This is a genomic window from Amycolatopsis thermalba, from assembly GCF_003385215.1.
In the GTDB taxonomy this organism is placed as follows: domain Bacteria; phylum Actinomycetota; class Actinomycetes; order Mycobacteriales; family Pseudonocardiaceae; genus Amycolatopsis_E; species Amycolatopsis_E thermalba.
In genome coordinates, this window is sequence record NZ_PQHW01000005.1 from 1 (window position 1) to 112,686 (window position 112,686).

Annotated in this window: 110 protein-coding genes and 3 pseudogenes (1 of these 113 only partly in view); 64 read left to right on the forward strand and 49 right to left on the reverse strand. The window is 73.4% G+C overall.

The features are described from left to right. Positions 1-378: 378 nt before the first annotated feature. Complete coding sequence (locus D0D15_RS03410) at positions 379-1,188, forward strand: LuxR C-terminal-related transcriptional regulator (protein ID WP_094005166.1); 810 nt, start codon at positions 379-381, stop codon at positions 1,186-1,188. A gap of 42 nt (positions 1,189-1,230) precedes the next feature. Here D0D15_RS03410 and D0D15_RS03415 read toward each other — a convergent pair whose 3' ends face one another. Beyond that, positions 1,231-2,553: an MFS transporter gene (locus D0D15_RS03415; protein WP_094005165.1), complete on the reverse strand. Its 1,323-nt coding sequence runs from the start codon at positions 2,551-2,553 to the stop codon at positions 1,231-1,233. Between the two features lie 140 nt (positions 2,554-2,693). Between D0D15_RS03415 and D0D15_RS03420 the strand changes: the two genes are divergently transcribed. The 5 genes from D0D15_RS03420 (at position 2,694) to D0D15_RS03440 (ending at position 7,953) form a co-directional block, all read left to right on the forward strand. Then, positions 2,694-4,388, forward strand: coding sequence for an AMP-binding protein (locus D0D15_RS03420; protein ID WP_094005164.1), 1,695 nt, complete (start codon positions 2,694-2,696; stop codon positions 4,386-4,388). Between the two features lie 57 nt (positions 4,389-4,445). After that, positions 4,446-5,450, forward strand: a complete 1,005-nt coding sequence (gene fgd, locus D0D15_RS03425) for a glucose-6-phosphate dehydrogenase (coenzyme-F420) (protein WP_094005163.1) — start codon at positions 4,446-4,448, stop codon at positions 5,448-5,450. A gap of 310 nt (positions 5,451-5,760) precedes the next feature. Further along, positions 5,761-6,051 carry an ArsR/SmtB family transcription factor gene (locus D0D15_RS03430; RefSeq protein WP_233157226.1) on the forward strand — a complete coding sequence of 97 codons (291 nt, stop codon included), beginning with the start codon at positions 5,761-5,763 and terminating at the stop codon, positions 6,049-6,051. 21 nt (positions 6,052-6,072) lie between these two features. Further along, positions 6,073-7,065: an LLM class flavin-dependent oxidoreductase gene (locus D0D15_RS03435; RefSeq protein ID WP_094005161.1), complete on the forward strand. Its 993-nt coding sequence runs from the start codon at positions 6,073-6,075 to the stop codon at positions 7,063-7,065. Between the two features lie 132 nt (positions 7,066-7,197). Beyond that, positions 7,198-7,953 carry a GAF and ANTAR domain-containing protein gene (locus tag D0D15_RS03440; RefSeq protein WP_094005160.1) on the forward strand — a complete coding sequence of 252 codons (756 nt, stop codon included), beginning with the start codon at positions 7,198-7,200 and terminating at the stop codon, positions 7,951-7,953. 4 nt (positions 7,954-7,957) lie between these two features. On the opposite strand, the gene D0D15_RS03445 is transcribed toward D0D15_RS03440, so the two are convergent. Further along, positions 7,958-8,302 carry an STAS domain-containing protein gene (locus D0D15_RS03445; RefSeq protein WP_094005159.1) on the reverse strand — a complete coding sequence of 115 codons (345 nt, stop codon included), beginning with the start codon at positions 8,300-8,302 and terminating at the stop codon, positions 7,958-7,960. A gap of 183 nt (positions 8,303-8,485) precedes the next feature. Between D0D15_RS03445 and D0D15_RS03450 the strand changes: the two genes are divergently transcribed. Beyond that, a complete protein-coding gene (locus D0D15_RS03450) occupies positions 8,486-9,226 on the forward strand; it encodes a GAF and ANTAR domain-containing protein (protein ID WP_094005158.1) in 741 nt (246 codons plus the stop codon). A 55-nt stretch (positions 9,227-9,281) separates the two neighbouring features. Here the strand turns inward: D0D15_RS03450 and D0D15_RS03455 are convergent, their stop codons facing one another. The 8 genes from D0D15_RS03455 to D0D15_RS03490 form a co-directional block, all read right to left on the reverse strand. Beyond that, positions 9,282-10,079, reverse strand: coding sequence for an ABC transporter permease (locus tag D0D15_RS03455; RefSeq protein ID WP_115944230.1), 798 nt, complete (start codon positions 10,077-10,079; stop codon positions 9,282-9,284). After that, positions 10,057-10,836, reverse strand: a complete 780-nt coding sequence (locus D0D15_RS03460; protein ID WP_425266771.1) for a 2-aminoethylphosphonate ABC transporter permease subunit — start codon at positions 10,834-10,836, stop codon at positions 10,057-10,059. The genes D0D15_RS03455 and D0D15_RS03460 overlap by 23 nt, the downstream gene beginning before the upstream one ends. Positions 10,837-10,847: 11 nt before the next feature. Continuing rightward, complete coding sequence (locus D0D15_RS36865) at positions 10,848-11,918, reverse strand: ABC transporter ATP-binding protein (RefSeq protein WP_233157224.1); 1,071 nt, start codon at positions 11,916-11,918, stop codon at positions 10,848-10,850. Further along, positions 11,915-12,883: a 2-aminoethylphosphonate ABC transporter substrate-binding protein gene (locus D0D15_RS03470; protein ID WP_094005155.1), complete on the reverse strand. Its 969-nt coding sequence runs from the start codon at positions 12,881-12,883 to the stop codon at positions 11,915-11,917. The genes D0D15_RS36865 and D0D15_RS03470 overlap by 4 nt, the downstream gene beginning before the upstream one ends. Beyond that, positions 12,868-13,551 (reverse strand): phosphonatase-like hydrolase, encoded by a 684-nt coding sequence (locus tag D0D15_RS03475; protein ID WP_094005154.1) that lies wholly within the window; start codon positions 13,549-13,551, stop codon positions 12,868-12,870. The genes D0D15_RS03470 and D0D15_RS03475 overlap by 16 nt, the downstream gene beginning before the upstream one ends. Further along, positions 13,548-14,651 (reverse strand): TIGR03364 family FAD-dependent oxidoreductase, encoded by a 1,104-nt coding sequence (locus tag D0D15_RS03480; RefSeq protein ID WP_094005153.1) that lies wholly within the window; start codon positions 14,649-14,651, stop codon positions 13,548-13,550. The genes D0D15_RS03475 and D0D15_RS03480 overlap by 4 nt, the downstream gene beginning before the upstream one ends. A 91-nt stretch (positions 14,652-14,742) precedes the next feature. Then, entirely contained in the window at positions 14,743-15,507 is a 765-nt protein-coding gene (locus D0D15_RS03485; protein WP_094005152.1) for a GntR family transcriptional regulator, read from the reverse strand. A gap of 120 nt (positions 15,508-15,627) precedes the next feature. After that, a complete protein-coding gene (locus D0D15_RS03490; protein WP_233157223.1) occupies positions 15,628-16,767 on the reverse strand; it encodes an endonuclease/exonuclease/phosphatase family protein in 1,140 nt (379 codons plus the stop codon). Between the two features lie 402 nt (positions 16,768-17,169). Here D0D15_RS03490 and D0D15_RS03500 point away from each other — a divergent pair, with 402 nt between their 5' ends. From D0D15_RS03500 to D0D15_RS35805, 11 genes are all read left to right on the forward strand, one after another. Beyond that, positions 17,170-18,195, forward strand: a complete 1,026-nt coding sequence (locus D0D15_RS03500) for a LacI family DNA-binding transcriptional regulator (RefSeq protein WP_094005150.1) — start codon at positions 17,170-17,172, stop codon at positions 18,193-18,195. Then, complete coding sequence (locus D0D15_RS03505; RefSeq protein ID WP_115944232.1) at positions 18,192-19,148, forward strand: carbohydrate ABC transporter permease; 957 nt, start codon at positions 18,192-18,194, stop codon at positions 19,146-19,148. Before D0D15_RS03500 ends, D0D15_RS03505 begins: the two co-directional genes overlap by 4 nt. Positions 19,149-19,152: 4 nt before the next feature. Next, the gene (locus D0D15_RS03510; protein ID WP_094005148.1) at positions 19,153-19,980 is read left to right on the forward strand and encodes a carbohydrate ABC transporter permease; all 828 of its coding nucleotides are present in this window, start codon (positions 19,153-19,155) and stop codon (positions 19,978-19,980) included. 26 nt (positions 19,981-20,006) lie between these two features. Then, positions 20,007-21,281, forward strand: coding sequence for an ABC transporter substrate-binding protein (locus tag D0D15_RS03515; protein WP_167481446.1), 1,275 nt, complete (start codon positions 20,007-20,009; stop codon positions 21,279-21,281). After that, complete coding sequence (locus D0D15_RS03520; RefSeq protein WP_233157222.1) at positions 21,278-22,495, forward strand: ADP-ribosylglycohydrolase family protein; 1,218 nt, start codon at positions 21,278-21,280, stop codon at positions 22,493-22,495. The genes D0D15_RS03515 and D0D15_RS03520 overlap by 4 nt, the downstream gene beginning before the upstream one ends. Beyond that, positions 22,492-23,820 (forward strand): ADP-ribosylglycohydrolase family protein, encoded by a 1,329-nt coding sequence (locus tag D0D15_RS03525; protein WP_094005146.1) that lies wholly within the window; start codon positions 22,492-22,494, stop codon positions 23,818-23,820. Before D0D15_RS03520 ends, D0D15_RS03525 begins: the two co-directional genes overlap by 4 nt. Beyond that, on the forward strand, positions 23,817-24,710 hold the full coding sequence (locus D0D15_RS03530; RefSeq protein WP_094005145.1) for a ribokinase: 894 nt from the start codon (positions 23,817-23,819) through the stop codon (positions 24,708-24,710). The genes D0D15_RS03525 and D0D15_RS03530 overlap by 4 nt, the downstream gene beginning before the upstream one ends. Further along, positions 24,707-26,629: an SUMF1/EgtB/PvdO family nonheme iron enzyme gene (locus D0D15_RS03535; protein ID WP_115944233.1), complete on the forward strand. Its 1,923-nt coding sequence runs from the start codon at positions 24,707-24,709 to the stop codon at positions 26,627-26,629. The genes D0D15_RS03530 and D0D15_RS03535 overlap by 4 nt, the downstream gene beginning before the upstream one ends. Further along, positions 26,626-27,834, forward strand: a complete 1,209-nt coding sequence (locus D0D15_RS03540) for a CaiB/BaiF CoA transferase family protein (RefSeq protein WP_094005143.1) — start codon at positions 26,626-26,628, stop codon at positions 27,832-27,834. The genes D0D15_RS03535 and D0D15_RS03540 overlap by 4 nt, the downstream gene beginning before the upstream one ends. Continuing rightward, complete coding sequence (locus D0D15_RS03545; protein WP_094005142.1) at positions 27,831-28,673, forward strand: HpcH/HpaI aldolase/citrate lyase family protein; 843 nt, start codon at positions 27,831-27,833, stop codon at positions 28,671-28,673. The genes D0D15_RS03540 and D0D15_RS03545 overlap by 4 nt, the downstream gene beginning before the upstream one ends. A 117-nt stretch (positions 28,674-28,790) precedes the next feature. Further along, complete coding sequence (locus D0D15_RS35805) at positions 28,791-28,940, forward strand: hypothetical protein (RefSeq protein WP_158224421.1); 150 nt, start codon at positions 28,791-28,793, stop codon at positions 28,938-28,940. A gap of 572 nt (positions 28,941-29,512) precedes the next feature. On the opposite strand, the gene D0D15_RS03550 is transcribed toward D0D15_RS35805, so the two are convergent. Then, on the reverse strand, positions 29,513-30,082 hold the full coding sequence (locus tag D0D15_RS03550) for a TIGR03086 family metal-binding protein (protein WP_094005141.1): 570 nt from the start codon (positions 30,080-30,082) through the stop codon (positions 29,513-29,515). Positions 30,083-30,193: 111 nt separating this feature from the next. Here D0D15_RS03550 and D0D15_RS03555 point away from each other — a divergent pair, with 111 nt between their 5' ends. Beyond that, entirely contained in the window at positions 30,194-30,631 is a 438-nt protein-coding gene (locus tag D0D15_RS03555; RefSeq protein ID WP_094005140.1) for a DUF5946 family protein, read from the forward strand. 7 nt (positions 30,632-30,638) lie between these two features. Here D0D15_RS03555 and bla read toward each other — a convergent pair whose 3' ends face one another. Beyond that, positions 30,639-31,514 carry a class A beta-lactamase gene (bla, locus tag D0D15_RS03560; RefSeq protein WP_094005203.1) on the reverse strand — a complete coding sequence of 292 codons (876 nt, stop codon included), beginning with the start codon at positions 31,512-31,514 and terminating at the stop codon, positions 30,639-30,641. Between the two features lie 73 nt (positions 31,515-31,587). Here bla and D0D15_RS03565 point away from each other — a divergent pair, with 73 nt between their 5' ends. Together D0D15_RS03565 and D0D15_RS03570 are read left to right on the forward strand one after the other, a co-directional pair. After that, on the forward strand, positions 31,588-32,463 hold the full coding sequence (locus D0D15_RS03565; RefSeq protein ID WP_094005139.1) for a LysR family transcriptional regulator: 876 nt from the start codon (positions 31,588-31,590) through the stop codon (positions 32,461-32,463). Continuing rightward, entirely contained in the window at positions 32,460-33,365 is a 906-nt protein-coding gene (locus D0D15_RS03570) for a serine hydrolase (RefSeq protein WP_094005138.1), read from the forward strand. The genes D0D15_RS03565 and D0D15_RS03570 overlap by 4 nt, the downstream gene beginning before the upstream one ends. A gap of 281 nt (positions 33,366-33,646) precedes the next feature. Here the strand turns inward: D0D15_RS03570 and D0D15_RS03575 are convergent, their stop codons facing one another. The 5 genes from D0D15_RS03575 to D0D15_RS03595 all read right to left on the reverse strand — a co-directional run bounded on the left by D0D15_RS03575 (position 33,647) and on the right by D0D15_RS03595 (position 38,933). Next, positions 33,647-33,988, reverse strand: coding sequence for a DUF1330 domain-containing protein (locus D0D15_RS03575; protein ID WP_094005137.1), 342 nt, complete (start codon positions 33,986-33,988; stop codon positions 33,647-33,649). A 318-nt stretch (positions 33,989-34,306) separates the two neighbouring features. After that, positions 34,307-35,284, reverse strand: coding sequence for a TAXI family TRAP transporter solute-binding subunit (locus tag D0D15_RS03580; protein ID WP_094005136.1), 978 nt, complete (start codon positions 35,282-35,284; stop codon positions 34,307-34,309). Further along, on the reverse strand, positions 35,181-37,250 hold the full coding sequence (locus tag D0D15_RS03585; protein WP_115944234.1) for a TRAP transporter permease: 2,070 nt from the start codon (positions 37,248-37,250) through the stop codon (positions 35,181-35,183). The genes D0D15_RS03580 and D0D15_RS03585 overlap by 104 nt, the downstream gene beginning before the upstream one ends. Before the next feature lie 158 nt (positions 37,251-37,408). Further along, entirely contained in the window at positions 37,409-38,119 is a 711-nt protein-coding gene (locus tag D0D15_RS03590) for a hypothetical protein (RefSeq protein WP_094005134.1), read from the reverse strand. A 106-nt stretch (positions 38,120-38,225) separates the two neighbouring features. Then, on the reverse strand, positions 38,226-38,933 hold the full coding sequence (locus tag D0D15_RS03595; protein ID WP_115944235.1) for a helix-turn-helix domain-containing protein: 708 nt from the start codon (positions 38,931-38,933) through the stop codon (positions 38,226-38,228). A gap of 82 nt (positions 38,934-39,015) precedes the next feature. Here D0D15_RS03595 and D0D15_RS03600 point away from each other — a divergent pair, with 82 nt between their 5' ends. Continuing rightward, positions 39,016-40,104 (forward strand): cytochrome P450, encoded by a 1,089-nt coding sequence (locus D0D15_RS03600; protein ID WP_338024632.1) that lies wholly within the window; start codon positions 39,016-39,018, stop codon positions 40,102-40,104. 11 nt (positions 40,105-40,115) lie between these two features. Here the strand turns inward: D0D15_RS03600 and D0D15_RS03605 are convergent, their stop codons facing one another. Next, positions 40,116-41,027 (reverse strand): intradiol ring-cleavage dioxygenase, encoded by a 912-nt coding sequence (locus D0D15_RS03605; protein WP_094005131.1) that lies wholly within the window; start codon positions 41,025-41,027, stop codon positions 40,116-40,118. A 236-nt stretch (positions 41,028-41,263) separates the two neighbouring features. Between D0D15_RS03605 and D0D15_RS37530 the strand changes: the two genes are divergently transcribed. Genes D0D15_RS37530 through D0D15_RS03615 form a run of 3 tightly spaced genes read left to right on the forward strand, consistent with a single transcriptional unit; the run spans position 41,264 to position 42,117 of the window. Next, positions 41,264-41,572, forward strand: coding sequence for a hypothetical protein (locus D0D15_RS37530; protein WP_279630548.1), 309 nt, complete (start codon positions 41,264-41,266; stop codon positions 41,570-41,572). A gap of 2 nt (positions 41,573-41,574) precedes the next feature. Next, positions 41,575-41,730: a hypothetical protein gene (locus D0D15_RS37535; protein WP_275897109.1), complete on the forward strand. Its 156-nt coding sequence runs from the start codon at positions 41,575-41,577 to the stop codon at positions 41,728-41,730. Between the two features lie 12 nt (positions 41,731-41,742). Continuing rightward, positions 41,743-42,117: a hypothetical protein gene (locus D0D15_RS03615; RefSeq protein ID WP_094005130.1), complete on the forward strand. Its 375-nt coding sequence runs from the start codon at positions 41,743-41,745 to the stop codon at positions 42,115-42,117. A gap of 81 nt (positions 42,118-42,198) precedes the next feature. Here the strand turns inward: D0D15_RS03615 and D0D15_RS03620 are convergent, their stop codons facing one another. From D0D15_RS03620 to D0D15_RS03640, 5 genes are all read right to left on the reverse strand, one after another. After that, complete coding sequence (locus tag D0D15_RS03620; RefSeq protein WP_094005129.1) at positions 42,199-42,468, reverse strand: hypothetical protein; 270 nt, start codon at positions 42,466-42,468, stop codon at positions 42,199-42,201. Positions 42,469-42,509: 41 nt separating this feature from the next. After that, the gene (locus D0D15_RS03625) at positions 42,510-42,953 is read right to left on the reverse strand and encodes a hypothetical protein (RefSeq protein ID WP_143266185.1); all 444 of its coding nucleotides are present in this window, start codon (positions 42,951-42,953) and stop codon (positions 42,510-42,512) included. A gap of 381 nt (positions 42,954-43,334) precedes the next feature. Beyond that, positions 43,335-44,672, reverse strand: a complete 1,338-nt coding sequence (locus D0D15_RS03630) for an MFS transporter (protein WP_208646160.1) — start codon at positions 44,670-44,672, stop codon at positions 43,335-43,337. Between the two features lie 520 nt (positions 44,673-45,192). Then, positions 45,193-46,206: a carbon-nitrogen hydrolase family protein gene (locus D0D15_RS03635; protein WP_094005126.1), complete on the reverse strand. Its 1,014-nt coding sequence runs from the start codon at positions 46,204-46,206 to the stop codon at positions 45,193-45,195. A 78-nt stretch (positions 46,207-46,284) separates the two neighbouring features. Beyond that, positions 46,285-47,211, reverse strand: coding sequence for an AraC-like ligand-binding domain-containing protein (locus tag D0D15_RS03640; protein WP_094005125.1), 927 nt, complete (start codon positions 47,209-47,211; stop codon positions 46,285-46,287). A gap of 110 nt (positions 47,212-47,321) precedes the next feature. Between D0D15_RS03640 and D0D15_RS03645 the strand changes: the two genes are divergently transcribed. Then, a complete protein-coding gene (locus tag D0D15_RS03645) occupies positions 47,322-48,440 on the forward strand; it encodes an NDMA-dependent alcohol dehydrogenase (RefSeq protein WP_094005124.1) in 1,119 nt (372 codons plus the stop codon). Here the strand turns inward: D0D15_RS03645 and D0D15_RS03650 are convergent, their stop codons facing one another. Further along, the gene (locus D0D15_RS03650) at positions 48,441-49,955 is read right to left on the reverse strand and encodes an MFS transporter (RefSeq protein WP_115944237.1); all 1,515 of its coding nucleotides are present in this window, start codon (positions 49,953-49,955) and stop codon (positions 48,441-48,443) included. It lies immediately after the preceding gene. Between the two features lie 83 nt (positions 49,956-50,038). Here D0D15_RS03650 and D0D15_RS03655 point away from each other — a divergent pair, with 83 nt between their 5' ends. From D0D15_RS03655 to D0D15_RS03685, 7 genes are all read left to right on the forward strand, one after another. Then, positions 50,039-50,623: a TetR/AcrR family transcriptional regulator gene (locus D0D15_RS03655; protein ID WP_094005122.1), complete on the forward strand. Its 585-nt coding sequence runs from the start codon at positions 50,039-50,041 to the stop codon at positions 50,621-50,623. A gap of 53 nt (positions 50,624-50,676) precedes the next feature. Beyond that, positions 50,677-52,422, forward strand: a complete 1,746-nt coding sequence (locus D0D15_RS03660) for a flavin-containing monooxygenase (RefSeq protein WP_094005121.1) — start codon at positions 50,677-50,679, stop codon at positions 52,420-52,422. Further along, positions 52,415-53,911: an SMP-30/gluconolactonase/LRE family protein gene (locus D0D15_RS03665; RefSeq protein WP_233157219.1), complete on the forward strand. Its 1,497-nt coding sequence runs from the start codon at positions 52,415-52,417 to the stop codon at positions 53,909-53,911. The genes D0D15_RS03660 and D0D15_RS03665 overlap by 8 nt, the downstream gene beginning before the upstream one ends. A gap of 9 nt (positions 53,912-53,920) precedes the next feature. Then, positions 53,921-55,225 (forward strand): sensor histidine kinase, encoded by a 1,305-nt coding sequence (locus D0D15_RS03670; RefSeq protein ID WP_233157218.1) that lies wholly within the window; start codon positions 53,921-53,923, stop codon positions 55,223-55,225. Next, on the forward strand, positions 55,222-55,890 hold the full coding sequence (locus D0D15_RS03675; protein ID WP_094005119.1) for a response regulator: 669 nt from the start codon (positions 55,222-55,224) through the stop codon (positions 55,888-55,890). Before D0D15_RS03670 ends, D0D15_RS03675 begins: the two co-directional genes overlap by 4 nt. Before the next feature lie 83 nt (positions 55,891-55,973). Beyond that, the gene (locus D0D15_RS03680; protein WP_094005118.1) at positions 55,974-56,858 is read left to right on the forward strand and encodes an ABC transporter ATP-binding protein; all 885 of its coding nucleotides are present in this window, start codon (positions 55,974-55,976) and stop codon (positions 56,856-56,858) included. After that, positions 56,858-57,940, forward strand: coding sequence for an ABC transporter permease (locus D0D15_RS03685; protein WP_094005117.1), 1,083 nt, complete (start codon positions 56,858-56,860; stop codon positions 57,938-57,940). The genes D0D15_RS03680 and D0D15_RS03685 overlap by 1 nt, the downstream gene beginning before the upstream one ends. A 1-nt stretch (position 57,941) precedes the next feature. Here the strand turns inward: D0D15_RS03685 and D0D15_RS03690 are convergent, their stop codons facing one another. Both D0D15_RS03690 and D0D15_RS03695 read right to left on the reverse strand, forming a co-directional pair. Then, positions 57,942-58,814, reverse strand: coding sequence for an exodeoxyribonuclease III (locus D0D15_RS03690; protein WP_115944238.1), 873 nt, complete (start codon positions 58,812-58,814; stop codon positions 57,942-57,944). A gap of 89 nt (positions 58,815-58,903) precedes the next feature. After that, the gene (locus D0D15_RS03695; RefSeq protein ID WP_094005115.1) at positions 58,904-60,361 is read right to left on the reverse strand and encodes a phospholipase D-like domain-containing protein; all 1,458 of its coding nucleotides are present in this window, start codon (positions 60,359-60,361) and stop codon (positions 58,904-58,906) included. Between the two features lie 464 nt (positions 60,362-60,825). Here D0D15_RS03695 and D0D15_RS03700 point away from each other — a divergent pair, with 464 nt between their 5' ends. After that, entirely contained in the window at positions 60,826-61,794 is a 969-nt protein-coding gene (locus tag D0D15_RS03700) for an NAD(P)H-dependent flavin oxidoreductase (RefSeq protein ID WP_094005114.1), read from the forward strand. 35 nt (positions 61,795-61,829) lie between these two features. Beyond that, positions 61,830-62,453, forward strand: a pseudogene (locus tag D0D15_RS03705) (ROK family protein); the annotation flags it as partial. Between the two features lie 9 nt (positions 62,454-62,462). On the opposite strand, the gene D0D15_RS03710 reads toward D0D15_RS03705, so the two are convergent. Further along, positions 62,463-63,539 carry a LysR family transcriptional regulator gene (locus tag D0D15_RS03710; protein ID WP_233157217.1) on the reverse strand — a complete coding sequence of 359 codons (1,077 nt, stop codon included), beginning with the start codon at positions 63,537-63,539 and terminating at the stop codon, positions 62,463-62,465. A 104-nt stretch (positions 63,540-63,643) separates the two neighbouring features. Between D0D15_RS03710 and D0D15_RS03715 the strand changes: the two genes are divergently transcribed. Together D0D15_RS03715 and D0D15_RS03720 are read left to right on the forward strand one after the other, a co-directional pair. Then, positions 63,644-64,747, forward strand: a complete 1,104-nt coding sequence (locus D0D15_RS03715) for an LLM class flavin-dependent oxidoreductase (RefSeq protein ID WP_094005112.1) — start codon at positions 63,644-63,646, stop codon at positions 64,745-64,747. Continuing rightward, positions 64,744-67,095, forward strand: a complete 2,352-nt coding sequence (locus tag D0D15_RS03720; protein WP_115944239.1) for a beta-glucosidase — start codon at positions 64,744-64,746, stop codon at positions 67,093-67,095. The genes D0D15_RS03715 and D0D15_RS03720 overlap by 4 nt, the downstream gene beginning before the upstream one ends. Positions 67,096-67,239: 144 nt before the next feature. Here D0D15_RS03720 and D0D15_RS03725 read toward each other — a convergent pair whose 3' ends face one another. The 5 genes from D0D15_RS03725 to D0D15_RS03745 all read right to left on the reverse strand — a co-directional run bounded on the left by D0D15_RS03725 (position 67,240) and on the right by D0D15_RS03745 (position 71,963). Further along, positions 67,240-67,731, reverse strand: coding sequence for a hypothetical protein (locus D0D15_RS03725; RefSeq protein ID WP_094005110.1), 492 nt, complete (start codon positions 67,729-67,731; stop codon positions 67,240-67,242). Positions 67,732-67,896: 165 nt separating this feature from the next. Beyond that, positions 67,897-68,673 carry a TIM barrel protein gene (locus D0D15_RS03730; protein WP_198958199.1) on the reverse strand — a complete coding sequence of 259 codons (777 nt, stop codon included), beginning with the start codon at positions 68,671-68,673 and terminating at the stop codon, positions 67,897-67,899. A gap of 14 nt (positions 68,674-68,687) precedes the next feature. Continuing rightward, entirely contained in the window at positions 68,688-69,629 is a 942-nt protein-coding gene (locus D0D15_RS36520) for a sugar phosphate isomerase/epimerase family protein (RefSeq protein WP_094005108.1), read from the reverse strand. Continuing rightward, entirely contained in the window at positions 69,626-70,564 is a 939-nt protein-coding gene (locus D0D15_RS03740; RefSeq protein ID WP_094005107.1) for a sugar phosphate isomerase/epimerase family protein, read from the reverse strand. Before D0D15_RS03740 ends, D0D15_RS36520 begins: the two co-directional genes overlap by 4 nt. A 46-nt stretch (positions 70,565-70,610) precedes the next feature. Next, positions 70,611-71,963, reverse strand: coding sequence for an MFS transporter (locus D0D15_RS03745; protein ID WP_162830493.1), 1,353 nt, complete (start codon positions 71,961-71,963; stop codon positions 70,611-70,613). Between the two features lie 283 nt (positions 71,964-72,246). Between D0D15_RS03745 and D0D15_RS35810 the strand changes: the two genes are divergently transcribed. From D0D15_RS35810 to D0D15_RS03800, 12 genes are all read left to right on the forward strand, one after another. Then, complete coding sequence (locus D0D15_RS35810; protein WP_158224419.1) at positions 72,247-73,635, forward strand: glycoside-pentoside-hexuronide (GPH):cation symporter; 1,389 nt, start codon at positions 72,247-72,249, stop codon at positions 73,633-73,635. A gap of 1 nt (position 73,636) precedes the next feature. Continuing rightward, the gene (locus D0D15_RS03755) at positions 73,637-74,116 is read left to right on the forward strand and encodes a flavin reductase family protein (protein ID WP_094005105.1); all 480 of its coding nucleotides are present in this window, start codon (positions 73,637-73,639) and stop codon (positions 74,114-74,116) included. Further along, positions 74,113-74,826 (forward strand): TetR/AcrR family transcriptional regulator, encoded by a 714-nt coding sequence (locus D0D15_RS03760; RefSeq protein WP_094005104.1) that lies wholly within the window; start codon positions 74,113-74,115, stop codon positions 74,824-74,826. The genes D0D15_RS03755 and D0D15_RS03760 overlap by 4 nt, the downstream gene beginning before the upstream one ends. Before the next feature lie 82 nt (positions 74,827-74,908). Beyond that, on the forward strand, positions 74,909-75,904 hold the full coding sequence (locus D0D15_RS03765; protein ID WP_094005103.1) for a sugar phosphate isomerase/epimerase family protein: 996 nt from the start codon (positions 74,909-74,911) through the stop codon (positions 75,902-75,904). A 10-nt stretch (positions 75,905-75,914) separates the two neighbouring features. Then, positions 75,915-76,286 (forward strand): C-glycoside deglycosidase beta subunit domain-containing protein, encoded by a 372-nt coding sequence (locus D0D15_RS03770; protein WP_094005102.1) that lies wholly within the window; start codon positions 75,915-75,917, stop codon positions 76,284-76,286. After that, a complete protein-coding gene (locus tag D0D15_RS36525) occupies positions 76,283-76,543 on the forward strand; it encodes a hypothetical protein (RefSeq protein WP_208646161.1) in 261 nt (86 codons plus the stop codon). Before D0D15_RS03770 ends, D0D15_RS36525 begins: the two co-directional genes overlap by 4 nt. Before the next feature lie 18 nt (positions 76,544-76,561). Next, the gene (locus tag D0D15_RS03775; protein WP_208646162.1) at positions 76,562-77,740 is read left to right on the forward strand and encodes a GMC oxidoreductase; all 1,179 of its coding nucleotides are present in this window, start codon (positions 76,562-76,564) and stop codon (positions 77,738-77,740) included. 1 nt (position 77,741) lies between these two features. Then, on the forward strand, positions 77,742-78,083 hold the full coding sequence (locus D0D15_RS03780; protein ID WP_094005100.1) for a VOC family protein: 342 nt from the start codon (positions 77,742-77,744) through the stop codon (positions 78,081-78,083). Between the two features lie 123 nt (positions 78,084-78,206). Beyond that, complete coding sequence (locus tag D0D15_RS03785) at positions 78,207-78,707, forward strand: winged helix-turn-helix transcriptional regulator (protein WP_094005099.1); 501 nt, start codon at positions 78,207-78,209, stop codon at positions 78,705-78,707. A 53-nt stretch (positions 78,708-78,760) separates the two neighbouring features. Next, positions 78,761-79,267 (forward strand): SRPBCC family protein, encoded by a 507-nt coding sequence (locus tag D0D15_RS03790; protein ID WP_094005098.1) that lies wholly within the window; start codon positions 78,761-78,763, stop codon positions 79,265-79,267. Next, positions 79,267-80,307: an LLM class flavin-dependent oxidoreductase gene (locus tag D0D15_RS03795; protein WP_094005097.1), complete on the forward strand. Its 1,041-nt coding sequence runs from the start codon at positions 79,267-79,269 to the stop codon at positions 80,305-80,307. The genes D0D15_RS03790 and D0D15_RS03795 overlap by 1 nt, the downstream gene beginning before the upstream one ends. A 179-nt stretch (positions 80,308-80,486) precedes the next feature. Beyond that, on the forward strand, positions 80,487-81,296 hold the full coding sequence (locus D0D15_RS03800; RefSeq protein WP_115944241.1) for an alpha/beta hydrolase family protein: 810 nt from the start codon (positions 80,487-80,489) through the stop codon (positions 81,294-81,296). Positions 81,297-81,614: 318 nt separating this feature from the next. On the opposite strand, the gene D0D15_RS03805 is transcribed toward D0D15_RS03800, so the two are convergent. Next, entirely contained in the window at positions 81,615-82,817 is a 1,203-nt protein-coding gene (locus D0D15_RS03805) for a cytochrome P450 (RefSeq protein WP_094005095.1), read from the reverse strand. A gap of 88 nt (positions 82,818-82,905) precedes the next feature. Here D0D15_RS03805 and D0D15_RS03810 point away from each other — a divergent pair, with 88 nt between their 5' ends. Further along, positions 82,906-83,490 (forward strand): TetR/AcrR family transcriptional regulator, encoded by a 585-nt coding sequence (locus D0D15_RS03810; protein WP_094005094.1) that lies wholly within the window; start codon positions 82,906-82,908, stop codon positions 83,488-83,490. 78 nt (positions 83,491-83,568) lie between these two features. On the opposite strand, the gene D0D15_RS03815 is transcribed toward D0D15_RS03810, so the two are convergent. Together D0D15_RS03815 and D0D15_RS03820 are read right to left on the reverse strand one after the other, a co-directional pair. Then, on the reverse strand, positions 83,569-83,901 hold the full coding sequence (locus D0D15_RS03815) for a hypothetical protein (RefSeq protein WP_143266183.1): 333 nt from the start codon (positions 83,899-83,901) through the stop codon (positions 83,569-83,571). A 163-nt stretch (positions 83,902-84,064) separates the two neighbouring features. Next, a complete protein-coding gene (locus tag D0D15_RS03820; protein ID WP_094005092.1) occupies positions 84,065-84,286 on the reverse strand; it encodes a hypothetical protein in 222 nt (73 codons plus the stop codon). Between the two features lie 15 nt (positions 84,287-84,301). Between D0D15_RS03820 and D0D15_RS03825 the strand changes: the two genes are divergently transcribed. From D0D15_RS03825 to D0D15_RS03845, 5 genes are all read left to right on the forward strand, one after another. Continuing rightward, entirely contained in the window at positions 84,302-84,676 is a 375-nt protein-coding gene (locus D0D15_RS03825) for a hypothetical protein (RefSeq protein ID WP_143266182.1), read from the forward strand. An 81-nt stretch (positions 84,677-84,757) separates the two neighbouring features. Then, a complete protein-coding gene (locus D0D15_RS03830) occupies positions 84,758-86,395 on the forward strand; it encodes an ABC-F family ATP-binding cassette domain-containing protein (RefSeq protein WP_094005090.1) in 1,638 nt (545 codons plus the stop codon). A gap of 498 nt (positions 86,396-86,893) precedes the next feature. Further along, positions 86,894-88,483 (forward strand): alkaline phosphatase D family protein, encoded by a 1,590-nt coding sequence (locus tag D0D15_RS03835; RefSeq protein WP_198958198.1) that lies wholly within the window; start codon positions 86,894-86,896, stop codon positions 88,481-88,483. Positions 88,484-88,496: 13 nt separating this feature from the next. Then, positions 88,497-89,339: a phosphatidylinositol-specific phospholipase C/glycerophosphodiester phosphodiesterase family protein gene (locus D0D15_RS03840; RefSeq protein ID WP_094005089.1), complete on the forward strand. Its 843-nt coding sequence runs from the start codon at positions 88,497-88,499 to the stop codon at positions 89,337-89,339. A 96-nt stretch (positions 89,340-89,435) separates the two neighbouring features. Continuing rightward, positions 89,436-90,656: a YncE family protein gene (locus D0D15_RS03845; protein WP_094005088.1), complete on the forward strand. Its 1,221-nt coding sequence runs from the start codon at positions 89,436-89,438 to the stop codon at positions 90,654-90,656. A 61-nt stretch (positions 90,657-90,717) separates the two neighbouring features. Here D0D15_RS03845 and D0D15_RS03850 read toward each other — a convergent pair whose 3' ends face one another. Further along, positions 90,718-91,212, reverse strand: coding sequence for a MarR family winged helix-turn-helix transcriptional regulator (locus D0D15_RS03850; RefSeq protein WP_425266772.1), 495 nt, complete (start codon positions 91,210-91,212; stop codon positions 90,718-90,720). Between the two features lie 83 nt (positions 91,213-91,295). On the opposite strand from D0D15_RS03850, the gene D0D15_RS03855 reads away from it, so the two are divergent. Next, positions 91,296-92,207 (forward strand): NADP-dependent oxidoreductase, encoded by a 912-nt coding sequence (locus D0D15_RS03855; protein ID WP_167481447.1) that lies wholly within the window; start codon positions 91,296-91,298, stop codon positions 92,205-92,207. A gap of 76 nt (positions 92,208-92,283) precedes the next feature. On the opposite strand, the gene D0D15_RS03860 is transcribed toward D0D15_RS03855, so the two are convergent. From D0D15_RS03860 to D0D15_RS03875, 4 genes and pseudogenes are all read right to left on the reverse strand, one after another. Beyond that, entirely contained in the window at positions 92,284-93,144 is an 861-nt protein-coding gene (locus D0D15_RS03860; protein WP_094005086.1) for an RNA polymerase sigma-70 factor, read from the reverse strand. 80 nt (positions 93,145-93,224) lie between these two features. Beyond that, a pseudogene (locus tag D0D15_RS03865) lies at positions 93,225-93,617 on the reverse strand (response regulator); the annotation flags it as partial. Then, on the reverse strand, positions 93,602-94,813 hold the full coding sequence (locus D0D15_RS03870) for a sensor histidine kinase (RefSeq protein WP_233157216.1): 1,212 nt from the start codon (positions 94,811-94,813) through the stop codon (positions 93,602-93,604). The pseudogene D0D15_RS03865 and the gene D0D15_RS03870, both read right to left, overlap by 16 nt. Positions 94,814-94,925: 112 nt before the next feature. Continuing rightward, positions 94,926-96,533, reverse strand: a complete 1,608-nt coding sequence (locus D0D15_RS03875; RefSeq protein ID WP_094005084.1) for an ABC-F family ATP-binding cassette domain-containing protein — start codon at positions 96,531-96,533, stop codon at positions 94,926-94,928. Positions 96,534-96,754: 221 nt separating this feature from the next. Between D0D15_RS03875 and D0D15_RS03880 the strand changes: the two genes are divergently transcribed. After that, complete coding sequence (locus D0D15_RS03880; protein WP_094005083.1) at positions 96,755-97,354, forward strand: maleylpyruvate isomerase family mycothiol-dependent enzyme; 600 nt, start codon at positions 96,755-96,757, stop codon at positions 97,352-97,354. Positions 97,355-97,445: 91 nt separating this feature from the next. Here the strand turns inward: D0D15_RS03880 and D0D15_RS03885 are convergent, their stop codons facing one another. The 3 genes from D0D15_RS03885 to D0D15_RS03895 all read right to left on the reverse strand — a co-directional run bounded on the left by D0D15_RS03885 (position 97,446) and on the right by D0D15_RS03895 (position 99,077). Next, entirely contained in the window at positions 97,446-97,724 is a 279-nt protein-coding gene (locus tag D0D15_RS03885) for a hypothetical protein (RefSeq protein WP_094005082.1), read from the reverse strand. Between the two features lie 230 nt (positions 97,725-97,954). Next, positions 97,955-98,521, reverse strand: a complete 567-nt coding sequence (locus D0D15_RS03890; RefSeq protein ID WP_094005081.1) for a dihydrofolate reductase family protein — start codon at positions 98,519-98,521, stop codon at positions 97,955-97,957. Positions 98,522-98,588: 67 nt separating this feature from the next. Beyond that, on the reverse strand, positions 98,589-99,077 hold the full coding sequence (locus tag D0D15_RS03895) for a flavin reductase family protein (protein WP_198958197.1): 489 nt from the start codon (positions 99,075-99,077) through the stop codon (positions 98,589-98,591). Positions 99,078-99,158: 81 nt separating this feature from the next. On the opposite strand from D0D15_RS03895, the gene D0D15_RS03900 reads away from it, so the two are divergent. Beyond that, the gene (locus D0D15_RS03900; protein WP_094005080.1) at positions 99,159-99,539 is read left to right on the forward strand and encodes a DoxX family protein; all 381 of its coding nucleotides are present in this window, start codon (positions 99,159-99,161) and stop codon (positions 99,537-99,539) included. On the opposite strand, the gene D0D15_RS03905 is transcribed toward D0D15_RS03900, so the two are convergent. From D0D15_RS03905 to D0D15_RS03915, 3 genes are all read right to left on the reverse strand, one after another. Continuing rightward, positions 99,540-99,965: a helix-turn-helix domain-containing protein gene (locus D0D15_RS03905; protein ID WP_094005079.1), complete on the reverse strand. Its 426-nt coding sequence runs from the start codon at positions 99,963-99,965 to the stop codon at positions 99,540-99,542. It abuts the gene before it with no gap. Between the two features lie 44 nt (positions 99,966-100,009). Next, positions 100,010-100,993: a zinc-binding dehydrogenase gene (locus D0D15_RS03910; protein ID WP_094005078.1), complete on the reverse strand. Its 984-nt coding sequence runs from the start codon at positions 100,991-100,993 to the stop codon at positions 100,010-100,012. 147 nt (positions 100,994-101,140) lie between these two features. Then, a complete protein-coding gene (locus D0D15_RS03915; protein WP_244214932.1) occupies positions 101,141-102,523 on the reverse strand; it encodes an MFS transporter in 1,383 nt (460 codons plus the stop codon). Between the two features lie 88 nt (positions 102,524-102,611). Here D0D15_RS03915 and D0D15_RS03920 point away from each other — a divergent pair, with 88 nt between their 5' ends. Next, on the forward strand, positions 102,612-103,193 hold the full coding sequence (locus D0D15_RS03920; RefSeq protein WP_233157214.1) for a TetR/AcrR family transcriptional regulator: 582 nt from the start codon (positions 102,612-102,614) through the stop codon (positions 103,191-103,193). Between the two features lie 20 nt (positions 103,194-103,213). After that, positions 103,214-103,603 carry a PPOX class F420-dependent oxidoreductase gene (locus D0D15_RS03925; RefSeq protein ID WP_369806794.1) on the forward strand — a complete coding sequence of 130 codons (390 nt, stop codon included), beginning with the start codon at positions 103,214-103,216 and terminating at the stop codon, positions 103,601-103,603. A 356-nt stretch (positions 103,604-103,959) separates the two neighbouring features. Here the strand turns inward: D0D15_RS03925 and D0D15_RS03930 are convergent, their stop codons facing one another. Beyond that, a complete protein-coding gene (locus D0D15_RS03930; protein WP_115944243.1) occupies positions 103,960-107,142 on the reverse strand; it encodes an AfsR/SARP family transcriptional regulator in 3,183 nt (1,060 codons plus the stop codon). Positions 107,143-107,216: 74 nt separating this feature from the next. Between D0D15_RS03930 and D0D15_RS03935 the strand changes: the two genes are divergently transcribed. The 3 genes and pseudogenes from D0D15_RS03935 to D0D15_RS36875 all read left to right on the forward strand — a co-directional run. Continuing rightward, positions 107,217-108,095, forward strand: coding sequence for an NAD(P)-dependent oxidoreductase (locus D0D15_RS03935; RefSeq protein WP_094005075.1), 879 nt, complete (start codon positions 107,217-107,219; stop codon positions 108,093-108,095). Continuing rightward, a complete protein-coding gene (locus D0D15_RS03940; RefSeq protein ID WP_094005074.1) occupies positions 108,092-108,955 on the forward strand; it encodes an NAD(P)-dependent oxidoreductase in 864 nt (287 codons plus the stop codon). Before D0D15_RS03935 ends, D0D15_RS03940 begins: the two co-directional genes overlap by 4 nt. Before the next feature lie 85 nt (positions 108,956-109,040). Beyond that, positions 109,041-109,197: pseudogene (locus D0D15_RS36875) on the forward strand (dihydrofolate reductase family protein); the annotation flags it as partial. A gap of 36 nt (positions 109,198-109,233) precedes the next feature. Here the strand turns inward: D0D15_RS36875 and D0D15_RS03950 are convergent. Both D0D15_RS03950 and D0D15_RS03955 read right to left on the reverse strand, forming a co-directional pair. Next, positions 109,234-109,872, reverse strand: coding sequence for a GreA/GreB family elongation factor (locus tag D0D15_RS03950; RefSeq protein WP_094005194.1), 639 nt, complete (start codon positions 109,870-109,872; stop codon positions 109,234-109,236). A gap of 8 nt (positions 109,873-109,880) precedes the next feature. Beyond that, complete coding sequence (locus D0D15_RS03955) at positions 109,881-111,140, reverse strand: NAD(P)/FAD-dependent oxidoreductase (RefSeq protein WP_094005073.1); 1,260 nt, start codon at positions 111,138-111,140, stop codon at positions 109,881-109,883. Between the two features lie 107 nt (positions 111,141-111,247). Here D0D15_RS03955 and D0D15_RS03960 point away from each other — a divergent pair, with 107 nt between their 5' ends. Further along, positions 111,248-112,686 carry the 5' portion of a PucR family transcriptional regulator gene (locus D0D15_RS03960; RefSeq protein WP_115944244.1) on the forward strand. It continues 70 nt past the right edge of the window, so 1,439 of the gene's 1,509 nt are visible here — the first part of the coding sequence; the start codon lies at positions 111,248-111,250; its stop codon lies off the right edge, out of view.

Below are 112,686 nucleotides of genomic sequence, written 5' to 3' on the forward strand. Positions count from 1 at the left end.
GGGGGGTCGGCGCGTCTGGTGGGCTCGGGCGGCGGTCGGGTGTGGGGGTCCACGGTGGCCGGTTCCGGGTCGGGCCCTGCGGCCGGGCTGGGCTGGGGCCGGCTCGTCCGGTGGGCTCGGACGGTGGTCGGGTGTTCACCGTCTCCGGTACCCGGGTCGGGCCCTGGCGGCCGGGCTGGGCTGAGTCTGCGCCCCGGTGCGGTGGGGTGGTCGGGGTGCGGCCAGCGGCGTCAGCCCCCGCCGGCCCGGGACATCCCTTGAACGCCGTGCGCTACCCCCGGACGGGGGTAGCGGCCACGCCGGGGAGTCGACTTGCCCTGGTCCCGCGGGTACCGTGGTGCGACCGACGATGGTGTGGTGCGAGGAGGACGGACGCCGATGTCTGACGCCCGCTCGGTGCTGCATGAGGAGTTGGCGGGAGCCGCCCGCGCGGCCGGGTTGCCCGTGGTGTTCGGCGGCGAGGTGATCGACGGGCGGCTGCGGTTGTCCGGCTTCGTCGGGACCCGCACGACCGCGCTGCACAACCTGGACGTCCTGCCGGGCGCCGGACTGGGCGGCCGCGTGCTGATGCAGGGCCACCCGATCTCCGTGAGCGACTACGGCAGCGCCCGCACCATCACCCACGACTACGACCGCCCGGTGCTCGCCGAGGGGCTGGCGTCGATCATCGCCGTGCCCGTGCGCAGCGGTGGCCGCTGCCGCGGCGTGCTGTACGGGGCGGTGCGGCGGCCGGTGACGTTCGGCGACCGCGTCCGGGACGCCCTCATGGAGTCCGGCAGGCGGCTGGCCCGCGAGCTGAGCGAACGCGACGAGCTGACCGCCCGCCTGGACTCGCTGTCCCCGGGAGCCACCCGCGAGGAGCTGCGCTCGGTGCACTCCGAGCTGCGGGCCATCGCCGGGGCCCTGCCCGACCCGGAAGCACGCCGCCGGATCTACGCGGCCGCGCAACGGCTCGTCGACCTCGGCGAGGGCAGGCCCGCCCCGGGACCGAAGGTGCGGCTGTCCACCCGGGAGACCGACGTGCTCGCCCAGGTCGCCCTGGGCTTCACCAACGGCGAGGTCGCCGAGCGGCTGTCGCTGTCGCGGGAGACGGTGAAGGCCTACCTGGGTTCGGTCATGCGCAAGCTGGACGCCCACACCCGGCACGAGGCCGTCGTCAAGGCGCGCCGGCTGATGCTGCTGCCGTGAGCGAGCCGGTGGCGCCACGCGGCGCCACCGGCTTCCTCAGGCCTAGACCGCGGTCGGTTCGCCGGCCTGCTCGGCGGTCATCACGGTGCCGCGGGTCTCCTTGAGCGCCAGCGTGGACACCAGCGAGATCAGCCCGGTCACCGCGAGCATCACGCCGACGGCGATGCTGCCGAAGCTCGCGGTCAGGTTGGGCGCCACCAGCGGCGGGATCGCGCCGCCCAGCACACCCGCCAGGTTGTAGCCCAGCCCGGCGCCGGTGTAGCGGAAGCGGGTCTGGAACAGCTCCGGCAGGAACGAGCCGGCCGGCCCGTACGCCACCGCGAAGATCATCAACGTGCCCACCACGCCGATGCCGAACGCGACCGGGCTGCCGGTGTCCAGCAACGGGAACAGCACCAGCGACCACGCCACGCCCAGCGCCGAGGAGTACACGATGACCCGCCGCCTGCCGAGCCGGTCCGACAGCACCCCGGCCACCACGATGACGATCCCGAACACGACCGCCGCCGCGATGCCGATGCCCAGCACCACCGGCCGCGTCAGCCCGGTCTTCGTGCCGTAACTGGTCAGGTACGTCGTGCCCATGTAGAAGAACGCGAACAGCATCGTCAGCGAACCGGCGGACAGCAGGATCTCCCGCGGCTGCTTGCGGATCGCCTCCAGGAACGGCAGCCGCTTCGGCCGGTCCAGGTCGGCGGTGCCACCGGCGGCGACGAAGGCCGGCGTCTCGGCGATGCTCATCCGCACGTAGAAACCGACGGCCACCAGCAGGATGCTGACCAGGAACGGCACCCGCCACCCGTAGTCCAGGAACGCGGCGTCCGCGTCGCCCATCACCAGGTTGGTCACCAGGAACGTGCCGCTGGACAGCGCGAACGCGATCGCCGGGCCGAGCTGCGGGAACACCGCGTACAGGCCCCGTTTGGCCGGCGGCGCGTACTCCGCCGTCAGCAGGGTCGCCCCGGCCCATTCGCCGCCGACCGCGAGCCCCTGCGCGAACCGCAGCACGACCAGGATGATCGGCGCGGCCACCCCGATCGTCGCCGCGCCGGGCAGCAGTCCGATGAGGACCGTGGCGATGCCCATCAGCAGCAGCGTGGAGATCAGCGTGCGCTTGCGGCCGATCCGGTCGCCGTAGTGTCCGAAGAGGATCGCGCCGACCGGCCGGGCGATGAACGCGACGGCGAACGTGGCGAACGAGGCCACGGTCCCGGCCGTGGCGCCCAGCGCGGGGAAGAACACCTTCGGGAACACCAGCGCGGCGGCGGTGCCGTAGATGAAGAAGTCGTAGTACTCGATGGTCGTCCCGACGCAACTGGCCACGGCCACCTTGCGCATCGGGACCGCCGGGGTCTGGCTCGACACGGGTTCTCCTCGTCGTTGAGGTCTGATGGGCAGGAATGGTCCGGTATGGACAAACCGGGCGCTACCCCCATCCGTGGGTATCGCCCCGGCGGGGGCCGGCGGCATGATGTCGGGCAGCCCGAGCGAAAGGACACCAAGCGGTGAACGCGACCGATGCCTACCGTGCGAGCAGGGACCAGTTGGTGGCGCTGCGTACCGACCACGCCCGCGCCGTGGCCGAGTTCCGCTGGCCCGAGCTGGGGGAGCGGTTCAACTGGGCGGTGGACTGGTTCGACGCGATCGCCCGGGACAACGACCGCCCCGCGCTGGTGATCGCCGAGGAGGACGGGTCCACCACGGAACGGTCCTTCGCGGAGATGTCGCGGGCCTCCGACCGGCTGGCCGCCTGGCTGCGGGAGCGGGGCGTGCGCCGCGGCGATCCGGTGCTGCTGATGCTCGGCAACCAGGTCGAGCTGTGGGAGTCGATGCTGGCGATCATGAAGCTGGGCGCGGTGATCCTGCCGACCACCAGCGCCGTCGGCCCCGCCGACCTGACCGACCGGCTCGCCCGCAGCGGCGCGAAGTTCGTCATCGCCAACACCGCCGACACCGGCAAGTTCGCCGACGTGCCCGGCGACTACACCCGGATCAGCGTGGGCGAGGCGGACGGCTGGGCCGATCTGCTCGCCGCCGCGGACCTGCCGCACACCCCGGCCGGGCACCCCGGGACCGCGCCGGCCGACCCGCTGCTGCTGTACTTCACCTCGGGCACCACGTCCCGGCCGAAGCTGGTGGAGCACACCCAGGTGTCCTACCCGGTCGGTCATCTGTCCACGATGTACTTCCTCGGGCTGCGGCCGGGCGACGTGCACCTCAACATCTCCTCGCCCGGCTGGGCCAAGCACGCGTGGTCGTGCTTCTTCGCGCCGTGGATCGCCGAGGCGACGATCTTCGTCTACAACTACCGCCGCTTCGACGCGGTCGCGTTGCTGGAGCAGCTGCGGACGCGGCGGGTCAGCTCGTTCTGCGCGCCGCCGACGGTGTGGCGGATGCTGATCAACGCCGACCTCGGCGAGCGCCCGGCCGCGCTGCGCGAGGTCATCGGGGCGGGTGAACCGCTCAACCCGGAGGTGATCGGGCAGGTCCAGCGCGCCTGGGGCCTGACGATCCGGGACGGGTTCGGGCAGACCGAGACCACCGCGCAGGTCGGCAACACGCCGGGGTCGGCGGTCAAGGCCGGGTCGATGGGCCGCGCCCTGCCCGGCGTGCCGGTCGTGCTGGTCGACCCGGCGAGCGGGCGGCCGCTGGACGGTCCCGGCGAGGGCGAGATCTGCCTGGACCTGTCACGCAAGCCGGTGAACCTGATGACCGGCTACCGGGGCGACCCCGAGCGCAACGCCGAGGCCATGGCCGGCGGCTTCTACCACACCGGTGACGTGGCCACGATCGACGACGAGGGCTACATCACCTACATCGGGCGCACCGACGACGTGTTCAAGGCCAGCGACTACAAGATCAGCCCGTTCGAGCTGGAGTCGGTCCTGATCGAGCACCCGGCCGTGGCCGAGGCCGCGGTGGTGCCCGCGCCGGACCCGGTGCGGCTGGCCGTGCCGAAGGCCTACATCGCGCTCGCGCCCGGCCACGAGCCGACGAAGGAGACGGCGCTGTCGATCCTGCGGCACGCCCGGGAGAACCTGGCGCCCTGGCAGCGGGTGCGGCGGATCGAGTTCTTCGAGCTGCCGAAGACGATCTCGGGCAAGATCCGGCGCGTCGAGCTGCGGTCCCGTGAGGACGAGCTGGGCACCGGCAGCCCCGCCGAGTGGCGCGACGACCAGTTCCCGGACCTGCGGGCCTGAGGCCCGCCTCCCTCGCGCAGTAGGTTGGAGGTGAGCAACCAGTGAGGGAGGACGAACGTGGGTCTGAAAGTCGGCTACAAGGCCTCGGCGGAGCAGTTCGGTCCGCGGGATCTGGTCGAGTACGCCGTGCGGGCCGAGGAGCTGGGCCTGGACTCGGTGATGGTGTCCGACCACTTCCTGCCGTGGCGGCACGAGGGCGGGCACGCGCCGTTCGCGTTGTCGTGGATGTCGGCGGTGGCGGAGCGGACCAGCCGGGTGCAGATCGGGACGAGCGTGCTGACCCCGACGTTCCGGTACAACCCGGCGGTGATCGCGCAGGCGTTCGCGACGATGTCGTTGCTGTCCGGCGGCCGGGTCGTCCTCGGCGTGGGCACGGGCGAGGCGCTGAACGAGATCGCCGTGTCGGGCCGGGAGTGGCCGGAGTTCAAGGAGCGGTTCGCGCGGCTGCGTGAGGCGATCAAGCTGATGCGCGAGCTGTGGACGAGCGACAACGTGGCGTTCGAGGGTGAGTACTACACGCTGGTCGACGCCAAGATCTACGACCGGCCGGAGCAGCCGGTGCCGGTGTACGTGGCCGCGGGTGGCCCGGTGGTGGCGAAGTACGCGGGCCGCGCCGGGGACGGGTTCATCTGCACGTCGGGCAAGGGCATGGAGCTCTACACCGACAAGCTGATGCCCGCGGTGGCCGAGGGCGCCGCGGCGGCGGAGCGGGACGTCGCGGGCATCGACAAGATGATCGAGATCAAGATGTCCTACGACCGGGATCCGGAGAAGGCGCTGGAGAACACCCGGTTCTGGGCGCCGCTGTCGCTGACCCCGGAGCAGAAGCACTCGGTGTCCTCGGCGGAGGAGATGGAGCGGCTGGCCGACGAGCTGCCGATCGAGCAGGTCGCCAAGCGGTGGATCGTGGCGTCGGACCCGGACGAGGCGGTCGCGCAGATCAAGCCGTACCTGGACGCGGGCCTGAACCACCTCGTGTTCCACGGCCCGGGCCACGACCAGGAGCGGTTCCTGTCGCAGTTCGCGGAGGACGTGCTGCCGCGGCTGCGCGCCCTGGGCTGAGGCGTTCGCCGCTCACGGGCCACGTGTCCGTGAGCGGCGCCGCACTCGGGCGACCGGCCGGTCCTGCCGGGGCGGTTCTTGCCGCGGTTCGCCGCTGAGGCCGCGTGCTCTTGGGCTGGAGGCACCCGCCGCTCGCGGGCTGCCTGCTCGTGAGCGGCGCCGCGCACCCGGGACGCCCGCCTGGGCCATCCGCTGGTTGCCCGCCACCCCGTCGCCCGCGGGCCCCGTGTCCGTGAGCGGCGTCATGGTGCGGGCCCTCCTCCGGCGAGAGTAATTTCGGGAATTAGCGAAATGTCGAAGGACGGTGCGGGTGCTCCCTGAGTGCAAGGCCCTGGCGAACGAGACGCGGCTGCGCATCCTGGAGTGGCTCAAGGACCCGGCGGCGCACTTCCCGGCGGCCGGGGAACCGGCCGGGCCGGGGGTGTGCGTCGGGCTGATCCAGCAGAAGGCCGGGACCTCGGCGTCGACCGTCTCGGCGCACCTGGCCATCCTGCAGCGCGCCGGTTTCCTGCTGGCCACGCGGCAGGGCCAGTGGACGTACTACCGGCGCGACGAGGACCGCATCCGCGCCTTCACCGAGCGCCTGCACCGCGACCTGTGACCCGGAAAAGGTGAGCCCGTCATGTCCCCAGTCCTGTCCGTCCTGGACCTCGCGCCGATCGCGCCCGGCCAGACCGCGCGCGAGAGCTTCGCGGCCAGCGTGGCGCTGGCCCAGGCGGCCGAGCGCAGCGGCTACCGGCGGGTCTGGTACGCCGAGCACCACAACATGGCGTCCATCGCCTCCAGCGCGACCAGCGTGCTGATCGGGCACGTCGCCGAGCACACCTCGACGATCCGCCTCGGCGCGGGCGGCATCATGCTGCCCAACCACTCGCCGCTGGTGATCGCCGAGCAGTTCGGCACCCTGGGGACGCTGTTCCCCGACCGCATCGACCTCGGGCTCGGCCGCGCGCCGGGCAGCGACCAGCAGACGATGGTGGCGCTGCGGCGCGATCCGATGTCGGCCGATTCGTTCCCGCAGGACGTGCTGGAGCTGCAGGCCTACCTGAGCGGCAAGGCCGTGCAGGGCGTGCGGTCGGTGCCGCGGCCCGAGGGCGTCGTGCCGCTCTACATCCTGGGCTCGTCGCTGTTCGGGGCGCAGCTGGCCGCACAACTCGGGTTGCCGTACGCGTTCGCGTCGCACTTCGCGCCGGACTCGCTGCACCAGGCCGTCGCGCTGTACCGCGAGCGGTTCCAGCCGTCGGAGCAGCTGGCCGAGCCGTACGTGATCGCCGGGGCGAACGTGTTCGCGGCGGAGGACCACGACGAGGCCGAGGCCCAGCGGACGGTGGCCTACCGGGCGCGCACCCGCGCGATGCTGTCGCAGGGCCGCGCGGGCGCCAACTTCACCGACGCCGAGATCGACGCGTTCCTGGCGTCGCCGCGCGGCCGCGGCCTGGCGGGGATGACGCGCTACACCGCGGTCGGCACCCCGGCCGAGGTGCGGGCCTACCTGGCGGACTTCGCGGCCGACGCCCAGGCCGACGAGCTGATCCTGGCGCACCACGCGCACGACGTCGCGGACCGGGTCCGTTCGATCGAACTGACGGCGAACGCCATGACCGCGGTCGCCTAGCGGTCCGCCCCTCCGGCCGCCGGGTAATATCGGCCGGGTTGTTGAGCAGACAGCGACCGGGTGCGGGCCCGGTGCTGTCATCACTGGTCGCTCGCCCCGTATCCGCAGGTGGTAGGGAAGGACGCGACCAGGATGAGCGACGGTGCGGCAGGCCAGCTCGAGCACCTCGACGAGGTGACCCGTGCTCTCGAGGAACTGGCCGGCACGGTCGGGAACACGGACGACTTCGACGCGCTGCTGCGTGTGGTCTGCGAGCAGGTCGTCCGGGTGGTGCCCGGGGCCGACATGGCTTCGATCACGGTGCTCGACGGGTCCGGCGCGCGGTCGGTCGCCGCGACCGACGACCGCGCCGCGCGGATCGACGAGGCCCAGTACGCCGAGGACGACGGCCCGTGCCTGCGCGCGGCGCGCACCGGCCAGGTGGTCCGGGTCGAGGTGAGCACGGCGCGTCAGTTGTGGCCGCGCTTCTCCGCGGTCGCCGCCGGGGACGGGGTGGCGAGCTACCTGGCTTCGCCGCTGCAGGTGCGCGACGAGGCGATGGGCGCGATCAACCTGTTCGGGTTCGGCGAGCACGGGTTCCGCGACGTCGACCAGAAGTACCTGGAGCTGTACGCGACGGTGGTCGACACGGTGCTGCGCCTGTCCCGGCGCGCGCTGCGCACCCAGGAGCAGGTGCGGCAGCTGCGCACGGCCATGCGCACGCGCGGGGTCATCGAGCAGGCCAAGGGCATCCTGATGGCGGCCAGGCGGATCAGCGCCGACGACGCCTTCCAGCTCCTGGTGGGTCAGTCGCAGCGGGAGAACGTCAAGCTGCACACCATTTCGGCGCGGTTCGTCGCCGAGCACTCCGGCCACGAGGTGGACCCGGACGACAGCCTGCCGAACTGAGCGCTCAGGCCGTCGGGGGAACCGCGCCGGTGATGGTGAAGACCCGGTCCAGGCCGGTCAGTTCCAGCGGCCGCAGCACCCCGCGGTTCGTGGCGACCAGGGTCAGGTCCTGCCCGGCGGCCGCGCACTCGCGGGACACCTCGACCAGCAGCGCGAGCCCGCCCGAGTCGAGGAAGCCGACCTGCTGGAGGTCGAGCACCACGGCGCGCGGCGGGGGCACCGGCGCGCCCGCCCGGGCCGCGTCCAGACCATCACGCAGATGGATGACGGTGCCGGCGTCGATTTCACCCGTCACGGTCACGACGAGGGCGTCCGGGCGGTAGGCCCACTCCACTTTCAGGTTCGTCACGGGACCTCCTGGCAAGCTCGTCGGCTCGCGAAGAACAGGGCGGGACGCGGACGACGCGCACCGCGGGCGGGACATGGCGAGCCACAGCTGCTTGTATAACCGTGACCTGGCCGACCTTACCCCATCGCCCGGCTAGGCTTGCCCGGCGCGGGCGGTGGGCCGCGCGGAGGAGACGAGGTTGTCATGAGCGAAACGGTCCTGTCCGCGCCCGAGGTGCTCTCGATCGCGCAGGAGCTGGCCGAGATCGGCAGGCTCGTCGATGACGACGACGTGAGCGCGACCCTGTCCCGCTACGTCGCCCGGGCCGTCGCGCTGCTGCCCGGCTGTGACCGCGCGACCATCACGGCGCGCACCGACGTGGGCACCGCCGAGGTGCTGGCGGCCGCCGGGAAGCCGTTGCCGGAGCCGCCGACCGACGGGTCCGGGCCGGACCCGGTCACCGAGGCGCTGACCTACCGCGAGCCCCGGCGCCTGGACGACACGGCGACCGACCGGCGCTGGCCCGCCTACGGCGGGCACCTGCGGCGGCACGGGTTCGGCAGCGCGCTGACGCTGCCGCTGCCCGGCACGGAGTCCGGGGCCGCGTTCAGCGTGCTGTCCACCGAGCCCGGCCGCTTCGGCGATGGCTCGCACGACCTCGCGCTGCTGTTCACCCTGCACGCGGGGGTGGCGTTCGACAACAGCGCGCTCTACCACGACAACATCCGCCTGCTGGGGCACGTGCAGACCGCCCTGCGCACCCGGACGGTGATCGCGCAGGCCCAGGGCCTCCTGATGCGCCACGACGACCAGTCCGCGGACGAGGCGCTGGCCGCGTTGAAGCGGATGTCGCAGCAGCGGAACGTGAAGTTGCGCGACGTGGCGGCCGCCCTCGTGGCGGCTCACCACGCCGGCCGGCTGGCCGACGTGCTGCACGCGCGCTGACGGCCCGCCGGCCTCCCTCCTCGTCCCAACACCTTGCGGGAGCCGGCGCCGCGGATCACCGCTCCGCGGCCCGCCCGCGGGCCAGGCCGGTCAGCAGAGCCCCGGCCAGCGTCGTGCCCAGCAGGACCACCGTGCCCGCCGCGGCCAGGAACACGTGCCCGCGGTCGGCGAGCGCGAAGATCCGCGTCGGCAGCGTCTGCCAGTCCGGTGGGTACAGCATCATCGTCGCGCCCAGCTCGCCCAGTGACATCGCCAGCGCCAGGCTCGCCGAGGCCGCCATCGACGGCAGCAGCAACGGCAGGCGCACCCGCAGCAGGACCCGGACCGGGCCGGCGCCGAGGCTCTCCGCCACCAGCGCGAGCTGCGGATCCGCCCGGCGGCACGCGGCCGACACCGTGCTGTAGGTGAACGGCAGCACGATCAGCAGGTGCCCGAGCAGCACGATCCACCGCGTCCCGTTGAGCAGCACCGGCGGCCGGCTGAACGCGACCAGCAGCGACAGCACGACCACCACCGACGGCACCGCGATCGGCAGGTGGAACAGCGTGTCGGCCAGCCGCCGCAGCCGGGGCGGTGCGGACGCGGCGGCCAGCGCGGCCCACGTGCCCAGCAGCACCGACCCGGCGGAGGCGATCAGCCCGGTCTGCACGCTCACCGACAGGCTCGCCAGGTTCTCCCCGGACAGCGCCTCGCCGAGGTGCGCCGCGGTGAACGCGCCCGGCAGTACCCCGGTCCACGAGCCCGCGACCGCCGCGAGCACGATCATCACCAGCGGCGCCGCCACCACGACGGTGAACAGCACCGCGAACACCACGCGCACGGCGATCCGGCTACCCCGCGTCCACAGCAGCACGGCGGTCTCCCTTCGACAGCGCCCACCGGTGAGCGCGGTAGAGCAGCAGCGAGAACACCACGTTCACCACCGCCACGACGCACGCCGCCGGGTAGTCGAACGTCACGATTCCCTTGGTGTAGACGAGAACGGGCAGCGTGGTCACGTCCTTGGCGCCGATGAACAGCACGATGCCGAACTCGTTCATCGCCAGCAGCATCGTCAGGCACGCGCCGGACGCGAGCCCGGGCAGCGCCCCGGGCAGCACGACCTGCCGCAGCACCCGCCACGGGCCGGCGCCCAGGCTCGCCGCCACGTTCAGCTGCGCCGCCGGGATCTGCCCGAACGCCGCGAGCGCCGGCCGCAGCACGAACGGCGTGTAGAACGTGATCTCGGCCAGCAGCACGCCCCACGGCGAGTACAGGAACCCGGCGCCGGGGAAGATCCCCGCGCTGCCGTAGAGGAACGTCAGCGACAACGCGATGAGGAACGACGGGAACGCCAGCATGGTGTCGGCGAGCCGGGACAGCGCCCGGGCGCCCGGGAACGGCACGAACGCGATCACCAGCGCCAGGAACGTGCCCAGCAGCACGCAGCCTGCCGTGGTGCCCAGCGCGATCGCCACCGTCCGCCACGCGGCGCGGAGGAACTCGGCCGACCCGAGCACCTCCAGCCACACCGCGAACGCGGCACCGCCGTCCTCGGCGGTCAGCGATTGGCGGACCACCAGGGCCAGCGGATAGCCGAAGAACGCCACCACCACGAGCAGCGGCGGCACCAGCCAGGCCGCTACCCGAGCGGGACGACCGGGCAACCGTCCGGAATGGACACCCCGACCCGCTGCCCGACGCCGGGCAGCCCGTCCACCGTCGCGACCTCCGCGCGGACCGGACAGGACCCCGACGTCAGCTCCAGGTCGAGATCGAGCCGGAAGCCACTGCCACGCCATTGCACACCCTTCAAGGTCGCGGGGAACAGTTCGCGGCCCGGCGCGTGCACGCCGAGCCGGTGCGGCCGCACCCCGAGCGCGACCGCACCGCCGGGGACACCGGTGACCGGTCCGGCGGGCAGCTCGCGCCCGCCGAGCCGCACGGTGACCAGGTCGTCGCCGTCGTGGCGCACGAGTTCGACCGGGATCAGGTTGGCCGCGCCGAGGAAGCTCGCGGTGAACTCGCGCGACGGCCGGTGGTAGAGCCGGCCCGACGGCCCGGCCTCGACCAGCTTCGCGTCCCGCATCACGGCGATCCGGTCGGCCAGCGCGAGCGCCTCACCCTGGTCGTGCGTGACGCGGATCAACGTGGTGTCCGGCAGCTCCGCCCGCAGCCGCAGCAGCTCGGCGACCATGTCCTCGCGCAGCGCCGCGTCGAGCGCGGACAGCGGCTCGTCCAGCAGCAGCACCGGCGGCCGGATCGCGAGCGCGCGGGCGATCGCCACCCGCTGCTGCTGGCCGCCGGACAGCTCCCGCGGGTAGCGCCGGGCGTAACCGGCCATGCCGACCAGCTCCAGCGTCTCCCGCACCCGCTCGCGGACCTCGGCGCGGGGCAGGCGCCGCGCCCGCAGTCCGAACGCGACGTTGTCGGCCACCCGCAGGTGCGGGAACAGGGCGTAGTTCTGCACCACGACACCGAGGCCGCGGCGCGACGGGGGCAGATCGGTGATGTCCGCGCCGTCGAGCAGCACCCGGCCCGCGCTCGGCCGGACGAACCCGGCGATCGCTTTCAGCGCGGTGGACTTGCCCGAGCCGGACGGGCCCAGCAACGCCAGCGTCTCGCCCCGCCCGACCGTCAGGTCCACTTCGGACAACGCGCAGGTGCGTCCGTAGTGGACGGACATGCCACGCAGCTCGATCGCGGGTGTCACCGCCCGACGGCCTTCCGGTAGGCGTTCAGGTCGGCGTCCAGGCCGGCCAGCACCGCGTTCCAGTCCGGCTGCCAGATCTCCACGCCCTGCAGCACCGCCTTGATCCGGTCGGCCTTGGGTCCGCTCACCGCGACGTCCGGCCGGCCGGGCAGCCCGTAGGCGTCCACGGCGGTCGCCTGCACCTGGGGCGAGAACAGGAAGTCCACCAGCTTGCGCGCGTTGTCCGGGTGCGGCCCTCCCGCGACCTGGCCGGCGTAGTAGGGCAGCGCGAACGTGGACCGGGTGCCGGTCGCGTCGGCCGGGAAGAACACCTCGAACCCGCCGCTCGCCTCGATCTCGGCGAGGTTCATCTGCACGTCGCCGTTGGCCACCAGCAGCTCGCCCTTGGCGACCTTGGGCTGCAGCTTCCCGGTCGACGACGACGGGCCGACGTTGTTGGCCTGCAACCTCGCCAGGTAGTCCAGCGCGCCCTGCTTGCCGAAGACGTGCTGCAGCTGGAGCAGCACCGCGGTGCCGTCGCCCGCCTCGCCGGGGGTGGAGTACTGCAGCTTGCCCCGGTACTTCGGGTCGAGCAGGTCGTCCCAGGTCCGCGGCGCCGGCTGCCCCGCGGTGGCGATGAAGCACAGGTAGTTGTTGATCATCGGCGCGTAGCCGGAGCCGGTCAGCAGGTTCTGCGACGCGGCCCGCTGGATGAACGGCGGCAGCGTCACCAGGACGTCGGCCTGCGGGTTGGCCCGCTCCTTCTCCACGCGCGAGGTGACCTCGCCGGAGCCGGCGGTGACGACCTGGACGGTGATGCCCGTCCGGGCCGTGAACTCGCCGAACCGCTGGGCGTACCAGTCCTCCAGGCCGTCGGCGGTGTAGAGGGTGACGACGTCGGTGCCGTTGCCGCCCGCCGTGCCGCCACAGGCGGACAGCACGGCCATCAGCACGGCGGCGAGCGCGACGCTCAGTTTCCTTCGCACGGGAGCACTCCTAACGCGGTGGGGAGATCGGAGACGGAGTCCAGGACGTGGGTGGCGCCGGCCGCGCGCAGGTCGGCGGCGGTCCCGGCACCGGTCAGCACCCCGGCGGCCACCGGCGCGCCGGAGCGCAGCGCGGTGCGGATGTCGGACGGGGTGTCGCCCGCGACGGCCACCGCGCGCATGTCGGTGACCTCCAGGCGCAGTGCGGCGGTCAGCACGAGATCGGGGAACGGGCGGCCACGCACGCCGGGGCCCGGGGCGAGCGCGAGGTCGGCGAGGTCCTGCCAGCCCAGCGCGTCCAGGATCGCGTGCTGGGTGCCGGCGGCGAACCCGGTGGTGAGCGCGACCTTGACCCCGGCCGCCCGCAGCACGCGGATCGTGTCCGCCGCGCCGGGCAGCGGCACGCAGTGTCCGGTGTGGACGAGTCCTTCGTAGACGCGGCGGAACTCGTCGTTCGCCCGCTGGGCGAGGGTTTCCTCCCCGAGCAGGGCGCGGAACACGGTGATCTTCGACTGGCCCATGGTGCGCCGGACGTGGTCCAGCATCGGCGGGTGCCGGTCCGCGGGCACGCCGACGGCGGTGATCGCCGCGGTGAACGCCCGCTCGACGAGCCCGTCGTCGGCGACCGTGGTGCCGGCCATGTCCAGCACGACCAGCTCGGGGGTCACAGCCCGGCCTCCTTCGCGGTGTCCTCGGCGATCGCGGGCGCGCACGTCATCCCGCGGCCGCCCGGCCCGGTGACCAGCCAGGCGTTGTCGGCGACGCGGGCGCGGTGGACGACCACCGACGGGTCGGCGGACTGCGCGTAGACACCTGCCCAGCGGCGCACGAGCCGGGGGAGCGGCCTGCCCAGCAACGCCCCGGCGACCGCGCTCAGGTGGTCGTAGGGCGCCTCCTCGACGTCGAACGGGAACGGCTCGTCGTAGCCGTGCGTGTCGCCGATGGTGAGCCCGCCGTCGCGGCGCTGCACCATGAGCAGCTGCATCGCGTGCGCCGCGGCGACCTCGTTCTGCGGCTGCTGGCGGTTGAGGGCGGTGAGCGCGTCGCCGCGGTAGGCCGGGTAGTAGCGGAAGCTGTCCCCGTCGGCGACCGACGTGGTGAGCGGCTCACCCAGCGGTTCGGTCTGCGCCATCTGCAACCGCACGCGGCGCACGGGCAGATCCGCGGCCAGCTCGCGGACCAGGCCACCGAGCCGGGCGCCGGTGCACAGCAGGACCAGGTCGCCCTCGTGCCGGTCGCCGTGGTCGTCGAGCACGCCGAGCCGGGTCAGCGCGCGGACCTCGCGGCCGGGCAGCCAGGTGTAGCGGCCGCTGGTCGCGAGCGCGGCGCGCAGCGCGGGCTGTGCCGTGCGCGGTTCGACCGCCGCGTCCTGCGGGCACCACAACGCGCCCAGGAAGTCGCCGCGCAGCGCGGGGTTGAGCGCTCGCGTCTCCGTCGCGTCGAGCAGTTTGAACTCGCGGTCGGCCGGCGCCGCGGCGGCGACGGCGTACTCGGCCTCGGTCCGCAGCACGGTGAGGGAGCCGTTCGCACGGAACCCGAGCCCGGGTGTCCGCGCGCCGACCTCCTCCCACAGCCGGCGCGCCCGCAGCGCCGTCTCCAGCTCCATCCCCGGGGCGCGGCCGCTGACCCACACCAGCCCGAAGTTGCGCACGGACGCGCCCCGCGCCTCGCGTTCCCGTTCGATCTGGACCACGTCGTGGCCGCGCCGGACGGCCTGCCAGGCGTGCAGGGTGCCGAGCACCCCGCCACCCACGATGAGAATTCGCACGACGCAACCTTCGCCGCCGGTCGTGAACGGTCCGTGGCTTCGGAGCCAACGCGCGATGAAGATTGGACTGGATGAGTTATCGTTTCGTGATCTAGCTGTCCGGGCCCAGGCGGGTGACGAAGCTGAGCCGGTCACCGCGGAACAGCGACCGCACCCGCTCGAACGGCGTCCCGTCCGGTTCCCAGGACACGCGGTGCAGCAACAGCATCGGCAGGCCGGGCGGGGTGCCGACCAGCAGCGCCTCCCGCGGGGTGGCGAGCACGGTCTCCACGCGTTCCTCCGCGCCGGCGAAGACGACGCCGAGTTCGTCCCGCAGGCACGCGTACAGCGAGCCGGCCGGCTCGAAGACGTCCAGCAGGTCCGGGAAGCGGGCCGAGACCAGGAACGTGGACTCCAGGCCGACGCGTTCCCCGTCGGCGAGCAGCACCCGTTCCAGGTGGACGACCTCCGCGCCCGGCTCGATGTGCAGCTCGCGGGCCAGGTTCTCGTCCGCGGGCAGGTGTTCCAGCGTGATCAGCGCGCGGCCGGGGTCGACGCCCTGCTGTCGCAGGCCTTCGGTGTAGCTGACCAGGGCGAGGCGTTGCACCAGCTTGGGGCCCGCGACGAAGGTGCCGCTGCCCTGGCGGCGGCGCAACCTGCCGTCCAGCACCAGATCGGCGACGGCCTGCCGCACGCTGGCGCGCGAGACGTCGTACCGTTCGGACAGTTCGCGCTCGGTGGGGAGCGCGGCGCCTTCGCCCAGCTCGGCGATCAGCTCGAGCAGCCGGACCTTGAGCGCGTAGTACCGCGGGACGCGGCCGTGCTCCGGGATGCCCGCACGCACGGGCCGATCGGCGGACGCGGGCTCACCTGACACGGAACGCGAGCATACGGCAGCGTTGTGGCGGGCACCCGTGCCGCGTGCTGCGGCATACCGAGAGGTGCGGCCTGGCCACCCGCCACGACAAGCTTGCCTTCGACCGAGGCGCGCTGGTGATCAGTGCCGCACCAGTAGCCGGCTCATCAGCGGCAGGTGGTCCGACGCCGCCGGGTTCCCGTCGAGCACCCGCGTCACCAGCGGCGACACCGAGCGCGACGCGTAGACGTAGTCGATCCGCCGGTCCGGCGCCTCCGCCGGGTAGGTCGCCCCGCCGCCCTTGCCGGACACCGGCCAGGCGTCGGTGAAAGCCGCGTTCAGCGTGGCGATCTCCGGGGCCTCCGGGAGCGCGTTCAGATCACCCACGAGCACTGCCGGGGCGGTGTCGCCGATCAGCTCCGCGATCTGCCGCGTCTGCTCCAGGCGGTCGGTCTGCGCGCTGGCCGCCAGGTGCGTGTCGTACACGTGCACCGCCACCCCGCGCACGTCCACCACCGCGTGCAGCAGCCCGCGCTGCTCCTGGCCCGGCGAACGGAACAGGTACGTGTTCTCCCACGCGGTGATCGGGTAGCGGGACAGGATCGCGGTGCCGTACTGGATCCGCGGGCTGCCCGCGGCCGGCGGATCGCGGTCGATGTTCGCGCCGAAGACCACGTGGTAGCCGAGCATCCGGGCCAGCTCGCTCGCCTGGTCGGCCCAGTCGCTGCGCGCCGAGTAGTGCCGGTCCACCTCCTGCAGCCCGACCACGTCGGCGCCGCTGTCCCGGATCACCCCGGCCACGCGCGCGAGGTCGAGCACGTCGTCGGTGCCCTGCGCGTGGTGGATGTTGAAACTCAGCACGGACAGCACCCGCTGCCGCGGCTCGCTCGCGTTCGCGGGCAGCGCCGCCGCCAGGACTGCCGTCAGCATCAGCACGATCGTCACGATTCTGCGCACCCGGCGATCTTCGACCGGGCACATGAGGACGCGGTGAACGAGCGGCGAACGTTTCAACGCCGTCCGGCGTCGGGTGCCGTAGGACTTCCCGAACCGAGCCACCCCGCCGTCCAGCCGGCCGACCTGGTCCTGGCTGTCGCGTTCCCGTCCGAAGTGGACCCGGCCGGGGTCGGTGGTGATCGGGACGACGCTGCGGCTCACCGAAACCCGCGGCTCGCGGAGGTGGCCGTGCCGCGCCCACTCCGCGCGGAAGATCGCGGTCTGCTCGGCCTGCAGCTCGTCGAACGGCACCCCGGTGTCCTCGGTGAGCAGCGTCGAACTCATCAGGTTCAGTCCCTGCCCGGCGGCCAGTTCGCGGGAGGTTCCTGCCGCGGCACAGAACTCCCGCGGCTGACTACGACTCGCGCGCGTGAACGTGGAACTCGCGCGCGTGAACGTGGAACTCGCGCCCGCGAGCGGGGGACTCGCGGCGCAGAGCGTGGGACTCGCGGCGCAGAGCGTGGGACTCGCGCCCCCCACCGTGGGACTCGCGCCACCGAGCGTGGGACTCGCGTCCCCACCCATCTCCGCCCGGTCCGGCCAGGGCTGATGCAGCCTCCGAAACCCCGGTGTTGACACCTCGCCAAGCGGGTGTCACTATTCCCCGCAGCCCCTTGGAATCGTTTCCACCACGGAGCGTAACGAACTGGAAACGTTTCCAAGGCAACGGACGACGACGGAGCGACAATGACGTCTACACGGGCCACGCTGCTGCAGGTGGCCGAACGAGCCGGGGTGTCCCTGGCCTCGACCTCCCGTGCCCTGCACGGCACCGGCGCGAGCCCGGCCATGATCGAGCGCGTCCGGGCCGCCGCGGAGGAGCTGGGCTACAGCCCGGACGCCATCGGCCGGTCGCTGCGGATGAAGAAGACCTTCCAGATCGCCTTCGCGGTCGCCGACATCGGCAACCCGGTCTACGTCGAGATGATGCGCGCCATCCACGAGGTCCTCGCCCCGCACGGGTACCGCGTCGTGGTCATGACCACCGGCGACACCTCCACCTCGACCACCGACCTGGTCCGCAGCCTGAACAGCGGCTTCGTCGACGGCATGGTCATCAGCCCGCTGCGCACCGACGACCGCCTGATCGAGGCGATCCAGCAGGCCGCCGTCCCGGTCGTGGTCATCGGCCGCGCCCTGGACGCCCACGGCATCAGCTCGGTCTCCACCGACTCCGCGGGCGGCATCGGCCAGGCGGTCCGCCACCTGCAGGACCTGGGCCGCCGCCGGATCGGCTTCCTCAACGGCCCCCTCGACACCACCCCCGGCCAAGCCCGCCAGCGCGGCTTCCAGGAAGCCATCCGGGCCGACAGCCCCACCGAGATCGCCGAGGACTTCACCGTCGCCGCCGGCCTCACCGCCGCGCGCCGCCTCCTCACGAACGCCCCGGAACGCCTCGACGCCATCGTCGCGGCCAACGACCTGCTCGCCATCGGCGCCATCCACGCCATCCGCGAACTCGGGCTGTCCGTTCCCGGCGACATCGCGGTGACCGGCATGGACGACACCGAGATCGGCCGCGTCTTCCACCCGACCCTGACCAGCGTCTCGCTCGGCAGCACCGAGCGCGGCCGCGCCGCCGCGCAGCTCATGCTCCGCCTCGCCGACGACGACGGCCAGGACGCGCAGCAGGTCACGGTCGGCCCGGAGCTGATCGTGCGTGGTTCCACCGTTCCCGCCGCCGGCGGGCTCACCGAGGGAGGCCGGCGATGACCCTGGCCGCGGACACCCGCGCCCCCGCACCAGCCCCGGCGCCTCGCAAGCGCGGCAAGGGCACGATGGCCCGCTCCCGCCGCCGCGAGGCGATCGCGCTGGTGATGCCGTCGCTGATCCCGATCCTCGTGCTCAGCGTCGCGCCCCTGGTGATGGGCCTGGCCCTGGCGTTCACCGACGCCCGCCTGGTGCGCGACCCGGACTACGACTTCACCGGCATCGACAACTTCACCAAGCTCGCCGGCAACGCGTTCTTCTGGGACAGCCTGCGCATCGGTCTCATTTGGACCGTCGGCGTCACCCTGCTGCAGCTGGCCGCGTCGATGGGCCTGGCGCTGCTGCTCAACTCCGGACTGAAACTGCAGGGCCTGACCCGCGTCCTCGCGCTCATCCCGTGGGCCATGCCGCCGGTCGTCGTCGCGATCATGTGGCAGATGATCTACTCGGCCAACGGCGGCCCGCTCAACGCCTTCCTCGGCAGCGTCGGCCTGCCCGCCGACACCAACTGGCTCGGCGACTTCTCCACCGCCCTGCCCGCGGTGATCGTCGTCGGCGTGTGGGTCGGCATGCCGCAGACCACCGTCACGCTGCTGGCCGGCCTGCAGCAGATCCCCCAGGACCTGCACGAGGCCGCGGCGGTGGACCGCGCCGGCGCGTGGCGGCGGTTCACCGCGGTCACCTGGCCCAGCCTGCGGCCGATCGTCACCTCGATCACGTCGCTGAACTTCATCTGGAACTTCAACTCGTTCTCGCTGGTCTACGTCCTCACCGAGGGCGGGCCGGGCGGAAAGACGATGGTGCCGGTGCTCTTCATCTACCTCGAGGCGTTCAAGAACCGCAACATCGGCTACGCGGCGGCGATGGGCCTGGTGCTCGTGATCATCGTCGTGCTGCTGCTGGCGATCTACCTGCGGTCGCAGTTCCGCGACGACCGCGCCGAGCGGGGGCGGTGACGAGATGCGCGTCCTGCTCCGTCCCGCCCAGTACCTGGCGCTGGCGGCCTACATCCTGTTCCTCGGCTTCCCGCTGCTGTGGCTGATCTCGGCGTCGGTGAAGTCCTCCGGCGAGCTCAACTCGCTCTCCGTGAGCCTGCTGCCGCAGCAGTGGCACTGGGACAACTACTCCGACGCCCTGGACCGCCAGGGCCTGGTGCACTCGGCGGGCAACAGCCTGGTCGTGGCGCTGGTGTCCACCGCGCTGGTGATCCTCATCGCGCTGCCGGCGTCCTACGTGCTGGCCCGGCTCAAGGGCAAGATCCGCGCCGCCGGCGTCGGCTGGATCCTGGTGTCCCAGGTGTTCCCGGTGGTGCTGGTGATCCTGCCGCTGTTCCTGATCCTGCGCACCATCGGGCTGGCCGACAGCCTGGCCGGGCTGACGCTCGTGCACACCACCTACACGCTGCCGTTCGCGTTGTGGATGCTGCAGGGCTACGTCGCCGCCATCCCGGTCGACCTGGAGGAGGCCGGCGCGATGGACGGCGCCGGCCGGTGGACCGTGCTGCGCCGGATCGTCTTCCCGCTGCTGATGCCCGGCATCGTCGCCACGGCGATGTTCAGCTTCGTCTCCTCCTGGAACGAGTTCTTCTTCGCGCTGGTGCTGTTGCAGTCGCCGGAGAACTACACCCTGCCGATCACGCTGAACATGTTCATCGGCGGTGAGGGCAAGGTGTCCCTCGGACCGCTCGCCGCGGGCGCCGTGCTCGCCGCGATCCCCAGCATCGTCTTCTTCACCATCCTGCGCCGGAGGCTCACCAGCGGGCTGATGGCGGGGGCGGTGAAGGGATGAACCCTGAGAAAACGAAAGGTCGGTCAATGAAGTCTCGACGTGTGGTGGTGGCCGCGCTCGCGGCAGCCGCGAGCCTGCTGTTCACCGCGTGCTCCAGTGGCGGTGACAGCGCCGGCGGCCCGGTGACGCTGAAGTTCCAGTCCCTGTCCGACCAGCCCGCGGCCATCGCGGCGACGAACAAGATCGTCGACGACTGGAACAAGGCGCACCCCGACGTCAAGGTCGAGGTCGTGCAGGCCGGCTGGGACGGGGTCTACGACAAGCTGATCACCCAGTTCAACGCGGGCAGCGCGCCGGACGTCATCCACTACGAGGCGGCCGGGGTCGTCCCGTTCGCCAGGGACGGCTACCTCGCCGACCTCACGCCCTACCTGTCGGAGCAGAAGAAGACCGACATCCCCAAGGGCGTGCTGGACTCGGTGACCGTGGACAACCAGGTGATCGCCTACCCGACCGAGCTGCAGTCCTACGTGGTCTTCGCCAACCGCGCCCTGCTGCAGAAGGCCGGGGTCACCATCCCCACCGGCGACACGATGACCTGGGACCAGTTGCGCGAAATCGCCAGGGCGACCACCCGCGACGGCGCCTTCGGTCTCGGCTGGGGCCTGTCCAGCCCGACCGCCGCGATGGTCGCGCTCGCGCCCGGGTTCGGCGGCAAGTACTTCGACGGCACCGGCACCGACGCGAAGATCAGCGTCGGCCAGGGTGAGATGGCGCTGCCGCAGCTGGTGGACGCCATGGCCCACCAGGACAACTCGATCCTGCCGGTCACGCTGACCCAGTCCGGTTCCAAGGCGCTGGCGCCGTTCTACGCCGGGCAGACCGCGATGACGATCCAGGGTTCGTTCCAGGCCGCCAACATCGCCAAGGACGCGCCCGCCGGGTTCGACTGGATCGTGCTGCCGCCGCTGGCCGGCCCCGCCGGTCCCGCGCAGGCCGCCAACCCGCAGACGCTGTCGGTGAACAAGGACTCCGCGCACGTCAAGGAGGCCGCCGAGTTCATCGAGTTCTTCACCAGCACCGAGAACCTGGCCGCGCTCAACGAGGCCGACGCGCTGATCCCGGCGACCACCTCGGCCCGCGAGGCGCTGACCACCAAGCTCGGCGCGCAGAACGGCTGGAAGGAGATCCTGTCCTCGGGCCAGTACCTCACCTCCGCGCCGTACCTGTTCGTCGACAAGTACGCGCAGTGGAAGGACACCGTCGCGACCCCGGCCTACCAGAAGTTCCTGGCCAAGCAGATCGACGCGGCCGGCCTGTCGAAGGAACTCACCGACGGCTGGAACAGCATCAACCGGTGACCGACCGGTCCTCGACCATCGAGAAGGGAAACGTGAAGCCGGTGACCTGGCTGGAAGACCGAGCGGTGGCGGTGCTCACCGGCGCGGCCGTGGGGGACGCGCTGGGTGGCGCCACCGAGGGGTGGACCCCGGAACAGATCGAGGAACGCCACGGCGGCCGGGTGACCGGCATCGTCGGTCCGTGGTTCCCGAACTGGCGGGACGCGCGCCCGATCGCGCCGTACCACAAGGGGGACGGGCACGTCACCGACGACACCCTGATGACCCGCGCGCTCGTCGAGGTGTACGCGAAGCGCCGCGCGCACCTCGACGCGTACGCGATGGCCGAGGACCTGGTGCCGCTGATGATCGGCGAGCCGCGGTGGGTTCCCGAGCTGGAGTCCACCGCGCTGCTGCTGCAGCGGGTGTTCCTGGCGGAGAAGTGGATCGTCGCCCGGCTCCACTACGGGCACGTCGACCCGCGGGAGGCCGGGGTCGGCAACGTGGTCAACTGCGGCGCGGCGATGTACGTGGCGCCGGTCGGGCTCGCCAACGCCGGGGACCCGCGCGGTGCCTACGCGGAGGCGATCGACCTGACCGGCGCCCACCAGTCCAGCTACGGCCGGGAGGCGGCGGGCGTGTTCGCGGCGATGGTCGCGGCGTCGGTCGCCCCCGGCGCCACGCTGGACGACGTCGTCGCGGCCGCGCTCGACGTGGCGCACGACGGCACCGCCGCCGCGCTGCGGGCGGTGGTGGACGCCTTCGACGGCTGGACTTCCGCGCCGTCGGACGACGAGGAGGAGCGGGAGCTGGCCCGGCTGATCCGGGACACGGTCGCGCCGTACGACTCGGTGGGGCCGGAGTACCGGCAGATGTCGATGGACGCGCGGCGCCCGTCGCGCACCAAGTCGATCGAAGAGCTGCCGGCCGCGCTCGGGTTCGTGCTCGGCCACCGCGGCGACTACCGCGGCGCGGTGCTGGGCGCGGTGAACTACGGCCGGGACGCCGACTCGATCGCCGTGATGGCCGGCGCGGTGTGCGCCGGTCTCGGCGGCACCACGGCGGTGCCGGCGGAGTGGATCGACGCGATCGGCGAGGCGAGCCGCATGGACCTGCGGGAGACCGGCCGGCTGATGGCCTCGGCCGCGGCGGACATCCTGAAGGCCGACCGGGAACGCGCCCTGGCCCGGTTGCGGGCCCTGGACGAGCTCGACCAGGCGGGAGCCGGGTCGTGAGGCTGACCTGGGCCCAGCCCGAGGACCTGCTCGCGCACGAGCTGGTGCAGTCCGCTGTGGAGGGACGCGACGTCACCGCGATCCGCGACCGCTGGGTCGCGGCCGGTGGCGACCCGGTGCCCGCCGCCAGCGGAGCGGGTCCGAACCCGGCGCCGCCGGAACTGCGGGCCCTGGCGCGGAACCTGCTCGACGAGCTGGCCGCGCTGCCCACGCCACCGGCGCCGCACGAACCGGACGAGTGGGACGCGATCGTCGCGGTGCTGCCGCCCGCGCCGGAGCTGCCCGGCGGCAGCGGGCGCGTGCTGGACGCGTGGACCGGCCGCGCCGCTGGCTGCCTGCTCGGCAAGCCGGTCGAGAAGATCCCCCGCGAGGGCATCGAGGAGATCCTGCGCGCCACCGGCCGCTGGCCGCTCGACCGGTGGTTCACCGCGGTGGGCCTGCCGGACGAGGTCGCGCGGCGGTGGCCGTGGAACCGCCGCTCCGCCCCGACCTCGCTGGAGGAGAACATCGACGGGATGCCGGAGGACGACGACCTCAACTACCCGATGCTCGCGCTCACGCTCCTGGAGCAGCGCGGCCGCGGGTTCACCACCGACGACGTCGCCCAGCTGTGGCTGGACAACCTGCCCGCCGGGCGGGTGTTCACGGCCGAGCGGGCCGCCTACCGCAACATCCTCGACGCCCGCCCGGTGCCCGAGACCGCCACGCACCACAACCCGTTCCGCGAGTGGATCGGCGCGCTCATCCGGACCGACGTGTTCGGCTGGGTCTCGCCCGGCGACGTGCGGGCCGCGGCCCGGCTGGCCTGGACCGACGCGCGCCTGAGCCACACCCGCAACGGCGTCTACGGCGCGATGTGGGCCGCCGCGCTCGCGTCGGCGTCGATGGTGTGCGGCACCGTCGACGAGGTCCTCGACGCCGCGGAAACCGTGGTTCCGCCGGACAGCCGGCTGGCGCGGGCCGTCCGGTTCGGACGGTCGCTGGCCGGTCTGGGCACCAGCGCGGGACTGGACCGCCTGCACGCCGAATACGGTCACCTGCACTGGGTCCACGTCCTCAACAACGCCGCCGTGATCGCCTTCGCCCTCGCCGGGGGTGGCGGCGAGTTCGGGCCGAGCGTGTCCATCGCCGTCACCGCGGGCTGGGACACCGACTCCGCGGCCGCCACCGTCGGCGGGGTCGTCGGCGCCCTGCACGGCGTGCCCGAGCAGTGGGCGAAACCGCTGGACAACCGCATCGCGACGTCCCTGCCCGGCGGGGAGCGGCGCATCACCGACCTGGCGGCCCGCACGGCCGCCCTGACCGTGGAACGAGGTGCCGCATGACCGGGCAGGTCGTGGTCGTCGGCTCGGCCAACGTCGACCTCGTCGTCGACGTGCCGCGCCATCCCGGCGGCGGGGAGACCATCCTCGGCGGCGACCTGCGCCGCACTCCCGGCGGCAAGGGCGCCAACCAGGCCGTCGCCGCCGCGCGCGCCGGGGGAGCGGAGACCACGTTCGCCGGCGCGCTGGGCACCGACGAGTCCGCGGAGCTGCTGCTGACCTCGCTGGAGCGGGCCGGGGTCCGGACCGATCTGGTGTCGCGTGTGGACGCTCCCACCGGCACCGCGCTGATCACCGTTTCGCCTGATGGCGAGAACGCGATCGTCGTCGCGCCGGGTGCCAACGCGCGCCTGGAGCTGACCGCCGCCCAGGTCGAGCGGATCGCGCACGCCGACGTCGTGCTGGCCCAGCTGGAGATCCCGCTCGGCACCGTCCGCGCGGCCGCCGCCGCGCGACGCCCCGGCGCCGTGATGGCCCTCAACGCCGCGCCGTCCCGGGACCTGCCCGCGGACCTCTGGGACGCGCTGGACCTGCTCGTCGTCAACGAGCACGAGGCCGCCGACCTCGCGCACACCGACGGCACCCCGGAGGACCTCGCCAAGGTGCTCCTGGAGCGCGTGCCCGCCGTCGTCATCACCCTCGGCGCCGACGGTTCCCTGGTCGCCGAACGCGACCGGCCCACCGTGCGGGTGCCGGGGATTCGCGTGGAGGCCGTCGACACGACCGGCGCCGGGGACACCTTCTGCGGTGTGCTCGCCGCCGGGCTGGCCCGCGGCCTGGCCCTGCCCGAGGCGGCCCGGCTCGCCGGTGTCGCGGCCGCGCTCGCGGTCACCCGGCCCGGCGCGCAGGACGCCGTCCCCACCGCCGCGGAGGTCGAGGAGAGCTCGCGATGACCTACACCTTCGACCCGCTCGTGCCGCGCCCGATCGACCGGCCCACCGACGTCCCGCTCGGCCCGCTCACCGAGGAGCAGCTGATCGCGCTGGACGAGGCGAAGATCTTCGCCGGCCCGCCGGACCCGGCCGACCGCCCAGCGTGGCGGGAACGGCTGCGCGAGTGGCGCGAGGACGCCCGCCGCCGACACGGCTACACCGGCGCCGCCTACGAGCGGCCGGGCGCGGCGTGGGCGGCGCGGTGCCGCACCGTCGCGCAGGTGTGGCTGTGGGACGAGCTGCTGTACGACTTCGAGCAGGGCCGGTTCACGCCCGAGCGGTTCCTCGCCGACGCGCGGGAGCGGTTGGCCGGGCTGGACGCGGTCGTGCTGTGGCACGCCTACCCGGTGATCGGCCTGGACGACCGCAACCAGTGGGACTTCTACCGCGACGTGCCCGGGCTGACCGATCTCGTGCGGCAGTTCCACGACGCCGGCCTGCACGTGTTCGTCGACTACAACCCGTGGGACGTCGGCACCCGCCGCGGCGGCGACGACCTCACCGAGCTGGCCTCTCTGGTCGCCGACCTCGGCGCGGACGGTGTCTTCCTGGACACCCTGAAGAAGGCCGAACCGGAGTTCGTCGAGGCCCTGGAGCGGGCCAGGCCGGGGATCGTGCTGGAGGGCGAGTCGAAGCTGCCGGTCGAGCGCATCGAGGACCACGCGTCGTCGTGGGCGCAGTTCTTCGCCGACTCGCCGGTGCCCGGTGTGCTGCGCGCGCACTGGTACGAGCGGCGGCACATGCAGCACCACGTCCGCCGCTGGCACCGCGACCACACCGAGGAGCTGCAGTCGGCGTGGCTCAACGGCGTCGGCGTGATGGTGTGGGAGGTCGTCTTCGGCGTGTGGGTCGGCTGGTCGCGCCGGGACGCGGCGACCGTGCGGCGCATGGTCACCGTCCAGCGCGCGGCCGAGGAGCTGCTGCTGCACGGGGAGTGGACGCCGCTGGCGGAACTGGCGCCCGGCGCCGAGGAAGCCGGGGTGTACGGCTCCCGCTGGGACCTCGGTGACCAGACACTGTGGACGGTCGTCAACCGGAGCGACCAGGACTACACCGGACCGGTCGCTCCCGGAATTCCGTTGCTGGGTCCGGGTGTGCCGGCGCGGGGGATCGCGGCGTTCCTGCGTTCGGGGACGGAACCGGCGTGGGTGAAGGACCTGCCGGACGTGCCGCACGACCCCGACGCCCGGTTCCCGCACCGCCTCGCCGTGCGCAAACAGCCGGCTCGCAGCAGCGGCACGCCCGCCCCGGACGCGGTGGTCGTGCCGGCCGGGCCGTACGTGCTGACCGTCCGCTACCGCGCTCGCGAAACCGGGATGTATCAGGGCGCGCCGTACGTCGGCGAGTGGAAGCCGCTGCCGCCCCGGCTGCACGACGCGCGGACCCTGCAACGGGACGGCGTGCTCGCCAACCCGGTGGCCGTCGCCGCGACCGAGGTGACCAACGCCGAGTTCACCGAGTTCCTGGAGCGGACCGGCTACCGGCCCGCGCAGCCGCACCGGTTCCTGGCCTGGAACACCGACCCGGACGCGCCGGTGACCCATGTGGATCTCGACGACGCCCGCGCGTACTGCGCGTGGCGCGGCGGGCGGCTGCCCACCGAGGACGAATGGCAGCTCGCGGGCGAGACCGGCCGGCTGCGCCGCGGCGAACCGGCCGTGTGGAACTGGACCGAGAGCGAGCACTCCGACGGCCGCACCCGGTTCGTGATGCTCAAGGGCGGCTGCGACTACCACGCGGAAGGCTCCGACTGGTACGTCGAAGGCGGCCGCCGCGACCCGGACTACAGCGTGAAGCTGCTCCTGCCCGGGCTCGGCCTGGCGCGCAGCGCGTCGGTCGGGTTCCGGTGCGCGTGGGACCTGCCGGAGGTGACCGCGTGACCGTTTCCCGCGACCCCGCCGCCGGGGCACTCGCCGGGTTGCGCGTCGTCGACGCCGCCACCCTCTTCGCCGGGCCGATGGCCGCCATGCACCTGGGCGACATGGGCGCCGAGGTGATCAAGGTCGAGCACCCGCGGCGGCCGGATCCGGCACGCAACCACGGCGTCGCCAAGGACGGCGTCAACCTGTGGTGGAAGACGCTCGGCCGCAACAAGCGCACGATCACCGCCGACCTCGGCAAACCCGGCGGCCGCGAGGTGTTCCTGAAGCTGGCCGAGCGGTCGGACGTGATCATCGAGAACTTCCGGCCCGGCACGCTGGAGCGCTGGGACCTGGGCTACGACGAGCTGTCGGCGCGCAACCCGCGGCTGGTGCTCGCCCGCGTCACCGGGTTCGGGCAGATCGGGCCGTACCGGCGGCGGCCCGGGTTCGGCACGCTCGCCGAGGCGATGAGCGGGTTCGCGGCCGCCACCGGGGAACCGGACGGGCCGCCGACGCTGCCGCCGTTCGGGCTCGCCGACGGCATCGCCTCGCTCGCCACCGCCTACGCGATCATGGTGGCGCTCTCGGCGCGGGAACGGACCGGGCGCGGGCAGGTGGTCGACACCGCGATCGTCGAGCCGATCCTGGCGATGCTCGGGCCGCAGATCACGCGGTGGGACCAGCTGCGTTCGGTGCAGCCGCGCACCGGCAACCGGTCGGTGAACAACGCGCCGCGCAACACCTACCGCACCGGCGACGGGCAGTGGGTCGCGGTGTCCACGTCGGCGCAGTCGATCGCCGAGCGCGTGATGCGGCTGGTGGGACGGCCCGACCTGATCGACGAGCCGTGGTTCGCCAGCGGCGCCGAGCGCGCGAAGCACGCCGACGAGCTGGACGAGGCGGTGGGCGCGTGGATCGGGCGGCACACGCGCGACGAGGTGGTCGCCGAGTTCGAGGCGGCGCAGGCCGCGGTGGCGCCGATCTACGACGCCGCGGACATCGTCGAGGACCCGCAGTTCCGCGCGCTGGGCACCATCCACGAGATCGAGGATCCGGAGCTGGGGCCGACGCTCATGCAGGGGCCGATCTTCCGGCTGTCCGGCCACGACGGGGTCGTCGCGCACACCGGGCGGGCGCACGGCGCCGACACCGACGAGGTGCTGGGGGAGCTGGGTTTCCCGGCGGACGAGGTGGCGCGGATGCGTGCGGAGGGGGCGGTATGAGCGCGCCGGCGTTGACCCTGCTGTACGTGCCCGCCGACCGGCCGGACCGGGTGGCGAAGGCGCTGGATTCGGCGGCGGACGTCGTGCTCGTCGACCTGGAGGACGCCGTCGCGCCGTCGCGCAAGGACGAGGCGCGGGCCCACGCCGTGCGGTTGCTGTCGGAGCCGCTCGGGCGGCGGGTGCAGGTGCGGATCAACCACGCGAGCACCCCCTGGCACACGGCGGACCTGGCGGCACTGGCGGGCCTGCCGGCCGCGGTGGGCGCGCGGATCCCGAAGGTCGAGTCACCGGAGGAGATCCGCGCGCTGGCCGGCGCGTTGCCCGGTCGCGAGCTGCACCCGCTCATCGAATCCGCGCTCGGCGTCGAGCGGGCGCTGGAGATCGCGACGGCGTCGCCGCAGGTCGCCTCGATCGGCCTCGGCGAGGCTGATCTGCGGTCCGACCTGGGCGTGACCGACGAGGCGGGGCTGGCCTGGGCGCGCAGCCGGGTCGTGGTCGCCGCACGGGCGGCGCGCCTGGTCCCACCGGTCATGTCGGCGTACACCAACGTGCGCGACCTCGACGGGCTGGCGGCGTCCTGCCGGGCCGGGCGGGCGCTGGGATTCCGCGGCCGGACGGCCATCCACCCGGCCCAGCTGGACACGATCCGGGCCGCGTTCCTGCCCAGCGCCCAGGAAGTCTCCCGGGCCCGCGAGGTGCTGTCCCGTTTGGACGACGCCACCGCGGCCGGCGTGGGAGCGATCGCCCTGACCGACGGCACGTTCCTGGACGTCGCGATGCTGGAACAGGCCCGCACTGTGCTCGCGCTGGCGGGGGAACGGCCGGACGTCACGGCCTGATCCCCGGGTTTTCCGGGCACGGAGGAGCATCGAGGTCACCTCGACCGGGGCGTATCAGCAACGCATCCAGACGCACCTCCGTGCCTGACGCCATCGGCTCGAGCAGCTGGGACGGCTGTGACCGACCCGGCCACGGCTGCGCTGCCCGGCTGGGCACTGGGGCCGTGGCTGGGGGTGGTCTGCGTGCGCGGCGGTGGCCGCTGGGCTGTTCGCGCCGCGGCCGGGCGGCTGGGCTGGACGCTGGGGCTGGGCCGTCCGCGCGGATGAGCCCGCCCGGCCGTGGCCGGGCGGGCTGAGAAGCCTGCCGCCGAAACCGGCAGCGGCGTCTCGATCGCACCTGCTTCAACGGCCGATCACCTCCGCTCAGCTCTGCCCGGCCCCGCCGCCTTGCGTCGCCGCTTCACGACGGCGCAGGGCGGTTTTCGTGGCATGGCCGTGCCGTCCGCGGCGGACCCAGGCCGCTTCGCGGCGCGGTCGTGCCCTCCCGCGGCGGTGCTGCGCCGCCCGACGGTGGTGCCGGGCCGCTTGGCTGGGCGGTGGTGGCGTGCCGCGGTGGCGCCGGGCCGCTTCGTGGCGCGGTCGTGCTCTCCCGCGGCGGTGCTGCGCCGCCCGACGGTGGTGCCGGGCCGCTTGGCTGGGCGGTGGTGGCGTGCCGCGGTGGCGCCGGGCCGCTTCGTGGCGCGGTCGTGCCGCCCCGCTGGTGCGGCTCCGCCGGCCAGCCACCGGCGGCGGAGGCAGTCGCCCTGCGCCCGCTCGGACCCGGTGGTGGCTTCTCGCTCATACCCGGCCAGCCACCCGCCGCCGGGACACTCGCCGCCAGCAGTCCTGCCGGACTCCCCTCAGGCGCGGCGGCCCAGGAATGCCAGCATCCGCGTCTGCTCGTCCGCGTCCGGCGGTGCCGTCACCTCCGGGCCGAAGAACCCCGGCCGCCGCACCACGTGCTGCCGCGCCCAGTCCGCCGCCAGCGCCACCAGGTCCGCGTCGAGCCGGACGTCCAGCTTCAGCGCGTGCCCGATGTCCCACGTGTGCACCACCGTGTCGGTGATCATCAACGGCACCACCGCGGCCAGCGGCACCTCGCCGATCCCGGTGATCCGCGTGGTCCGCGCCAGCGCCTCCCCGGTCAGCGCGGGCACCGACGCCGCCCGCGCCTCGCGCCACCTCGCCACCGGGTCGTCGCCGGCCAGCGTGCCCGGCGCCGGCGCGCCCGGCGCGCCCGTCCGCTCCGGGTCCGGCTCGCCGGTCGCCCACGCCCGCATCTGCCGCTGACCCCAGATCACGTGCCCGGCGACGTCCCGCACCGTCCACTCCGCACACATCGACGGCGCGTCCCACCGCTCGTCCGGCACCGCCGCCAGCACCGCGTCCAGCCCGTCCTGCGCCCGCCGGTACCGTTCCATCAGCTCCATCGCCGACTCCTTTCCTCGATACCCCGAGGACGAACGGCGGCGGCCGGACTCGACACCCCACGGGCGCGAATTCTGGACCCTCCCGTCGCTGGAGGCCTTAGGTTGGCGGTCATGACGCCCTGCGCCGAGTGCGGAGCACCCGGGAAACCGTGTGCGGAGCTGTTCCACACCGTGCTGGCACTGGACCACTCCCGGCGCCCACCGTGGGGACCGCTGCACGGCGTCACCGTCGCCTGCTTCCTGCTCCAGCACCCCAGCCGGCTGCCGGAGCGGGACCGGGCCCGCGTCTGGCAGGTCCTGCGCACCTACCTCGACGAAGGCGCCACCGGCCTCGCGACGCTCACCGCCCGGGCGCGCCGCGCCAACTCGCACCGGAACCGGCGCGCCGCAGCTCCCGGTGCGCCGCCTCCGCCGCCCGGACCGGCGCCCACGTCGTTCAGCGTCACCATCGCCGATGTCGCCCAGGACGGCACGTTCCCCGCCGCCGGCTTCCCGGAACGCGTCCGCGCCTGGGCGCTGGTCACCGTCACCGCCTGGGGCAACGGCTGACACGCGACTACCGCAGCGCGTCCACCACCCGGGAAGCCGCCTCGGCGAGCAGCTTGTTGTCGTGCTCGGCATCCGGGGTGCCGCGGCTCGACATCAGCGCCAGCACGATCGGCGCGCCCGTCGGCGGCCAGATCACCCCGATGTCGTTGCGCGTGCCGTAGTCACCGGTGCCCGTCTTGTCCGCCACCGGCCACTCCGACGGCACCCCGGCGCGGATCAGCTCCGCCCCGGTCCGGTTCCGGCGCATGATCCCCACCAGCAGGTCGCGCTTGTCGGCGGGCAACGCGTCTCCCAGGAGGAACGCCCGCAGGCTGCCGGCCATCGCGCGCGGGGTGCTCGTGTCCCGGATGTCGCCGGGGATGGCCGAGTTCAGCTCGACCTCGAGCCGGTCCGGATGGGTCGTCGTGTCGCCGATCTCGCGCAGCACCGCCGCCAGGCCCGCCGGGCCGCCGACCTCGGCGAACAGCAGGTTCGCCGCCGTGTTGTCGCTCTGCAGCAGCGCCGCCTCGGCGGCCTCGCACACCGTCACGCTCCGCCGGTCCTTCGTGATCGGCGAGTTCGGCTGGATGTCCGCATCGGTGTAGGTCACCACCTTGTCCAGATCGACGTTGCGCCGCAGCACCGCGCCCGCCAGCAGCGACTTGATCGCCGACGCGTAGTTGAACCGCTCGTCGGCCCGGTGCGCGATCTCCCGCCCGGTCCCGGTGTCGATCGCGTACACCCCGAGGCGCGAGTCGAACCGCGACTCCAGATCGGCGAAGGACACCTGCGGCACCTGCGCCGCGGGCGAAGCGGGGGGTGGCGGCGGTGGCGCGGCAGCACACGCACCCACCAGGCCGAACACGAGCAGAACCACCACGGCACGAAGAGTTCGAACAACCATGGCCCCAGCCTTCCGCGTCCACTCGATACCGTCGAAGACCAAAACGAAGGTTTCCATGCGGATCCGGCATAAGATGCCCGGTGTGGATCTCGTCGGTGCCTGCCGGGCGTTCGTCAGCGTCAGCGAGCGGGGCAGCTTCACCCTCGGCGCGGCCGCCGCCGGCATCCCCCAGCCGGTCGCCAGCCGGCGCATCGCCGCGCTCGAACAGCACCTCGGCGACCGCCTCTTCGACCGCTCCACCCGGCGTGCCGTGCTGACCCCGTTCGGCCGCGACGTGCTCCCCGCCGCCGCGCGGCTGGTCCGCCTCGCCGACGCCTTCGAACACGACGCCCGCCGCGCACGCCGCCGCCCGTTGCGGCTCGCCGTCCCGGACTGGTGCTCCGCCCGCGACCTCGCGCACCTGGACGCCGAGGCCCGTGACCACGACCTCGTCCTCGACTTCCGTCCCGCCCCGCCCGCCGAACGCGTCGGTCTCGTCCGCACCCAGCAGGTCCGCGCCGCCCTCACCGCGGTCCCGGCCGACGAGGCCTGCTGGCAGGTGCCCCTCGGCGTGGCCGCCGCCGTGCCACCCGCCGCGCACACCGTCTACCTGGAAACGCTGCGCGTCGGCCGCGGCGAGGACGGCCCGGCGCGGCGCGTGTGGCTGCAGCCCGAGGACGACGTGCCGCACATCCGGGACCGGCTGCTCCACCTGCGCGACGCGCTCGGCCTGCGGCCCTCGCAGGTCGTCACCGCGGAGTCCCTGGTCACCGCGGTCGCCGACGTCCTCGGTTCCGCCGACCTGCTGCTCTGCTCGGCCGCGCAGGCCGCGGACCTGGACTTGCACTGGCGGCCGCTCGGCGAGCTGCGGCTGGTCCGCGGCTACGCCCTGGCCGTGACGTACAGTGACGACACCGAGCGCCTGCGGCCGCTGTCGCGGTCGATCGGCCGATGCCTGGGGGAGACGTGAGCACCGAAGCGCTGCTGCGCGAGCTGCGGGACCTGCTCGACGACGCGGGGCTGCGCGGCTCGTTCCTGGTGCGGGACCTGCGCGGCGGCGAGGAGATCGCGATCGAGCCGGACGCGCAGTGGCCGTCCGCGTCGCTGGTCAAGATCCCGCTCGCGGTCGCCACGCTGGAACGGATCCGGCTCGGCGAACTCGACGGCGCCGCCACGCTGGACATCGAGCCCGGCCGCATCACCACGCCCGGGCCGACCGGGCTGAGCCGGTTCCGCCACCCGGCGCGCGTCGCGGTCGACGACCTCCTCTACCTCAGCACGGCGATCAGCGACGGTGTCGCGGCCGACGCCCTGTTCGGTCTCACCCCGCCGCCGGAGGTGGCGCGGATCCTCAAGGGGTTCGGCGTCGAGGGCATCACCGTCCGGCATCCGATGCAGGAGCTGGCCGACACGCCCGCGGAGCGCTTCGACCGCGGCGAGGTGCACCTGGCCTACGCGCTGGCCGTCGACGCGGGCACCGCCGGGCGCGGGCACCGCATCCCGCAGCTGGACGTGACGCGGGCGAGTTCCGGTTCGGCCCGGGCGTTCGCGGACCTGCTGCAGGCGCTGTGGACGCCGTCGGCGATTCCGGCCGGAGTCGCCGCGCGGGTGCGGGAACTGATGCGGCACAACGTGGTCCGGCACCGGCTGGCGCCGGACTTCGTCTCCGACGCGACGGTCTGGTCGTCCAAGACCGGCACGCTGCTGACGCTGCGGCACGAGATCGGGGTGGTCGAACACGCCGACGGGCAGGCGTTCGCGGTGGTGGCACTGACCGAATCCCGCGTGGCGGCCGCGCAGCAGCCCGGCGCGGAGGCGGTGATGGCGCGGGTGGCGCGCCGGCTGCGGGACCAGCTGCGCCTCGGCCACTGACCAGCCACTACGCCAGGTGGATGCGACACGAGTGGCTGAGTGGCTCAGCCACTTGGCCAGTGGTGCCCGAGGTGGCACTGGTCGAGTGGCTTGACCACTGGGCCTGTCGAGTGAAGGAGGAATGGTCCAGTGGTTCAGCCACTTAGCCACTCGGCCACGCATCCAGTCGGCCCTCGGCTTCTGCGAAAGTGGCTGGGTGGTCCAGTGGCTCAGCCACTGGACCACCCGGGTAGCTGGACAGGCGCCCGGTTGCCCCGTCGGGCGGCGAGGCCGGGCGGGCGCTAGCCCAACGCCACGCGTAGCGCCCGTCCCATCGCGGAGGAGTCGTGGTTGGGCTCCACGCCGTCGACGATCAGTACCGTGCCCGGGAGGTGGTCGGCGCGCAACGGCACGATCTCCTGGTACGCGGGCGAGTCGTACCAGGCTCGGGCGTCCTCGACGGTCGGGAAGCCGAGCATCACCAGGTGGCCCGGCCACTCACCCTCGCGGACCTCGACCGGCGCGCCGTGCACCAGGAACCGCCCGCCGAACGGGTCCAGCGTCGCCTGGATGCGCTCCAGGTACTCGGCCACGTCGGGGTGCGGCTCGGCGGGCAGCAGGTGGGCCAGTGCGTAGGCGGTCATCGGATCCGTCCTTTCCGGAAGTGATGACCCCATCCTGCGGCGGCCCGCGCCGGGCGTCGATTACCTCGCAGGTAACGTCAGGACGTCGCCGGCGCCTGCTGCGAGCCGCACGTCACGACGTGGCCCGCGCCTGCTGCGGGCGGACGCCACAACCTCGCCAGTGCCTGCTGTGCGCCGAACGTCACGATGCCGCCAGCGCCTCCGCGCCGGACGTCAGGACGTCGCCAGCGCTGCTGGGGAGCCGGACGTCACGACGTGGCCCGCGCCTGCTGCGGGCCGGACGTCGGGACGTCGCCGGCGCCTGCTGGGAGCCGCACGTCAGGACGTCGCCAGTGCTTGCTGCGCGCCCGGGTGCAGCGGCACCGGCTCGGTGCGCGTGGCGTTCTCCCGCGTGATCTCCTTCGCCGACGGGTGCACGCTCTCCAGGTCCGCCCGCTTGTCGAACATCAGCTTCGTGATCGCGCACGCGTCGCTCGCCGGGAAGTCCTCCCGCACCAGCAGCAGGTTCGGCACCACGATCGTCGGGACGTCCGCGGGCTGCCCGTACGTCGCCGCGGGGATCGTGCCCGTGTCGTACACCGTGTTGATCTGCTTGAGCGCCGCCAGCTGCGGGGTGATGTCGATGAACTTCACCTGCCCCTTCATCGTCGTGGTGATGTCGGTGATCTGCGCCGTCGGCAGCCCGCCGGACCACACCAGCCCGTCGATCGTGCCGGACTTGATCCCGTCCGCGGTCTTGGCCAGGTCCAGCCGCTGCGCCTGCACGTCGGTGTCCGGGTTCAGCCCGGCCGACTGCAGCAGCCGGTTCGCGATCACCTCGGTGCCCGACTTCGGCGAACCCGTCGAGATCCGCTTGCCGCGCATGTCGGCGATGCTGTTGATGCCCGAGTCGGTGCGCACCAGCACCTGCGTCGAGTTCGGGTAGAGCCGCGTCAGCGCCTGCACCTTCTGCGGCTTGCCCTCGAAGCTGCCCTTGCCCTGCACCGCGTCGGCCGCGGTGTCGGCCAGCGAGAACGCGATGTCGTAGGTGCCGTCGACCAGCTGCTGGATGTTCTGCACCGACGCGCCGGTCTCCGCCGCGGTCGCCTTCAGCCCGGTGTTGTTGCTGATCAGCTGCGCCAGCCCGCCGCCGAGCACGTAGTACACGCCGCCGCTGTTGCCGGTGGCGATGGTGAGCCTGCCGCTGCCGGCCTCACACGCCTGGCTCCCGCCCGCCGCCGGCTGGTTCGGTTGCTTCCCGCCGCAGCCCGTCGCGACCAGGGCCATCGCCACCAGCGCCGTCAGCAGTCGTTTCATGCCGCCTCCTTCGGATCACGAGATGCGCGGCCGTCGCGGCCACGCCGAAGGCCAGGCCCGCCACGATCGGCCCCGGCTCCAGGTAGAGCAGGCACACCGCGGCGGGCACGAAGAGCGCGCGCACCGCCGGGTGGACCGGGCCGAACAGCCACCCGCCGGTCACCACCCCCAGCGCGGCGACGGCGAGCGCGGACACCGCCAGCACCCACACCACCGTCACGCCATCCGACTGGAGCAGCAGCGCCGCCCCGTTGTCGGTGAGCACGAACGCGATCGGCACCAGGAACGCCGGCAGCGTGTACTTCCAGCACTGCCACATGGTCGCCATGACCCGGCCGCCGGTGATCGCCGCCGCCGCGACCGCCGCCAGCGCCGTCGGCGGGGTGACCTCCGACAGCACCGCGTAGTAGAAGATGAACATCGCGCGCTCGGCCGGGGCCACGCCCAGCGTCTCCAGCGCGGGCGCGATCACCACCCACGCGATGATGAACGACGCCGTCACCGGAACCGCCAGCCCGAGCACGCCGACCGCGACCGCGGACAGCAGCACCGTCAGCGCCAGCACGACCGTGGCGTTGTCGGTGACCGCCCACGCCACGTCGACCAGCGCGTCGGCGAGTTCCAGGCCCAGCCCCGTCTTGGTGATCGTCGACGTGATCACCCCGGCCGCCGCGCACACCGCGATGACCGGCAGCGCGCCCCGCACACCGCGGGACAGCGCGCCCACCATGTCCACCGCCCAGCCGCGCAGGTCCCGCCGCCGCGCGATCAGGGCGAACAGCGCCGCCACCCCGGTCGCGTACACCACGGCCGCGAACGGCGGGATGTCCAGCGCCAGGAACACCACGATGATCGCCAGCGACAGGAAGTGGTAGCCGCCGCGCAGCAGCAGCCGCCACGGGTCGCCGCGCTCGACGTCCACCGGCTTGGCGTGGAAGCGGCGGGCGTCGGCCTCCATCGCGAACACGATGCCCAGGTAGTACAGCAGCGTCGGCACCGCCGCCCAGATCAGCACCGTCAGGTAGGAGGTCTGCAGGTACTCGGCGATGATGAACGCCGCGGCGCCCAGCGTCGGCGGCGACAGGATCGCCCCGATGCCGGACGCGGCGAGCAGGCCGCCGGCGTTCTCGCGCGGGTAGCCGGCGCGCTGGAGGATCGGCCAGGTGATCGAGCCCAGGCTGACCGCGGTCGCGGTGCCCGAGCCGGACACCGTGCCCAGCAGGAACCCGGACAGCACCGTCGTCCGGCCCGGCGCCGTGCGGGAGCGGCGGAACGCGGCGAAGGAGATGTCGACGAAGAACCGCCCCGCGCCGGAGGCCTCCAGCACCGCGCCGTAGATGGTGAACAGCACGATGTAGCTGGCGGCCACGTCCAGCGGGGTGCCGAAGAAACCGCTCGCGTCGTTGTAGAGGGCGTTGATGATCTGGCTGAAGTCCACGCCGGCGTGCGCGATGCCCCAGTTCGGCGGCAGGTAGCCGCCGTAGTAGGCGTAGGCGAGGAAGAGCAGGCAGACCAGCGGCAGCACCCAGCCGGTGGTGCGGCGGGTCGCCTCGAGGACGAGCAGGAGCAGCAGCGCGCCCGCCACGATGTCGAGCGTGGACAGCTGCCCCTGGCGGTCGAGGAAGTCGTCGTAGCCGATCAGCACCGGGTACAGGCCCACGAGCAGCGCCACCACGGCCAGCGCCCAGTCCAGCAGCCACGGGTTGTCCGGGGTGCGCCGCGACCGGGCCAGCGGCCGGTAGCACAGGAACACCAGCGGCAGGGTGCAGCCGAGGAAGATCACCAGGTAGAACTGGTTGCCCTTGCTGTAGGGGAAGAAGACCTGTTTCAGCACGAGCAGGGCCACGCCGAGCGCGGCCAGGTACACCAGCAGGTCGGGCCCCCGCGACAAGCGCCGCGCGGGCCGCTCTTCGTCGTGCTCGGCGACGATGTCGCCGATCTCGTCGCCCTTGACGGCCTTGGTCATCACCGCTCCTTTGCGATGATCACACCTTAGGTCGCGCACCGGTCATACGGAAGGTTTCGCCGGTGCCCGGCCGCCTGCTACGGGACGTGCTCGCCGGTGACGTACCGCTACCGGCGCGCTCGCCGGGCCGGAGTGCTCCAGTGTGGACGGTCGTGGCGTCAGGCGTGGTCGCCGAGGTTCCACTCCCAGCCGTTGAACCCGCCGAGCCCGTACGGGGCCAGCACCAGGCGCCCGGTGGTGTTGCGGGAGTCCAGGACGACGGTGCCGTGGTAGTTCTGGCCCGGCGACAGGGCGAGGGGGAACAGCTTGCCCCGCGACAGGCAGCCGATCGCCGGTGCGCTGCTGAGGCTGCCGCCGGTCTCGGTGACGCCGTCGGGGCCGATGATGGCGAAGTTGTTCGGGTTGAGCACGCTGCCCGCGAAGTCCCCGCCCATGGACGGGGACGTGGTCACCGTCAGGTCGAGGAAGATGAAGCGCCCGTTCTCCGGTTTCTGCGCGTACGGCTCGGTGTAGCGGCCGCCGACGGTGACCTTCGTGAGGGTGAAGACGACCTCCGGCTGACCGGCGCGGCTGCCGTACCCGACGGCCTCGCCGATCTCGACCTCCACGTTCTGCCGCGGGTTGACCGGGACCGTCGGCGTCGGCGACGTCGAGGTCGACGGGCGCGGCCGGGAGGTGCCGGCGGGCGCGGCCTTCGTGGTGCCGCCGTCGCGCGTGACGGCGAGCGTGACCCCGACCGACACCCCGGCGACGACGAGCGCCCCGGCGATCGCGAGCGCCACGATGGCGCCGATGTTGCGCCGCGGCGCGGGCGGCTGCGGCCACTGCGGGTACTGGTAGGGGTCGAAGCCGGGGGGCTGACTGGTCACGAAGATCCTCCTGATCGCTGCCCGGCTTGTCGCGGCGTGGCGGATCTTCGTTACCAGTTCCCGGAATACCGGGTGGTTCGTCCGTTTCGGACGGCCTCGGCGCCGGCTACCGGTCGTCCGGCAGGTGCCGCCAGTGCTCGGCCGCCTGCGTCATGTCGCGGCGCAGGTGCTCGAAGAACCGTCCGGTGTCGCGCAGCCGGTCGCCCGCGGGCGAGGCGCCGAAAACCTCGGCACCGCGCCACGCGTAGTCCGCCCACAGCGTCATCGACCGGACGCTGGCCAGCCACGCCTGGTACCAGACGTGCTCGTCGATGACGTACCGCTCGCGGCGGCCGTCGCGTTCGCGCCGGGCCAGTCCCCGCTCCGCGAGCCAGCGCACGGCCGTGGAGACCGACGCGGGGCTGACCCGCAGCCCGGCGACGAGTTCGGCGGCGGTGAGGCTGCCGGTGTCGCTGGTGAACAGGCGGACGAGGACCTTCGCCGCCATCGGCGGCACACCGGTCTGGACCATCATCGCGGCGAAGTCCTGCTCGAACCGCCGCGGCGCGCCGCCGCCCCGGGCCGCGGGCGGCTCCGGCAGCGGGGCCGGGCGGCGGCGGTGGGCACGCCAGGCGGTGGCCTGCTGGGCGCGGTCGGCGCGGTAGCCGTGGGCGCCGCCGTTGCGCGCGACCTCGCGGACGATCGTCGATCCGGGCCGCCCGAGCCTGCGGCCGATCTCGGCGTAGCTCAGCCCCATCGCCAGCCCGGCGGCGATGCGGCGGCGTTCGCCGAACGTCAGCCGGGCGCGGATCGGTGCATTCAGCTCCAAGCTCATTGCATCGATCATAGTCGGCCTACCTGGAAAATCCTTGCCGCCCGGTTGCTTCAGGTGCGAATCCGCTCCTAGCGTTCGCGACGTGCTGAAGCGACTGACGTACCCCGACGGACACCGCGGGTGGCTCGCGACGAGCCACGAGCTCGTCCGGCAGGTGCTGGCCGATCCCCGGTTCAGCGCCCGCTCCGACCTGCGGCACATGCCGGTGCCCGGCGCGCCCGGCAACCAGGCGCCCGCGCCACCCGGGATGTTCAACTCGATGGACCCGCCGGAGCACACGCGCTACCGCCGGCTGCTCGCCGGCCAGTTCACCGTCCGCCGCATGCGGCAGCTCGAACAGCGGGTGCGGGAGATCAGCGACGAGCACCTCGACGCGGTGGCGCGGCAGAGCGGCCCGGTGGACCTGGTGCGCACGTGGGCGCAGCCGATCCCCGCCCAGGTCATCTGCGAACTGCTCGGCGTGCCCTACGCCGACCGCGCCCGGTTCCACGGGCACGCGCTGGACCTGTTCCGCCTGGACCGGACGCCGGAGCAGACCGCGGCGGCGTACTCGGCGGTGCACGAGTTCGTGCGCGACCTGGTGGCGGCCAAGCGCGCCGCGCCTGCCGACGACCTGCTCAGCGGGCTCACCGCCAGCGACCTCACCGACGAGGAGCTGGTCAACATCGGTTTCGCGCTGCTGGGCGCCGGCCTGGACACCACGGCCAACATGCTCGCGCTCGGCGCGTTCACCGCGCTCACCCACCCCGGCGCGTCCGAGGTGCTGCGTGCCGAGCCGGACCGCGCGATCGAGGAGCTGCTGCGCTACCACAGCGTGATCCCGTTCACCGTGCGCGCCGCGCTGGAGGACGTCGAGCTGCACGGTGAGCGGATCACGGCCGGCGAGTGCGTCACCCTGTCGCTGCCCGAGGCCAACCGCGACCCCGCGCACTTCGCCGACCCCGACGTGCTCGACCTGCTCCGCCACGCCGCCGGGCACGTCGCGTTCGGACACGGCGTGCACCAGTGCCTCGGCCAGCAGCTCGCGCGGGTGGAGTTGCGGGTCGCGCTGCCCGCGCTGCTCACCCGGTTCCCGGCGCTGCGGCTCGCGATCCCCGCCGCCGACGTGGTGATGCGCGCGGACAACCTGGTGCGCGGGGTGGTCGAACTACCCGTGGTCTGCGAGGACTGAGCGGTGACGGCTCACCGCGACGGGGGCGCCCCACCCGGCCCGCCACCGGCGGACGGCGTGGTCCGCGTGTCCACGCGCACCGCGAGGCTCACGGTGTAGCCGCTGCCGACGTCACCGGTCACCGTCGCCAGCTGGGACGCGCCGCCGTCGTCGCCGAAGACGTTGTCGCTGGACAGGCTCACTTTCTGCAGGTTGGCGACGGAATCCTCGTACCCGGGCTGCTGGTAGACGGCCTCGCACGCGTCCTGCGGCAGCGCGACCTGCGAGGTGGCGATCGCGTTCGAGGAGTCGGTGATGCTCGCCTGATCCGGGTAGACCTCGAAGTGGATGTGCGGCCACCGGCCGTCGTAGCAGGCCGGGAAGATGCTGGTGAACGTCACGCGCCCGGCGCCGTCGGCGATCTGCACGCCGCGCAGGAAGTTCTCGTTCTCGATGCCGTCGGAGTACATCGAGTACCCGCCTTCCCGGGTGCAGTGCCACACGTACACCGCCACCCCGGTGAACGCGGCGCCGCCGTTGGCCAGATCGGCGATCGTCAGCTCCAGGGTCATCGGCACGCCCTCGGCCGTGCCGCTGGACTCGCCGAAACTGGTACGGATGTCGCTGCGCACGATACCGCTCTGCGTCAGCACGTCCGGGCCGTTGGAGCCGTCGCCGGGGTAGGGGCCGGCGGTCTCGTCCGGGATCTCCCCGGCTGCCGACGCCGGGGATGACGCCGCGGACGACGTCGTGGTCGGCGAGGAGCCGGTGGACCCGGCGCCGCACGCCGTCAGCGCGACGCCGGCCGCGCCGATGCCGAGGAAGCGCAGCGCCCGGCGGCGGTCGAACAGGGTGCCGAGGTCGAAGCCCAGCCCCTGGTCCACGACCTCTTCGTGCGGACGGGGGAGCGGGCGGCCCTGGTAGGCGGGTTCGTCGTGTCGCATGGGCACCATCGTCGGGTCTCGTGCTGTGCGCCGGGTTTGCCTAGTCTGTGAGCCCGCCGTGCGTCGTGGGAACACCGGCGCTCAGATGAGCGGCCGCCAGTGCCCGCGTGCCCTCGATCGCCGGGCCGTTCGGGCAGCGCCACGGGAAAACCCCTGGGACTGATCACCGCACGGCCAGACTGGCCGGGCACGCCGCACGTCCCGGGGCCGGAACCCGAAAGGTGACACAAGCGTCGATGGTGTTTCGGTTCGGCTTCACGCTCGGCAGCGTGGAGGCCGTCGTCGCCGGGCGGGCGCTGGGCGTGGACGTCCGCGTGTTCCCGCTGCGGATCAGCCACACCACCGTGGACCCGCTGCGCTTCGCCCGGCTCGCGATCCGGGTGCACGACGACCTCGAGGGCCGCGGCCTGTCCACTCGCGGCGAACCATCCGCCGGGCGCCGGGCCAGGACCGGCTGGGGTTCTCCCTCTTCCCGGACGAGGACCTGGTGCCCCGCCGGGCCGGCGCGCTGCCCCCGGCCGGCCCCGCGCCCGGCGGCCCGCTGACGGTGTCCCGCCACGAGGACCGCCCGGACACCGAGGCCGGCCGGTACCTGGTCCAGACCACCACGGACGCGGCGGGCACCGCCACCGCGCGGTACGTGCCGGCCACGTTCGCCGGGGTGGCCGACGCCGTCCGGGACGTGATCGCGACCGTCTACTGAGGAGGGCACGGGATGACCGAGGACGCGCGCGAGGCCGACCAGGTGGTCGCGCTGAAGCGGCTCGCGTCGAACGGCGGGTTCGCCGTGGACGAGCGGACCGGCGAGAAGATGATCCGGGCGCTGCAGGGCATCGTCGACGCGCTGGAGGCCCGCTGGCCGGCGCTGCAACGGTTCGCCGGGTCGCCGCGGCTGAGCAGCACCGCCACCGCCCGGTGGGTGTCGGACGTGATGGTGCGGACCGCCGGCGACGACCGCGGCCTGCTCACCCGGCTCCAGCAGGCCAGGGCCGAGCTGCCCACCTACATCGAGGCGATCCGGCTCGCCCAGGAGAACTACCGGCCCGCCGACGGCGACACCGCGGCCACGCTGCACCGCTACCGCGCCTGACCAGGAAAGGGAAACCATGGCGGAGCTGTCCGGCGCCGGAGCCGGCATCCAGGACGTCACCGCGGACCCGGGCTCGCCCTGCTACATCGGCCCCATCGGCCACGACCACACCTCGGGCGACGAGATCCGCGCGCAGGTCACCCGCGAGGTCGACGACGAGGGCGTGGAGATCCGCGACCACGGCGGCGCGCCCAGCTCGGTGTGGGACAACGCCTCGCACGAGGACATGCTGCGCGTCATCAACGACAACGCCGACTCCGCCGCGGTCGCCGTCACCTCGCCGAAGTCGGCAAGTGGCTCGGCGCCACGGCCAAGGGTGCCACGCTCACCGGCCGCCAGCAGGAGATCCACTCCCAGGCGCTCAACGAGACCCAGATCACCGACCCGGTCGTCTACGCGCGGCAGGCGCAGCTCGACGAGCAGGCGCTGCGGCAGCAGGCCGCGCGGATCATGACCCAGTACGACGAGACTGTCGGCGCGGCCACCCTCACCCCGGCCTTCCCGGCGCCGCCCTCGCTCACCGGGCTCACCGCGCTGCAGTCAATGTTGCGGCCGGCCGCGGCGATCCCGGACACCGCGGTCGGTACGGCGAGCCTGCGGTCGGCCACCGATGCGGCGGGGGCGGGTGCCACCGCGGACCTCGGCGGGACTGGCGCTGTCCCGCCTGCCCGCGGTGCCGGAGCGGTCGACATGCCGGCGGTGTCCGATGTGGACTTTCCCGCGGGCGCCGCCGAGTACCGGGCGAGCGTGCCGGACCTGCCGGACACCACGGTCGCGTCCTCGGCGGTGGATCCGGCCGCCCGGGTGTCGGCCATCGGGTACTCGGGCGGGGTCAACGGTGACAGCATCGCCAGCCGTCTCGGTGGTGTCCCACCGGCCGGGAACCCGTTGCGCGGGCTGGATTCCCTCGGTGGCACCCCTCCCGGTGGCACCGGCGCCAAGGGCAGTGGCGGTGCGGCCGCGCTCAAGGGGCTCGGTGGCGGCGCAGGTGCTGGGGGGTCGGCGGAGCGGGCACGAGCGCCGGCCGTCTCGGCGCGGGGCGCGGGTCCGGCGCAGTGGCGATGGCCGGTGAGGAAGCCGCGGCGGCCCGCGGCACGGTGGGCGCCGCGGGCGCGGCCGGCCGCCCGGGCACTCCGGCCGCGGGCGGCATGGCCCCGCACGGCGCGAAGGGCAACGGCGACGACTGGACGAAGAACAAGGACGAGCAGGAGGAGCGGTCACCGGCCGCGCTCGGCCACCGCGGGCGCGGCCGTGGCCGGGCGCAGCCGCACCGCGCGCACGGCGGCGCCGCCGAGCAGCAGGAACACCGCGACCAGCAGGTACACCGCCCCGGGCGTCCAGGACGCGTCGAGCAGCCACCCCGCGACGACCGGCGACAGGATCGCGCCCATCCGGCCGATCCCGATGCCCCAGCCCACCCCGGTGGCGCGCACCGGCGCCGGGTAGATCGACGGGGTCAGCGCGTACAGCCCGGCCATGCACCCGTTGACGAACAGCCCGATCAGCAGGCCCACCCCGAACGCGAGCGCGAGGGTGCCGGTAGCCGGGACGAAGACGCTGAGCAGGACCGCGGTGACCACCGCGTAGCCGGTGAGGACGTGCTTGAGCGGGAACCGGGACGCCAGCAGCCCGAGCAGTGCGGTGCCGAAGATGCCGCCGAGGTTGAGCAGCACCCCGCCGGTGATGCCCTGCGTCGCGGACAGGCCCGCGTCGACCAGCAGTTTCGGTGTCCAGCTCGTCACGAAGTAGAACCCGAACATCACCAGGAAGAAGCTGAGCCAGCTGAGCAGCGTGTTGCGGCGCAGGGCCGGCGACAGCAGCTGCGCCACGCCCGCCGACGGGCGGACCGGCGCGGGCGCGTCGGGCAGGGTGTCCAGCGGCGGCTGCTTCATCGACGCCAGCAGCTTGTTCAGCCGCGCCAGCGCGCCGGGGGAGCGGCGGACGAGCAGGAAGTCCAGCGACTCCGGCAACCGCCACAGCACCGCCCCGATCAGCAGCGCGGTCGCGACCGCGCCGAACAGGAACACCGCCCGCCAGCCCGCCGTGCCCTGCAGGACGGCCGCGACGATCCCGCCCAGCGTGGCGCCCACCGCGTACCCGGTCGAGTTCAGGCTCACCGCCAGCCCGCGCCAGCGCGCGTTGGCGTACTCGGCGGCGATCACGTTGCTGGCGGCGAGGATGCCGCCGATGCCGATGCCGGTCAGCACCCGGGTCAGGCCGAGCTGCACCGCGCTCTGGCTCGCCGCGGACAGGAACATCCCGCCCGAGGACAGGGCGAGGCAGCCGAGGATCAGCGCGCGGCGGCCGAACCGGTCGGCGAGCTGGGCGGTGAACAGCGAGCCCGCCGCCATCCCGGCCAGCCCGGCGGACAGCAGCAGCCCGAGCGCGGCCGAGGACAGCTGCCACTCCCGGGACACGCCGCTCGCGGTGAACGACATGACGAGCACGTCGAAACCGTCGAGAACGTTGAGGAGAACGCAGATTCCGATGGCGGACCACTGGAACGACGACATGGGGCTCGCGTCGAGACGAGCCCGGATCATCTGATCACTCATGCTGGGCCTCACTGCCGGTCGAGTGCGGATTGTCAGCGTGGAGCTTGCGAATCCGGGCACTACGGGCACAACGGCGATCTCATTGAATGAGAACCCGCTGGACCGGCGGAGGCCGTGGTGGATCTCGAACCGGACGCCCCGGCGCCGGCCGTCACCGGGATCAGCAGGCACGGAGCTCACGCAGCGCGCGTCGCCCACGCTGGGGCCGTGGGAGCCGGCGCGACGGCAGGCTGATGCACAACTGGTTCGAGCGGGCGTCCGGGGGCCTGCACCAGCGGCTGACGGCCTGACGCACGCGGGTGCCCCGGAGCCCCGGGGCACCCGCCGCGGTGGTCAGCCCGGGAGCAGCTCGCTCAGCTCCTCGGCCGGGTGGTGCGGCGTGGCCGCCGCGTCCGCGGGCGCCGGCGCGACGGCAGGCTGGCCCACAACTGGGTCGAGCGGGCGTCCGGGGAGCTGCACCAGCGGCTGACGGCCTGACGAACGCGGGTGCCCCGAGCCCCGGGGGCACCCGCCGCGGCGGTCAGCCCGGGAGCAGCTCGCTCAGCTCTTCGGCCGGGTGGTTCGGCGTGGCGGCCGCCGGGTCCGCGGGCGCCTCGACGGTGCGCGGCGCGGGGTTGCGGTTGATCAGCAGGCGGAACACGTCGGGCCGGGAGTAGTGGCCCACCGGGTCCGCGGCGGACTTCGCGATCGCGATCAGCGCGGGGTCGAGATCGGCGTACAGGATGCCCTCCTCGGTCTCCGCGAGCGGCTCGGCCAGCGGCGTGCCCTCGGGGCCGAAGATCCGCGCGAAACCGCCGCCGCGCCGCAGTAGTTGCCGCTTGGCTTCGGTGTCGCAGAAGACTTCGTGCGCGGCCTCGCCGATCACCGAACACGCGGCGAGCACGAACGCCTGGCCCTCGACCGCGTACACCAGGCTGGCGGCGGTGTTGACCTCCGGGCCGAGGGCGGTCGCGGCGCCGCGGTAGACCGAAAAGCTCGGCCACGACGCGACGTGGATCTCCTCGCCCAGGCTGTACATCGTGTACTTGGTGAGCGGCTGGAAGTGCTCCCAGCAGTTCAGCCCGCCGAGCCGGCCCAGCGGGGTGTCGTGCACCTGCAGGTCGCTGCCGTCGCCCTCGCCGTACACCGAGCGCTCCACGTGCGTCGGCTTGAGCTTGCGGCGCACCGAGATCAGCTCCCCGGTGCCGGAGATGAAGGCCTGCGCCATGTAGAGGCTGCCACCGTCGCGTTCGCTGAAGCCGAGCACCACGTGCACGCCGTTGTCGGCGGCGGCCCGGCGGATCCGGCGCATCTCGTCGCCGTCGCGGGTCATCGAGCCGGCGGCGTAACGGGGCACGAACGCCATGCCCGCGGCGGGGGAGTCGAGCCAGATCCACCACGGGTAGCCGGGCACGAACGTCTCGCCGAACGCCACCAGCTTCGCCCCGCCGCGCGCGGCCTCGCCGATCAACGCGATCGTCTTCTCGACGCTGCCGGCCAGGTCCAGCCACACCGGCTCCGCCTGCACCGCCGCGACCCGCACCGTGCTCTCCATGACGCTCCTCCGCTCCGGGTTGGTGGAGGGCATTCTGCGGCGGCCGGGCGCCGGGGGAACCGACCGCGTGTGCCGGGGTCACTGACCGCGTGTGCCACCCGGGGTCGTGCCGAACTCGGCGCGGAAGGCGCGGTGGAACCCGGACTCGCTGTCGAAGCCGCAGCGCGCGGCGACGGTGGCGACCGGCCGGTCCGGGTGTTCGAGCAGCAGCGCGCGGGCGTGATCGAGCCGGATCCGGCGAATCTCGGCGGCCACGCTGTCCGGCGCGAAGACCCGGTACAGGGTGCGGCGGGAGACGCGGCAGGCCCGCGCGACCCGGTCCACGTCCAGGCGGGGGTCGGCCAGGTTGCGGCGGATGAACGCGACGGCCCGTTCCCGGACGAGGGCGCGCGCCGGATCGGGCCCGGGCTCGGTGCGGGCCGCGAACGAGGCCGCCGCGGACAGCAGGCCGAGGGCGTGCGGCAGGAGCGGGGCGGAGGTGTGCGGGCTGTCCTTGGCGGCGCCGGCCAGTGAGGTGAAGAAGGCGGGAACCACCTGGCCCGGCCCGGGGCCGAGCGCGCGGGCGGTGAGCGCGCGGGTGTCGCGCAGGGCCAGTTCGTGTTTGGGCACCTGGACGACCAGCTGCCGGAAGTCGTCGTCGAAGCGCAGGGTGTAGGGGCGGGTGCTGTCGTAGAAGGCCATGTCGCCGCTGGTCAGTTCCGCGACGCGGCCGTCCTGCTCGACGCGCCCGCGGCCGCGGAGCTGGATGCTGGCGAGCAGGTACTCGTCGGCGCCGCGGGCGATCAGGCTGCGGGTGCGGCGGACCACCTGCCCGCGGGCGACCACAGTGGACAGTTCGAGCGTGCCGACGGGCACGTGCTCGATCCGCCCGGCGAACGCGCCACCGGCCACCGGAGCGGCGCTCAGCTGGACGAACGTCTCGCAGATCATCTCCCGCCAGTAGGCGAACGCCTCCGCCGCGGGCACCTGCGCGGTGCTCAGCTCCACCCGGGACTGCCGGTCCATCCCGGGATTGTCGCCCCGCGCGGGCCGTCTGTCGAGCCCGGCGCGCTTGACGCGAATTAGAACCTGTTCTACCTTCGCCAGGTCGGCGTCTGTAGAGGTGAAGGTGGGCAATGATGCGAACCCGTGCGGCCGCGCTGCTCGAACAGCCGGGCAAGTGGCAGATCGTGGACATCGACCTGGACGAGCCGAAGGAGCACGAGGTCCGGGTCCGTTTCGTGGCGGCCGGGCTGTGCCACTCCGACGACCACGCGACCACCGGCGACATGCCGACCCCGCATCTGCCCCTGATCGGCGGGCACGAGGGCGCGGGTGTGGTCGAGGCGGTCGGCCCCGGGGTGCGCAACCTCGCCGTCGGCGACCACGTCGTCGCGCAGTTCGTGCCCTCCTGCGGGCGCTGCGAGGCCTGCTCGTCCGGCCGCGGCAACCTCTGCGACCTCGGCATGTACGCGCTGAGCGGCTGCATGGCCGACGGCACCTACCGGGCGCACCTGGACGGCGCGGACGTCGCCCAGATGACCATGGTCGGCACGTTCGCCCAGCACGCGATCGTCCCGGAGTTCTCCCTGACGAAGATCGACCCGGAGATCCCGTTCCACGTCGCCGCCCTGCTGTCCTGCGGCGTGCCCACCGGCTGGGGCTCCGCCGAGTACGGCGCGGAGGTCTCCGCCGGTGACACCGTGATCGTGATGGGGGTCGGCGGTGTCGGCATGAACGCGGTGCAGGGTGCCCGCGCCCGGGGAGCCGCGCACGTGCTCGCGGTCGATCCGGTCGCGTTCAAACGCGACAAGGCGCTGGAGTTCGGTGCGACGAAGGCGTTCGCCGGCATCGACGAGGCCGCCGACTTCGCGCGGTCGGTCACCAACGGGCAGGGCGCGCACTCGGCCATCGTCACCGTCGGCGTCACCACCGGCGACCACGTGGCCCAGGCGGTCAACGCGATCGGCAAGTTCGGCACCGTCGTGGTCACCGGCATCGGCGACGTCAAGGACGAGGGCCTGCCGATCAACCTGTGGGCGCTGTCGATGATGCAGAAGCGCATCCAGGGCGTCATCTTCGGCATGGGCACGCCGGCCTTCGAGATCACCCGGCTGGCCCGGATGTACCAGGCGGGCACGCTCAAGCTCGACGAGCTGATCACCACCACGTACCGCCTGGACGAGGTGAACCAGGCCTACGCCGACATGCACGCCGGGCGCAACATCCGCGGCGTCATCCTGCACGAGAGCTGATCAGCCCTTCGGCGGGCGCAGGCACGCGGCGGCCGCGACGCCGGCGGTGACGATGCCCGCCAGGGCCAGCAGGCTGAACCACATCCCGTCGGCGAACGCGGCCCGGGCGGCGTCGGCGATCGGCCGGCCCGCCGGGCCGGACTGTCCGGCCACCGCCAGCGCCCCGGCGAGCGAACCGTCCGCGGCCTCCCGCGCCGCCGCGGGCAGGGCCTCGGTCGCCGGGCGCACCGCCGGGGTGTAGGTCGCCGACAGCACGCTCCCGGCGAGCGCGATCCCCAGCGCCGCCCCGATTTCCCGCGTCGCGTCGTTGACCGCCGAGGCCACGCCGTACTTGTCCGGCGGGACGTTGTCCAGGATCGCGCTGGTGGCCGCGGGCGCGGTCAGCCCGAGCCCGCCGCCCAGCACGCACACCGCGACCGCCAGTTCCGGGTAGGAGCTGTCCGGCCCGAGCCGTCCCAGCAGCAGCACGCCGGCGACCACGACGAGCAGCCCGAGGCACGTCAGCGGGCCGAGCCCGAGCCGCCGCGCGATGGCGGCCGAGGCCATCGACAGCGGCAGCAGCGACACCGCGATCGGCCACAGCACCAGGCCCGACTCCAGCGGCCCGTACCCCTGCACCAGCTGCAGGTACTGCGCCAGCACGTACAGCGCGCCGAACGCGGCGGTGAACTGCACGGTCACCGACACCGACCCGGTCGCGAAGGCCCGGTTGCCGAACAACCGCACGTCCAGCAGCGGAGCCGCGTGCCGCGCCTCGACCCACGCGAAGACGCCGGTGAGCACCACCCCGGCGGCCAGCGCCACGATGACCTCGGCGTCGGCCCAGCCCACCTCCGCCGCCCGCAGGATGCCGAACACCAGCGCCCCGATGGACACCGCGCCGAGCACCGCGCCGGCCGTGTCGAACCGGTGGGGCACCCGCTCGCGCGAGGTCGGCACCGTGACGCAGGCCAGCGCCAGCAGCAGGGACAGCGCGGCCGGGCCGAGGAACACCGAATGCCACGAGAAGTGCTCCAGCAGCAGCCCGGCGACGATCAGCCCGCCGAGACCGCCCAGCCCCGCCACGGCCGCCCAGATGCCGATCGCGTGGCCGCGCCGCTCCGGCGGGAAGCTCGCGTTGATGATCGACAGCGTGGCCGGCATGATCATCGCCGCGCCCAGCCCGGTCAGCGCCCGCGCGGTGATCAGCCAGGCCGGCGATTCGGCGAGCAGGGGAGCGGCACAACTGAGTGCGAACACCACCAGCCCGATGACCAGCACGCCCCGGCGGCCGTGGCGGTCGCCCAGCGCGCCCATCGGCAGCACCAGCGCGGCCAGCACCAGCGTGTAGACGTCCACGATCCAGGTCTGCTGCGCCTGCGTGACCCCGGTGTCGGCGGCCAGCGCGGGCAGGGCGGTGTTGACGATCGTGACCATGGCGATCACCAGGCCGACCGCCGAGCACATCACGGCCACGGTCCAGGCCCGGCGCGCGGCGGACGACGACGAGACCTCGGACCGTGCGACGACGCGCATGCCACCTCGCTCGGCAGGAAACGAAACTGTCGGTATCGTAGCAGTACTGGCAGTTCTGAAACCAGGTCTGGGAGGATCCGGGCGTGACGACGCAGCAGGTGCCGGGCCGGCGTGATCCGCGGCTGGACCGGTCGCGGTCGGCGATCCTGTCCGCGGCCGTCGCCCTGCTGGCCGAGGGCGGCGTCCGCGCGGTGACGATCGAGGCGGTCACCTCGCGCAGCGGCGTCGCGCGATCCACGCTGTACCGGCACTTCCCGAACAACACCGAACTCCTGGCGGCGGCCTTCCAGGAGCTGCTGCCGCCGCTGGACGCGCCCGCCGAGGGCACTCCGCGCGACCGGTTGCTCCGATTGGTGCTGGCTCAGGCCGCGCAGATCGAAGGGGCGCCGGCGATGGCGGCACTGGTCTGGATGGCGGCGATCGGCCTCGGTGGCCCGCCCGACGAGGGGGAACGCGGCCGGCTCGCCGCGCTGCGCGACCACGTCGTGGACACCTACCGCCGCCCGTTCGACGTCGTCCTCGCCGACTGCCTGCCCGGTGACCCCGACGTCGACTTCGCGGCCGCCCGGCTCGTCGGCCCGCTGCTGTTCAACGCCCTGATCCTCCGGCGGCCCAGCGACGAAGCCTTCTGCGCGCGCCTGGTGGACGACTTCCTCGCTCGTCCGTGATCAGCGGAGCTGCTACTCTTAAATCACTCAGTTGATTTAAGAGGGGGCTCCGCATGGATTTCGACCCGGCCGCGCTGCGCGCCAAGTACCGCGCCGAACGCGACCGCCGCATCCGGCCCGACGGCGCCGCCCAGTACCGCAGCACCGAGGGCGCCTTCGGGTACTACGCCGACGATCCCTACGCCGACCCCGGATTCACCCGCGAGCCGCTGCACGACACGGTCGAGGCGGTGGTGATCGGCGGCGGCTTCGGCGGCCTGCTCGCCGGTGCCCGGCTGCGCGAGGCCGGGGTGGAGAGCATCCGGGTCGTCGAGAAGGCCGGCGACTTCGGCGGCACGTGGTACTGGAACCGCTATCCGGGCATCCACTGCGACATCGAGTCCTACGTCTACCTCCCGCTGCTGGACGAGCTGGGGTACGTGCCGGAATGGCGGTACGCCCCGGGCGCGGAGATCCTCCGGCACGCGCAGGCGATCGGACGGCACTACGACCTCTACCGCGACGCGTGCTTCCAGACCGGCGTCACGGAGCTGCGGTGGGACGATCCGGAGTGGATCGTGGCCACCGACCGCGGCGACCGGATCCGCGCCCGCTACGTGGTGGTGTCGGGCGGCACCCTGGACCGGCCGAAGCTGCCCGGCATCCCCGGGATCGAGACGTTCACCGGCCACACCTTCCACACCAGCCGGTGGGACTACGGCTACACCGGCGGCGACGCGGACGGCGGCCTGACCGGGCTGGCGGCCAAGCGGGTCGCGCTGATCGGCACGGGCGCGACCGCTCTGCAGGTCGTGCCGCACCTCGGCCGCGACGCCGCACACCTCTACGTCTTCCAGCGCACGCCGTCCTCAGTGGACGTCCGCGCCAACCGGCGGACCGACCCGGAGTGGGCCGCGTCCCTGGAGCCGGGCTGGGCGGCACGCCGCCGGGAGAACTTCCTCCGCGTGATCACCGGATATCCGGTGGCGGAGGACCTGGTGGCCGACTCGTGGACCAGCAGCGCCGGGCTGCTGGGCAACCTCACCCCCACCGCGATGCGCGCGATGACCCCCGAGGAAGAGGAGCTCGCCGACTTCCGCAAGATGACCGAGCTGCGCGCCCGTGTGGACGCGATCGTCGAGGACCCGGCCACGGCCGAAAAGCTCAAGCCCTGGTACCGCTACGCGTGCAAGCGGCCCGGGTTCAGCGACGAGTACCTGCAGACCTTCAACCGTCCCAACGTGACCCTCGTGGACACCGCCGACTTCGGCGGAGTGGAGCGGATCACCGGCAGCGCGCTGGTCGTCGGCGGCGAAGAGTACGAAGTGGACTGCATCATCTTCGCCACCGGGTTCGAGGTCGGCAAATCCGACGTCCTGACCGGGCGGCTGCCGGTCTTCGGCCGGGACGGCCGGTCGCTGCTGGGCAGCTGGCGCACCGGGCCGCGCACGCTGCACGGCTTCTACAGCCACGGGTTTCCGAACCTGTTCCACCTCGGCCCGCTGCACAACGCCAGCTCGGTCAACTTCGTGCACGTCCTCGACGAGCAGGCCACGCACGTCGGCGCGGTGGTCGCCGAGGCCCGCAAGCGCGGCGTGCCGGTCGAACCCACCGCGGCGGCCGAGGAGGCGTGGCTGCGCACGATCGAGCGGACCGCGCCGGACCTGGAGCGGTTCCTCGCCGACTGCACACCCGGTTACTACAACAACGAGGGCAAGCCGCGGAAACGGCAGTCCTTCGGTGAGGGGCCGGTCGCGTTCCACGAGCTGCTGCGCGCGTGGCGCCAGGGGCCGGGCATCGAAGAGGTCCTCGGTGGGTAGCCGGATCGTCCCGCCCGCCCCGATGCGCGGCTCGAACGGGGTCGCGTTCGGGCCGGACGGCCGGCTGTACGTCGCGCAGTTCCTCGGTGGACTGATCAGCGCGGTGGACCTCGCCTCGGGGGAGACCGAGGTGGTGGTGGGCCCCGGCAGCCCGGTGCGCTCGCCGGACGACCTCGCGTTCGGCGCCGACGGGTCGATGTACGTCACCGACCTGGTGCCGGGCCGGGTGTGGCGGCGCGCGCCGGACGGGCGGTACACGCTCGTGTCGGACGACGTGGCGCTGCCCAACGGCATCGCGTGCGCCGGGAACCGGTTGTTCGTCAACGAGATGCGGATGGGCGGCCGGGTGCTGGAGCTGTTCCCCGGCGGCGGGGAGCCGGTGGTGCTCGCGGACGGCCTGGCGATGGGCAACGCGATGCAGCTCGGACCGGACGGGTTCCTGTACTACCCGCACATGGCCACCGGCGAGGTGTTCCGCGTCTCGCCGGACGGCGGGCCGCCGGAGCTGGTGGACTCCGGCGTGCACGAGCCGGTCGCGGTGCGGTTCGACCGGGGCGGGACCCTGCTGGTGCTGTCGCGGGGCGCGGCCGGGATCGTGACGCGCATCCGCGAGGACGGGCGGTCCATTGTGGAAACGGGGATCGCGGGGCTGGACAACGCCGCGTTCGACGACGAGAACCGGATGTTCGTGTCCAGCTTCGCCGGCGGCGGAATCGCCGAGGTGCACCCGGACGGCCGCACCCGCCAGATCGTGCCGCCCGGGCTGGCCGGCCCGTTCGGGGTGGCCGTGGATTCGGGCGGCACGGTGTTCACGGGCGACCACTACCGCGTCACGAGCGTGGCCGCGACCGGCGTGACGATGCGGGAGCTGCTGGTGTTCAGCCACGGCATCGTCGCGGACGGGTCACTGCTGCACGTGACGTCGCAGTACGGCGACGTGCGCACCTACGACCCGGCGCTGCGCACGGCGCGGACGCGGGCGGCGGGGCTCGCGCAGCCGATGGGCCTCGCGGTGGCGGACGGAATGCTCGTGGTGGCCGAATCCGCGGCGGGCCGCGTGGTGGCGATCGACGCGGACGACGAGCTGAGCGTGCTCGCCGAGGGCCTGGCACGCCCGGTGGACGTCGCGACGGCCGGCGGCGTGTGGTACGCCAGCGACGAGACGCGGGGCACGGTGGTGCGGCTGCCGGACGCGGTGCCGGTGGCGGAGGGACTCGACGCGCCCCAGGGGATCGCGGTGCGGGATCAGGAGCTGTTCGTGGTCGAGGCCGGCGCGCGACGGCTGACGGCCGTCGGTCTGGGCACGGGGGAGACCCGGGTGGCGGTGGCGGACCTGGCGGTCCTGCCTCCGGCGGGGGAGCCGTTGTTCGCGCACGGGATGCCGGGACTGCCGGGGCGCTTCGCGGGCGTCGCGGTCGCTCCCGATGGCGCGTTGTACGTGGCGGCCAACGGTGAGGGCACCGTCGTGCGGGTGCCGCCCGGTGGGTAGGTTGGGCCCGTGGGGACAGCGGAGGACGAGCCGGACTGGAGCAGGTGGCAGCGGCCCGGGCCGACCGCCCGCCAGCGGCGCCACGACGTCCTGCTGGCCCTGCTGGTCCTGCTGACCTCGGCGGGCATGCTCGTGCTGGTCAACAGCATGGGCGCCTACGTGTTCGAGTCCGCGCCCGCCCTGACCGAACAGCTGCTGTGGACCACGGCGCTCACCCTGCCCCTGGCGCTGCGCCGCCGGTTCCCGCTGGTCGTCCTCGCCGTGGTGGGTGTGGTGTTCATCGCCGCGCAGGTGCGCCGGATCGGCGACGGGTTCATGCCCTCGGTCGCGTTGTTCCTGGCGATCTACAGCGCGGGCGCGTGGTCGCGCAACCGCCGGTGGGCCCGATGGACGCGCATCGGCGTGATCGTCGCGATGTTCACCTGGCTCGCCGTGGGGCTGATCTGGTTCCTCGTCGAGCCCGCGCCGTTCCCCGACGCGCGCGGGCCGCTGGACCCGGTGCTGGCGACCGTGCTCTACCAGGTCGTGTTCAACCTGATGTTCTTCCTGGCGGCCTACTTCTTCGGCGACCTGGCGTGGCGGTCGGCGCGCGGCCGGGCCGAGCTGACCCGCCGCGCGGACCAGCTGCGGGCCTCCCAGGAGGAGAACGCCCGCGGCGCCATCGTCGCCGAACGCATCCGCATCGCCCGCGACCTGCACGACGTCGTGGCCCACCACGTGTCCGTCATGGGCATCCAGGCCTCCGCCGCCCGCCGGGTCCTCGGCACCGACCGGGAGCTGGCCGCCTCGGCCCTGCACACCGTCGAGGAGACCGCGCGCACCGCGATCAGCGAGCTGCGCGGGCTGCTCGGCGTGCTGCGCGCCGATCCCCAGGGCGAACCGGACCCCGCCGCGGACCACGAGGCCTCGCCGGGGCTGGCGGAGCTGCCGCGGCTGGCTGCCGCCACCAGGGCGGCCGGGATCGAGGTGCGCTACGGCGAATACGGGCAGCCGCGCCCGGTCCCGGAGAGCGTCGCGCTCACGGCGTACCGGGTCGTGCAGGAGGCACTGACCAATGTGGTCAAACACGCCCGCGCCCGCAGCGCCGAGGTGCGGGTGCGGTTCCTCGACGCCAGCCTGGAGATCGAGGTCACCGACGACGGGCGGGGCCGCGATGTCACGTCCGAAGGCGGGTTCGGCCTGCTCGGCATGCGGGAGCGGACCGCCGTGCACGGCGGCGAGTTCGAGGCCGGCCCGCGCCGCGACGGCGGGTTCCTGGTCCGCGCGAGCCTGCCCATCCCGGCCGCCGACCGTGAGGAGCTGACGCGACCGTGACCGACACGCTGCGGGTGGTGCTCGCCGACGACCAGGACCTGGTGCGGGCCGGCTTCCGGGTCATCCTCGGGACGGAGCCCGGCATCGAGGTCGTGGGCGAGGCGCGCGACGGCGCCGAGGCCGTCGCGGTCGTCGCGCGCACCGGCCCCGACGTGGTCCTGATGGACGTGCAGATGCCCGGCCTCGACGGGCTGGAAGCCACCCGCCGCATCCTCGGCGACCGGCCCGCCGACGCGGGCGTCAAGGTGGTCATCCTGACCACGTTCGACCGCGAGGACTACCTGTTCGAGGCGCTGCGCGCGGGAGCGAGCGGGTTCCTGCTCAAGAACGCCTCCCCGGAGGACCTCATCGAATCGGTCCGCGTGGTCGCCCGGGGCGACGCCCTGCTCTCCCCGGCCGTGACCCGGCGGGTGATCAGCCGGTTCACCACGCCCGCGCCGGCGACCGGGCACCGCCCGCCCGAGCTGACCGATCGCGAGTTCGAGGTCCTGGTGCTGATGGCGCGCGGCGCGAGCAACGGCGAGATCGCCGCCGAACTGGTCCTCGGCGAGACCACCGTCAAGACGCACGTGTCGCGGATCCTGCGCAAGCTCGGCCTGCGCGACCGCACGTCCGCGGTGGTGTTCGCCTACGAGCACGGCATCGTCGCGCCCGGCACCGCCTGAGCCGGGTCCTCCGCCAGGAGGACCCGCGAATTCGGCCGCCGGCCGGACGACCGGGACGCCGCGCTCGCCTAGCGTTTCCGGACATGTTGACCGTGACGTCCCTATCCCGGAGCTTCGGCGGGCACCGCGTCCTCGACGACGTGTCCTTCGAGGTCCGCCCCGGGCGCATGACCGGCTTCCTCGGCGCGAACGGCTCGGGCAAGACCACGACCATGCGCATCGTGCTGGGGGTGCTGGCCGCGCACGGCGGCACCGTCACCTGGTGCGGCAGCCCGATGACCGCCGCGCAGCGCCGGCGGTTCGGGTACATGCCCGAGGAACGCGGGCTCTACCCGAAGATGAAGGTCGCCGAGCAGATCGCCTGGCTCGGCCGCATGCACGGGCTCGGCGACACCGCGGCCCGCAACGCCACCGCCAAGCTGCTGGAGCAGCTGGAACTGGCCGACCGGGCCGGCGACCGGCTCGAGGAGCTGTCGCTGGGCAACCAGCAGCGGGCCCAGGTCGCGGCCGCCCTCGTGCACGAGCCGGACATGCTGATCCTGGACGAGCCGTTCTCCGGGCTGGACCCGCTCGCCGTCGACATCGTGCTGGGCGTGCTGCGGGAGCGGGCCGCCGCCGGGGTGCCGGTGTTGTTCTCCAGCCACCAGCTCGCGCTCGTCGAGCGCCTGTGCGACGACGTGGTGATCATCTCCGGCGGGGCGATCAAGGCGAGCGGAACCCGCGACGAGCTGTACGCCCGGTACGGGACGGCGCGGTTCGAACTCGTCGTCGCCGGGGACGCCGGATGGGTGCGCGACGAGCCGGGCATCGACGTCGTCGAGGTCGACGGCCCGCGGGCGGTGTTCGACCTGACCGACGACGCCGGTGGGGAGCAGCGGGTGCTCGCCTCGGCGTTGCGGCGCGGGGAAGTGCGCGGTTTCGTGCCGGTCGTGCCCTCGCTCGAGGAGATCTTCAAGGAGGCCGTGTGATGACGTCCGTGACCGACCGCGCCTCGTTCTGGGTGCAGACCCGGCTGGTTGCCGAGCGCGAGATCGCCACCTTCCTGCGGTCCAAGGGGTTCTGGATCGGGCTCGTCGTGACCGTGGCCGGGCTGTTCGCGGCGGCCGTGCTGCCGTCGGTGTTCGCGGGCGGCCCGCCGTCCGTGGCGGCCGTGGGACCGGCCGCGGTGCAGTCGGCGTCCGGTGCCGGCCTGGACGTCCGCGAGGTCGCCGACGTCGCCGCCGCCCGCGACCTGGTGCGCACCGGGGACGTCGATGCCGCGATCCTGACCGACGCCGGCGGGATTCGCGTGCTCGGGCTGTCCAGTCCGCCGAACGACGTGGTGCAGGCGCTGAGCGCCGCGCCACCGGTGGAGCTGCTCGAACCCGGTGCCGTGGGGCAGGGCGCGCAGCAGCTCGTGATCCTGGTGTTCGCGCTGGTGTTCCTCATGATCGGCCTGGGCGGCATGGCGATCGCGCAGAGCACGGTCACCGAGAAGCAGACGCGGATCGTGGAGATCCTCGTGGTGACCGCGCCGGTGCGGGCGCTGCTGGCCGGGAAGGTCCTGGGGCACACCGCGCTCGCGGTGGGACAGCTCGTGGTGCTCGCCGTCGCCGCGCCGGCCGCGATGTCGCTGGGCGGTCAGACGGCGCTGCTCGGGGTCGTCGCGCCCGCGCTGGGCTGGTTCGTGCCGTTCGTGTGCGTGGGTTTCGTGTTGCTGGCGGGGATGTGGGCGGTCGCCGGGGCGGTGGTGAGCAGGCAGGAGGACCTCGGATCCAGCATCGGCCTGGTCATGCTGCTGGTCATGGGGCCCTACTTCATGGTGATGGTGTTCTCGGACAACGCCGCGGTGATGGCGGTCCTGTCCTACGTGCCGTTCTCGGCCGCCGTCGCGATGCCGGTCCGCATGTTCACCGGCGACGCGCACACCTGGCAGGCGCTGCTCTCCCTGGGGGTGCTGTGCGCGTCGGTGGTGCTGGTGGTGCTGCTGGCCGCCCGCCTGTACTCGGGCGCGCTGCTGCAGATGGGCGGCAAGGTGGCGCTGCGCCGGGCGTGGCGCAGCGCCACCTGACTCACTTCGACTGCGGCAGCGTGACCCTGCCCCGGCGGGCGCGGGGCGCCGACGGCGGCGGCACGACCGGGCCGATGTCGCCGTCGGGCGCCTCGTCCAGGTCGACGATCACCGGGGCGTGGTCGCTGGGACCGGTGCCCTTGCGCGCGTGGCGGTCCACCCACGCCGCCGCGACGCGCCCGGCGACCGGGGCCGAGGCCAGCACCAGGTCGATGCGCATGCCGAGGTCCTGGTGGAACATCCCGGCGCGGTAGTCCCAGTAGGTGAAGACCCGCTCGGAGGGCCAGCGGTCGCGGACGACGTCCCGCAGGCCGAGATCGGTCAGCGCGGCCAGCGCGGCGCGCTCGGGCTGCGTGACGTGCGTGTGGCCCTCGTAGGCGGCGGGGTCGAACACGTCGGCGTCGGTGGGGGCGATGTTCATGTCGCCGCAGAGCATGGTGGCGTCCGGGCCGCCCGCGGCGACGTCGCGCAGCGCGGCGAGCCAGGCCAGCTTGTACCGGTAGTGGTCGGAGCCCGGGGTGCGGCCGTTGGGCACGTACAGCGAGTGGATCCGCACGCCGCCGCAGGTCGCGGCCACCGCGCGGGCCTCCGGGTGCGGGAAGCCCGGCGCGCCCGCCACGCCGGTGACGACGTCCGCCAGACCGACCTTGGACAGGATCGCCACACCGTTCCAGCGCGGTTCACCGGCCAGGGCGGTCTCGTAGCCGCGGGCGGCGAGCTCATCGCCGAGCAGGTCGCGGAAGGCGTCGTCGGACAGCTTCGTCTCCTGCAGGCACACCACGTCCGGCTGCCGCTGGTCCAGCCACGGCAGCAGCCTCGGCACCCGCTGCTTCACGGAGTTCACGTTCCAGGTCGCCACACGCACGGTGTCCACGCTAGTGCGGATCGGCCCGCGCCGCGTCCCGCAAGAGAGGAGGCGTCAGACGATTCCCGGCCGGGGCGGCCCGAGGCGGCCGCCCCGGTTCAGCCGTCCACGAGCAGGCCGCGCAGGGGGCCCTGCAGCCGTTCCGCGCGGCGGGACACCCCGGGGAGCAGCACGAGCCGGTGCGTGCGCGGTTCGCCACGGCGTTCCCGCTCGGCCTGGTCCTCGGCGATCGGGCGCCACAGGGTGTCGACGACGTGCGCCGGGTCGGTGTCCAGCTCCGGCGCGGGGCGTCTCAGGTGCTCGGCCCACAGGCGCAGGCGCGTGGCCCGGATCAGGTCGCGGTCGTCGGTCGCGACGTTGACCTCGGTGTCGTTGAACAGGGAGTGCTCGTTGAGGTTGGCCGAGCCGATCGTCATCCACTCGTCGTCGACGATGCCCAGTTTGGCGTGCACGTACACCGGCGCGGCGGAGTCGCCGTCGTGGCTGCTGATCGTGGTGGCCAGCAGGCGGCGGTTGCCGTCGTCGGCGTCCAGCAGCCGGCCGAGCTGGCCGCGGGTGGTGTCCGCGCCGTTGCTCGGTTTGCGCGGCAGCAGCAGGACCACGCGGAAGTCGTCGTCCGGCGGGTGGCACAGCTTGTCGATCAGCACCTCGGCGATCTCCGGTGACCAGAGGAACTGGTTCTCCAGGTACACCAGCCGCCGGGCCGAGCGCAGGGCGCGCAGGTAGGCGTCGAGGATGGTGAACTCGCCCCGCGGGGCGAAGGCGTAGGTCTTGTCCGGCACCGTGCGCAGCAGTTGCACGTTGCTGGTGCCGGCCGGCTCCGGCACCGCGGGACGGGGCAGGTCCTCGCCCGCCACCTCGGTCCACCGCTGCCGGAAGTGCCCGGCCACGTCGGCGACGACCGGTCCGCGCAGGCGGGTCATCAGGTCGTGCCAGCCGATCGGCCGGTCCGGCGGGTGTTCGGGGCTGTCGTGGCGATCGCCCTCCAGCGCGGTGAAGTCCACCCCGCCGACGAAGGCGACCTCGTCGTCGACGACGACGAGTTTCTCGTGGTGGCAGTGCATCGTCCGTTCGCGCCCGTCGAGAACGCACCGGACGGCGGTGTTTTCGGTGAACTTGCGCCGCTCCGCGCGCACGAGCCCGCGGGTGGGCTGGAAGGCGGGCACCGGCGGACCGGCCCACACGAGCAGCCGCACGTCGACGCCGCGCTGGGCGGTCGAGGCGAGCAGGTCGCGCAGGGTCGGCGCGTCCGGTTCGCGAGTGAGGCGGAAGTCCGGGCTGGCGTGCCAGTTGGCGATGTGGACGTGGGACTTCGCGCCGCGGATCGCGGCGGCGATGGCGGGCAGCGCTTCTTCCCCGTCGACCAGCACCTCCAGGCGGTTGCCGTGCCGGATGGCGGCGCGCCCGCCGAAGCGGTCCTCGGCGCCGGTGGGTTCGAGGACCTCCCCCCAGCCGAGCCGGCGCAGGCGGCGTTCGTGGTGGGAGCAGAGCGCGTGTTCCAACCCGTCGCCGAGCCGTTCGTCCACCTTGTCCAGGAGCGAGCGGAACGTCTTCATTCCTCCCATGTCACTACAGATCGGGCCGCTCCGCCGGGCAAGATGGGCGGATGCACGAGTGGCGGCGGCAACGCGAGGCGCTGCGCGGCTGGGAAGGACGGTGGTCCGCGGACTTCGCCGAGCGCGGCCACGCGGTGACGATCGAGGTCGAGCCCGGTGCGGAGCCCCCCACCGGCGCGCGGTGGCAGCGCGCGGACACCGGTGCGATCCAGCAGGAGATCCGGTTCGTGCCACCCGGCCCGGCGAGCCCGGTCCTGGGAGCGGGACCGGCGGCAACGGCACTGGCTCTCGGAGGTGGACCCGGCCGACCACGCGATCGCCGTGCTGACCGCCCTTCTCCGTCGACCGCTAGGCGCCTGTCAAGCCTTCCGCGGCGACGAGATGAAGTTCACGCCCCATACCTAGCGCTCGTTCAGTCGCGTTATCGTCGCCCCTACCCAGGGACACCGGAAGGGGCTGACGCAATGGTGCGCACGCGGTTCTGCGACGTCTTCGGGGTCGAGTACCCGATCGTGCAGGGCGGGATGCAGTGGGTGGGCCGCGCGGAGCTGACCTCGGCCGTGGCGAACGCCGGCGGGCTCGGCTTCCTCACCGCGCTGACGCAGCCCACGCCCGAGGACCTGGCGAAGGAGATCGCCCGGTGCCGGGAGATGACCGACAAGCCCTTCGGCGTCAACCTGACCATCCTGCCCGCCATCAACCCGCCGCCGTACGCCGAGTACCGCGATGTCATCGTCGAGTCCGGGATACCGGTGGTGGAGACCGCGGGCTTCAACCCGGCCGAGCACCTGCCGGCCTTCCGCGCGGGCGGGGTCAAGGTGCTGCACAAGTGCACCAGCGTCCGGCACGCCGTGAAGGCCCAGGAACTCGGCGTGGACGGCATCTCCATCGACGGCTTCGAGTGCGCCGGGCACCCGGGCGAGGACGACATCCCCGGCCTGGTCCTGATCCCGGCCGCCGCGGAGAAGATCACCATCCCGATGATCGCCTCCGGCGGGTTCGGCGACGCCCGCGGGCTGGTCGCCGCGCTGGCGCTGGGCGCGGACGGCATCAACATGGGCACCCGTTTCCTCGCCACGGCCGAAGCCCCGGTGCACGACAACGTCAAGAAGCAGCTCGTCGCCAACAGCGAGCGGGACACCGAGCTGATCTTCCGCCCGCTGCGCAACACCGCCCGCGTCGCCCGCAACTCGATCTCCACCGAGGTCGTCTCGATCCTGAACCGGGGTGGGAAGTTCGAGGACGTGCGCGATCTGGTCGCCGGCGCCCGCGGCCGCCGCGTGTTCGAAGACGGCGACCTCGAACTGGGCATCTGGTCGGCGGGCATGGTGCAGGGCATCATCGACGACGTGCCCACCGTGGCCGAGCTGATCGAGCGCATCGTCACCGAGGCCCGCGACCTCATCGGACGGCTCGCGAGCGTCCTGAACTGACTGTCGCCACCGGGCGACTGGTCGCGCCGCCGATCATGCCCGGGTGGGACGGGTTCAGCGTCCGGTCCTGGTTGCGCGACCACTACGACGCCCCGGTCTGGGTCGACAACGACGCGAACCTGATGGCGTTCGGCGAGTGGACCAAGGGCGAGCCGCGGGACGGCCGGGACCTGCTGTTCCTCAAGGTGGGCACGGGGGTCGGCGCCGGGCTGATCGTGCGCGGCCGGGTGCTGCGCGGCCAGCAGGGCGCGGCCGGCGACATCGGGCACATCCACGTGACCGACGACCCCGCCGCCGGGTGCCGGTGCGGCCGCACCGGGTGCCTGGAAGCCGTCGCCAGCGGGTGGGCCATCCTCCGCCGGGCCACGGAGCGCGCGGCGGACAGCCCGGTGTTGTCGGCGGTGCTGCGGGAACGCGGCGAGATCAAGGGCGGCGACCTCGGCGAGGCGGTGCGGGCGGGAGATCCGCTGGCGGTCCGGCTGGTCGACGAGGCGTCCGAGGTGATCGCCGGGGTGACCGCGAACCTGCTGAACTTCTGCAACCCCGGCGTGCTCGTGGTGGGCGGCGGCGTGCTGCGCACCGGGACGCGGTTCCTGGACCAGTTGTCGCGCACGGTGCTCCAGCGGTGCACCGACCTGGTGCGGCGTGACCTGACCATCCGGGCCGCGTCACCGGACCACCTCGAAGGCGTCACCGGCGCCGGTCTGCTGGCCGCGGAGAACCTGCTCGCCCCGCCCGCGCTCAGCCGGTGGATCGACCGGGGCACCCCGCTCGGGCAGGCCGCTCTGCTCCAGCGGTTCTCGGCCGACCTGGCCTGACCGCCCGTCCCGGCCCGGCGGCACGAGCGCGCGCCCGGCCTCGCCGAACACCTCGCGCATCCAGCGGTGCTCCGGGTCGTCCTCGTGCATCGGGTGCCACCACAGCGCCTCCACCAGCGGAACCGGTTCGAACGGGCACGGCAGCACCCGCACCCCGTCCACACCGGACAGCCGCGCGGCGAGGTGCCCCTGGATCAGGCCGATCCGCTCCGTGCCGGCGACCAGGTGGGGCAGCGCGAGGAAGCTCTCCACCACGGCGGTCACCCGCGGCTCGACCCCGAGCGCCTGCAGCTGCCGCGCGACCGTGGTGAACGCCGTCGCCGACAGGTAGGTGAACACCCACGGCAGCTTCCGCAGGTCGTCCATCGTCAGGACGTCGCCGACCCGCTCGTTGCCCGTCGCGACGACGCAGCACCACGTGTCGGAGAACAGGTCGGCGTGCGGGGTGCCGTGCAGGAACCCGTGCGGCAACAGCACCGCGTCGGCCCCGCGCAGGCTCTCCGGCGCCTGGTCCACAACGGACGGTGTGGTGGGCTCGAACCGCAACCGCATCCCCGGCGCGCGCTCGTCCAGGATCGCGCCGACCGCGCCGCCCAGGACGGCCATCACGTAGTCCGACGCCAGGATCCGGAACTCCCGTCCGGAGGTGGCCGGGTCGAAGCCCGGGTGACGGCTGAACGCCTGCCGGACCCCGGTCAGCGCGGCCTCGGCGCGCGGGCGCAGCTGCGCGGCCAGCGGAGTCAGCTCGTAGGCGTTGCCGTTGCGGACCAGCAGCTGGTCGCCGAAGTGCCGGCGCAGCCGGGCGAGCGAGGAGCTGAGCGCGGGCTGGCTGAGCTCCAGCCGCCCGGCGGCGCGCGTGACGCTCTTCTCGCGCAGCAGCGCGTCGAGCGGGACGAGGAGGTTCAGGTCCAGGTTCGTGAGGTTCACGGTCTCCCTCTCCGTTCGCCGTTGACTCGGGGACGCGGAGCAGTCTAACCTCAAATCAGAATCATCATGTTAAATTTATTTCTGATCGACCACTGGAGGTCGCCGTGCACTTCTCCGCGTTCCTGACCACCCGGTCCTCCGGTCCCGCCGACGACCGGCCCGTCATCAGGGCGATGGTCGACCACGCGGTGGAGGCCGAGCGGCTCGGTTTCGACGCCGTCTTCCTGCCCGACCACCACTTCACCGGCTACGCGCCGCCGGCCAGCGACCCGATGATGTTCGCGGCCTACCTCGCCGCGAAGCTGCCCCGGTTGCACTTCGGGTTCTCCGTGCAGACCATCCCGCTGCACCACCCGGTGCGCTTCGCCGAACGGCTCAACCTCATCGACCAGCTCACCGACGGCAAGGTCCTCGTCGGCACCGGCAGCGGGACCACGCCCGAGGAGATGATCGGCCTGGGGATCAACTACCGGGACACGGCCGGACTGTCGGTGTCCAATCTGGAGATCGTGGAACGCCTGTGGGCCAAGCAGATCTCCGATCCACCGGTCGAGTTCGACAACGGGCACTACCGCGGCTCGGTCGTCTCCCGGATCGTGCCCGCCCCCTATTCCCCGGAGGGCCCGCGGCTGATGTCGGTCGCGGCCCGCCCGTCGAGCACGCAGCGCGCCGCGGACAAGGCGCAGCCCGCGTTCATCCTGGCCTTCACCCCGCCGACCATCGACGACGGACGGCCGCTGGAGCACCTGCGCCGCTACTTCCAGGCCTACCGCGAGGCGCTGGAGGCGGCCGGGCACGACGAGGCACGCGTGGCCCGTGCCATCGACTGGACCACCCACACCTACCAGCACGTGCACGTCGCCGAGACCGACGAGCAGGCCGAGGAGGAGCTGCAACTGCTCATGGAGCAGTACCAGGAGGCCATCGAGCGCGAGCACGTGGCGAACCTGGCCGCGGAGCGGATCACCGGCGTGACCATGCCTCCGCCGCCGGACGCCCGCAAACCCGGCTACCAGCGCACCTGGTGCCTGTGGGGCAGCCCGGAGACCGTCACCGAGCACCTGCGTGAGATCGCGGGCATCGGCATCGGCAACGTGCTCGGCGGGTTCCTCGGCGGCCCGCTGACCCCGGAGCGGGTCGCCCTCGGCCGCCGGTCGATGGAGCTGTTCGCCACCCGCGTCATGCCGCACTTCCGGACGGCGGCGTGACCGGCGCCCTGGATCCGGCGCGCCGGGCGGCCCTGACGGCGGGGGAGACCGGGTACCGCACCCCGGCCGAGCCCGCCGCCGGGCTGCGGCCGATGTACCTGGTGGACGGTCCGCTCGGCCTGGTCAGCCCCACTTTCGACGAGCGCGAGACGTCGCTGCTGCTGCCGAGCGGGATCGCGCTGGGCGCCACCTGGGACCCGGACGTCGTGCGGTCGGTCGCGGCCGCCGAGGGGGCGGAGGCCCGCCGCCGCGGCTTCGACGCGGTCTACGCCCCCAACCTCAACCTGGCCCGCACCGGGTTGTCCGGGCGGACGTTCGAGATGCTGTCGGAGGACCCGCTGCTCGCCGGGGTGCTGGGCGCGGCGTTCGTCGAGGGCCTGCAGGGGCAGGGCGTCGCCGCGGTGCCGAAGCACCTGGTGTGCAACGACACCGAGACCGAGCGGCAGCGGATGAGCGCCGATGTCGACGACACGGCCCTGCGCGAGGTGTACCTGCGGCCGTTCGAGCTCGCCGTGCGCGCGGGGGCCTGGGCGCTGATGACCGCCTACAACCGTCTCAACGGGACGCCGTGCGCGGCGCACGCCGAGCTGCTGGCGATCGTCAAGGGCGAATGGGGGTTCGACGGGCTGGTGATCTCCGACTACTTCGCCCTGCACGAAACCCTCGGGCCCGCGCTCGCCGGGCTCGATCTCGAGATGCCCGGCCCGGCGATCCACTTCGGAGCCCGCTTGGCGGAGGCCGTCGAGCGTGGGGAAGTGCCGCAGGCGCGTGTCGACGACGCCGTGACCCGGTTGCTGCGGCTCGCCGGGCGGGTGGGCGCGCTCGAGGGCAGCGAGCGGCAGGTCAGCGCTCCGGCCGTGCCCGCGGGCCGCGCACATGAGGTGCTGGTGGAGGCGGCCGTGGCGGCGTTCGTCCTGTGCCGCAACGAGGACGTGCTCCCGCTGGACCCGGCGGTCCGGCGGCTCGCGGTGATCGGGCCGAACGCCGACCGGCCGTGCTTCCAGGGCGCGACGTTCGGCCGCATCCGTCCCGGCGGGGGTGTCACCACCCCGGTGGAGGCGGTGCGCAAGCGCTTTCCCGGCGAGGTGGTGCACGAGCGCGGGGTGCCACCCGCGCCGCTGGGCGGGTTCGCCGTGTCCACTCCGGACGGACGGCCGGGTGTGCTGCTGGAGCACTTCCGGGGCGGGGAGCTGGTGCTGTCCGAGGTGCGTGCGGACAGCACGTTCATCTGGTTCGGTGACGTGCCGGGCGCCGGGCCGACCACCGAACCGGGGACGCTGCGGCTGACCGCGGTGTTCACGCCTGCGGACAGCGGGCGGTGGACCTTCGGGGCGGGTGGTTCCGGCGCCACCACGCTGTCGGTCGGCGGGACGGTGCTGGCGTCGCGGCCGGCCCCCGCCCCGGGTGACCTGATGGGGCAGGTCGCGCGCGCGGAGACCACCGGCGCCGGCATCGAGCTGCGGGCCGGGGAACCGGTGACCGTGGTCGCCGAGATGGTCTCGGCGGGCAGCCGGGTGCAGGCGCTGACAGTGTCCTGCACGCCGCCCTCGGCGCCCGGGGCGCTGGAGCGGGCGCGGCGGCTGGCGGCGGAGGCCGACGCGGTGGTCCTCGTGGTCGGGGACGAGCTGGAAACCTCGCGGGAGAGCCGGGATCTGGCCTCCTCGGCGCTGCCTGCCGCGCATCGGGAGCTGATCCGCGAGGTCGGCCGGGTCAACCCGCGGACCGTGGTGGTCGTGAACGCGGGCCGGCCGGTGGACGCGCCGTGGGCCGGGGACGTCGGCGCGGTGCTGCAGGGCTGGTTCGCCGGGCAGGGCTTCGGGGAAGCGCTCGCGCGGGTGCTCGCGGGCGACGACGAGCCCGGCGGGCGGATGCCGGTGAAGATCCCGCTGCGCGACGAGGACCGGTCCACGCACGGGGAGGTGCTGGACGCGGACCTGCGCCGGGACTACACCGCCGCCGAGCCGACGGGCTACCGGCACCTCGCACGCAGCGGCGCGCGGGCGCGGTTCGCGTTCGGCTCCGGGCTCGGTTACACGACGTTCCGCTTCGGTCCCGCGGCGGTGGACCGAGCCGGGGTGCGGGTGCCGGTGACCAACACGGGATCGCGGCGGGGGCGCGAGGTGGTGCAGGTCTACGTCCGGGCACCAGGAAAGGAGGATGCGCGACTGGCGGGATTCACCGGCGTGCGACTGGACCCGGGCGAGACGGCGGAGGTGACGGTCCCCCTGGACGAGCGAACGTGGCACCGCTGGCGCGAGGGCCGGTGGGTGGTGCCGCCCGGGGTGCACGAGGTGCTGGTGGCACGATCCGCAGAGGAGATCACCCAGGTCCTGCACCGCGAGTGGTGACCCGGTGGTGGCGGCGCGAGGGCCGGTGGGTGGTGCCGCCCGGGATGCACGAGGTGCTGGTGGCACGATCCGCAGAGGAGATCACCCAGGTGCTGCACCGCGAGTGGTGACGGTGGGGGGACCCCGCGTCCCCCCACCCACCGGTCAGCCGAAGCTCATCTTCACGTCGCTGACGTACCAGGTCGCGTCCAGTTGCCGCAGCGCGAGGCTGAGCCGGACCGACTCGGCCCCGGTGGCGCCGATCGACTGCAGGTCCCGCAGCGAGTGCCCGTTCACGAGCACGTCCGTGTCCGGCACGAGAGCGGTCGCGCCCTGCGGGGTGACCTCGGCGACCGTGACCTGCGCCGGCAGGGTCACGACGTCCTTCCGCCACGCCTCGCGCAGGCCGTCGAGCGTGGAGCCGGCTTGGGCGCACGTCTCCGGGCTCACCCGCTTCGGGGGCTCCGTGCCCTCGTCGACCATCAGCTCACACGCCGCGTCGTACCGGTTCTCCAGCACCGCGCTCACCCACGCCGCGGTCACCGCCGCCGGCGTCGTGGCAGCGGCGCCGGCCGCCGGGGACGAGGGCGCGGTGGCCGCCGGCGCCTGGCTGCCACAAGCCGTCACGACGAACACCGTCGCGACACCGAGGACCATGCGTACGCCCCGCACGCGGCCGGGGCTGTCATTCCTGGAAATGGGACTTCTCCGCTCGAACTCGGGTTGGGGAAGCGGACGATACTCCGCCCCCGATCGCGTCCTTAGTGGACCAGCGACCGCGCGGCAGGCGGCGTAAGCGGTGCGCCCGAACAGCTCAGCGGGTCAGAGCCCGGCCGCGATCTCGCCGATCGCCCGCAACGACGTCATCGAATCGGTCGTCGGCACGTACTCCAGCCCGAACGGTCCCGCGTAGCCCAGCTCCCGCAGCTCGCGCAGCCGCGCCGCCCAGTCGACCGTCCCGGTGCCCGGTTCGGTGCGATCGGGCAGGTCGGCGATCTGCACGTGCGACACCAGATCCATCGCACCGGCCACCTCCCGCGCCGGCGTCTCGCCCATCTGCAGCGAGTGGTAGGCGTCGTAGAGCAGGGCGAGCCCGGGCGAGCCGACCTCGCGCACCGCGGCCAGGCACTCGGCCGTCGTGTCGAACAGGGTGCCCGGGTGGTCCACCTTCGTGTTCAGGTTCTCCAGCACGATCGTGACACCGCGCGCGGCGGCGATCTCGGCGCCGGCCTTCAGCGCCTCGACCACGATGCCGTGCTGCACGGCCCGCTTCAGGTACGGCAGGCCGACGCCGGAACCGGTCACGATCCGGGTGCAGCCCAGCCGGTTCGCCACCGCCACCGCCTCGCGCACGTGCGCGAGGAACCCCTCGTGCGTCTTCGCGTCCGCGAGCGTCAGCCGTCCCTCGATCAGCATCGTGTGCAGCGTCGAACCGGTGGACGCGAGGGCCTTTTCGAGGTGGTCGAGGTCCTTGTCGCTGTGCGACCAGATCTCCACGACGTCGAAACCGTGGTCGGCGGCCGCGCGGACGCGGTCCCCGGGGTCGTCCCCGGCTTCGCGGAACAGCAGCTCGATGTTGACGGACAGGGGAAGTGACACGGGATCTCCCAGTTTCAGTTGCGGTCGAACAGACGTTGCGCGTACCAGCCGTTGAGCATCGCGCTGCGGGCCGGGTTGGGCGTCTGCTCGCTTTCGAACACCGCCCAGCCGGACCAGTCGCGCAGCAGCGCGGCCACCGCGGGGAAGTCCACCAGGCCGCCGCGCGTGCCGCATTCGTAGAACCAGCGCTCGATCTCCCGGGCGCCGCCTTCGGACAGCATGCTCGCCTCGGCGTGCGGGGCGAACCGCTCACCGGTCTCGTCGACGTGACGGGTGTCCTTCAGGTGCAGGTGGTCCACGCGGTCGAGGTGGTCGCCGAGCACCCGTACCGGGTCGAGCCCGGCGACCGTCAGCTCGGCGGTGTCCACGGTGAGCCCGACCAGGGCCGGGTCGGTGCCCTCCAGTAGCCCGGCGAGCACCTTCTCGTCGGCCGCCGCGGACAGGCAGTCCACGTGCAGCGACACGCGCACCCCGGACTCCGCCGCCATCGCGCCGACCACGTTCCACCCGTCGGCCGCGTCGGAAAGGCGGCCGTCGGTCAGCGTGCCGTGCGCGGGCAGCGCCCGCACCACCAGCCGGTCGGCGCCGGCGTCGGCGAGGAACTCCGCGAACGGCCGCAGGGACTCCGCGATCGCGGCGTGCTGGGCGTGGTCCAGAATGGACCGTCCGCGGCTCAGCTCCTCGTCCACCGGCTCGCCCGGATCGACGTAGTAGGAGCACACCCGCAGCCCGATGTCCCGCACCAGGGCGAGGAAGGCGGCGGTGGACCCGTAGGTGGCCGCGATCGAGGAGGGCCGGCCGAGCGGGTCCCAGCGGCCGGTGCCCGCCCGCAGCTCGACGCCGGTGAAGCCGCACGCGGCGATCACCTTCAGCGCGCGCCGGTGCTGCTCGGGCCGGGTGAAGTCGTCGAAGTTCGGCTTCCACTGGTTGATGGCGTATCCCAGGCGGACGGTCATGCGGAGATCTCCGAGAGGACGGTGCGGGCGTACCACATGGACAGTGCGGTGGCCTCGGCGTAGTCGCCGCCGATGTTGGCCTTGTCGTGCTCCACGGTGATCCAGCCGGTGTAGCCGGTGTCCCGGATCGCGCGCATCAGCCGCGGGAAGTCGACCAGCCCGCCCTCGGTGCCCATCTCGTGGAACCAGCGGTCGGTCTGCGGAGCCATCAGCTCGGCGTCCGGGCTGTGCCGGTACGCCTGTGTGGTGTCCACCTGGCGGGTGTCCTTGAAGTGGAAGCCGGAGCAGCGCTCGTGCAGGTCGAGGAACAGCGCGACCGGGTCGATCCCGGCGATGCAGTGCTGGGCGGTGTCGCAGAAGAAGCTCACGTACCGCGGGTCGGACCAGTCGTAGAACTTGCGGATGTCGGCCTCGGTGCGGATGGCGCAGAAGAACTCGTGGTGCGCCGTGGTCCGCACCCCGAACTCGGTCAGCGTCATCTCGCCGACGCGGCTCCAGCACTCCGCCGCGGCCTTGATCTTGTCGTCGGTCACCGGCGCGGCCGCGGTGTAGAGGCTCGCCGGCATCACGATCAGGTTCTCGATGTCGAGCGCCTGCCACATCCCCAGCATCCGCCGCGTGCTCTCCACGATCTCGTCGTGCGTCTCGCGCACGTGCGGATCGGCCAGGCGCGGGTCGTACATGATGCCGCGGAACAGGTTGACGATCTTGTCGATGCCGTGGCCGCGCAGGTAGTCCTGGTAGTTCGCGACCGAGCCGAACATGCCGCTCAGCGCGAAGACCTGGAAGTCGAACATGTCCAGGCCCGCGAAGCCGACCGCGCTGATCTGCTTCACGAAGTCGTCCATGTGGCGGCGGGCCGAGTACTGCGTCACCGGGCCACGCGGGCTGTCCACCCGCCAGTGGTCCATGTAGCTCCAGCGGAGCGTGGTCATCGTCGATCAACTCCGAAACGTCGGGTGCACCAGTGAAACATAATTATTATTTTGATTCTAGTCTGCGGTCCGGCAGGGCCAGCGCGCACGCGAACCCGGCCGCGAAGCACATCGCGGCGGTCGCGAACACCGGCGCGTAGGACCCGCCCGCGGCCCGGGCGACCAGGGCGCCGAGCACGGCCGCGCCGACCGTGACCCCGGCCTCCCGCACGAACGCCAGTCCCGCGGTGACCGCCCCGGCCCGCCGGGCCCCGCCCGCGTCCTGCGCCACCACGACGACGATCTGCATGAACAGCCCGGTGCCGAGCCCGAGCAGCGCGAGCAGCGCCGCGACGACCGGCAGGGGTGCCTCGCCGATCGACGCCAGTGCCGCTGCCGCGCCGCCGGACAGCGCGCACCCCGCGACGGGGAAGGGCCGCCACGCGCCCCATCGGCGTACCGCGAACCCGGACGCGTTGACCCCGGCGACGATCCCGGCGGTCACCGGCAGCAGCAGGAGACCGCCGGTGGTCGCCGAGGTCCGGTACACCTCCTGCACCCAGGTCGGCACGTAGGCCAGCACCCCGAACAGGCCGATCCCGCCGGCCAGGGCCAGCAGGCAGCACAGCAGCACCGTGCGGTCCCGCGCCAGCGTCACCGGCAGGACCGGATCGGCGGCCCGGCGCTCCCAGGCCAGCGCGGCCGCCGCGACCACCGCCGTGCCCGCGGCCGCCGTCACCGTGGCCGCGTGCCAGCCGGTTTCGGCGACCGCGGTGGTGACCAGGACGAGCCCGTTGGCCGCTGCGGCGAGCAGTACGGCGCCGGTGGTGTCGAACCGCGCCTGCGCGTCCGGCCGCCGCCCGGCCGGGACCGCGGCGATCACCGGCGCCGCCGCGGCCGCGCCGAGCGGGAGGTTCAGCCAGAAGATCCAGCGCCACGAGGCCAGGTCGGTCAGCCAGCCGCCGAGCAGGGGCCCGGCCACCGTCGCCACGGCGTACACCGCGCCGAGCGGCCCCAGGAACGCGGTCCGCTCCCGGGCCGGCACCGCCCCGGCGACGACCGCCTGCGGGAGCACCAGCAGCCCGGCGCCGCCGAGCCCCTGCGCCAGCCGCGCGGCGGCCAGGAACTCGACGTTCCCGGCGAGCCCGCAGGCGCCGGAGGAGATCACGAAGACGCCGATCGACAGCGCCAGCACCCGGCGGTGCCCGAAGCGGTCGCCCAGCGCCCCGGCGGCCGGCATCGCGGCGGTCAGGGCCAGCGCGTACGCGGTGACGACCCACGAGACGCGCGACGGCGCGCCCAGTTCGGTCACGATCGCCGGCAGGGCGGTGGCGACGATGGTCTGGTCGAGCGCGCCGAGTGCGGTGACGAGGACGAGGCAGGCGAACAGGGCACGGCGCCCGGTGGCGGTCGTGGACACGGGAAGACTCCTGGAACCGACGGCGGCGACCGGGCGCGGGGAGGGGTCGGCTCCCCGGCGGGCGGCTCGGCGGCACACCCCGCCGTCACCGGGAGTATGCACCACGTACGCACCGGTCCGGCGCGCTCGGCGACGCGTTTCCGCAGGTCAGTCCGGCGGCATCGCTGTCGTGGATAAGCAGAATCCGAACTACGAATTTCCTTTATGCTGTCGGCGTGCCGCATCGTGGTCGGTGTCTTCCCCGGCGCCACGACGGCGCCGTTGTGCGCAAAGGAGCGGCACTGTGGACATCACCAGCGACGTCACCGCCCGGGTGACGCCCGGGCGCGCGGTCCGGCTCGGATGGCGGGAGAAGCTCGGCTACGGAGCCGGCGACCTCGCCTCGAACCTCTCCTGGAACCTCGTCGGCGGGTTCCTGCTCTACTACTACACCGACGTGGCCGTGGTGCCGGTCGCCGCGCTCGGCACCCTGTTCCTGGTCGCCCGCCTGCTGGACGCGATCATCGATCCGGCGATCGGGGTCCTGGTCGACCGCACGCGGTCGCGCTGGGGCAAGGCCCGTCCCTACCTCGTCTTCGCGTCGATCCCGTTCGGCGTCCTCGGCGTGCTCACCTTCACCGTCCCCGACCTCGGCGACGCCGGGAAGCTGATCTACGCGTTCCTCACCTACCTCACGCTGGGCCTGCTGTTCTCGCTGGTCAACGTCCCGTACAGCTCGCTGCTGCCGATGATGACGCGGGATCCCCAGGAGCGGATGCAGATGGGCGGGCTGCGCGCGATCGGCAGCTCGGTCGGGTCGATCATCGTCACCGCGGGCACCACGCCGTTCGTGGCGCTGCTCGGCGGCGGCGACGAGCAGCGCGGCTGGACCATCGCCACGCTCATCTTCAGCGTGCTCAGCGTCGGCTTCTTCGTGTTCACCTTCCTGGTCTGCAAGGAGCGCTACGCCCTGCCGCCGGAGACCGACTCGCTGCGGCCGCGCGACGCGCTGCGCACCCTGTGGGGCAACCGCGTCTGGAAGATCACCTTCGTCTACGGGGTGCTCAACTTCGTGCGGCTGGGCATGGTGCTCGCGGTGACCGTCTACTTCGCACTCGCGGTGCTGCACGCGCCGTGGGCGATCTCGGTGCTGCTGCCGCTGGTGTCCGGCGCGATGATCGTCGGCGGTGTCGTGGCCCCGGCGTACTACCGCCGGTTCGGCAAGCGGCGCGGCAACATCCAGGCGCTGGGCGTCGGGTTCGTCTTCTGGGCCGCGATGATCCCGCTGGAGAGCAGCTTCCCGGCGTTCCTGACCTGCTACATCATCGCCACCCTGGCGATCAACCTGTCGATGGTCTCGATGTTCACCATGGTCGCCGACACCGTCGAGTACCAGCAGTGGCGGTTCGGCACCCGCAACGAGGGGCTGCTGTCCTCGGGCATCAGCTTCGCCACCAAGGTCGGCTCGGCGATCGGCGCGGCCGCCGTCGCCTACGGCCTGGGCGTCGCGGGATACACGCCGGGCGAGGCGAACGGCTCGGCGCTGACCGCGATCCGGGTGATGTTCTACGGCGCCCCGCTGCTGCTGATCGTGCTGCAGGCGCTGACGATGGCGTTCTGGGACCTCGACGGCAAGCACGAACGCATGGCCGAGGAGATCGACCGCGCGACCCGCGCGAAGGAGGAGGGCTGACGTGAACCCCTTCGACGGCGCCGAGTTCCGGCGCGCGTTGAGCCACTACCCGACCGGTGTCTGCGTCATCACCGCCGGCACCGGCGCCGGGATGGTGGTCGGCACGTTCACCTCGGTGTCGCTGGACCCGCCGCTGGTGGGGTTCCTGCCCGACCGGGCCAGCACGTCGTGGCCGCGGATCCGCGAGACCGGCCGCTTCTGCGCCAACGTCCTCGCCGCCGGCAGCGAACAGCTGTGCCGGGACTTCGTGCGCAAGGCGCCGGACCGGTTCGCCGTGCACGGCCTGCCCGGCCCGGCGCCGTTCGGGCCGCGGCTGTCCGGCACGGTCCTGCGGGTCGGCTGCGACATCGAAGCGGTGCGGCCGGCCGGTGACCACGAACTGGTGCTGGGCCGGGTGCGTGAGCTGGAGGTCGAACCGGACGCGGGGGAGCCGATGGTGTTCCTGCGCGGCCGCTACGCCGCGGCGGCGGTGCCGGCGTGATCCCGGTGTCGCCCGCGGTGACCGCGGTGCCGTACGGTCGGCCCGTGGAGAGCGTCAACGCCCGGGTCCGGGAGCCCAAGCAGGAGCGCAGCCGGCTGTCGTTCGACAAGGCCCTCGACGCGGTGATCGCGTTGCTGGTCGAACGCCGCTCGGACTCCTTCACCCTCGCCGACGTCGCCCAGCGCGCCGGGGTGTCCACCGGGTCGATCTACGGCCGGGTGAGCAGCAAGGACGACCTGATCCGCACCGCGCACGCCCGCGAGATGGAACGGATCGGCGACGAGCAGCGCGCGGCGTTCGCCGAGCCGGCCCCGGCGGGCGAGACGTTCGGCGAGGCGGTCGAGCGGGTCATCGGCACGGCGGCCGAGCTGCTGCGCCGCAACGCGCCGGTGCTCGGCCCGTTCATGCTGCTGGCCAACACCGACGCACAGATCGCCGAGCTGGGCGGGGCCGCGCACGCGGAGCTGCGGGAGGCGTTCGTCGCCGCGCTGGCCGAGCGGGCGGACGAGATCAGCCACCCTGAGCCGCGCCGGGCGCTGGAGTGGAGCTTCACCGTCGTCTACAGCGTGCTCGCCCGCTGGCTCGCCCTGGGCAGCACGCAGCAGGCGTCCGGCGAGGGGGAGTGGTCCGGCATCCTGGCCGACCTCGCCCGGATGGTGCTGGCCTTCCTCACCCAGCCCGCGGCACCGCGGAAGAGCCGCCGGCGCTGACGCTTCCCGCGGGGAGACCCTGGCTTTTCCCGGCGCTGGAAATTAGAATCATCATGCTGAATATGAAAGTAGAGGAGAACCCGTGAGCGCCCCTCCCGACCGCCCGCGCCGCGGCGTGAGCCTGTACTCCTTCCAGGAGGAGTACTTCCTGCGCACGATGTCCGTCGAGGACTGCGTGGCCGCCTGCGCGTCCCTGGGCGCACTGGGGATCGAGATCATTCCGGAGCAGTCGATCCCGGGCTACCCGGTGCTGACCGGCGAGTTCGTGGCGCGCTGGCACGACTGGATGGCGACCTACGGGACGACCCCGGTGGCCACCAACGCCTTCCTCGACACCAAGCTCCACGCCGGCCGCTGGCTCACCCTCGACGAGCAGGTGGCCTCGGTGCGGCGCGACATCGACATCGCCGTCCGGCTCGGGGCCGGCATCGTCAAGGCCACCATCAACTTCTCGCCCGAGGTGATGGCCGCCGCCGCGCCCTACGCCGAGGACCGCGGCGTGCGGCTGCTGCTCGAGGTGCACGCGCCGTTCCACTTCACCCACCCGTGGATCCTCGAACACCTCGCAGTGATGCACCGGTGCGGCCCGCACGTGCTCGGGCTGATGCCGGACATGGGCGTGCACGTCCGGCGGTTCCCCCGCGTGGTCAGCGAACGGGCGCTGCGCGACGGCGCCCGGCCGGATCTCGTCGACTACATCGTGCGGACCTACGACGACCACGGCGACACCCACGCGCTGATGGACATCGTCAACTACCGCGGCGGCGGGCCGGTCGAGTTCGGGCTGGCGCGCCAGGCCACCCACTACATCTGGACCGAACCGAAGGACATGCTGGAGCACCTGCCGTTCATCGGGCACGTGCAGGCGAAGTTCTACGAGATGACCGACGAGGGCACCGAGTACAGCATCCCCTACGAGGAGATCGTGCCGGTGCTCGCCGGCGGCGGGTTCACCGGCTACCTGTCCAGTGAGTACGAGGGCAACCGGCACATCCAGGACGCCTTCCCCGTCGACAGCGTCGAGCAGGTGCGCCGCCAGCAGGAGATGCTGGCGCGGCTGCTCGGCGAGACCCCCTGAGGAGATCGCAGTGTTCGACCAGTACATCGTGTGCGGCCTGCGCGCCCGTGGCCGGTCCGGCGGGGAGGTGGAGGTGCGGATGCCCTACTACCGCGGGCTCTTCCTGTCCATGGTGGAGGCCGTCGACCTCGTCCTGGACGGCACCCCGGTGCCGCCGGAGCGCACCACCTTCACCGTGCACGGCAACACCTACACCTTCGCCGAACTGCCCCGGATCACCGACGATCGGTGGGAGATGGGGGAGCGGGCGGTGCTCGGCTTCACCACCGGCGAGCCGCTGGCGCCGGGCGAGCACGACGTGGCCGTCTCCGTGCGGCTGCGGATCTCCTACATGCCGGTGCCCGGTGGCGGGCGCGACCGCAAGCGGCTGGTCCTGGCATGAGGACGTTTCCCTCCACAGTGGACGTGGCGATCGTCGGGAGTGGACCGTGCGGGGCTGCCTACGCGCGGATCCTGTCCGAGACGCGACCGCACCTGCGGCTCGCCACGTTCGAGGCCGGGCCGTTGCTCGCCGATCCGCCGGGCGTGCACGTGAAGAACATCGCCGACCCGGCCGCGCGGGAACGGGCGCAGCGGCGCTCGGAGGGGCCCGGTGGTCCGGGGCGGGGGCGCCCGGGGACCTTCCTGCTCGGGGGCTAGGAGCTGCCCGCCGCGGCCATGTCCAGCAACGTCGGCGGCATGGGCGCGCACTGGACGGCGGCCTGCCCGCGTCCCGGCGGCAGCGAGCGGATCGGGTTCCTGCCGGATCTGGACGACCTGCTCGACGAGGCCGAACGGCTGCTCGCGGTGTCCGCGCACGCCTTCGACGACGCGCCCTTCGCCGCCGAGGTCCGCAAACGGCTGGCCGCGGCCTTCGACCCGGGCCGGAGCGAGGAGCGGCGGGTGTGGCCGATGCCGCTGGCCGTGCGGTGCGCTCCGGACGGCTCGCTGACCTGGTCCGGGGCCGACGTCGTGTTCGGCGAGGCGACCCGGCGCAACGAGCGGCACACGCTGTTCCCGGAAGCACTGGTGACGCGCGTGCTCGTGGCGGACGGGCGGGCCGCCGGTGTGCTCGTCCGCGACCTGCGGGACGGTGGCGAGCACGAGGTCCGCGCCGCGCGGGTCGTGGTGGCCGCGGACGCGCTGCGGACCCCGCAGCTGCTGTGGGCGTCCGGGGTGCGGCCGCCCGCGCTCGGGCGGTACCTCAACGACCAGCCGCAGGTGGTGTTCGCGGTGCGGCTGCGCGATGCCGGATCCCTGGAGACCGATCCCCGGGGCCGGTCCCGGATCGTGCGGCAGAGCGGGGTGAGCTGGGTGCCGTTCACCGACGCCGAACCCTTCCACGGCCAGGTGATGCAGCTCGACGCGTCCCCGGTGCCGCTCGCGCCGGACGACGTGCCCGCGCCCGGATCGATCGTCGGGCTGGGCTGGTTCTGCGCCAAGGACGTGCGGGCCGCGGACCGCGTCGCGTTCGACGACACCGCACGCGACGGCTACGGCATGCCCGCGATGCGCATCCACTACCGGCTCACCTCGCGGGACGAGGCCGCGCTGGAGGCCGCCCGCGCCGCCGTGCGCCGGGCCGCGTCGGCGCTCGGCGACCCGCTGGACGAGGAGCCGATCACGCTCCCGCCCGGATCTTCCCTGCACTACCAGGGGACTGTCCGGATGGGACGGTCCGATGACGGGACGTCCGTGTGCGACCCGTCGTCGCGGGTGTGGGGTGTCGACGGCCTGCACGTGGCCGGCAACGGCGTCATCCCCACCGCGACCGCCTGCAACCCGACGCTGACCTCGGTGGCGCTGGCCGTCGCCGGCGCCCGGCACATCGCCCGCACCCTACCGGCAGGAGCCTGACGTGGACATCAGCAAGATCGCGACGGTCGTCCCGGTGACCGACCTGCCCGGCGCGGTGGCCGTGTGGTCGCGGCTGCTGGGCGCGGAACCGGCGTTCGTCGACGGCGACCGGTGGGCCCAGTTCGACGTGGCCGGGGCGCGGGTCGCGCTGTCCGGGACCGACAGCGTGACGTCCCGGCCCGCGTTGCTGCTGCGGGTCCCCGACCTGGCCGCCGCCCGAGCCGAGGCCGCGGCAGCGGGCCTGAAGACCGGCGAGGTCGAGGAAGGCCCGCACGAGCTGCGGTGTCTGGTGTGGACGGCGGAGGGCACCGAGATCGTGCTGCACAGCGCGAAGGCGGGCTGACCCCACCCGTTCGTGGGCATGTGGGCCACCGCGACCGGCGACGTCCGCGACCGCGTGCTCCACCACGAGCACCTCGTCCTCTGCCGGGAAGGGTGACCCGCTCGCCCGGGTTACCCTGGCCGCATGAAGAGGACGTCGTTCGCGAACTGGCCGTGCTCGATCGCCCGCACCGTCGACCTGCTGGGCGACGCGTGGACGCCCCTGGTGCTGCGCGAGGCCTTCTACGGCGTCCGCCGGTTCGACGACTTCCAGCAGTCGCTGGGCATCGCCCGCAACACGCTCACCGACCGGCTGCGCCGGCTCGTCGAGCAGGGGCTGCTGGAGCGGCGGCCCTACCAGGACGAGCCGCGCCGCCACGAGTACCTGCTCACCGAGAAGGGGCGGGACTTCTTCGGCGTGCTGGCCGCGTTGTCCCGGTGGGGCGACCGGTGGCTCGCCGGTGACGAGGGCGCGCCGATCACCTTCCACCACGAGCCGTGCGGCCACGACACCCACGCCGAGGTCGTCTGTGCGCGGTGCGGCGAGCCGCTGCGCGCCGACGACACCCGGATGCGGCTCGGCCCCGGGTTCCCGGAGCGGCTCCGGAGCAGGCCGGACGTGCGCGACAGGTTCTTGACAGGCTGAGTCTTATTACGCAACTCTAGTGGCCGGACCCCGCGACGAGGAGGACGGCCGCGATGGAGTGGACGGGCGCGCGCTACGCGGACACGCCGACGGTGGAGGTGCGCACCTGGATCGACGCGCCGCCCGAGCGGGTGTGGGCGCTGGTCTCCGACATCGGGCTGATGCCGGAGATGAGCGACGAGTTGCAGTCCGTCGACTGGCTCGACGGCGCCACCGGCCCCGCGCCCGGCGCCCGGTTCGTCGGGCGCAGCAAGCACGAGGCGTTCGGGGAGTGGGTGACCACGTCGGAGATCGTCGAATTCGAGCCGGGCCGGGTGTTCGCCTGGGCGGTCGGGGACCCGGACGAGCCCAGCGCGACCTGGCGGTTCCGGGTGGAACCGCGGGACGGCGGCACGGAGCTGTCGCAGTGGATGCGCCTGGGGCCGGGGCGGTCCGGGTTGTCCGTGGCGATCGACCGGATGCCGGACAAGGAACAGAAGATCGTCTTCGTGCGGCTGCGCGAGTTCGAGCGCAACATGACCGCGACGCTGGAGTGCCTGAAGAAGCGGGCGGAGGCCTGATGCGCACCGCGACGACCGTCGAAGCGTCGAGCGGCTTCGGCGAGGTCGCGGATTTCGTGGTGGAGGCGGAGAAACTCGGCCTCGACATCTGCTGGGTCGCCGAGGCGTGGGGCTCCGACGGCCCGTCCGCGCTCGGCTACTTCGCCGCGCGCACCGAACGGATGCTGCTCGGGTCCGGCGTCATGCAGGTCGGCACCCGGACGCCGGTGGCGGTGGCGCAGAGCGCGATCACACTGTCCAATCTGTCCGGTGGACGGTTCGTGCTGGGGCTGGGCGCGTCCGGGCCGCAGGTGATCGAGGGCCTGCACGGGGTGCCGTTCGCGCGGCCGCTGGCCCGGGTGCGGGAGACCGTGGAGATCGTGTGCCGGGTGATCGAGGGCGGCAAGATCTCCTACTCCGGCACGGAGTTCCGGATTCCGCTGCCGGGCGGGGAGGCGGTGCCGATGCGGCTGTCGATGCGCGCCGAGCACGAGATCCCGGTCTACCTGGCGACCCTGTCCCCGGCGATGCTGCGGCTGACCGGCGAGATCGCCGACGGGTGGCTGGGCACCAGTTTCGTGCCCGAGGGTGCGGGTGAGGCGTATTTCGCGCACCTGGACGAGGGGCTGGCGCGGAGCGGGCGCACCCGCGCGGATCTGGACGTGTGCCAGGGCGCGGAGGTGGCGTTCGCGCCGGACGAGGACGCGCTGCGGGCGATGGTGGCCGGCCGGAAGAAGGAGCTGGCGTTCAGCCTGGGTGGGATGGGTTCGGCGTCGGCCAACTTCTACAACCGGGCCTACAGCAGGCAGGGCTGGGCCGAGGTGGCGGCCGAGGTGCGGCAGCGGTGGCAGGCCGGGGACCGCGACGGGGCGGCCGCACTGGTGACCGACGAGATGGTCCTCGGCACGACGCTCATCGGCACCGAACCGATGGTGCGCGACCGGTTGCGTGTCTGGCGGGACGCGGGCGTGGACACGGTGCGCCTGTACCCGGCGGGGGACACCCTGGAGGCGCGCCTGGCAACCCTGGCCCGGGCGATCGAGCTGGTGCGTTCGGTGTGAGGTTTCGCTTGCAGCGAAAGGGCTTTTGTTGGCTCGGCCTTGCTGTCGCCCGGTCGCTGTTGGTCTAGCTTCTCTGGCAGAGGCGATCGAGCTGGTGCGTTCGGTGTGAGGTTTCGCTTGCAGCGAAAGGGCTTTCCCCATCGTCGCCCCGGTGTCTAGGGTGGACGTTGGGGGTGGTCATGGAAACTCTGACCGGAAGTGCCGCTGGGGTCCCGTACACGGCGTTGCCGCCGGCCGTCGACGGTCCCGCGCCGTTGATCGTCACCTGGCACATGCTCGACGCGCCCCGCACGGACGCGGCGTTCGCGGCCGCGCTGCCGATGCGCGGGGTGCCGGCGTGGCGGGTGCACCTGGGCATGCCGATGTGCGGCGCGCGGATGGTCGACGGCCGGGTCGACGCGGTCGTCGAACTCGCCCGGCGGGATGCGTTGCTGGCGTTCCTGGCGCCGTTCGCCCGGCAGGCGGCCGAGGAGTTCCCGGCCGCGTTGGAGGCGCTGCGCCGTCAGTTGCCGGTCGACGACGGTCCGGTGAGCGTGCTCGGCGCCTCACTGGGTGGGGCGGTGGCGCTGAACGTGCTTGCCACGCAAGCGGTCCCGGTCCGCGCGGCGGCGCTCGTCAACCCCGCGGTGCGGCTGCGATCGGTGGTCCCGCTGACCGACGGGCTCGCCGGACACCCGTACCACTGGACCGAGGAGGCGCACCGGGTGGCGGAGGAGTTCGACTTCGTCGCCCGCGCCGGAGAGATCACGGCCGACTTGCCGCTGCTGGTCGTCAGCGGGGAGCGGGACCACCCCGTCCTGCGCGCGGACGCCACCGCGCTGGTCGGGGAGCTGCGCGCCCACTCTGGTGGGGCCGAGCTGGTCACGGTGCCGGAGCTGGCGCACCCGCTGGCCGAGGAACCGGGCCTGGACCCGGCACCGCAGCTACCCACGGCCGAGTCGGTGGACGAGATCCTGACGAGGTGGTTCTCCCGGCAGCTCACGAACTGAAAAGCCGCCCGACGGGATCCCGGCCGAGCAACGCACCACCCATGAAGCACGGTTCCCGCCGGCCCGGAAGGCGCCGGCCCGGAAGACGGTGGTCCGGAAGGCGCCGGCCCCCAGGAGCAACGGCGGGGCCGGCATCCCGCACCTCGGCTGCCCACGTCGTGGGGCCGAAACGGGCGCCCCCGACCGGCGGCGGCAGGTGAGCAGCGCGCGGTTCGGGCCCGCGGCGCGGGCCGCCCGGCAGGCGAGCAGCGTGCACCCCGGCGCTGGCTCGCTCCGGAGCACCCCGCCAGCGGGCGCCCCAGGCGCACCGTCCGGCGATCACTGCTCCCAGGTCACCAGCAGCCGCTCCGGGCCGCGGGTCGACAGGCCCTCCTTCCAGTCCACTCCGGACTCGCCGTCGGCGAGGCGCAGGTCCGGCAGCCGGCGCAGCAGCGTGTCCAGCGCGACCTGCAGCTCCATCCGCGCCAGTGGCGCGCCCAGGCAATGGTGCACCCCGTGCCCGAAGCCGATGTGCGAGGTGTCCTCCCGGCGCAGATCGAGCACGTCCGCATCGGGGAAAACGCTTTCGTCCCGGTTCGCCGACGCCAGCGCGGGCAGCACGGCCTCCCCGGCGCGCACCAGCACCCCACCCAGCTCGATGTCCTCCGTCGCGTACCGGGCGATGCCCGCGCCGATCCCCAGCGGCACGAACCGCATCAGCTCCTCGACCGCCTTCGGCACCAGGCTCAGGTCCGCGCGCAGCATCGCGAGCTGGTCCGGGTGCGTCAGCAGCGTGTAGACGAAGTTGGGGATCTGCGACGCGGTCGTCTCGTGCCCGGCGATCAGCAGCGCCATCGCGAGCCGGACCAGTTCCTCTTCGGACAGGCGATCCTCGTTGTCCCGCGCGGCGACCAGGCCGCTGAGCAGATCGTCGCGCGGCTCGGCGCGGCGCTGGGCGATCAGGCCCTCCAGGTAGGCGTGCATCTTCCCCGCGCAGTCGGCCACCTCCTCCGGCGGGAACCTCGTCGTGGACAGGAACGCGTCCGACCAGTACCGGAAATCCCCGCGGTCCGCGTACGGGACGCCCAGCAGCTCGCAGATCACGGTCACCGGCACGGGCAGCGCGAACGCCTCCACCAGATCGGCGGGCGGGCCGGCGGCCAGCATCCCGTCGACCAGCTCGTCGGCGATCTGCCGCACCCGCGGCCGCAGCTGCTCGATGCGCCGCACCGTGAACGCCTTCGTGACCAGGCGGCGCAGGCGGCTGTGGTCCGGCGGATCCATGCTCAGGATGCTGCCGGGCAGCGAGGGTTGCGGCCGCATCCGCGGCTCGTCGTGCTCCAGGCTCGCCGCGCGGCTGAACCGCGGGTCGCCGAGGACGACCTTCACGTCCTCGTAACGGGTGGCGAGCCAGCCCGGCTCGCCGTAGGGCAGCCGGACCCGGCTCAGCGGCTGGTTCGCACGCAGCTCGGCGAACATCGGCTCCACCTCCAGCCGTTCCGGCGTGCTGAACGGGTAGTTCCGGGGCTCCGCGGTGGTCATCACCAACTCCTCGGCAGTCAACTTCGCCCGAAATATTCCGACATGTGGTGTTTTTCCAACACCTGTTGGAGTCAATGAGACTGATCCGGTGTCCGCGCCGCAAGTACCCGATCGCCGCAGCCGCCGGTCACGCTCCGCGCTCGAGGCCGCGCTGCTGGAGCTGATCGCCGAGCGCGACCTCACCCAGATCTCGGTGTCCGACCTGACCAAACGCGCGGACGTGAACCGTTCCACGTTCTACGAGCACTACGCCGACGTGCACGACCTGGCGGCCGCCGCGTGCACGGACATGTTCGACGAGCTGGTCGCCGCGGCGCACGTGCTGCTGCCGAACGAGGACCCCGCGCCGATCGCGGCGCTGGCGCGGATCTTCGAGCACGTCGCCGCGCACGCCCGGCTGTACGGCGCGTTGCTCGCCGGCAGCGCCCGGGTGATCAACCACCTGCACCACCGCCTCGCCATCGCGATCCACGTGCACCTGACCGGCACCGGAGCGCCCACCCACGCCGACGACCCGGCGGAGATCCCGCACGACCCGGCCGCGGCGCTGCTGGCGGACGCGCTGCTGGGGACGGTGATGGACTGGCTGCGCCGGGGCTGCCCCGGCACAGCGGAGGGCATCGCGGCGGAGATCTGGCCGCACCTGGTGGCGGCGGGATCGGCCGGCCGCTGACTCACGGTCCACTGTGGACTTCGGCGGCGGAGTGTGGCGCCGTGGGTGTTTCGCGGTCATGATGCTCGTTCACCGTTTTCACTGGGGGAGCGTGAAATGGGTGGATACGAGGTAGATCCCGGCGCGCTCGAATCGGGGATCGGCCAGGTCGTCGAACCGGCGATCGGCCTCGCGCGGGAGCTGATCGCGCGGCTGGAGCAGTTCGCCCAGCTCGACCGGAACCACCTGACGGGCCTGGGTGCCCTGTCCGGGCCGGCACTCGACACGGTGTGCCGGATCGCGGGTGCCCACTACGAGCAGGTCGCGGCCGAGTCCGGGCGGGCGCAGCGCGATCCGGTCCAGACGCTGGAGATGTTCCGCGAGAGCCTGCGGCAGGTCGTCGCGCGCTACCAGGGCGCGGAAGAGCAGCACGGGGAGCGGTTGCACAGCCTGGCCCGGTCGTCGCGGACGCCGCGCCGGACTGGCTTCCCGGCTGGGCCATCGCCACCAAACCGCTGGAGGGCTACGACTTCTACACCTTCTTCGATCCGGCCGCCGCGCTGTCCGGGCAGGACCTGGACACGATCGCCGCGGTCTACGACATCGTCGGCGGGGTCTGGACTCCGCCGACGACGGCATGGAGGCGTTCCAGTCCGGGATGGCGCAGGTGCTCGGTGATCCCCACGCTCAGACCGGCCGCCTCCACCTGCTTGCTCACCTGCGCGAAGCCGTCGGCGCACGCGGTCATCAGATCCACGAGGCCGCGCCGCGCCTCTTCGATGATGGTGGAGTAGGCGACGAGCACCTGGGCGAGCACGAGCAGGCTGTCCCGTTGCCCCTCGGAGTGCTCACCGCGATCACCGGCGCGGTCGTCACGGTGGCCACGGGCGGCGCGGCGCTGCCGGCGTTCGCCACGGCCGTGCTCGCGGCCGGCGACGAGGCCGGCAAACAGGCGGTCGCGCTCGACGGCGTCTCCTACGCTTCCGTGGCCGACACCTTCCTCGCCAAGTCCGCCGACCTCGTCGGCCAGACCGCCGCCGCGATCCGGGCCAACGTGGTCCCCCGGCTCGAGCAGGCGCGCAGGCGATCCCCCGAATCCCGCCGATGCCGACCGGGCTCGGCGACCCCGGGGAGTTCCACCCGCGGTCCGCCCCGGCGGAGCCCTCCGGCGTGGCCGCGCCCGCCGGGCCGATCCAGGCGCGCCTGAACGGCTGAGCAACGCCCCGGTGGCACCGGTCGTGGGCCTGCCGCGGCGTGGCGACACCGCGACCGCGGTTAAGGTGGCCGGGTGAGTGCGACCCTCCAGGCGAAGGACCTGACCGCGGCACACGGGCACCGCACCCTTTTCGCCGGCCTCGACCTGGTCGTCGCGCCGGGGGAGGTCGTGGGGCTGGTCGGCGTCAACGGGGCCGGCAAGTCCACGCTGCTGCGGATCCTCGCCGGGGTGGACAAGCCCGAGGCCGGCGAGGTCCGGCTCACCCCGCCGGGCGCGACCGTCGGCTACCTGCCCCAGGAACCGGAGCGCAGGCCGGGGGAGTCGGTGCGCGAGTTCCTCGCCCGGCGCACCTCCGTCGCCGCCGCGCAGGCCGAGCTGGACGCGGCGACCGAGGCCCTGACCGCGGGCGCCGACGGGGCCGACGACCGCTACGCCGCCGCGCTCGACCGGTGGCTGGTCCTGGGCGGCGCGGACCTCGACCACCGGGCCGAGGAGGTCGCCGTGGACCTGGGGCTCTCGGTCGGCCTCGACCAGCCGATGACGTCGCTGTCCGGCGGGCAGGCCGCCCGCGCCGGGCTGGCCTCGCTGCTGCTCAGCCGCTACGACGTGTTCCTCCTCGACGAGCCCACCAACGACCTCGACCTGGACGGCCTGGCCCGGCTGGAGCGGTTCGTCACCGGGCTGCGCGCGGCGACCGTGCTGGTCAGCCACGACCGGGAGTTCCTCGCCCGGACCGTCGACCAGGTGCTGGAGCTGGACCTGCCGCAACAGCAGGTGCGGCTCTACGGCGGCGGGTACGAGTCGTACCTGGAGGAGCGCGCCGTGGCGCGGCGGCACGCGCGGGAGAACTACGAGGAGTACGCGGCGACGCGCGCGGCGCTGGAGACGCGGGCGCGCACGCAGCGGGCGTGGATGGAGAAGGGCGTCCGCAACGCGCGGCGCAAGGCCGGGGACAACGACAAGGCCGGCCGCAAGTTCCGCGCCGAGTCCACCGAGAAGCAGGCCGCGAAGGCTCGCCAGACCGACCGGATGATCGAGCGGCTGGAGGCCGTCGAGGAGCCGCGCAAGGAGTGGGAGCTGCGGATGGAGATCGCCGCGGCGCCGCGGGCGGGCGCGGTCGTGGCGGCGCTGCGGGGAGCCGTGGTGCGGCGCGGCGGGTTCACGCTCGGGCCGGTCGACCTGCAGATCGACTGGGCCGACCGGGTGGCGATCACCGGGGCGAACGGGGCCGGGAAGTCGACGCTGCTGGCGGCGCTGCTCGGCCGCGTCGAGCTGGACACCGGGGTGGCGTCGCTGGGGTCCGGGGTGCAGGTCGGCGAGGTCGACCAGGCGCGGCGGCTGTTCCTCGGCGACCTGCCGCTGGCCGAGGCGTTCGCGCGGGAGGTCCCGGAGCTGGCCGACGCCGACGTCCGGACGCTGCTGGCGAAGTTCGGCCTGGCGGCGGCGCACGTGCTCCGGCCCGCGGCGACGCTGTCCCCGGGCGAGCGGACGCGGGCGGCGCTGGCGTTGCTGCAGGCGCGCGGGGTGAACCTGCTGGTGCTCGACGAGCCGACCAACCACCTCGACCTCCCGGCGATCGAGCAGCTGGAGTCCGCATTGGACGGTTACCCGGGCACCCTGCTGCTGGTGACGCACGACCGGCGCATGCTGGAGGCGGTCTCCGTGACCCGGCGGCTGGAGGTCACGGAGGGCAAGGTGACGGAGCTCTGAGCCGGTCGGGCTCGGGCTGAGGACCCGGCGCGCGCCCGGGGCAGGTGCACGTCGGCGGCCGGGTGGAGGGCGAGGCCGCCGAGGTGCCACCTGGTCTCGGTCGCATCTGGCGCGGGCTGGTCCCGCGCGGTTGGCCGTGTGCTCGGGGCAGGTGTGCGCGGCGGGTGGAGGACGGCACGGTCGCCGAGATCCGCGCCGATCGGGCTCGGGCGTGGCGGCCGGGTGCGGGGCTCGCCTGCTCGGGGCAGGTGCAGGCCGGTGACTGGAGGCTGGCCCGGTCGTCGAGGGCTGCGCCCGCTGGGCTCGGGCGTTGCGGCGCCCACGGCCCGCCGCCTGGTCGGCGCACTGGCCGGCCGGGCCCGGTAGCCGGGCGAGCCCGCCTCACACCCACGGCCCGCCGCGCGCCCGCCGCGCCCGAGGCGCATCGCGGGCTGAAACATCCGCTTCGCGCTCTGTTCATCCGGATGACCGGCCCGCTCCACCGGCGGCGGTTAGACAGTGTCCGTGCCGATCACTCCATCAGGTGAGTTCCACCGCCGCCGGTTCCTGGCTTCCGTGTCCGCCGTCGCCGGGGCTGCCGCGCTGTCCCAGCTGCCCGTCGGCCCCGCGGCCGCCGCGCCCCGGCCGGGCGGTGGCGAGTACCCCTTCAAACTGGGCGTCGCCAGCGGGGAACCGGCCCCGACCGGCGCCGTGCTGTGGACGCGGCTGGTGCCGGAGCCGTTCACGCCGGGCGGTGGCATGCCGCCCAAGGCCGCGCCGGTCGACTGGGAGGTCGCCGCCGACGAGCGGTTCACCCGCGTCGCCGCGCGGGGGAGCACCTGGGCGCTGCCGCAGCTGGCCCACTCGGTGCACGTCGAGGCACGCGGCCTCGCGCCCGACCGCGAGTACTTCTACCGGTTCCGCTACCGCCACGACATCTCCCCGGTCGGCCGCACCCGCACCACCCCCGCGCCGGGCTCCCCAGGCGGCACGCTCGGCTTCGCGTTCGCCTCCTGCCAGTCGTGGGACAGCGGCTACTACCCCTCCTACCGCCACATGGCGCAGGAGGACCTCGACCTCGTCCTGCACCTCGGCGACTACGTGTACGAGGGCGGCATCCCGGCCGACGGCGGCTACCGCAAGGTGACCACCCCGGACGTGCTGCGCACCGTGCCGCAGGACCTGGAGCGCTGGCGCATGCAGTACGCGCTCTACAAGAGCGACCCCGACCTGCAGCTCGCGCACGCGCGCTTCCCGTGGCTGGTGGTGTGGGACGACCACGAGGTCAAGAACGACTACGCCAGCACCCGGCAGGAACACGCCGGCGACATCGCCGCCCTGCGCGCCGCCGCCTACCAGGCCTGGTACGAACACCAGCCGGTGCGCCCGCCCGCGAACCCGGCGTCGGCGGGCGGCCCGCGGATCTACCGCCGCCTGCACTGGGGCGGGCTCGCGCAGATCGACATGCTCGACGGCAGGCAGTACCGCGACGTCCCGCCGTGCGGCTGGGGCGAGGCCGACGCGTGCCCGGCCGCCTACGACCCGTCGGTCACCATGCTCGGCGCGACCCAGGAACGGTGGCTCTACGAGGGTTTCGCCGCGTCCCGCGCGCGCTGGAACATCCTGGGCAACAACGTCATGCTCGCCCGCCTCGACCACGACGGCCCCGGCGGCTCCCGGCTGTGGCACGACGCGTGGGACGGCTTCCCCGCCGCCCGCAAGCGCCTGACCGACGCGTGGCAGCAGCACGACGTGCGCAACCCGGTCGTCGTCACGGGCGACTGGCACTCCACGTTCGTCAACGACATCCACGCCGACTTCGACCGTCCAGGCTCGCCGGTGATCGGCACCGAGATCGTCGGCACCTCGATCTCGTCCAATGGGGACGGTGCGGTGTACGGGCCGTACTACGGGCCGATGATCCAGTACAACCCGCACATCAAGTTCTTCGACGGCGACCGCCGCGGCTACGTGCGCTGCCGGGTCGGCAAGAAGGAGTTCCGCAGCGACCTGCGGATGGTCTCCACGGTGAGCCGCGCCGACGCGCCGGAATCCACCGTGGCCTCGTTCGTGGTCGAGGACGGCCGTCCCGGCGCGGTCCGGGTCTGAGGGAAGGAAACCGATGAAACGACTGCTGGTGCTGATCTTCGCCCTGGTGGTGGCCGGTGGCGCGCTGCCGGCCGCGGCGGCGTCGCGGGTGCAGCCGCTCGAGCACGCCCACGCCCACAACGACTACGAGCACGACCGCCCGCTGGCCGACGCCCTCGGCCACGGGTTCACCTCCGTCGAGGCGGACGTGTGGCTGGTGGACGGCGAGCTGCGGGTGGCGCACGACCTGGTCGACGCCCGGCCCGGCCGGACCCTGACCAGCCTGTACCTCGAACCGCTGGCCGAGCGGGTGCGCGCCCACGGCGGCCGGGTGTACCCGCGGTGGCGCGAGTCGTTCCAGCTGCTGATCGACATCAAGAGCGACGGCCCGTCGGCCTACCAGGCGGTGGACGCGGCGCTGCGTGAGTTCCGGTTCATGCTCACCCGGTGGACCGGCGGGCGCGAGCACGACGGCGCCGTCGAAGTGGTCATCAGCGGCAACCGGCCACGCGCGGAAATGCTGGCGCAGCGCACCCGTTTCGCGGGTTACGACGGGCGCTTGGGCGACCTCGGCACCGGGACGCCGGCCACGTTCATGCCGCTGGTGAGCGACAACTGGGCCAACGCCTTCACGTGGCGGGGCGTGGGCCCGATGCCGGCGGCCGAGCGCGCCAAGCTGCAGGGCATCGTCGCGCAGGCGCACGCCGCCGGGTACCGGGTCCGGTTCTGGGCCACCCCCGACACCCCGGGCGCCGCGCGGGAGGCCGTGTGGCGGGAACTGCTGGCCGCCGGGGTGGACCACATCAACACCGACGACCTGGCCGGCCTGCGGGACTTCCTGCTGACCCACGACCCGGCCGAGCGCCGGGCGGCGTGATCGCGCGCCGAGGGGCACGCGGCGGGTAGCGCTCTTGAGCCGCACGCCGGGGATGGCTACTCTCCAGTAGGTAGCCGCTTCCCACGGAGGAAGACCATGCGCGCTCCCGCCTTCCTGCTCGGCGCCGTCCTGCTGGCCGGTCTCCTCACCGGGCCGCCGGCCGCGACCGCGGCGCCCGCGCTGCGGGAGGTCCTGCTCGTCGGCAACAACTGGGAGGGCACGGCCGACGTCCTCGCCGCCACCGGGGACTTCCACCGCATCGGCCGCATCGACGTCATCCCGGACCGGGACGAGCGGCTCCGCGAGATCCACCTCGACCCGGTCCGGCTCGCGTTCTTCCTGGGCATCCGGCACACCGTCGGGGAGGGGCACGACCAGTTCGCCGACGACATGTACGCCACGCCCGACGGCTCGGCGATCGTGGTGTCCCGCCCCAGTTTCGCCGACGTCGTCTCGATCGACGCCGGCACCGGGGCGATCAACTGGCGCTTCCCCGTCTCCGGTTTCCGGGCCGACCACATGGCGGTCTCGCCGGACGGGCTGCGCGTGGCGGTGTCGGCGTCCACCAGCAACCGGGTGCACGTGCTCGACATCCGCACCGGCGCCGAACTCGGGTCGTTCGCCACCGGGGACAAGCCGCACGAAAACGTGTTCTCGGCGGACGGGCGGTACCTGTGGAACATGTCCATCGGGGAGGTCAACAACGACCTCGACGCGCCGATCCTCGACCCGCTGAAGGGCGACCGCCGCATCACCGTGGTCGACGCCGCGACCTTCCGGCAGGTGCGGATCATCGACATGCGGCCGCGGCTGGACGCGTTCGGCCGTGCCGACCACTCGGACGCGGTGCGGCCGGTCGCGTTCAGCCCGGACGAGTCCACTTTGTACTTCCAGGTTTCGTTCTTCAACGGGTTCTTCGAGTACGACGTGCGCGGTGACCGGATCACGCGCATGAAGACGCTGCCGGAGAACCCGGCGACGAGCGACGACCGCACGACCTTCGTCAACGACTCGCGCCACCACGGCCTGTCGATGAACCCCGCGGGCACGAAGCTCTGCGTGGCCGGCACGATGGACGACTACGCGACGATCGTCGACCGCGCGACGCTGCGGGAGGGCCCGCTGGTGACGGCGAGCAAGCCGTACTGGGCCACGGTCAGCGGGGACGGCGCCGCGTGCGTGATCTCGGAGAGCGGGACGGACCAGGTGACCGCGATCGACTTCGCGACCGGGCGGAAGATCACCTCGGTTCCGGTGGGCGATCACCCGCAGCGGGTGCGGCTGGCGCGCCTTCCCGCGAACTGGCCGGGCCGGTGATCGGTGCGGGCGTCTCGCCGCCGGTGACCACCCGCGGCTGGCGCGCCTTCCCGCGGGCTGGTCAGGCCTTCGGCTTGCGGCGTGAGGTCGCCGAGCGCGGCGGTGCCGCGCGCATCCGCTCGCGCACCCCGCTCAGGATGCCGCTCAGGGTGGTGAGGTCGCGCCGCGACAGCCCCTCGAACAGCATCGTCCGCACCACCTCGACGTGCCCGGGCAGGACGCGCGCCACCATGTCCCGGCCGGCGTCGGTGATCGTCACCGTCACGCTGCGCTCGTCGTCCTCGGACGGGCGGCGCGTGACCAGCCCGGCCTTGTCCAGCAGCCCCGCCTGGTAGGTCAGGCCGCTGCGGCTGTAGACCACCCCGTCGGCCAGGTCCGTCATCCGCTGGCCGCCGCCGGGGGAGTTCGCGAGCCGGGCGAGGATCTGGAACTGCACCCAGCTGAGCGGCCCGGCGGCACGCAACTGCTGTTCCACCGCGTGCTGCAGGAGGCTGCTGACCTCCATCAGCGCGAAGTAGGCGTCCAGCTGCTCGGCGTCCAGTGCGTCGTGGCTCACATCCGGATTCTACTTGCTTCGACTTCGAAGCGTGCTACGGTCTACATATGCTTCGAATTCGGAGCAAGAATCGAGGAGAGATCATGCGAGCAGTGCGGTACCACGAGTACGGCGGAGCCGAAGTCCTGCGTCCCGAGGAGGCCGAGCGCCCGGCGCCCGGGCCGGGCCAGGTCCTGGTGCGGGTCGCGGGCACCAGCTTCAACGGCGCCGACGCCCTGATCCGCGCCGGTGTGCTGCGGGAGGTCTTCCCGGTGCGCCTGCCCCACATCCCCGGCGTGGACGTGTCCGGCACCGTCGCGGAGACCGGGGACGGCGTGACCGGCTTCCGGGCCGGCGACCCGGTGATCGGGTTCCTGCCGATCATCGACGGCGGCGCGGCCGCCGAGTACGTCCTCGCCCCGGCCGAGGTGCTCACCGCCGCGCCGGAGTCCGTCCCCGCGGCCGACGCCGCGGCCCTCCCGGTGGTGGGGCTCACCGCCTGGCAGGCCCTGTTCGAGCTGGGCGAGGTGCGGGCCGGGCAGCGCGTGCTGGTCAACGGCGCGGGCGGCGCCGTCGGCGGGTACGCGGTGCAGCTGGCCGCCCAGGCCGGGGCGACGGTCGTCGCCACGGCTCGCGAAGCCCATGCCGAGCGGCTGCGGTCCTACGGCGCGGCGCGGGTCGTCGGCCACGGCGACTGGGACGCGGTGCGCGAACCGGTCGACGTGGTGGTGAACCTGGCGCCGGCGACCCCGCCGGAGCTGACCGCGCTGGTGCGCGAGGGCGGCATCGTGGTGAGCAGCGCGACGCCGCCGGAGCCGGACGAGTCCCGCGGGGTGCGAGCCGCCCGCGTCTTCGTCCGCAGCGACGCCGGGCAGCTGCGCCACCTGGTGCGGGAGGTCGACGCCGGACGGCTGCGCATCCACGTCGCCGACCGCCGCCCGCTGCACGAACTGGCCGCGGTCCACGAGGAGGCCGCCGCCGGGAAACTCGCCGGCAAGACGGTGCTGCTGCCCTGACCGGCGCTGGAGGGGTGGCCGTGTCGTGACTCCTGGTCCGGCGCCGGACCAGGAATCACGAGTCCACATCGGACGATCACCGGCGCAGTTCGGCCACCTTGTCCAGCCAGCCCAGCTTGTGCGGGTTGTTGATCCCGTAGATGCGGGTGATCCGGCCGTTTTCGACCACCAGGCTCAGCGCGGCGGCCGAGCCCTCGACGTCGAGCCGGACGCCCGGCATCCCGTTGACCCAGGTGGCGCTCGCGGTGAACCCGGTGCGCTCGGCGGCGTGGGCGAGCAGCGTCGCGACCCGCTCGGCGCCGATGACCGGCTTGCGCGCCGCCGGCACCACGCCACCGCCGTCGGAGATCACCACCACGTCCGGGGCCAGCACGTCCACCAGAGCGCGCACGTCACCGTTGGACACGGCGGCCAGGAAGCGGTCCACGGCCGCCTGCTGCTGCGCCCGGTCCACCTGCATCCGCGGCCGCCGCGCGGCGACGTGCTCCCGGGCGCGGTGCGCGATCTGCCGCACCGCCGCGGTGCTCTTCCCGACCGCCTCGGCGACCTCCGCGTAGGACAGGTCGAACACGTCGTGCAGCACGAACACCGCCCGCTCGGCCGGGCCGAGCGTCTCCAGCACGGTGAGCATCGCGATCGACACGTTCTCCGCCAGCTCCACGTCCTCGGCCACGTCCGGGGTGGTCAGCAGCGGTTCGGGCAGCCATTCGCCGATGTAGTCCTCGCGCCGCCGGGACACCGACCGCAGCCGGTTCAGCGCCTGCCGCGTCACCACCCGCACCAGGTACGCCCGCGGGTCCCGCACCTCCGCCTGGTCCACCTCGGCCCAGCGCAGCCAGGTCTCCTGCACCACGTCCTCGGCGTCGGCCGCGGAGCCGAGCATCTCGTAGGCCACGGTGAACAGCAGGCTGCGATGGGTGACGAACGGGTCGGTCACGGTTCCTCCTCGGGTCGCTCGGCATGCAGACACCGCCCGGCGCGCGGATGTGACACCCCGGTTCAGATCCGGTTCAGGTAAAGGAACAGCCGCCGCGCGATGGCCTGGTCGGACAGCCCCTCGGCCATCAGGGCGAGCACCGGGTGCTCGCGTTCGGTGAGCCGCGCCAGCCGCCGGTCCGGGCCGGCCAGCAGCTCGCGGGCGTAGAGCTGCTCGACGTGCTGGGAGAGCACCAGAACCGGCAGCCCGGGCACCTCCCGGCGCGCGGCGAGCGCGGCTTTGAGCCCCTCGTCGGACTGGGTGGGCGGCATGCGGACGTCCACGACGGCGGCGTCCGGCCGCCACTTCAGCAGCGCGTCGAGCGTCTCCGGTCCGGTGGCCGCCGTCGCCACCACCTCGTGCCCGTAGGCCTCGAGCAGGCGGACCAGCCCGTCCCGCAGCAGGTAGAGGTCCTCGGCTACCACGATTCGCACGGCACCATCATCCTCACCGTGGTCGGACCGCCCGCGGGGCTGGTGATCGCCAGCGTCCCGTCGAACACCGCGAGGCGGCGGCGCAGCCCGGCGAGACCGCCGCCGTCCGGCTCGCGCGCGCCGCCCCGGCCGTCGTCGGAGACCTCGGCGACCAGCCCGGCCCCGTCGTGGGCGAGGCGGACGTGCGCGCCGGTCGCGTGGCCGTGCTTGACCGCGTTGGTCAGCAGCTCGGCGATGCCGAAGTACACCGCCGACTCGACCGGCGGGTCCAGACGCAGCTCGTCGGCCTCGACGGTCACGTCGAGCGGCGTGTCCAGCGTGAGCGCGCGCACCGCGTCGGCGAGGCCGCGCTCGGTCAGCACCGGCGGGCTGATGCCGCGGACCAGGTCGCGCAGTTCGGCCAGGGACGACACGGCCCCGGCGCGGGCTTCGCGCAGCAGCGCCCGAGCTCTGTCCGGATCGGACTCCATCAGTTTCTCCGCGGTGGCCAGCGAAAGCCCGAGCGCGACCAGCCGTGCCTGCGCGCCGTCGTGCAGGTCCCGTTCGATGCGGCGGATCTCCGCGGCCTGCGCGATCGTGGTGTCCGCGCGCTGGGCGGTCAGCTCGCCGACCCGGTCCGCGAGCGCCATCGCCGGGGTGGGGCGCAGGAAGCGGACGGCGACCGGTCCGGCGACGCGCCAGGCGAACGGTGCGCCGGCGAGGGCGACCGCCACCCCGAGAACCACCGCGGGCACCGAGAACCACCGGACCGCGGCGGCGATCCCGGCCGGCGGCACGGCCGCCGCCAGGCCCGCGGTCACCGGGGCGATCGCGGTGAAGCGCAGGTCGCGCCACCGCGCCGGATCCCGCCACCGGAGCCGCCACTGCTGGTCCAGGCGGGCGTCGCGCTCGGTGCGCTCGTAGGAGTGACCGTTCCACCAGAAGCCGGTGGACAACCGCACCACCGGCGGCATCTCCCGGTAGCCGGCGGGGATGACGGTGCCCGTCCACTTCGCCACGAGCGACCGGAAGATCCGGCACACCGGCCGGGCGAGCAGCAGCGTCGCGACGGCCGCCCACAGCACCGGCGGTATCCACGTCCACGGACCGTCCCACCACAGGGCCAGCGCCACGGCGGCCGCCCACACGGCCGGGACCAGCATGCTGACGACCAGGACCACCACCGCTCGCCAGAATCCCACCACCACGTTTCGCACGGGTCCACTGTGCACCGCGGAAAGCCGGGCCGGTACCGGATCGGCGCGGAAGTGGGGCTGGACCCACCCGGCTGGGCGCCCACCCGCACCCCCCGGGGGCGCGGTCACCGGCTCACGCGCCCTCCAGCAGCCGGCCCCCGTCCAGGTGCAGGCGGCGCTCGATTCCGATGCCGGCCAGGAAGCGTTCGTCGTGGCTGACGACCACGAACGCGCCCCGGTAGGCGTTCAGCGCGGCCTCCAGCTGGCCGGTGCTCACCAGGTCCAGGTTGTTCGTCGGCTCGTCCAGCAGCAGCAGCTGCGGCGCGGGCTCGGCGAACAGGACGCACGCGAGCGTCGCGCGCAGGCGTTCGCCGCCGGAGAGGGCCCGCGCCGGCAGGTGCACCCGCGCGCCGCGGAACAGGAAGCGCGCCAGCAGGTTCATCCGATCGGCCGGGAGCATGCCGGGCGCGGCCGCGGCCAGGTTCTCCGCCACCGTGCGGTCGTCGTCGAGCAGGTCCAGCCGCTGCGACAGGTACGCGACCCGCCCACCGGCCCGCCGGATCGACCCGTGGTCGGGCTCCAGATCACCGCTGATCAGCCGCAGCAGCGTCGACTTGCCCGACCCGTTGGGCCCGGTCAGCGCGATGCGTTCCGGCCCGCGCACCGCCAGGTCCACGCCCGCGCCGAACAACTCCCGCTTGCGCAGGCCCTCACCGAGGAACAGCGTGCGCCCCGCGGGCACCGCGGTCCGGGGGAGTTCCAGGACGATCTTCTGGTCCTCCCGCAGCGACCGCTCCGCCTGGTCCAGCTTCGCCTTCGCCGCGCTGACCCGCGCGGCGTGCGTGCCGTCGGCCTTGCCCGCCGACTCCTGCGCGTTGCGCTTCAACGTCCCCGCGACGATCTTCGGCAACCCGGCGCTGGCGATGTTCCGCTGGGCGGTGCTCGCCCGCTTCGCGGCCCGCTCCCGGGCCTGCTGCATCTCGCGCTTCTCCCGCTTGACCTCCTGCTCGGCGTTGCGGATGTTCTTCTCGGCGACCTCGCGCGCGGCCTGGACGGCCTGCTCGTACTCGGTGAAGTTCCCGCCGTGGAAGGTGATCCCGCCGGCGTCCAGCTCCGCGATGCGGTCCATCCGGTCGAGCAGCGCCCGGTCGTGGCTCACCACGAGCAGGCAGCCGGGCCAGTCGTCGAGCACGGCGTGGAGGCGGCGGCGGGCGTCCAGGTCGAGGTTGTTGGTGGGCTCGTCGAGCAGCAGCAGGTCGGGCCGCTTGAGCAGCTGGGCGGCGAGCCCGAGCGACACGACCTGGCCGCCGGACAGGGTGTCCAGCCGCCGGTCGAGCGCGACGTGCCCGAGCCCGAGCCGGTCCAGCTGGGCGCGCGTGCGTTCCTCGACGTCCCAGTCGGTGCCGATCGTGGTGAAGTGCTCCTCGGCGACGTCCCCGGCCTCGACCGCGGCGAGCGCCCGCAGCACCGGCGCGATGCCGAGCACCTCGGCGACGGTGAGGTCACCGGTCAGCGGCAGGTCCTGGGGCAGGTAGCCGAGCAGCCCGTCCACGGACACGCTGCCCGCCGACGGCCGCAGCTCACCGGCGACGAGCCGGAGCAAGGTGGACTTCCCGGCGCCGTTGGGCGCGACCAGACCGGTGCGCCCGTCCGGGAAGGTGACGGACAACCGGTCGAACACGGGGGTGTCGTCCGGCCAGGAGAAGGACAGGCCGGACACGACGATACGAGCATCGGACATGACGGAGAAACCTCGGAATGCGTGGCGGAACGAGTGGACGACGAGACGGCCACGACGGCAATATCCGCCGGTGGCCAGCTAGCTCCGGGGCTCACCCGGAGATGTCGTCTTCACCTGCCACGACGGGTCTCCTTCGCACGAGTCACTCCACCTTGATCGTAGCAGCTCCGGCGATCACCGCACGGCGTTAACGCGCGGCCCGGACCGCGCGACTCAGTGACATGGACGACGCCGACCTGTGGCGGGCCGTCGACACCCAGCGCGTGGCGATCGCGGACCTGCTGGACGGGCTGACCGGCGACGAATGGGCCCGCCCGTCGCTGTGCGAGGGGTGGACGGTGCGCGACGTCGCGGCCCACCTGGCCACCCAGTACCGGACCAGCCTCCGGGACGCGCTGGCCGCCGCGGTCCGGGCGCGCGGCGACATGAACCGGGCGATCCGCGACTCCGCGTGCACCTACCCCGGCACGGACGGGCTCGCCACGGAGATCCGCGCCCTCGCCGGGTACCGGCGGACCCCGCCGAGCATCGGCGTGCACGAGGTGCTGCTCGACATCCTCGTGCACGGCCTGGACATCGCGCTGCCGTTGGGCAAGCACCTCACCGTGCCGCCGGAAGCCGCCGCGCACGCCGCGCAGCGGCTGTGGGACAAGCCGCGGATGTTCCACGCCCGCCGCCGTTTCGGCGGGCACCGCTACCGCGCGACCGACAGCGGCTGGGCGGTGGGCGAGGGCCCCGAGGTGAGCGGCCCGGCGTGGGCGATCATGCTGCTGTTCGCGGGCCGCCCCGCCGCGCGGGCACACCTCACCGGCTTGCGTTAGGCGGCGACGTCGAGCGCGGCGCGAGTTCGAGGGGACGTTCGTAGCTCGGCGAGAAGCGTTGCCCTGGCGGGGAGCCGGACCCGGGGCCGGCTCAGGCGAGTTCGGCCGAAACCACCGCGGGCAGCTCCCGCAGGCGGGCCAGCAGGTGGTCGATCTCCTCGCCCGGCAGCAGGACCGCGCAGACCATGCTGCTCTCCCGGACGCCCTCGCGGATGTCGACCGACAGTTCGTGCACCGGGCGGCCCTGCTGCGACAGCGCGCCGATCAGGGCGGGGACCTGCGGGGCCCCGCCGGTGAAGTACGTGGCGATCCGGCGCCGGACGAGCAGAGCCGAACGCGGGGCCGGGGTGTCGAACGTGCTGACGGACATGGCGGATCTCCAGGAAGATCGAAAAGACCGGATGGATCCGGGCCAGGTCCCGAAGAAGAAGAGCGATCGCCGAACTGCGCGCCGGCGACCTGGGTTCAGCCGGCGCGCCGGGTTACGAGTCGCTGGGACGTCAGGCGCTGCACGGCGCAAGATTAACACGACCCCGCACCGATCGCCGAGACCCGTGATCGGGACGGGCCCGAGACCGGCCGGTTCCCGCTGGCCGTGCGCTATCCGGCCACCCGGTACCGCAGGTGTGTCACGCCGTGGCCGTCCAGCCGCCGGATCGGTTCGAGCTCGACCGGGGCGTCCTCGCGCGTGCCGAACAGGCGACGGCCCGCGCCGAGCAGGACCGGGACGAGGTGGATCTCCATCTCGTCCAGCTCCCCGGCGGCGAGCAGCGCCTGCGCCGCGCCCGCGCCGTGCACCAGGATCGCGCCGTCGCCCGCCGCGGCCCGGGCGTCGGCGGCGCACGCGGCCACGTCGGTGTAGAACCGGGCGCTGCCGGGCGGCTCGTCGCCGGGGTCGACGTGGTGGGTGAGGACGTGGATCGGCACGCCGTCGTGGTGGTCGCCCTGCCACCGCCCGGCGAGCTCGAACGTGCGCCGCCCGGCGATCACGGCCCCGGTGGCCAGGGCCTCGCCGAACACCTGGCCGTCGGGCCCGGGGGAGTCGCGGTGGTCCAGCCAGTCGAACAACCGCCCGCCGCCGCGCCCCAGCTCCTGGCCGGGCCGGTCGTCGGGGCCGGCGATGTAGCCGTCGAGCGACATGGACATGTAGAGCCGGGTGGTCGCCATGGGACCGTCCTTCCGTTCGGGTGTCTCACCACCACGTCGGACGGCGGCGCCGCGGTTCGACAGGTTCCTAGGCCTCGTTTCCGGGGGAGAGGCCGCGCACCGCCTGGAACCCGAGCTGCGGGCCGAGACCGGTGGCGGTGGTGGCGGCGACCGGGCGCAGCAGCAGGCCGACGTGGTCGCCGGTGTCGTGCCGGGACAGGATGTCGCCCGCGAACCAGCCGGCGCAGTCGTCGAGCACCGGGGCGCCGCCCGGGCCGGGATGCCAGGCGCAGCGCGCGAACTTGTCGGTGTCGAACCCGGTGTGGCTGCCGAACAGCTCGGCCAGTTCGTGGGCCGAAGCGTCGAGCCGGTGCACGACGAGCGTGGCGGCGCGGGCGGCGACTTCGAAGGTGTGGTTGTTCTTCGACAGCCACACCATGAACCGCGGCGGGTCGATGCTGCACTGCGCGGCGAACCCGACGAGGCACCCGGCGTGCCGCCGCCCGTCGGTCGTCGTCACGACGAACATCGGGTAGTCCAGCGCGCCGACCACCGTCTCGAATCCGTCACCTGCCACCGCTCAGTTCTACCCCGTCGTGTCACACGGGGAGCGGTCGCGGTGTCTGGTGAGCGAACTCGGACAACGAAGGAGAACTCCATGAACGTCGCCCTGTGGATCGCCGCCGGGGTGCTCGCCGCCGTCGCCCTCGCCGGGGGCTTCACCAAGTCGGTCCTGCCGGTGCGGAAACTGGCCGCGGCGCACGGCGGGGAGTGGGCCGGTGACGCCCCCGGCGGGCTGGTGCGGACGCTCGGCGTGCTGGAGATCCTCGCCGCGATCGGGCTGATCCTGCCCGCGCTGACCGGGATCGCGCCGGTGCTGGTGCCGGTGACCGCGGTGTGCTGGATCGCGCTGATGATCGGCGCGATGGTCACGCACCTCCGCTACGCGGGCGGCGCCAGGTTCGCCCTGCTGAACCTGACCTACCTGGCGATCGCGGCGTTCCTCGCGCTCGGCCGCTTCGGGTTCGAGCCGTTCTGATCAGCGTCCCAGGATCATCTCGATGTTCTCCATGATCCCGGCCGTGTCGCCCAGCCCGCCCAGCACGATGACCTTCATCCGCGCCCGCTCCTCGTCGTAGGCGGTTTCCAGGCGCAGCGGCTGGTCCTCCGAGCTGCGGTTGGCCGTGGCGGCCATCAGCAGCGTCGCCAGGCGGCTCGCCGTCTCGGGGCTGATCGCGTCGATCTCCACGATGCTCGACACGTCCACGTGCCGCGCGCCCGGTTCGCGCGGCGCGGCGGTCGCGGTGCGGCCGGTGAAGGCATCCAGGTCCTTCTGCGCGATGCGGTACTGCTTGCCGATCCGGACCGCGTGCAGGCGCCCGTCGCGGACGTACCCGCGCACGGTCCGGACGTGCAGGCCGAGCATCGAGGCGACCTGGTCCACCGAGTACAGCTTTTCTTCCACAACCGGACCCTACACAGGAGGATGGGGAATGTTAGGGAGCGTCCTCACGGGTCCACGGTCAGCACGAGCTTGCCGAACTGGTCACCCGCCGCCAGTCCGGCCAGCGCGCGTGGGCCGTCGTCCAGGGGGAAGGTGCCGTGGACCACCGGCCGGATCCGGTGTTCGGCCACCAGGGCGAGCATCCGCTCGAACTCCCGCGCGCTGCCCATCGACGTGCCCAGCACGCTGATCTGGCGGAAGAACATCTCGCGCAGCGACAGACCGACCTCCGCGCCCGTCGTCGCCCCGAGCGACACCAGCCGCCCGCCCGGGCGCAGCACCGACAGGCACTTGCCGAACGTGGCCGAGCCGACGCTGTCCACGACGAGATCCACCGGCCCCAGCGCGGCACGCCAGTCCTCGGCGCTGCCGATCGCGTGATCGGCCCCCAGTTCCCGTGCCCGGCGGCACTTCCCCGGACTGCGCGAGGTCACGCTGACCGTCGCGCCGGCGGCCTTGGCCATCGCCAGCGCGAAGGTGGCCACCCCGCTGCCGATGCCGGGCAGCAGCACGTGCTCGCCCGCGCGGAGACCGCCGCGGGTGAAGAGCGCGCGGTAGGCCGTCAGCGCCGCCAGCGGCAGGGCGGCCGCCTCGGCCCAGCCGAGGTGCGCCGGCTTGGGCGCCACGTTCTTCGCCGGCACCACGACCTGCTCGGCGAACGTGCCGTCGGTGGGGACCCCGAGGATGGCGGGGACCTCCGGCACGTCACCGGGCTCGTCCCAGCCCAGCGACGGGTTGACGACGACCTCGGTGCCGGGAGCCACCGCGGCCCCGGGCCCCGCCGCGACGACCACGCCCGCGCCGTCGGAACCCAGCACGACCGGCGCGTCACCCGGACCACGGGCGTCGACGAGGAACAGGTCGCGGTGGTTGAGACCAGCCGCGCGGAGAGCGACCACGACCTCACCCGGCCCCGGCCGCGGCGCGGGCACCTCCGCCACCCGCACACCTTCCAGTCCCGCCGCGTTCCCGTGCACCACCGCCGTCATCGTTGTCACGCCGGCGAAACTAGCAGCGGCCCGGCGCCCGCCTCGACGCATCGCGAAGTGGGTCACAGCAGGGAATTTCCAGATGGTGAAGCGTGCGCGCGATGCCCGCACGGCGGTTCGGACAGTCGCATGCGGACGGTGGCGCCGTCAGACCGGCACGGCCGCCCGGCCCGGGGACAGCACCCCGGCCGCGATCGCGGCCACCGCGGCGGTCACGGCGAACACGACGAACCCGCCGCGGAACCCGGTCAACGTTTCCCCGACCAGGCTCGCCGCCGCGACGCTCGACACCACCGCCGCCCCCAGTGACGCGCCGAACTCGTGGAACGTGCTCACGATGCCCGACGCGATCCCGGCCTCGTGCGGCGCGACCTGTCCCAGCGCCGTCGCCGACGCCACCACGAACAGCACCCCGGTGCCGGCGCCCGCGACCGCGATGCCGATCGCCACGACCGCGGCGTTCATCACCAGCGCCGGGATCGCCAGGCCGATCGCGGCGACCAGCAACCCGGCCACGGCCAGCGGGCGCGCGCCGAAGCGGCCGATGACCCGCCCGGTGAGGTTGGCCGCGGCCATCGTCAGCAGCGCGACCGGCAGGAACAGCAACCCGGTCACCAGCGCGCCGAACCCGCGCTCCTGCTGGAAGTAGAAGGTGCCGAGGAAGAACACCGCGACCGTCAGCGCCGTCGCCATGAGGATGAGGAACGTGCCGGTCGCCACCGGACGACGGGCCAGCAGCCGCACGTCCATCAGCGGCGCCCGCGTCCGCCGCTGCCACGCCGCGAACACCACGTAGCCGACGGCGGCCGCCGGCACCAGCCAGCCCGTCGTCGCCGTCAGCCAGCCCTGGTCACCGGCGTTGATCAAGGCGTACACCAGCGCCCCGGACGAGGCGGTGACGAGCAGCGCGCCCAGCACGTCCAGCCGCCCGCCCGGGGCCGCGGCCGCGCCACGCGGCAGCATCCGCGCCAGGGCGGCGACGATGACGAGCCCGATCGGCACGTTGATCCAGAACACCCACGGCCAGCCCGGCCCGGCGGTGAGCAGCCCGCCCAGCAGCACGCCGAGGGCCGCGCCCCCGCCGCCCAGCGCCGACCACACACCGAGCGCCTTGTTCCGCTCGTCACCGTCGAACAACGTCACGACCAGCGACAACGCCGACGGCGACAACAACGCGGCGCCGACACCCTGCGGGACCCGCCCGCCCAGCAGCACGCCGGAGCTTTCGGCGAGCCCGGTCGTGAGCGAGGCCAGGGTGAAGATCAGCAGGCCGGCGAGCGCGATCCGCTTGGCGCCGGCGAGGTCGGCGAGGCGGCCGCCGAGCAGCATCAGGCCGCCGAAGGTCAGCGTGTACGCGCTGACCACCCAGGTCATCGCCGCGCGGCTCATGCCCAGGTCGGTCTCGATGTGCGGCAGCGCGATCGCCACCACGGTGACGTCGAGGATCAGCATCAGCTGGGCGACGCCGAGGAAGCCGAGGATGCGCCACCGCAACGGGTGCCCGCCAGGTGCCGCGAAGGAATCCGACATGATCAACTCCGAGTTAACTCGTACGACTCAGTACGACTTGCAACCGGAATGCTAACTCGTACATTCCAGTACGAGCTAGACTGTGGTGGTGAGCACTTCCGCACGACTGCGGCGGCGCGCCGACGCCGAACGCAGCATCGCCCGCATCGTCACCGCCGCCCGGGAGGTCCTCGGCCGGGATCCGGACGCGAGCATCGACGACATCGTGAAGGCCGCCGGGGTCGGCCGGATGACGCTGTACGGGCACTTCCCGAACCGGGCGGCGCTGGTCGAAGCCGCCCTCGCCGACGCGCTGCGGGCCGGGGAGGAGGTCCTGTCCACGGTCGACCTCGACGGCGACGCGCGTGACGCGCTGGCCCGGCTGATCGCGCCCAGCTGGGCGCTGGTGGCCGAGTCGACGAAGCTGCTGCAGGCCGCCGAGGGACTCCTGCCGGCGGCCCGGATCCGCGAGCTGCACGGGGAAGCCGCCGACCGGGTCGAGGACCTGATCCGAAGGGGGCAGCGGCAGGGCGTGTTCCGGACCGACCTGCCGATCACGTGGCTGGTCAACGTCGTGCACTACGTCCTCAACGGAGCGGCGGAGGAGACCCGCGCCGGGCGGCTGAGCGCCGACGACGCGCCGGGCGTGGTGGCCGCGACGGTCCGGTCGTTGCTGTCGGACTTGCCTTGACGTGCGCGTCAACCCGCAGAATGGCGCCGGTGTTCACACGAGCAGAACTGGATTACCTCGCCACGCAGCGCATCGGACGGCTCGCCACGGTGTCGCCCGGCGGGCAGGTGCAGAACAACCCGGTGAACTTCTTCGTCGACGACGGCACGATCGTCATCGGCGGGCACGCGCTGGGGGCGTCGAAGAAGTTCCGCAACATCCAGCGGGGCAGCACGGTCGCGTTCGTGGTGGACGACCTGGCGAGCGTGGACCCGTGGGTGCCGCGGGGCATCGAGGTGCGCGGCACGGCGGCGGCGCTGACCGGCCAGGAGCCGCCGGTGCCGTACTTCTCGCGGGAGACCATCCGGATCACCCCGGAGCGGATCATCGCCTGGGGACTGGACGGCCCCAGGGTGAGCCGCAGAGCGTGACCCGGCGCGGCACCTGCTGAGGAACCGAGGCCGATGGAGGGCCGCAACGGGCGCGTGCGCGCGCCGCGTGGGGCTTTGTGGCGCTGCTGGGCGAGTGCGCGCCGCATGGGGCTTTGTGGCGCTGCTGGGCGAGTGCACGCCGCGCGTGGCTTTGTGGCGTGGCGCGGATGCGCGCCGTGCGGCGTGGCACGGTGCGCGTGCCCGCGGGACCTTGTGGCGCTGCGGCGGCGTGCACATCCGGTGGGTTGCCGCGCGCGTGCGCATCCGGCGGGGCCTGGTGGCCCTGCCGCGCCGCAAGGCCCCGCGCCTTGACGGGCCCCTCGGTGTTCGGCTTCCGCGCCGTCGCGGTGCGTTCCTTACGCGGGTTGGGTTTCCGTGATCAGCTCCTCCAGTTCCAGCCGGGCGCCGGTCTCGTGTTCGGCGGTGTAGGTCTTCTCGCCGAGGGCTGTGCGGGCCGCGTGTTCGATGCGGTCCACGTCGCCGCGTTCGGCGGGGGGCAGGGGGGCTCCGACGGAGCGGCGGGCGGCGTCGGCGGCGCCCAGCAGCCGTGCGGCCAGTGCGTGATCCCCGGCCAGGGCGTGCGCGCCGGCCAGGCCCTCCAGCGCCAGCGCGACCGCCCGCGGGTCCGTGCCGCGCCGGGCGATCTCCAGCGCCCGCCGGTGCCAGGTGAACGCGCCCTCGGCGTCGCCGCGCAGCTCGGCCACGAAACCGAGCTCGTCGCACACCAGCGTGTTGCCCGGCTCGTGTTCGACGAGCCCGTGCCACTCCAGCAGCACCCGCAACTGCCGCTCCGCCTCGTCGAGCGCGCCCTCCCGGCGGGCACCGAGCGCGAGACCCGTGCGCGCGTACATCTCGCCCGGCGTGAACCCGCTCTCCACCGCCACCCGCCGCGCCCGCTCGTGCAGGCGCCGCGCCTCCGCGAAATCCCCGGCGAGCAGCGCGGTGCGGCCCAGCCACGACAACTGGTAGGACACCTCCGGCCACAGCCCCAGCTGTTCGGCCCGCTCCAGGCTCTCGGTGTGCAACCGCTCCGCGTCGGCGTAACGGCCCTCGAACGACGCCAGCGTGCCCAGCACGAACGACGCCTGCACCTGCCCCCACCGGTCACCGACCTCGGCGAAGATCGCGGCGCTCTCCGCCGCGGCCGCGGACGCCCGGCCCAGCTCGCCGCGCGCGATCAGCTGGCTGGCCGACTCGGCGAGCCCGGCCGCCGTGCCCCAGCGGTCACCCAGCGCGGCGAACCCGTCGAGAGCCGCTCCGGTCAGCTTCGACGCCCCCGCCAGATCCGCGACCGTGCCCAGCACGTACCCGAGGAACCACAGCGCCCGCGACCGCACCGCCACGTCGGGAATCCCCGCGGCCTCCTCGGCCACCGCCGGGTCGACACGCCCGCCGGCCAGCACCTCGAGCCCCGCCAGCCACGCCCGCGCGCCGGCCCGCCGGCCGGGCGCCACCTCACCCGGCACCGCGAGCGCCGCCCGCAACGACCGCAGCGCCTCGCCCAGCCGCCCGCGCAGGAACCAGTACCACGCCAGGCTCGTCACCAGCCGCAACGCCGCGTCCGCGGCGCCCTGCCGGACGAGCGTGTCGAGCGCCGCGCGCAGGTTCGCGGCCTCCGCGTCCAGCCTCTCCAGCCAGTGGCACTGACCGCTGCCGCGCAGCAACGGATCGGCCCGTTCCGCGAGCGCCGCGTAGTACCGCGCGTGCCGCGACCGGACCGGCTCGGCCTCGTCCGCCTCGATCAGCCGCTCCAGGCTGTACGCGCGCACCGACTCCAGCAGCCGGTACCGCGGGCCCAGCTCCCCGTGCTCGGACACCACCAGCGACCGGTCGACCAGCCGCCCCAGCACGTCGACCACCGTGCCCGGCTCGTCCCCGCACACCTCCTCGGCGGCCTCCAGCCCGCACCCCTCGGCGTGCACCGCGAGCCGCCGCAGCACCCCGCGCTCCGAAGTGGACAGCAGCTCCCAGCTCCAGTCGATCATCGCGCGCAGCGTGCGCTGCCGGGCCGGCGCGCCCCGCGCCCCGGTGGCGAGCAACCGGAACCGATCACCCAGGCGCGCGAGCAGCTCGTGCACCCCCAGCGCCCGCACGCGCGTGGCCGCGAGCTCCAGTGCCAGTGGCAGCCCGTCCAGGGTGCGGCAGATCGCGGCGACCGCGTGCACATTGCCTTCGGTGAGCGCGAACCCGGGCGCCGTGGCCGCCGCCCGCGCGACGAACAGCCGCACCGCGCTGAACTCGCGCACCGACGGCAGCACCTCCGCGGCCGGCCGCTCCGGATCGGCGTGGCCCGCGGCGGGAATGCCCAGCGGCGGCACCGTCCACAGTGTCTCGCCGGTGAGGCCGAGCGGTTCCCGGCTGGTGGCGAGGATCCGCAGGTCCGGCGCCGCGGCGAGCAGCCGGGCCGCCAGCGCGGCGACGGGCTCGACGAGGTGCTCACAGTTGTCCAGCACCAGCAGCAGCCGCCGGCCCCGCACCGCGTCCGCCAGCCGCGCCGTCAGATCACCGGCGTCGTCCCGCACCCCGAGCACCGCGGCGACGGCTTCGGCGGGCCGCGCCGGACCGTGCTCGTCGAGCCCCGCGAGCTCCACCAGCCACACCCCGTCGGGCGCGGTCAGCCCCGCCGCGATCTCCAGCGCCAGCCGGGTCTTCCCGACCCCGCCCGGACCGGTCAGCGTCACCAGCCGCGACCGCTCCAGAACCTGCCGGACCTCCCGCACCGCCGTCTCCCGGCCGATCAGATCCGTCAGCGGCACCGGCAGGTTCGACCGCGCGGCCGCGGGCGGCGGGTCCAGGGCCGGGTCCTGCCGCAGGATCGCCTGCTGCAGCTCGCCCAGCTCCGGCCCCGGCTCCAGGCCCAGCTCGTCGGCCAGCCGCTCGCGCAGATCCGTGTAGGACGCGAGCGCCTCACTCTGCCGCCCCGACCGGTACAACGCCCGCATCTGCAGCGCCCGCAACCGCTCGCGCAGCGGGTGCTCCGCCACGAGATCACCCAGCTCGCCCGCCAGCTCCGCGTGCTCGCCGAGCGCCAGCCGCGCTTCGGCCAGCTCCTCGACCGCCGCCAGCCGCTCCTCCTCCAGCCGCTGCGCGTACCCGGCCGCGAACGGTTCCTCCGCGAAATCCGCCAGCGCCGGCCCCCGCCACAGCGCCAGCGCCTCCCGCAGCAACGCGGCCGTGCTCGCCGGATCCCGGCTCGCCTTGGCCCGCCCCACCAGCGCCCGGAACCGGCGGGCGTCCACGGCGTCCTCCGGCACCCGCAACGCGTAGCCCGGCGGCTGCCGCACCACCAGCTCGCGGGCGCCCGGCTCGGCCCGCTCCAGCGTGCGGCGCAGCTGCGAGATCTTCGTCTGCAACGTGTTGGCCGGGTTGCCCGGCAGCCGCTCGCCCCACAGGTCGTCGGCCAGGCGCGCCACCGAGACCGGCCTGCCCTCGTGCACGAGCAGGTCGGCCAGCAGCGCGCGCACCTTGGCCTCCGGCACCGCCACCGCGGCGCCGGAGGCCGCCTGCACGGCGAGCGGACCCAGCACTGAAAACCTCACGGAAGCGACAGTAGCGGGCACCACCGACAGAAAACCGTGCGTGAACCGTGCGAGGCCACCGGCACGGTGATCACATGACCACAGACAAGCCATCCGTCACGGTGCTCGGCCTCGGCGCCATGGGCACCGCACTCGCCGGAGCGCTGCTGTCCGCGGGCCACCCGGTGACCGTGTGGAACCGGACCGCGGCCAAGGCCGACGCCCTCGTCGAACGGGGCGCCGCGCGGGCCGCCAGCCCCGCGGAGGCCGTCGCCGCGAGCCAGATCGTCGTCGCGTGCCTGCTCGACTACGACTCCGTCCGCGAGGTGCTCGGCACCGAGTCCCTGCGCGGCCGCACCCTCGTCAACCTCACCAACGGCACGCCCGGCCAGGCGCGCCGGTTCGCCGAGTGGGCCGCCTGCCAGGGCGCCGACTACCTCGACGGCGGCATCATGGCCGTGCCGCCGATGATCGGCACCCCGGCCGCGTTCGTGCTCTACAGCGGATCGGCCGGCGCGTTCGACCGCGCCCGCCCCGCGCTGGACACCTTCGGCGAAAGCATCTTCCTCGGCGAGGCCGTCGGCCGCGCCGCGCTGACCGACATCGCGCTGCTCACCGGCATGTACGGGATGATCGCCGGCTCCCTGCAGGCCTTCGCGCTCGTCACCGCCGACGGCGTGCCCGCCACCGACTTCGCGCCACTGCTGACCCGCTGGCTGCAGGCCATGAGCGGCTGGGCCGACGGCGCCGCGAAGCAGCTCGACAGCGGCGACTACGCCACCGGCGTCGTCTCCAACCTCGGCATGCAGGCGGCCAGCTTCGACAACCTCCACCGCACCGCCGACGAGCAGGGCGTCCACTCCGGACTGTTCGCGCCGCTCGGCCGGCTCATGCAGCAGCGGGCCGCCGACGGCCACGGCCACGAGGACCTCACCGGAATCATCGAACTCCTCAGGAAGGACGACAACGCATGACCAGCACGACCCTGATCGGCCTGGGCCCGATGGGACAGGCCATGGTGCGGGTGCTGCTCGACCACGGCACCGAAGTCACCGTGTGGAACCGCACGAAGAGCCGCGCCGACGACGTCGTCGCCCGCGGCGCCGTCCTCGCCGCCACCCCCGCCGAGGCGGTGAAGGCGGCCGAGCTGGTGATCCTCAGCCTCACCGACTACCAGGCGATGTACGACGTGCTCGCCGACGCCGGCGAGGCACTGGCCGGACGCGTCGTGGTGAACCTCAGCTCGGACACCCCGCAGCGCACCCGGGAAGCGGCGGCGTGGCTCGCCGAACGCGGTGCGACCCTGGTGGCCGGCGGGATCATGGTCCCGGCGCCGCTCGTCGGAGCGGAGGCCTCCTACGTCTTCTACAGCGGGCCCCGCGACGTCTTCGAGGCGCACGAGCCGGTGCTGCGGCACATCGGCCGGCCGGAGTACCTGGGGGAGGACCACGGCCTGGCGCAGCTGTTCTACCAGGCCGCGCTCACGATCTTCCTCACCTCGCTGTCGTCCTACCTGCAGGCGTTCGCGCTGCTGGAGGCCGAGGGCGCCGAGCCGGAGCGGCTGGTGCCGTTCGCGAAGGAGGCCGCGGGGCTGGGGGCGACGTACCTGGACGAGACCGTGGCGCACCTCCGCGCGCGTACCTACCCCGGCGACCTGAGCACGGCCACCATGATGGGCGCGACCGCGGACCACATCGTGCAGGCCAGCCGGGACGCGGGCGTGGACCTCGCCCTGCCCGAGGCCGTCAAGTCCCACTACGACCGCGCGATCGCCGCGGGCCACGGCCGGGACAACTGGACCAGCCTGTGGGAAGTCGTCGCCAAGCGCCGGTGATCGGTGACGGATTTTTTCCGGCGGGCTGTCGAATCCGGTGGTGCTCGATCGATGCAGTGGTGACAGCACCGCCGGATCCACCGCGGCCGCCTACGAGATCAAGGGCCGCGAGCAGGGCGAGGCCACCGCGATGCTGCTGGGGCGGGTCAGCTACCAGGCGTTCTCCCCGGTCTGGCCGGGCATGACCGAGGAGTTCGCCGGCTACCACGCGATGCCGAAGTACGTCGTGTCGGCGACGCTGCCCGCCAGTCCTGCTCGAACGGGATCCAGAAGCTGGTCTACGACGTGGTCCGGTGATCCCGCCGGGGTTCTCCGGCGGACCGCTGGTGGGCGTGGCGCCCGTAGGGCACGGCGCTCACCAGCGTCACCCGCACCGTCGCGCCGCTGGGGACCGGGTACGTCCGGGACTCGCCCTGGCGGGCGCCGGTCAGGGCGCGGCCCAGCGGGGAGTCGGGGGAGTAGACCTCCAGGTCGTCGCCCGCCCCCTCGCGCACCCCGAGGAGGAAGGTTTCCGTCTCGGGGTCGTCGTCGAACCGGACGGTGAGCACCATGCCGGGTTCGGCGATGCCGTCGTCGGGCGGGGCCTGCCCGACGACGGCGCGGCGCAGCAGGTCCTCCAGCTCGCGGGTGCGCGCTTTCCGCCGCCGCAGCCCGGTTTCCCGGTCCTCCGGGTCGTGGTCGTGTGCGGCGCGCAGCGCGGTCAGCTCGGCACGCAGGCGCGCGTATGCTTCCTCGGTCAGCCACACGGTGTCCATCGGGTTTCCTCGTTCGTTCGGCCGGGCGGCGGTGCGCCGCCGGAGCAGGGTGGCGTTCGCGTCGCCGGCGAAACCGGCCGCGACGCGCAGCAGGATGTCTCGTTCCACGCGCAGCAACGCGTTCTCCGCGCGGAGGAACTCCAGGTCCTCTGTGGATCCCATCGGCCGGCTCACCGCAGCGGGTCGAACGGCCGCAGTGCTTCCGGCTGTTTGCCGGTGACGATGCGCTCGGCGAGCAGCTTCCCGGTGACCGGCCCCTGGGTGAAGCCCCACATGCCGTGCCCGCCCGCGACGAACACGCCCGGCTCGGCGGTGGCGCCGATGACCGGGAGCCCGTCGCTGGTGACCGGTCGCGGGCCCACCCAGGTGTCGCTGCGCTCGTCCCAGCGCACGCCCGCGAAAAACGGGGCCGCCGACCGGACGATCGCCTGCACGCGCCGCTCGTCGGGTGGATCGTCGGGACCGCGGAACTCCATCGTCCCGGCCACCCGCATCGCGTCCCGGTAGGGCGTGCACGCGACGCGGACGGTGGGCAGGTACACCGGCTGCCGCAGCGGTGTCTCCGTCGGGACCGTGAAGGAGTAGCCGCGCCCGGCCCGCACCGGTACGCGGACGCCGAGTTTCCCGGCCAGGCGGCTGATCCAGGCTCCCGTCGCGAGGACGGCGACGTTGGCCGAGAAGCTCACGTTGTCGCGGGAGACGACCGTGACCGCGTGCCGGTGGTGGCGGATCGACCGCACGTCGAACCCGGCGCGGATCGTGCCGCCGCGATGGCGCACCGAGTCGGCCAGCGCCCGCACGAACCGCGCGGGGGCGACGTAACGCTGGCCGGACAGCTGGATTCCGGCTCCGGCGCGTTCGGACAGCTGCGGCAGGCGCGCGCGGACCTCGCTCGCGGTCAGGCCGGTGTGATCGGCCCGCGCTCCGGCCGCGGCGAAGCGCCGCAGCTCGGCGAGCAGTGTCGCGGCCTCGCCTGCCGAGCCGAACACCGCGGTGACCGGGGCCTCGACGGTCTCGGCCACCACGCCGCCGCGGGTGAGGGTGTCGAAGGCGTCGAGGCAGTCGTCGTTCAGCGCCACGCCGGCGGAGACCACCCGGCGCCACGCGGGCCAGGTGCAGTGGGCGGCGAAGCGCAGCAGGAACGACCACAGCGCCGGGTCGGCGGTCCGCGGCACGTGCAGCGGCGCGTCGCGCTGCAGGAGCGAGGCGAGCCCGGCCCGCCGCACGCCGGGTTCGTTGAGCGGGATCGCGAGCCCCGGCGAGAGCCAGCCGGCGTTGCCCCACGACGCGCCCGCGGCGACGCCCTTGCGGTCCAGCACGGTCACCCGCACCCCGTGTTCCTGCAGGAACCAGGCCGTCGACAGCCCGACGATCCCGGCGCCGACCACGACGGCGGAGCGTGGTCCCGCACCTCGAGCGGCCTCGTTCACCGGCAACCTCCCTGACTCGGCGTTCCGACCCGAGCATCGCGCCGCCGAGCCGGGCACAGGGTGTCCCGAACGCACAATTTGCCGGATTCGGTTTGTAGGATCCGCACATGGTCAAGCTCGACCGTCTGATCACGATCCTCGGCACCTACGGCGCCCGCCTGCTCGGGACCGCCGACCGCGAGGTCGAGCTGCGCAGCGTCGCCCTGCACGACCCGGTGCGGCAGGAGTCCGGGGTGGGCGACATCTTCCTCGCCGTCGGCGTGCCCACGGTGTCCGAGGCGATCCGGCTCGCCCGGCAGGCCCGGGCGGTGGTGCTGGTCGTGCGCACCACCGAGGAGCCCGCGCCGGACCCGGACGGGATGGCCGTGCTGGTGGCCGACCCGAGCGTGTCCTGGAGCCAGGTCGCCGGCGTGGTGTACGGGCTGGTGCTGGAGGGGCGCGAGACCGAGTCCGGCCGCGGCCCGGCCGACCTGTCCGCCCTGGCCGACACCATCGCCGCGGCGGTCGGCGGACCGGTCACCATCGAGGACCAGCTGTCCCGCGTGATGGCCTACTCCAGCGAGCAGCGCGAAGCCGATCCGGCGCGGCACGACACCATCCTGGGCCGCCGCGTGCCGGACCGGGTGCGGGCCCTGTTCGAGCGGCAGGGCGTGTTCACGCACCTCGCCCGCTCCGACGAGCCGCTGTTCGTGCCGGCCTCACCCGAGCACGGGCTGCACGGCCGCTCGGTCGTCGCGGTCCGGGCGGGCCGGGAGCTGCTGGGATCGGTGTGGGTGTCGTGCACCGCGCCGCTGGACGCCGCGCGGGCGCGCATCCTCACCGACGGGGCGCGCACGGTGGCGCTGCACCTGCTGCGCTGGCGGGTCAGCGCGGACCTGGAGCGGCAGGTCGAGTCGGAGCTGGTCATCCAGCTCCTCGAAGGCGATCCGGACGCGGACGCGGTGATCCGGAAGCTGGGCCTGCCCGCGTCCGGGCTGCGGGTCGTCGCGGTGCAGGCGCACACCGAGGCCGAGCGCAACGCCGGTCTGCTGCTCGCGTTCGAGCGCGCCACGACCGGCTTCGGGTGGTCGCGCGTCGGGCGCAGCACCCTGTTCGGCAACACCGTCTACACCGTGCTGCCCGCCGCCGATCCCGCCCCGGCGTTCCACTGGGTGCGGCAACTCGTCACCGGCCTGCCCGCGCACCTGCGCGTCACGGCCGGGGTGTCCGGGGAGTGCGAGGTCGCGGAGCTGCCGGCCGGCCGCCGGGAGTCCGACGAGTGCCTGACGTTGCACGACCGCCTCGGCCACACCGAAGCCGTGTGCTACGACGATTCCTGGCACCAGGTGCTCCTGCAGCGCCTGCGTTCCGCCGCGGCGACCGGCCGGATCCCCGCCCGCGGCCCGGTGGCGCGGCTGGCCGGACACGACGCCGCGCACGGCACCGAGCTGCTCCCGACGCTGCGGGCCTGGCTGGAGGCCCAGGGCGACCTGGTCGGCGCGGCCGCCGCGCTGGACGTCCACCAGAACACGGTCCGCAACCGTTTGCGCCGCGTCACGGCGGCGGT

What these genes read in the sequence shown, in the direction of transcription:
- D0D15_RS03410 (WP_094005166.1), top strand. Translation starts at nt 379, where the DNA reads ATGTCTGACGCCCGCTCGGTGCTGCATGAGGAGTTGGCGGGAGCCGCC.
- D0D15_RS03435 (WP_094005161.1), top strand. Translation starts at nt 6,073, where the DNA reads ATGTCCCCAGTCCTGTCCGTCCTGGACCTCGCGCCGATCGCGCCCGGC.
- D0D15_RS03440 (WP_094005160.1), top strand. Translation starts at nt 7,198, where the DNA reads ATGAGCGACGGTGCGGCAGGCCAGCTCGAGCACCTCGACGAGGTGACC.
- D0D15_RS03450 (WP_094005158.1), top strand. Translation starts at nt 8,486, where the DNA reads ATGAGCGAAACGGTCCTGTCCGCGCCCGAGGTGCTCTCGATCGCGCAG.
- D0D15_RS03490 (WP_233157223.1), bottom strand. Translation starts at nt 16,767, where the DNA reads ATGAGTTCGACGCTGCTCACCGAGGACACCGGGGTGCCGTTCGACGAG.
- D0D15_RS03500 (WP_094005150.1), top strand. Translation starts at nt 17,170, where the DNA reads ATGACGTCTACACGGGCCACGCTGCTGCAGGTGGCCGAACGAGCCGGG.
- D0D15_RS03505 (WP_115944232.1), top strand. Translation starts at nt 18,192, where the DNA reads ATGACCCTGGCCGCGGACACCCGCGCCCCCGCACCAGCCCCGGCGCCT.
- D0D15_RS03510 (WP_094005148.1), top strand. Translation starts at nt 19,153, where the DNA reads ATGCGCGTCCTGCTCCGTCCCGCCCAGTACCTGGCGCTGGCGGCCTAC.
- D0D15_RS03515 (WP_167481446.1), top strand. Translation starts at nt 20,007, where the DNA reads ATGAAGTCTCGACGTGTGGTGGTGGCCGCGCTCGCGGCAGCCGCGAGC.
- D0D15_RS03530 (WP_094005145.1), top strand. Translation starts at nt 23,817, where the DNA reads ATGACCGGGCAGGTCGTGGTCGTCGGCTCGGCCAACGTCGACCTCGTC.
- D0D15_RS03535 (WP_115944233.1), top strand. Translation starts at nt 24,707, where the DNA reads ATGACCTACACCTTCGACCCGCTCGTGCCGCGCCCGATCGACCGGCCC.
- D0D15_RS03545 (WP_094005142.1), top strand. Translation starts at nt 27,831, where the DNA reads ATGAGCGCGCCGGCGTTGACCCTGCTGTACGTGCCCGCCGACCGGCCG.
- D0D15_RS03550 (WP_094005141.1), bottom strand. Translation starts at nt 30,082, where the DNA reads ATGGAGCTGATGGAACGGTACCGGCGGGCGCAGGACGGGCTGGACGCG.
- D0D15_RS03555 (WP_094005140.1), top strand. Translation starts at nt 30,194, where the DNA reads ATGACGCCCTGCGCCGAGTGCGGAGCACCCGGGAAACCGTGTGCGGAG.
- bla (WP_094005203.1), bottom strand. Translation starts at nt 31,514, where the DNA reads ATGGTTGTTCGAACTCTTCGTGCCGTGGTGGTTCTGCTCGTGTTCGGC.
- D0D15_RS03565 (WP_094005139.1), top strand. Translation starts at nt 31,588, where the DNA reads ATGCCCGGTGTGGATCTCGTCGGTGCCTGCCGGGCGTTCGTCAGCGTC.
- D0D15_RS03575 (WP_094005137.1), bottom strand. Translation starts at nt 33,988, where the DNA reads ATGACCGCCTACGCACTGGCCCACCTGCTGCCCGCCGAGCCGCACCCC.
- D0D15_RS03580 (WP_094005136.1), bottom strand. Translation starts at nt 35,284, where the DNA reads ATGAAACGACTGCTGACGGCGCTGGTGGCGATGGCCCTGGTCGCGACG.
- D0D15_RS03585 (WP_115944234.1), bottom strand. Translation starts at nt 37,250, where the DNA reads ATGACCAAGGCCGTCAAGGGCGACGAGATCGGCGACATCGTCGCCGAG.
- D0D15_RS03595 (WP_115944235.1), bottom strand. Translation starts at nt 38,933, where the DNA reads ATGAGCTTGGAGCTGAATGCACCGATCCGCGCCCGGCTGACGTTCGGC.
- D0D15_RS03605 (WP_094005131.1), bottom strand. Translation starts at nt 41,027, where the DNA reads ATGCGACACGACGAACCCGCCTACCAGGGCCGCCCGCTCCCCCGTCCG.
- D0D15_RS37530 (WP_279630548.1), top strand. Translation starts at nt 41,264, where the DNA reads ATGGTGTTTCGGTTCGGCTTCACGCTCGGCAGCGTGGAGGCCGTCGTC.
- D0D15_RS03615 (WP_094005130.1), top strand. Translation starts at nt 41,743, where the DNA reads ATGACCGAGGACGCGCGCGAGGCCGACCAGGTGGTCGCGCTGAAGCGG.
- D0D15_RS03630 (WP_208646160.1), bottom strand. Translation starts at nt 44,672, where the DNA reads ATGAGTGATCAGATGATCCGGGCTCGTCTCGACGCGAGCCCCATGTCG.
- D0D15_RS03635 (WP_094005126.1), bottom strand. Translation starts at nt 46,206, where the DNA reads ATGGAGAGCACGGTGCGGGTCGCGGCGGTGCAGGCGGAGCCGGTGTGG.
- D0D15_RS03640 (WP_094005125.1), bottom strand. Translation starts at nt 47,211, where the DNA reads ATGGACCGGCAGTCCCGGGTGGAGCTGAGCACCGCGCAGGTGCCCGCG.
- D0D15_RS03645 (WP_094005124.1), top strand. Translation starts at nt 47,322, where the DNA reads ATGATGCGAACCCGTGCGGCCGCGCTGCTCGAACAGCCGGGCAAGTGG.
- D0D15_RS03650 (WP_115944237.1), bottom strand. Translation starts at nt 49,955, where the DNA reads ATGCGCGTCGTCGCACGGTCCGAGGTCTCGTCGTCGTCCGCCGCGCGC.
- D0D15_RS03660 (WP_094005121.1), top strand. Translation starts at nt 50,677, where the DNA reads ATGGATTTCGACCCGGCCGCGCTGCGCGCCAAGTACCGCGCCGAACGC.
- D0D15_RS03680 (WP_094005118.1), top strand. Translation starts at nt 55,974, where the DNA reads ATGTTGACCGTGACGTCCCTATCCCGGAGCTTCGGCGGGCACCGCGTC.
- D0D15_RS03685 (WP_094005117.1), top strand. Translation starts at nt 56,858, where the DNA reads ATGACGTCCGTGACCGACCGCGCCTCGTTCTGGGTGCAGACCCGGCTG.
- D0D15_RS03695 (WP_094005115.1), bottom strand. Translation starts at nt 60,361, where the DNA reads ATGAAGACGTTCCGCTCGCTCCTGGACAAGGTGGACGAACGGCTCGGC.
- D0D15_RS03700 (WP_094005114.1), top strand. Translation starts at nt 60,826, where the DNA reads ATGGTGCGCACGCGGTTCTGCGACGTCTTCGGGGTCGAGTACCCGATC.
- D0D15_RS03725 (WP_094005110.1), bottom strand. Translation starts at nt 67,731, where the DNA reads ATGGTCCTCGGTGTCGCGACGGTGTTCGTCGTGACGGCTTGTGGCAGC.
- D0D15_RS36520 (WP_094005108.1), bottom strand. Translation starts at nt 69,629, where the DNA reads ATGACCGTCCGCCTGGGATACGCCATCAACCAGTGGAAGCCGAACTTC.
- D0D15_RS03740 (WP_094005107.1), bottom strand. Translation starts at nt 70,564, where the DNA reads ATGACCACGCTCCGCTGGAGCTACATGGACCACTGGCGGGTGGACAGC.
- D0D15_RS36525 (WP_208646161.1), top strand. Translation starts at nt 76,283, where the DNA reads ATGAGGACGTTTCCCTCCACAGTGGACGTGGCGATCGTCGGGAGTGGA.
- D0D15_RS03775 (WP_208646162.1), top strand. Translation starts at nt 76,562, where the DNA reads ATGTCCAGCAACGTCGGCGGCATGGGCGCGCACTGGACGGCGGCCTGC.
- D0D15_RS03785 (WP_094005099.1), top strand. Translation starts at nt 78,207, where the DNA reads ATGAAGAGGACGTCGTTCGCGAACTGGCCGTGCTCGATCGCCCGCACC.
- D0D15_RS03790 (WP_094005098.1), top strand. Translation starts at nt 78,761, where the DNA reads ATGGAGTGGACGGGCGCGCGCTACGCGGACACGCCGACGGTGGAGGTG.
- D0D15_RS03795 (WP_094005097.1), top strand. Translation starts at nt 79,267, where the DNA reads ATGCGCACCGCGACGACCGTCGAAGCGTCGAGCGGCTTCGGCGAGGTC.
- D0D15_RS03800 (WP_115944241.1), top strand. Translation starts at nt 80,487, where the DNA reads ATGGAAACTCTGACCGGAAGTGCCGCTGGGGTCCCGTACACGGCGTTG.
- D0D15_RS03805 (WP_094005095.1), bottom strand. Translation starts at nt 82,817, where the DNA reads ATGACCACCGCGGAGCCCCGGAACTACCCGTTCAGCACGCCGGAACGG.
- D0D15_RS03840 (WP_094005089.1), top strand. Translation starts at nt 88,497, where the DNA reads ATGAAACGACTGCTGGTGCTGATCTTCGCCCTGGTGGTGGCCGGTGGC.
- D0D15_RS03845 (WP_094005088.1), top strand. Translation starts at nt 89,436, where the DNA reads ATGCGCGCTCCCGCCTTCCTGCTCGGCGCCGTCCTGCTGGCCGGTCTC.
- D0D15_RS03855 (WP_167481447.1), top strand. Translation starts at nt 91,296, where the DNA reads ATGCGAGCAGTGCGGTACCACGAGTACGGCGGAGCCGAAGTCCTGCGT.
- D0D15_RS03875 (WP_094005084.1), bottom strand. Translation starts at nt 96,533, where the DNA reads ATGTCCGATGCTCGTATCGTCGTGTCCGGCCTGTCCTTCTCCTGGCCG.
- D0D15_RS03880 (WP_094005083.1), top strand. Translation starts at nt 96,755, where the DNA reads ATGGACGACGCCGACCTGTGGCGGGCCGTCGACACCCAGCGCGTGGCG.
- D0D15_RS03885 (WP_094005082.1), bottom strand. Translation starts at nt 97,724, where the DNA reads ATGTCCGTCAGCACGTTCGACACCCCGGCCCCGCGTTCGGCTCTGCTC.
- D0D15_RS03890 (WP_094005081.1), bottom strand. Translation starts at nt 98,521, where the DNA reads ATGGCGACCACCCGGCTCTACATGTCCATGTCGCTCGACGGCTACATC.
- D0D15_RS03900 (WP_094005080.1), top strand. Translation starts at nt 99,159, where the DNA reads ATGAACGTCGCCCTGTGGATCGCCGCCGGGGTGCTCGCCGCCGTCGCC.
- D0D15_RS03910 (WP_094005078.1), bottom strand. Translation starts at nt 100,993, where the DNA reads ATGACGGCGGTGGTGCACGGGAACGCGGCGGGACTGGAAGGTGTGCGG.
- D0D15_RS03915 (WP_244214932.1), bottom strand. Translation starts at nt 102,523, where the DNA reads ATGTCGGATTCCTTCGCGGCACCTGGCGGGCACCCGTTGCGGTGGCGC.
- D0D15_RS03925 (WP_369806794.1), top strand. Translation starts at nt 103,214, where the DNA reads ATGGCGCCGGTGTTCACACGAGCAGAACTGGATTACCTCGCCACGCAG.
- D0D15_RS03935 (WP_094005075.1), top strand. Translation starts at nt 107,217, where the DNA reads ATGACCACAGACAAGCCATCCGTCACGGTGCTCGGCCTCGGCGCCATG.
- D0D15_RS03940 (WP_094005074.1), top strand. Translation starts at nt 108,092, where the DNA reads ATGACCAGCACGACCCTGATCGGCCTGGGCCCGATGGGACAGGCCATG.
- D0D15_RS03950 (WP_094005194.1), bottom strand. Translation starts at nt 109,872, where the DNA reads ATGGGATCCACAGAGGACCTGGAGTTCCTCCGCGCGGAGAACGCGTTG.